Here is a 115,343-nt window from a genome sequence, read left to right as displayed (position 1 = left end):
CGACATCGTTGGCTTTCTGCCTAATGACAGCCCGGTATGCAGTGCGTCAGTGTTAGCAGGGAGCCCTTTACTCGAGATAGCGCCTAAAAGTTCATTGCGTACGGAAATCCAGTCGTTGGCCGGCATAAAATCCACGGATTTACCCAAGAAACGGGTTAGCCGTCGATTTAGCCAGTCTGCATGAACTGAAGGCGCAAAAAACGGGTAGGGTTGATTAGACTAGTGACCCGCAACGGCGCGGGTACATCGAACTTTGTTCTTGGAGGCGTTCAGTTGAACTCGTCGGAATCCAGCATGTCAGAATCATTCATGGATGCGACTCTCACCCCAAAATTGGTGAGCGAGTACTATAGCCAAATTGCGACTGAGGACGTGGCAGCCTACCGGCCAGACGAACTCGATTCTCGCGTGGCAGCACACCTAGAAATCGGCTACGAACGCGAAGCGGAAAGCCCCAACGTCGCCATTACGCGCAACAACGGAATCTCGGTGGTGCACATTGTCACCGATGACATGCCCTTCTTGGTTGATTCCGTCACTGCAGCATTGGTCCAGCTCAATTCGCCAATCCAGTTGGTCGTCCACCCGACGTTCGTGGTCTCGCGCAAGTCCGATACCGGCGAAATCGTGAAGATCAGCCATGCCGGCCTGCAGCACGTTGCAAGCGGCGACACGGCCGCGTTGTCGGACTTGAGCACACTCATTTCTGCAGGAACCGAAACTCACGTCGAGTCCTGGATTTCCGTTGAACTTGCGCGCGAGCTCAGCGACGAGCAGGCGCAGGCATTTGTTGAACGCTTGTACAGCGTGCTGGCCGATGTGCGCATCGCAGTCAAGGATTGGCCGGCCATGTTGGATCGTGCCAAGGATATTGCCCGGACCCTGCCGCAGACCGCGCATGCAGAACAGATCGTCGAGCTCCCGCAGGCCGCCGAATTGCTGGACTGGATGGCCGACGGCCAATTCACCTTCCTCGGCTACCGCGAATACGACCTGGAATCAGTCAACGGCGAAGACGTCCTGGTTGCGCGCTCCGGCAGCGGCTTGGGGCTCATGCGCGACCTGGAATCCCAGGGTCCGCAGCACCTGACCAAGCGCGGACGCATCACCGCCCGCGACAAGAGCGCGCTGATCATCACCAAGGCGAACGCCCGCTCGACTGTCCACCGCGGCGTGTACTTGGACTACGTGGGTGTGAAGAGCTTCGATGCCAACGGCGAAGTGAATGGCGAACGCCGTTTCATTGGCCTGTTCTCATCGAGCGTCTATACTTCGAGCGTCAAGACCGTTCCGGTGGTCCGCGAAAAGGTTCAAGCTGTCTTGAAGAGCACCGGCTTTGCCGCGAACTCGCACTCCGGCAAAGACATCACGACGATTCTGGAAAGCTACCCTCGTGATGAGATGTTCCAGATCTCCGTCGAAGATCTCACCAAGACCGCTCTTGGCATCCTGCGCTTGCAGGAGCGCCGACGGACCTCCGTGTTCCTCCGCACCGACGACTACGGGCGCTTCGTCACGGCCATGGTCTTCTTGCCTCGCGATCGCTTCTCCACGGCCGTTCGCTTGCGCGTTGAGAAGGAACTCACGGACAGCTTCAATGCCGAATCCATTGAATATGAAGCCCAGCTTGGCGCCGGCGCCCTGGTACGTTTGTTCTACCGCCTGCGTCTTCAGCGCCACGGCCTGATTCCGGTCGTTGACCGCAACCGACTGGAAGATCGAATCGCGAAGGCCGTGCGCTCATGGTCGGACGCGATTGTTGATACCGCCCGAGCGAGCCTGGAACTCGGCGACGCCAATACCCTGTCGAACGCCTGGTCCGAAGCCTTCCCTGCCTCCTACAAAGTCCAGTTCGAGATCGAAGATGCCCTCAAGGACATCGACCTGCTCTCCAGCTTGGGGGAGTCCGCCGAGAGCGGACCAATCGTTTCCTTCTACGACCCAACACCGGTTGACGAGGATTCGCCCGTCTCCAAGCGCATGAAGATTTTCGTGACCCAGCCGCTGTTGCTCTCACGCATCTTGCCGGTGCTCCAGGATCTGGGACTTCAGGTGGTGGACGAGCGCCCCTACGAGCTGAACCCCGAGGGCGTCGGCCAGCGCTACATCTACGACATGGGTTTGAAGTTCGACCAGGACATCGAATTCAGCCAGATCGAAGGCAAACTGGCCGAAGCCTACTGTGCCGTCGTTCGCAATGAAGCCGAGTCCGATAGCCTCAATGCTCTGGTGCTTCGCGAAGGCCTGTCGTGGCAACAGGTAGCGATGCTTCGCGCCTACGCGCATTACTTGCTGCAGCTGGGCGTTCCGAACTCCACCGGGTTCATTGCGAACACCTTGGTCGGCAACGCATCAGTCACCCACAGCATCGTGGAGCTGTTCCAAGCTACCTTTGATCCTGCGCTCAGGGCCGAAACCTCCGAGGCTGCTCGCGAGGAAGCCAAGTCGAAGATCACCGAAGCACTGGAAGCAGTGCCAACCTTGGACGCTGACACTTTGCTGCGTCGATTCGTCAAGGTCATCGAGGCAACCAAGCGCACCAACTACTTCACCGAGCACCAGGCCCTGGCCTTCAAGCTTGCTCCGGAGGAAATCGACTTCGCGCCGTTCCCTCGACCGAAGCACGAACTGTGGGTCTACTCGCCACGAGTTGAAGGCACGCACTTCCGTTTCGGTGCAGTGGCTCGCGGCGGTTTGCGCTGGTCGGACCGTCGTGAAGACTTCCGCACCGAGGTCCTCGGCCTGGTGAAGGCCCAGATGGTCAAGAACTCCGTCATCGTTCCTACCGGTGCCAAGGGCGGCTTCTACGCCAAGCAGCTTCCGAATCCGGCGCAGGATCGCGCAGCTTGGATGGAGGAAGGAAAGGGAGCATACAAGGTCTTCATCCGCACGCTCTTGCAGCTCACGGACAACATGGTCACCGATGGCACCGGAGAGCACATCGTTGCGCCGGAAAACGTCGTCCGTCGTGATGGCGATGATTCCTACCTGGTCGTCGCGGCCGATAAGGGCACTGCCAGCTTCTCCGATATTGCCAACTCGCTGTCCGCAGAAAAGGGCCACTGGCTGGGCGACGCCTTCGCTTCGGGCGGCTCAGTGGGCTATGACCACAAGGGCATGGGCATCACGGCCCGGGGCGCGTGGGAATCCGTGAAACGCCATTTCTTCCAGCTCGGGGTTGATACCCAGAGCGATGAGTTCACCGCCGTGGGCGTGGGCGACATGTCTGGCGACGTGTTTGGCAACGGCTTGCGCCGCACTTCGACGGTCAAGCTCGTCGCGGCCTTTGACCACCGTGATATCTTCCTGGATCCGAATCCAGATGCACAGGTAGCCTTTGACGAGCGCCAGCGCTTGTATGACTTGCCTCGTTCCAGCTGGGCAGACTACAACAAGGAACTGATCTCCGCTGGCGGCGGCGTGTACTCGCGCAGCCTGAAGTCGATCCCAATCAGCGCCCAGATTCGTGAAGTGCTCGGCCTGCCTGAAAGCACGCTCAAGCTAAGCCCGAATGAATTGCTGAAGGCTATCTTGTCGGCGCCGGTAGACCTGCTTTACAACGGCGGTATCGGCACCTACGTCAAGGCTTCCAGCGAAACCCACGGACAGGTCGGCGACCGCGCCAACGATGCGATTCGCATTGATGGACAAGACCTGCGCGCCAAGGTCGTGGGCGAGGGCGGCAACCTCGGCATGACCCAGCTGGGTCGTATCGAGGCTGCCCGAGAAGGTGTCCTTTTGAACACCGACGCCATCGACAACTCGGCAGGCGTGGATACTTCGGACCGCGAAGTGAATATCAAGATCTTCGTGGACCGCCAGATCGCGGCCGGCAACCTCACGCCTGATGAACGAACCGATTTCCTGCTGTCGATGACCGACAACGTGGGCGACCTCGTTCTGAAAACCAACTTCGAGCAGAACGTGCTACTTCTCAATGAAAAGCACGCTGCGCTCACGTGGGCACCAGCCTACGAGCGGTTGATGCAGTGGCTTGAATCGGCCGCTGATCTGAACCGCGAACTCGAATTCCTGCCAAGCACCCTTGAGCTGGAAGAGCGACGGTCATCGGGCGGGGCGATGACCACGCCGGAGCTTTCGGTCCTGGCCGCCTACTCCAAGATCCAGCTGGCCAACGCGCTGGCTGAATCGGATCTGGCCGAGGATCCCTACTTCGCTGAAACTCTGCGCCGCTACTTCCCGGAAAAGCTCGTTGAACGTTTCGGCGACCAACTGGAGAGCCATCCGCTGCGCAAGGAAATCATCGCAACGGTGATTGCCAACGACATCGTGAATGTCGGTGGCATTACCTACGTCTTCCGCGCCATGGAGGAGACCGGGGCCAGCGAGGTGCAGATCGCCAAGGTCTTCTGCGCGCTGCGTGAGATCTATGGCTTCGACCGCCAATTCGATGCGATCAACGCCCAGCCTGCCGGTACGAGCCTGAAGCATTGGGGCCGCCAGCATCACGATATGCGACGCTTGCTGGATCGCGCCACACGCTGGTTCATTAACCGTGTCGACGAGGAACTGCTGGTCACCGAGGCGATCACACGATTCCAGGACACGGTCACCGAGCTGCGTCAGGCCTTGCCTTCCATCCTGCGTGGCAACGACCTGGAACGCTTCAACGAATGGCGTGATGAGGCCTTGGGCTTCGGCATTCCAGAGCTGCGGGCCAGCATGTGGGCTACGCAATTCGAGTCCTACGCTTTGCTGGATATCGCCGAATACGTGCACCGCACCTCGATTGCACCAGCCAAGGTTGCTGAGACGTACTACGTTCTCTACGATCTGTTCGGCGTGGACAGCCTGCTGAACCGGATCACCAAGTTGCCACGTTCAGACCGCTGGCAGGCACTGGCACGCGCAGCAATGCGTGATGACCTGTACACCACCATTATGGATCTGACCGGGAATATCCTGGATGCCCATGGCGATATTGAGGATCCGGCAGAGCGTGTTGCTGCCTGGGAAGAGGCAAACGCGGCTAACCTAGATCGTGCGAAGACTATGTTTGAGGAAGTCAATAGCCTTGAACGCGACGACATGGCTTCCTTGTCCGTTGCGCTTCGCCTGCTGCGTTCCATCGTACGAAGGTAAACACCGCCAATGGCCCTCATCACCGAAGAACTACGTCAACGTGCTGCGCTAGCACCCGGTGATGAGGACTGGCTCCATCTCCTGGTGGGGGACTGGCAGTTGGTCTCAGACCTTGCCTTCTCCGACCTTGTGCTCTGGTTCCCCACCGGAGATGGCTCATATATCGCGCTAGCCCATGTCCGCCCTTCCACATCGCATACTGCGTTCCATAGCGATTTTGTGGGCGAGCGAATCCGCAAGGATCTGCGCATCATGGTCGATCGTGCATGGGAGTCGCTGCAGGTCCAGCGCTCGGCCGAGCAGGTCGGCAGCGACATCATCATGGGTTTGACCACTGTCCAAGCCATTCCGCTGGTCAGGCAGAATCGTCCGGTTGCCGTGATCACCTCGCACTTCGATCCGAACCAATCACGCACCCCGTCAAATCTGGAACTGGTGTATCGCCAGAGCGCCGATGATTTGCTCCAAATGGGCACTCAAGGCTTATGGCCTGAGTTCTCCAGCCCCACCGGATCCCGTCGGGGCGCGCCTCGCGTGGGTGACGGTTTCATCCGCCTGAGCGTTGACGGGGCCGTTGAATTCGCCAGCCCCAACGCGGTCTCAGGATTCCGTCGGCTCGGGGCCGCAGACGTGCTTCAAGGCCAGCCATTGTCGGATCTGACCATGGCGTTGGTCAGTGATCGACGTGTAGTGGACGAGACTTTGCCACTTGTTCTCCAGGGGAAGATGCCATGGCGCACTGAAGTGGAACACCGCGGAGTCACTCTATCGCTGCGCGCCATACCGCTGCGCAACGAATCCAAACGCTGGGGCGCCTTGGTCTTGTGCCGCGACGTCACCGAGCTTCGTCGTCGAGAGAAAGAGCTCGTCACCAAGGATGCGACCATCCGCGAGATCCATCATCGGGTCAAGAATAACCTGCAGACCGTAGCGGCTCTGCTGCGTATGCAGTCGCGTCGCATGCAGTCCGAAGATGGCAAGCAGGGTCTTGAGCAGGCCATGCGTCGCGTCTCAACCATCGCATCCGTCCACGATTTCCTTTCCAAGGGACTGAACGAGACGGTGAAATTTGATGATCTGATGGATCGCCAATTCAGGCTTATCGTTGAGATCGCTTCGCCGGAACAGCGGGTATCAACCCGCCGTGAAGGCGAATTCGGGATGCTTGACGCCGATTTGGCGACACCGCTATCGCTAGTGATCAATGAGCTTGTGACCAATGCAGTTGAGCATGGTCTGGCGCACCGCGATGGCGAAGTCTCTCTGGTGGCCGAGCGGTATCTGGGAACGGATCGGGCGGATTGGCTGCGTGTGGTCATCGAAGATGACGGTCACGGACTGCCTGAGGAGCCTCGCCGAGAAGGCTTGGGGCTTCAGATTGTACGGACCCTGGTCACGAGCGAGCTTTCCGGAGAAATCCGTTGGGAAGCGGGGGAAAAGGACGGCACGAGAGTCGTTATCGACATGCCGCTGGACCTAGAGCGCCGAAGCTCCTGACTCATTCAGCAATACTAAATACAGCGAAGGCCGGTTCAGCATGAGATGCTGAACCGGCCTTCGCGTACTTGCTTTAGCGGTAGTTCTTCATGTGCGCCTTGATGCTGGCCACATAGCGCTTGGTGTCTTCGTACATGCCGTACTTGTTGACGCCAGCCAGACCCTGGTAGTACGCCGCAATAGCGGTGTCCAGATCATCGGTGTTGTCCAAGTTGTAGGCGATGACTGCCACGCCAGCGACGACGTTATCCCGCGGGTTCAGGACATTGAGGTCCTGGCCGATACGGGAAGCGATCCAGTCACTTGTGCTTGGGAGGACCTGCATGACCCCTACGGCGTTGGCAGGGGAGACCGCACGCATGTTGAAGCCGGACTCCTGATACGCATGGGCCATAGCCAATGCTGGGTCTACGCCCATGCTCTGTGCTGTAGAGCGAACGAGCGCCTGCATTTCGGAACGGCCTGGGACGTCGATCGAGTCCAGGTAGTTCTTGTTTGCGTTGGCATCTCGAACAACGTGATCCGCATAGGTGCGACCCTCGAAGGTGTTGCCGATCTTGTCCTGCTTGACATCGCCGGTAGGGGCAACCGAAGACCCCGAAACCTTGAGCTTAGCGCCAATCTTCAGTGGGGTGCTGGCACTGAATTCAGGATTGAGATCCAACAGTGCCTTCAACGACATGTCATGCTTGGCTGCGATACCGCCAAGGGTATCGCCCGACTTGACGGTGTAGGTCGAGGTCTTGGCCTTCGGCTTGCTCGGGGTCTGGGACTTCGAGGATGAGGAACCGCCGGAGATCTTGATCTTGTCACCTGGGTAGATGCGCTTGCTCGAGGAAATGTTGTTGACCTTGAGAAGCTCCGAGAGGCTCATGCCGTGCTTGGCTGCGATACCGCCAAGGGTATCGCCCGACTTGACGGTGTAGGTCGAGGTCTTGGCCTTCGGCTTGCTCGGGGTCTGGGACTTCGAGGATGAGGAACCGCCGGAGACCTTGATCTTGTCACCTGGGTAGATGCGCTTGCTCGAGGAAATGTTGTTGACCTTGAGAAGCTCCGAGAGGCTCATGTCGTGCTTGGCCGCAATGCCGCTGAGTGTGTCGCCCGACTTGACGGTGTAGCTGGAGGTGCTCGACGAGGACGACTTCTTGTCCGAGGACTTGGAGTCGTTGCTCTTGGCCGAACCGTTGATCTTGAGCTTGTCACCAGGGAAGATGACCTTGCTGGCGGAGATATTGTTCTTGCTCAGCAGCGAGGACAGACTCATATTGTGCTTGACCGCGATGCTGCCCAGGGTATCGCCGGACTTGACCGTGTAGGTGGCGGATCCCGACGAAGAGCCCTTGCTCGTCGACTTCGATCCGGAATCGTGGCTGTCGGAGCTGGAGCCGTTGACCTTGAGCTTGTCGCCAGGGTAAATGACCTTGCTTGCCGAGATGTCGTTCTTGCTCAATAGCGACGACAGGCTCATATTGTGCTTGCCCGCGATAGCGCTGAGCGTATCGCCGTTTTTAACCGTATAAGTCTTGGTCCCTGCTGAACTGTGTTTCGTCGAGCCGTCCTTATCGGACTTCGAGCTTGATGACTTGCCCGAGACCTTGAGTGTCTTGCCGGCAATGATCACATCGCTCTTCAGACCGTTAAGTTTCTTCAGCTCCGCTACAGAAGTGTGGTATTCGACGGCGATACTCGACAGGGTAGCACCTGCAGGGATCTTGATTTCCTTGACATCGCGCTTTGCTGGAAGGCCGAGTGTTGATATGCGGGACGCGATCAAGTGCGCCTTGATCTGGTCTTCGGCGACCTTGATTGATTCCGGGGTGACGGCCTTGGCCAGGCTGCCTGAGGTTTTGGGGAAGGATACGGGGGCTGCCTGCGCAGCTGGTGCCAACGCGAGGCTACCAATGACCGCGGCTGGGATGGCCGCGCCTGCTACTACGCCTAACGCATGCTTCGAGACATGTTTGGATTCGTGGGGCATGGAGTCGATCCTCATATATACGGTGAAAATAACGGGCATTGCGGCACTGGTAACCCTAGCGGCTTACGTTCCTAGTGTTGTCTGTGATGCAATTGTTATCAAAGTGATACAAGGAAATTTACACTACTCCTGTGGCGCATGGAAACTGCTGTGGCGAGTTTTCCCAAAGTTTCTGCGGAGTTTGCGAATTTGTGGGAACCTTGAGTGGTGAAGGAATTCGTAGAACTCGTCGGCCAGTGGCTGACCCTGCCTGATGTGGCGGAAGAACTAGAAGTAGATATTCGCCGTGTGCATCGCCTACTCGATGAGCGCGCAATTATCTCGGTGCGAATCGGAGAACGGAATATCCGTTCCATCCCAGCTGATTTTCTCCAAGATGGCTCCGTTGTTGAAAGCTTGAAGGGAACCCTGTCGGTGCTGCTGGATGCTGGCTACTCCGACGAGGAGTCAATTTCATGGCTTTTTACCGAGGATGAATCCCTGCCGGGTACGCCGATGAACGCGTTGCGCTCAGGACGCAAAACTGAAATTAGAAGGCGAGCACAGGCACTGGCCTGGTAGGCCCATTCGTCTTATTAGCTGTTGCTAGAAAGGCAAAAAGGTCTCACCCAACCGAAGCGAATTCGGATGGGTGAGACCTTTTGTTATGAATTGATGTCTCTTGCTGTTACTTGGATCGCTTGGTCACCGCGTCGCTGAGCTGTTGAAGGCCCGCAACGGCGCGTGGGCTAATCGATAATTTTTCTAAGGCCTGCCGAGATTGCTCGGTGAGTTCACTAATACTGTGCTCTGTAGCCTCGAGTGCACCGCTGTCCCGAAGGATGGTGCTCAGGCGATCTACTTCCATAGCCGTCATGTCGCTCGCGCCAAGCCGCGTCTGGATGAACTCGCGCTCTTCTTCGGCCGATAACAACAGGGCATGGGCAATGAGTTCAGTCCGTTTGCCTTCCAGCAGATCCCCGCCAGTTGGCTTGCCAGTGATTTCGGCATCACCAAAAACTCCGAGGACATCGTCGCGAAGCTGGAACGCCTCGCCGAGGGGCAAGGCAAAGGCCGAGTAGCTCTTTAGCAACTCTTCGTCCGCGCTGGCTAGTGCACCGCCGAGCAAGAATGGATTTTCAGTCGAGTACTTAGCGGACTTGAACCGCACAATGGTTCGCGCACGCTTTACTGCTTCGCGTGGATCGTAGGAGGGTCCTGCGGATTCTTCGAGGACATCCAAGTACTGGCCCGCCATGACTTGGGTGCGCATCTGATTGAAAATGATGCGAGCTTCCCTGGGGAGATGCTCAATTTCGGAGAAAGCTTCTTCGCTTAAGGAGAGGCAAAGGTCGCCGGCCAAAATCGCACTTGCGCTACCGTAGGCTGCTGCGCTTCCCGCCAATCCCAGTTCGTGGTGCTGGGACTCAAAACGCTTGTGGACGCTCGGCTGTCCACGGCGCGTGTCGGAGTTGTCGATGATGTCATCGTGAATCAAAGCGGCCGCCTGGAATAGCTCAAGGGCTACGCCGAGTCGCACGATATCGGTAGAGTCCTTGTCGCCGCCGGCACCTAGGTATCCCCAGAATGCAAAGAGGGGACGCAATCGCTTTCCTCCCTTGGTCAAGGATGTGATCGCATTGACGATTTCAACTGCACTGGCGGTTATTTGTCCAACTTCTGCGGTTTTGGCGACCAAGAATTCTTCAAGCAACCGCGCGACTTCGGCGGTGTACGTTTGACTCAACTGGGAGGCCTCGGCCTCGAAGGATGGCAAAGAATTAGGCAGCGACATGCAAAATCATTTCGTTGGTAACTACGGCTCGTTGATTACAACTCTACCGGTGATTCGAGGGCAACATGATCCGCGTTGTTCTGATGATTGACAGGGAGAAAACCGAATATATATTCGAGTATGGTTGTGTTGTCCGATTTTTTGGTTCAGGAGGGGCAAATGGTGCAACGCGCAGTGCTGCATGTGGACATGGACGCCTTTTTTGTCTCCGTCGAGTTGCGCGATCGCCCGGAACTGGTCAACATGCCTGTTATTGTCGGGCATCCGGGCGGTAGGAGCGTCGTGCTCTCAGCGTCCTATGATTGCCGTGCCAGGGGCATTCATTCCGCGATGCCAATGAGCCAGGCGATGCCGCTGATGCCTGAGGCAACGATTGTGGCGCCGAGCCACGACAAATATGCGAAGGCATCAGAAGAAATCATGGCTTACTTCCGTACGATCACTCCGTTGGTCGAACAGGTAAGCGTGGACGAGGCATTTCTGGACGTGACAGGCAGCATGCGCAGGCTAGGTGGCCCTGTCGAAATAGGACAAGGGATTCGCGAGCACATACGTACGCAGATGGGATTGCCGGCTAGTGTAGGTATCGCGAAGAACAAATTCATCGCCAAGCTTGCATCTACGTATGCCAAGCCGGACGGAATGGCCGTGATTGCGCCAGAGCGAACTGGCGAGTTTCTCGAAGAGCTTCCGGTTTCAAAGATGTGGGGCGTTGGCAAGCGTACTGGAGAGCAGCTGCGCGCGCTGGGGATCGAGACTGTAGGACAGTTGTCCCGGGAACCTGAATCGAGGCTGGTGGCACGAATGGGCGAGCATGGCCGTTCCTTGCATCTGCTATCTCAAGGAATCGATGATCGTCCGGTGCAGGTGACGCGAGATGAAAAAAGCATTTCCGCAGAGCATACGTTCGCCGAGGACGTTTCAGATGTCCAAGTACTCGAGAGCGAATTGATTCGACTCAGTCATAGAGTTGCAAGGCGTTTGCGGGATCATGGCAAGGCCGCTGGGGGTGTCGGCCTGAAGATCAAATATCGGGATTTCACAGGCGTCACGCGTTCGAAAGCGTTGGGCGCCGCAGCGGACTCATCGGCAACAATTAGCGAAGCTTCCGTGTTGCTCTTGAGGAAGTTGCTGCCGTTAACGCAGCCCGTCCGCTTGATTGGGGTACGTGCTGAACGTCTAGAAGATCCTGATTTTGGGCTTCAGCTAAGCCTTGATCCTAAGGACGAGAAAGTGCGGGAGGCAGAACGAGTGGCTGACCTGATCGGACAGAAGTTTCCGCAATCTTTGGTGACTCCCGCTCGTTTTTTGCGACCGCCGGATTAAAAGTATTCTGTGAGCTAGGTGAGTATATGAGACCAGTGGTAAAGATCAACTGGCAGGCTGGGCTCAAATGAGACTATCCTAGTAATAAGGCTCATAAGAATCGGGGAACTTTTTCCTCTGACTCGGCGTTGAACCTAAGGACGGTAAACGACCGTCGAGTTTGCCATTGGAAGGAGAAGACGATGCCGCTATCGGAACACGAGCAGCGTTTGTTGGAGCAGCTTGAAAAGCAGTTGCATGAAGACCGTCGCTTCGCCTCTAGCATGAAGGGGCCGGCCAATGCGGGGCGCCTCTCTACGCGAAACATTGCGCTGGGCATTTTGCTGGTCATCGTTGGCCTAGCTGGCCTGATCTTCGGCATCTCGCAGCATGTCATCATTCTTGGCGTTATTGGATTCGCAGTGATGTTTGGTGGCGTCCTGTTAGCCCTGACCAAATCCGCTAGCGGAAAGGTCGGTCGCCCTGGTGGCAGTGGGCCGAAGTCCGCAACGAAGAATAATTCACAGTTCATGTCGAGCCTCGAAGAGCGTTGGAATCAGCGCAAGCGGGATCAGTCCGACAGCTGAACGACACGTATAGACATTGAGGTGTAGCCCTAGGGTTGCACCTCTTTTTGTGTGCCCAGCAGGTACTGCGCGTTTCGACGGATGATGGACCTTCGGGGCGTCCGTTGCCCACGAAGCCGGCATCAATTCCGGCGCATATTGAAGTGCCTGCTAGCCACCTTCCCCTGTTCTTATTCGATAGCGCGCGACACGCCTCGGGGCTCGTTGTCAGATTCTCGGGAGATTCCAAGTTTCGACCTCCACGGGGTAATTGGCCGCGCCCCCATTTTCCTCCCCGAAGCCCTCCACTTTCCACCACAGCAGCCAGATTTACCGAAAATCCGCCATATTTGGCTCAAGAATCTATGAAGTAATGCCCCTTGCCTGGCAAGCCCCACACGTTCCCTCCACCAGAACCTGGCGCAAGAAACCGCTAAATTTAGCCAATTTTTAACTCCAGACCCTCGCCAAACCCATGAAATCGCATTGACAGTGGGGGGTTGTGGAGTAAAGTGGAGGCAAGTAGAGAAGAGTGGGGCTTCCGGCCACTTCGCGGAAAGGCGGTGTGCATGTTCCTGGGAACGTACACGCCGAAACTCGACGAGAAGGGCCGCCTGATTCTTCCTGCTAAATATCGTGACGAGTTGTCCTACGGCCTGGTGCTCACTCGCGGTCAGGAACGTTGTATTTACGTTTTCAGCCAGCGGGAGTTCGAAAAGCAGCATGAACAGCTAGCCCAGGCATCTTTGACCTCACGACGAGCACGCGACTATGCACGTGTGTTCCTCTCGGGGGCCTCGGATGAAGTGCCAGACAAGCAAGGGCGCGTCACGATCCCGCAGGTGCTTCGCACTTACGGGGGCCTTGACCGTGAAGTGACAGTCATTGGTGCAGGTAATCGCATCGAAATCTGGGACACGGACGCTTGGCAGCAGTATTTGGACGAACAAGAGGACGTTTTCTCAGATACTGATGAGGACTGAGGTCGTCAGACCGAGGTTTAAACCGAAAACACATGATGTTGGGATGAGATCTCCAGCCACCTAGCGGGGAACATCATCTGGCTTCACTTCCCCGGAGCCAGAGGGCGGACCACCTCTTGGTTGGAGGGGGATCTGATCTCAACAACAGATCGAACAGCGAAAGGGGGCGCAGTGCCAAATCAGGATTCCCAGCGACCAGCATCCGAACGCCACGTTCCAGTACTTCTGGACCGTTGCGTCAATCTCCTCGCACCAGGTATCGAGCGTGCAAATGCTGAAGGCCGTCGGGCAATCGTGGTGGACTGCACCCTTGGAATGGGCGGACACTCAGAAGCCATTCTTCAGCGTTTCGACAACCTTCACCTCATCGGCCTCGATCGCGACGAACAAGCTCATGAGCTTGCCGGCGCACGCCTGGAGCCATTCGAGGAACGCATCGATTTGGTTCACGCTGTCTACGACGAAATCGCCGATGTAGTTGAAGACCTCGGATTCCCCGGTGTCGACGGAGTGCTGTTCGACCTCGGTGTCTCGTCCTTGCAGCTTGACGAGAGAGAACGTGGATTCGCATATTCCTACGACGCTCCATTGGACATGCGCATGGACACTTCAGTGGGTCCAACCGCCGAAGATCTGGTCAATGACCTGGAGCGCGACGACTTGTTGCGGATCATCCGCCAATGGGGCGAAGAAAAGTTCGCAGGACGAATCTCAACCGCCATCGTCGAAGCCCGAGCACAAGAACGAATCACGACCACCGCAGGACTGGTGGAAATTATTCGACGTGTAGTCCCAGCGGCAGCCGCTCGAAATGGCGGCCACCCAGCAAAACGCACCTTCCAGGCCCTGCGCATTGCGGTCAACGAGGAACTCGACGTGCTTGAGCGCGCGATTCCTGCGGCCATGGGGGCTTTGAACGTCGGTGGTCGGGTCGTCGTCATGAGCTACCACTCTTTGGAAGACAAGATCACCAAGAGGCACTTCGTGCAGGGTGCAACCTCTTCGGCACCTCCGGGATTCCCAGTGGAGCTGGAAGAACATAAGGCTGAATACAAGGTCCTGACCAAGGGCACTGAAAAGCCAAGCGAACAGGAAATTGCCGAAAATTCCCGTGCAGCCTCAGCTCGTTTGCGAGCTGTGGAGCGAGTGTTGAAGAGGAGCTAGGATGAGCCAACGAGCCCCGCGCCGCGTGCAGAAGATTGCAGCCGTGAACAACCAGCCAGTTGTCGACGGCAGCGCTGCACGAGCCTTGCGCCCCGAGCCCGTGCTTGCCAGCGAACTGCCCAAAGGCGAATCCCGCCAGCGAGTAACCCTGTCCTTGGTCCCTCGGATCAAGGCAACAAACCGCCGCTCCATGGTCACCATGTCGGCGATCCTGGTACTGCTGGCCTTCAGCGTCATCGTGACCCTGGTACTGCTCAACACGTCGGTCGCCCAGCGCCAGTACGACATCGTTTCGCTGCGCAATCAGGAACGCGCGCTGTCCCAGGAGAACCAGTCTTTGCTCAAGGAGGCACAGTCATTGGCTGCCCCCCAGGCGCTGGCTGCCAAAGCCAAGGATCTTGGCCTGGTTTCCCCCGGTGCTCCTGGCTTGATCAGCCTTTCCGACGGCAAGGTGACCCAGGAAGCCGAAGACGCTGTCAAGGCCAAGGACAGCAAGCAGGAATACGGAACCCTGCCATTGCCCGGTGATAGCGTCAGCGAAGGCGAGGGCACCCAGCAGAAGGCTGATACCGAAAAGTCGTCGACCCCGAAGACTACTGTGGGCAAGACCTCAAACGATGCCGAGAATAAGACTGAATCTTCCCAGGAATCGAAGGAAGGCGAAGTGAAGCCCGCAAAGAGCGAGCGTGAGGTCTCTGAAGACGGTCGCCCGATCTTCCAAGACTCGGAACTTAACGGCGGCACGATCCCGGCGCCAAGCACCAAATCCCCAGCAAATTAGCAAGACCTTTCTAAGCTAGATCTGAGCTAGCTGATACTGCTGGAAACCACGTTGAGGGAAAGTTAGGTTCATGGTGAGCTCGACGGCAATCGACACTGCGAAAAAGCGGATGCGCTTCGTACTGATTCTCTCAGTAACCCTGTTGGTGATCATCCTGGCCCGGCTCGTCTGGGTTCAGGGCATCAACGCGGCAACGGTAGCCAATGCGGCCCAGCAGAATCGTGAACGCGAAGAAGTCATCGCTCCAACACGCGGCTCGATCGAAGACCGCAATGGAACCATTCTGGCGGTATCCGTCGACCGCTATGATCTGGTCATCGACCAGCGTGAGCAGGACGATGATATCCGTCGTGCCAAGCGTGACGGCTCCAACGGCCATGAGCGCATCAGCTGGGACCAAGCCATCCAGGAACTCGCCGACGCGCTTGACCAGGATCCTAACGAGCTCGCCACCAAGGTGCGCCCGCAGGACGATGCCAAGCCCAAAGGCTACGTTGTCATCGCCAAGAGCGTGACACCAGAAGTGCGCAACGAAGTCCGTGAAATTGGCATTCCTCGGCTCTCATCCCTGCTGCGCAGCGAACGCCAGTACCCTCAAGGCGTGATCGCCGGCCCGCTGCTTGGCTTCGTCCGGAACTCCGAAGATCAAACCTCCGTGGTCGGCGCCGAAGGCCTCGAGCTCAGCCAGGAAGACCACCTGGCAGGTACCGCAGGCAGCCGCAAATACGAAATCAGCGCGGACGGCGTGCGTATTCCGGTGACCGAAGTCGAAGAAACTCCGGCGGTCAACGGACAGGACGTTCTGCTGACCATCGACTCTGACATCAACTACGTCGCCCAGCGTGCTGCAGAAAAGAAGCAGGCCCAATTCAACGCCGAGTGGGTCTCCGTGGTTGTCGAGGAGGTCAAGACCGGCAAGATCCTGGCCATTGGCGACTCCGCTGAGCTGGACCCCAACGACCCCGGCGCCACCGCACCGGAGTTCCGGCGCTCAACGTCGATCACTCGTGCCTTCGAACCAGGCTCGACCGGCAAGGCCCCGATCTTCGCGGCCGCCCTCGACCAGGGCGTCGTGAAGGCCACGGACGAGTTCACTGTTCCGAACAAGAAGACTTTCACCAAGGAAACCATCAACGACTCCTTGGAACACTCCACCTACGATATGACCGTGGCCGGCATCTTCGCCCGCTCCTACAACACCGGTACGGTGATGGTAGGCAATAAGATGAGCAAGCAGACCCGCTACGACTACATGAGGGCCTTCGGCCTGGGCACTCCCATCCAGGTGGGCCTAAATGGCGCCAGCGCCGGCCAGCTGGCGAAACCCGCAAATTGGGATCGCCGCCAGCAGTACACCACCATGTTCGGCCAGGGCTATTCGCAGACCGTGCTGCACACCGCGTCCATCTTCCAAACCATCGCCAACGGCGGCGTTCGCCTCTCGCCAAGCCTGATCGAAGGCTATCGGAACGAGGACGGATCGGTGACAAAAATCCCCGATCCTGAAAAGAAGCGCGTGATCAAGGAATCCACCTCCAAGGAAATGCTGAAGATCATGGAATCCGTGGTCGACTACGGCACCGGTTACAAGGAAGCCATCCCCGGATACCGTGTCGGTGGCAAGACCGGTACCGGCCAGGCCGCCAGCGCCAAGGGCTACGACGGCTATACTTATTCATTTGCAGGTGTAGCTCCATTGGAAGATCCGCAGTTCGTTGTTGTGGCGACGATGTACCGTCCAAAGGGCAACTGGAAGGACTTCTCGGTAGCTGACACGTTTACCGACGTGATGAGCCATACGCTCAACACATTCAATGTGCCTCCGAGCACAACAAAGTCAGAGGCGTATGACGTCTTTGTAGGTAAGGAACAAAAGAAATCTTGGTAGCCCAGAATCCCGGAACCCCACGTGAGTTGGAACGGTACCTTCGTCCAGAGAATTTGGCCGGTGTGGGTTTCGATCAGGTATGCGGCGCGGTTGGTGCCGTGCGAACTGGAACACAATTCAACGCGACTCCGCAGATCCTCGGCGTCAGCTTGAACCCGCAGGTCATCCAGCCCGGCGATGTCTTCCTGGGCATCTCTGGCGCCAAGCGGCACGGGGCCGAGTTCGTGGACACCGCGATTTCCAATGGTGCCCTTGCCATCATCACTGACACCGCTGGCTTGGACTTCCTCCCTGAAGAACTCTCAATCCCGGTGGCAGTCGTGGCCGATGTCCGCAAGGCCGCAGCCCAGGTCGCGCAGACGGTCTATGGCACTGATCAGCGCAGCCCGCAGCTGTTTGCCGTCACCGGAACCAACGGCAAGACCACCACGACTTTCATGATTCGTGCGATTCTCGAAGCGATCGGAGAAGAAACCGGCTTGATCGGCACGATCGAGATGTCAGCACGCGGGCAGATCATCCCGAGCGTATTGACCACGCCGGAATCCACCCAGCTCCACGGAGTCCTTGCGCGCATGGCGCAACAAGATGTGAATTCTGTGGCCATGGAGGTCTCCAGCCATTCCCTGAGCTACGGACGCGTTGATGCCCTGGACTTCAAAGTCTCCGGCTACACCAACCTGACCCAGGACCACTTGGACCTGCACGGGACCATGGAAGACTACTTCCAGACCAAGGCGCAGCTGTTCACCGCGGAACACAGCCAATGCGCCGTCGTCGTGGTCGATGACCCCTATGGCGCTCGCCTCGCCGAGCATGCGCAGATCCCCACCCAGTCGCTGAGCCTGGACGAGAACAATGAATTAGCCGACTGGCGTGTCACCGATTTGGCGCACTCCGGGCTCGGCCACAGCTTCACGCTGCTGAACCGCGATGGGCGGGCGCTGCGCACCCGAACGGCACTGCCGGGCAGGTTCAACGTGGCCAACGCCGCGTTGGCCACGATCATGGTGCTTGCCAGCGGCGTAGAACTCCAAGCATTGCAAGCGGCCCTCGATGCCAAAGACCCATTGTCTGTCGCTGTTCCGGGACGCATGCAGGTGGTAGCCCAGTCGCCGGTTGCCGTCGTCGATTTCGCCCATAACTCCGATGCGCTGGCCAAGGCGCTGGATTCCATCCGCCCGGGTGCCGAGGGGCGCCGGATCGTGGTCTTCGGGGCTACCGGCGAACGTGACAAGACCAAGCGCCCTGATATGGGTGCGGTAGCCGCACGCCATGCAGATATCGTGATTGTCACCGACGATGACCCGCATGGCGAAGCCCCTGGACCGATCCGCGAACAAGTTGCCGCCGGCGCACAGGGAGTGATCGACGCTGAACGGCCCGATACCCAGCTATTCAACATCGCGCCACGCGCCAAAGCCGTGGAATTCGCTGTGAGTTTAGCGCAGTTGAATGATGCGATCCTGGTTGCGGGCCGCGGACATGAAGTCAGCCAAGACGTTGCGGGAATTGATGTCGAACTCGACGATCGTGTGGAACTAGCCAATGCCCTAAAACTTCATGGATTTGTGACCAATTCCTAGACGGCACAAGACCACGATCACCACCGCTCAAGTGTAAAGTCCTTAATGCCATGATTGAACTGTCTTTGACTGACCTTTTGAAGATCACCGGGGGAGAAGCGACGGCGAGAGCCGCTTCCGACACGGTGGTCACTTCTGTGACCACGGATTCCCGTGAAGTCACCGCGGGCTGCCTGTTTGTAGCCAAGCCCGGCGAATTTTCCGATGGACATGCCTTCATCGATAAAGCCCTGGCCGCCGGCGCAGTGCTGGCCCTGGCCGAACGGCAGACCTATAACGATGACCGCGACGTGCACCCTGCCATCATCGTCGACGACGCTGTTGAAGCCATGGGCAAAATCGCAGCGCACATCGTCGAGTACCTCAAAGCCAAAAACGACGCCAAGGTCGTGGGCATCACCGGCTCTGCCGGTAAAACCACCACCAAGGATCTCTTGGCGGGAATCCTTTCCCGGGTGGCACCGACGGTTTCGCCCATCGGTTCCTACAACGGCGAGGTCGGCGTCCCGCTGACCGTCTTCAACGCCACCGAAGAGACCAAGTTCTTCGTGATCGAAATGGGCGCGACCGGAATCGGCCACCTGACCTACCTCACCGACATGGTGCACCCCCACGTTGGCGTCGTGCTCTGCGTGGGCACCGCGCACGCCGGGGAATTCGGCGGAGTCGAGAACATCGAGAAGGCCAAGGGCGAGCTCGTCGAGGCGCTCGATGCCAGCGGCATCGCCATTTTGAACGCGGAGGATTCCCGCGTCGCGCGCATGGACTCGCGCGCCACCGCGGAAGTCCGTTTCTTCGGCTCCGGGGAGCAAAAGCCAGAACGCGCAGGGGTTTGGGCCAGCGACGTCGTCGTTAATGGCTCCGGCCAGCCGCAGCTGACCTTGCAGTTCCCCGACGGCTACAGCCAGCGGATCACCTCGGGGCTGCTCGGCCGCCACCATGTCAGCAACATCCTCGCTGCCGCCAATGCCGCCTATGCGTTGGAGATCAGCCCGCAGCTCATTGCCGATAGCCTGGAAGGCCAAAAGGCCAACAGCCGTTGGCGCATGGAGCGCACTGAACGTGCCGACGGCGTGAGCATCATCAACGACGCCTACAACGCCAATCCGGAATCCATGCGTGCGGCCCTGGTGACACTGGCCGAGCTGGGCCTTGGCGAGGACGGTGCACCTGGCCGCCGAACCTGGGCTGTCCTGGGTGAAATGCTGGAGCTTGGCGACAAGAGCATCCACGAGCATGATTTGCTCGGACGCATGGCCGTCCGAATGAACATCAAGAAGCTTGTTGTGGTTGGCCGGGGAGCCAAGCCAGCATATAACTCTGCAGTACTTGAAGGCAGCTGGGGAGACGAAGCCTTCTACGTGGAGAGCGTGGACGAGGCCCGCGACCTGCTGCAAAAGGAACTCCAGCCAGGCGACATCGCCTTGTTCAAGTCCTCTAATGGGGCCGGTCTGCGCTTCCTCGGCGACGACATCGCAGCGTTCGTGAAGGAAGGCGAAGACGCGTGATCGCATTGATCCTGGGTGCAGGTATTGCCCTTGTACTAACCATGGTGGCCATGCCGCTCTACATCAAGCTCCTGACCAAGAAGCAGTACGGCCAGGTCGTGCGTGATGACGGTCCGAACTCCCACGCGGTCAAGTCAGGCACCCCCACCATGGGCGGTGTCGTCTTCGTGCTGGCGGTCTTCGTCGCCTACTTCGCGACCCATGGAGTCTTGGCCTTGATGGGACGTTCCTCCTCGGGCATCACTGCCACCGGCCTGCTGGTCCTGCTGCTCTTTGGCGGCATGGGATTGGTCGGATTCCTTGATGACTTCATCAAGATCTTCAAGAAGCGTTCGCTGGGCCTGCGCGCCTGGCAGAAGATCGTCCTGCAGGCCGTCATCGGCATCAGCTTCGCCGTGCTGGCACTCCAGTTCCCTGACGAGCGTGGCCTGACTCCGGGATCCACCGCGATCTCCTTCCTGCGCGACAGCAATATCGATCTGGCGTTCGCCGGGCCAATGCTGGGACTCATCCTGTTCGTCATCTGGGCGAACTTCATCGTTACCGGCACCACCAACGCAGTGAACCTCACCGATGGACTGGATGGCCTGGCCACCGGTGCCTCCATCATGGTTTTCGGCGCCTACACCCTGATGGGCATCTGGCAGCAGAACCAGGCATGCTCCAACAGCAATTCCCTTGATGTCTGCTACTCGGTGCGCGACCCCCAGGATCTGGCCTTGCTCGGCGCCACCCTGTCCGGTGCATTGATTGCCTTCCTGTGGTTCAACGCCAAGCCTGCCAAGATCTTCATGGGCGATACCGGCTCGTTGGCCATCGGTGGCGCGGTTGCCGCCTTCGCGATCCTTTCGCGCACGCAGCTGCTGCTGGTCGTCATCGCCGGCCTGTTCGTGATCATCTCCCTGTCGGTCATCATCCAGGTGGGCTACTTCAAGCTCTCCGGGGGCAAGCGCGTGTTCAAGATGGCACCGCTGCAGCACCACTTCGAGCTCTCGGGCTGGTCCGAGGAAAACGTCGTTATCCGCTTCTGGATCCTAGCCGGCCTCTTCGTGGCCGCCGGACTGGGACTCTTCTACTCTGAATGGGTTGTCGCACTGTGAGCGCAGATGCCAAGAACGTATTGGATTCGCTAACCAGCTGGGATGCGGACTGGAAAGGCCTGCGCGTCGTGGTCGCGGGACTGGGGCTGTCCGGGTTCTCCGCCGCCGATACGCTGATTGAACTCGGCGCCATCGTCACCGTCATTGATGGCAAGAATGATGAGCTGAACCAGCAGCGCGCAGAGACGTTGAAGATCGTCGGGGCTCACCAGGTGCTGCTGGGGACCGAGAATGTCCGCAGCCTCCCGCAGGTCGACGGCCAGGAGGCCCAGCTGGTGATGGTCTCGCCGGGCTGGAATCCGCGCCACCCGGTCATCGCCGAGGCCGCTGAAGCGGGCATCGAGATCTGGAGCGACATCGAACTTGCTTGGCGCGTCCAGAATCGCGCCGGGCACACCGCTCCGAAGTGGCTGGCGATCACCGGCACCAACGGCAAGACCACTACCGTGGGAATGACCGAGTCGATCCTGCAGGCCGCTGGCCTGAAGGCCATCGCCGTAGGCAACGTCGGCACCCCGATCCTGGATGCGGTCCGCGAACCGGTGGATTACGACGTCTTCGCCGTTGAGCTCTCAAGCTTCCAACTGCACTACACCCACAGCATTTCACCGGTGGCCTCCGTGGTATTGAATATCGCCGAGGATCACGTCGACTGGCACGACGGCTTCGAGAACTACAAGGCAGCCAAGGCGAAGATCTACGAGCGAACCCAGATCGCGGCAATCTTCAACGCCGAAGAAGAGACCACCATCCGCATGGTTGAAAATGCCGACGTGATCGAGGGCTGCCGCGCCATCGGTTTCACCACCGATTCCCCGGCGGTATCCATGATCGGCGTGGTCGAGAGCCTTCTGGTGGACCGCGCCTATATCGAGGATCGCAAGACCACTGCGGTCGAACTGATTCCGCTGGACCAGATCGGCGAGATCGTCCCTCGCCACACTGCCGCCAACGCCGCCGCTGCGGCCGCGCTGACTCGTGCCTATGGGGTCGAGCCAGAAGCCATTGCCCGGGGGCTGAGCGGATTCGACGCCGGGGATCACCGCATCCAGGCGGTAGCCCGGAAGAACGACATCCTCTGGATCAATGACTCCAAGGCCACCAACCCCCATGCTGCCGACGCTTCGCTGGCAGCCTTTACGCGCGTCGTATGGATTGCCGGCGGCCTGTCCAAGGGCGTGGACTACGACGAGCTCATCGCCAAGCACGCCCACCGGCTGGCGAAGGTGCTGCTGATCGGCACCGACACCGCAGGCCTGGTCGAGTCCCTGGCTGCCAAGGCGCCCCAGGTGGAGGTCATCAACATCACCGCCCAGGCGCAAGCCGCTGATGGCACTGCACCTTCCGGTACGCAGGTGATGACCCGCGCCGTGTACAAGGCCGCAGAGATTGTACAGCCCGGGGACACCGTGCTGATGGCGCCGGCCGCAGCTTCCATGGATCAATTCAGCTCCTATGCCCAGCGTGGCAACGCATTTATCAGCGCCGTCAGTGATCTGATGGATAGAGCTGGCGAAGGCAACTAGGCAACCGTTTACCAATCAGATGACACCGAGGCAGGAGGCACCTATGGCGATGAAGCATCAACGACCGCCTAGGGGCGCCAGCAAAAAAACTCCTTGGTTCGCCAGGTTGATCGGCAGCGTGGAAAACGCCAGCGCTCGCATGGCTTCGATGGACTACTGGCTAGTCGTTGTGGTTTCCGTAGTGCTTGCGATCTTCGGCGTGCTGATGGTGCAGTCATCTGCTTCGGTTGAGGCCATTGCCAAGGGTAAAGACGGATTCACTGTCGCCTTGTCGCAAGCGATGTTTGCCGGCATCGGAATAATTTGCATGCTCGGGATGCAGTTCATAAAACCCGAGAATCTGAAGAAGCTCGCCTGGTTGTCGGTGATCGCGGCATTCCTCCTGCTGTTCCTCGTCGCCTTTACCCCCCTTGGGCATACCGTCCTCGGCAACCGCAACTGGATCAAGATCGGCCCTGTTGGCCTGCAGCCCAGTGAGTTCGCCAAGCTTGCCCTGGCAGTTTTTGCGGCGTTCATGCTTGAACGGAAACAGCACCTGCTGCATGAGATCAAGCACCTGGTCGTTCCGGTGGTGGCGCCGGTAGGTACTGCGATCGTTGGCCTCGTGGTTATCGGCAAGGACGTTGGTACCGCGCTGGTGCTGCTAATGATCATTGCGTCGGCGATGTTCCTCGGTGGCATCCGCATGAAGTGGCTAGCAGGTTTCGGTGCAGTTGGACTGGTCGGCTTGGCCGTGGCAGTCATGGGATCTTCCAACCGACGCCAGCGCGTTTTGGCCTGGCTGGATACCGACTGCGGCCCCAGCGACCAGTTGTGCTACCAGGCGAGCATGGGCCTGCACGCTTTCGCCTCGGGCGGTTGGTTCGGTGTGGGTGCCGGGCAGTCGCGCATGAAATGGTCGTATGTGCCAGAAGCGCAGAACGACTTCATCTTCTCTATTTTGGGCGAAGAGTTCGGCTTGATCGGCGTCTTGTTCGTGCTGGTGATGTTCATCCTCCTGGCTCTGGCAATGTACCGAATCGCCCTTCGCGCCAGCGATCTGTACACCAAGGTCCTCATGGGCTGCTTGATGTCGTGGGTTATCGGCCAGACGTTCGTCAACCTCGGAACCGTGACCGGTGTGCTTCCCGTCATTGGTGTGCCGCTGCCATTTATTTCATCCGGCGGTTCAGCCATGCTGGCCATCATGCTGGCCATGGGCTTTGTCCTTTCGTCAGCCAGGGCCCAGAAGCTCGCTTTTGATACTTCGCTAGAGAAGATCACCCCTAAGCCAAATAACGCAAAGTAGTGTGTGGCCTTCACACGCTAAGTGAAGTTGTAGCCCTTCGAATCGACGACGTGGGGCACTGATCCCGCAGGAACGGGACGAAGGAGCAGTAGAACAGATGACTGAAGCAATGCGACTAGTTGTGGCCGGCGGCGGAACTGCCGGTCATATCTCGCCCATGCTGGCAATTGCTGACGCCGTCAAAGAAGAGCAAGCCGATGCGCAGATCACCGCGCTTGGTTCCCCCGGTGGCCTGGAGACCAAATTGGTACCGGAAGCAGGGTACCGATTAGAACTGATTCCCAAGGCACCCATGCCACGCAGCTTGAACCTCGATCTGCTGAAGTTCCCATTCCGCTTCATGACTGCGCTGAACCAGGCCAAGCGCGTTCTGAAACAGACCGGTGCCGAGGCAGTGCTGGGTGTCGGCGGGTACGTCTGCACGCCGGCCTATTTGGCTGCCAAGCAACTGAAACTTCCGATCTTCGTCCACGAAGCCAACTCGGTGGCCGGCATGGCCAATAAGCTGGGGGCAAAGTCTGCGGCATTCGTCGGAACGACTTTTGCCAACACCGGATTGCCCGGCGAGGTGCAGGTGGGCATGCCCATGCGTGCAAATGTGGCGCAGATGAACCGCATGGAGCTTCGTGATGAAGCGCGCGAGTACTTCGGTGTCAGCGGCGGCAAGCCAGTGCTTTTGGTGACTGGAGGATCCTCCGGCGCGCAGAGCATCAATACCGCGATTTCCGAGTCCTTGGCGGAACTGCACGCTGCAGGCGTTCATACGGTGCATATCACCGGCCGCGGCAAACAGATCCTGGATGCCGAAGGCCAACTGCTTGCCCACGAGGGGTATACCCAGGTCGAGTACGTGGACCGCATGGACTATGCCTACGCGGTCGCTGATTTAATGGTGTGCCGTTCCGGTGCCGGAACAGTGTGTGAGCTGGCCGTCGCTGGAACCGCCGCTGTATTGGTTCCGCTGCCAATCGGCAATGGCGAGCAGAAGCTCAACGCCCGCGACCTGGTAGGAGCCGGGGGTGCCTTGCTGGTCTCCGATGATGAATTCACGAAGTCGTACATCACTGAAAATGTCATTAAATTGCTGGAAGATCAGCATAAACTTGAACAGATGTCTCAGGCAGCTGCCTCTTTAGGACAGCGCGACGCTGCACAACTCATGGCGCGTCGAATTATTGAAGAAGTTTCAACCCGCCGTGGTGCGGGTCAGGAAGGCTAGAACAATGGCATTGCGCGCCAAGGAACTGCAAGCTGAACTCGGCAAAGTGCACCTCATGGGAGTTGGCGGTGTCGGCGTTTCAGCAGTAGCTCGCTTGTTGCTGGACTACGGTCTGGATGTCTCAGGAACCGATGCCAAGGACCTGCCAGTGCTCGAAGGGTTGCGCAAAGGCGGCGCACGCATCGAGATCGGCTACGGCGCGGCCAACCTGGGCGACGCGGAAACCGTGGTGATCTCCTCGATCATCAAGCCCGGCAACCCGGAGTATGACGAAGCGGTTCGCCGCGGACTGAAAATCCTGCATCGCTCCGAAGGCCTCGAAGCAACCATGCGCGGCCACGAGAAGATCGTGACCATCGCCGGCACCCACGGCAAGACCACCACCACGTCGCTGACCGCTCACATGCTCAAGGCAGTTGGCGCACGCCCCAGCTTCGCAGTGGGCGCAAATATCCCGAGCTTGGGCACCAATGCCGAGCTGGGCGCAGGTGGATACTTCGTGGCAGAGGCCGACGAGTCGGATGCCTCATTCCTGAACTACCGTCCTGATGTGATCATCGTGACCAACGTGGAAGCCGACCATCTCGATCACTACGGCACCGAGGAAGCGGTGCACCAGGCCTTCGTGGATTTTGCGCGTCTGCTTCCAGAAGACGGCCTGCTCATCTGCTGCGCCGATGATCCCGGAGCCAACGAGCTTGCCAGAAAGATGCGCCACGAACGCAGCGATCTTCGAGTCCAGACCTACGGCTTCAGCGACCACGCCGATCGCAGGCTTTCGCAAGCCCAGGCCACCGAGGACGGACGGTTCTCCGCGCTTGTCGAGTGGGGCAGCGGCCAGAGCTACACCCTGGACCTGGCTGTTCCCGGCCAGCACAACCTTCTCAACGCGACGGCGGCGCTGTCGGTGGGCATCGATGCTGGGCTGGACGTCGACGAAGCTCTCATGGCACTGGCAAGCTTCTCGGGTGCCGCACGCCGCTTCGAGTTCAAAGGCAATGTGGGGGATGTGCGGGTCTACGACGACTACGCCCACCATCCAACCGAAGTCCTTGCCGCGCTTTCTGCCGGTCGCACTGTAGCCGGGGAGGGACACCTCCATGTGGTGTTCCAGCCCCACCTGTTCAGCCGCACCAAGGAGTTCTACCGCGAATTCGCCAAGGCCCTGTCCTTGGCCGATTCGGTAGCTGTCCTGGAAATCTATCCTGCGCGCGAAGAACCGATTGAAGGGATCACCAGCGAATTGATTGCATCCCGCGTTGAGGTCCCCTCACATGTGTTGAGCCCGGCAGCTGCCGTGGCTCACGTTGTTGAACAGGCTGAACCGGGAGACGTGGTCATGACCATCGGCGCCGGGGATGTCACCGCGCTGGGTCCGCGGATCGTGGCGTCGCTGCGCTAGCCTCAACTCGAAATTGTCGTAGACCACTGACGTTGGTCGTATCAACCAAACAAGGTGTTCCATGGATGAAGAAGCAAAAGTCGTCGAACTTCCAGAAAGTCCAGAGAAGAAGCGACGCAAGCTCCTGATCATTATTGCCGCCTGCATCGTGGTGTTGAGCCTCGTTGCGGTGTTGATTCTGAGTTTTTCTCCCGTGCTTGCGGCGAAGAAAATCGAGGTCACCGGAACCAAATTGGTCAATGCTGGCAAATTGACGGCGTCTTTGGAACCGCTCAAGGGAACGCCGTTGCCGCGGATCTCCGAATCAAAGGTGCAAGAACTGCTGGGAAACCAGCCGGCCATTGACCAAGTGGTCGTCAAGGCTCAAATGCCCGACACCCTCGTGGTGGAAGTGATTGAGGCTGTCCCCGTCGCTATTCTGGTTGACGGCGAAAAGGAATACCTCGTATCCGATATCGGCAAGAAGCTGCGCACCTTGGGCAAGAACGACAAGACGAAGTTGCCGAAGATCAAAGCCAGCGATGAGACCAAAGACCCTGAGAAGTTCAAGTTGCTCACCGGTATCTTGAGCACAGTCGATGCTTCGGTACTCAAAGAGGTTTCTACGGCCTCACTGTCCAAGGCAGGCTTCGCCGAGCTGCTGTTGCCTAAGAAGCGGACCCTGATTTGGGGCGATGCTTCGCAGGCGGCGCTGAAAAACGAGGTCGCAAAAATCTTTGTCAAGGAATTGAACAAAGAGAATGCGTCGAAGACCACCATCGACGTGACCAACCCAGAGAATCCAGTGGTTTATTAAGTCGCGTTCCTCTGGGCGCGGGAAGACCAATAAGCCAAGAAATTCTGGAAAGATAGTTTTGAACAAGCGACACGCCTAGGCGGTCGTTGCACAAAGACCACACGACTCATAGCGTTTCTAATAACGACAGCTTGACAGAACCCAAACCTTAAGGCTAAAGATGAAGGTTTTGAGCTGGGGTCGTGACATATGTAGCACATCTAACAAGGGAAGCGGGACGTGGCAGCTCCACAGAATTACCTCGCGGTCATTAAAGTCGTCGGAATCGGCGGTGGCGGTGTAAACGCAGTCAATCGAATGATCGAAGTCGGTCTCAAGGGCGTTGAATTCATCGCCATTAACACCGATGCCCAGGCTCTGCTTATGAGTGATGCCGACGTCAAACTGGACGTGGGACGCGAACTTACTCGTGGCCTCGGCGCCGGCGCCAACCCAGATGTGGGACGCCAGGCAGCAGAAGATCATGTCGAAGAAATCGAAGACGTCTTGCGCGGCGCCGATATGGTCTTCGTGACCGCAGGCGAAGGCGGTGGCACCGGTACCGGTGGCGCGCCTGTCGTGGCACGTATCGCCCGTTCGCTGGGCGCGCTGACCATCGGTGTCGTAACCCGTCCATTCACCTTCGAGGGCCGTCGCCGCGCGAACTCCGCCGAGTCAGGCATCGAAGCCCTGCGCGACGAAGTCGACACCTTGATCGTGATTCCTAACGATCGACTGCTCTCGATCTCGGATCGCAACGTCTCGGTGCTGGACGCATTCCGCCAGGCCGACCAGGTCCTGCTTTCCGGTGTCCAGGGCATTACTGACCTGATCACCACCTCCGGTCTGATCAACTTGGACTTCGCCGACGTCAAATCCGTCATGCAGGGTGCAGGTTCTGCACTTATGGGCATCGGTTCGGCACGAGGCGAAGACCGTGCAGTCAAAGCTGCCGAGTTGGCCATCGCCTCGCCGCTACTGGAAGCCTCCATTGATGGCGCGCATGGCGTGTTGCTCTCCATCCAGGGTGGCTCCGACCTTGGCCTGTTCGAGATCAACGAAGCTGCACGACTGGTGCAGGAAGTTGCTCACCCAGAAGCCAACATCATCTTCGGTGCTGTAATCGACGATGCACTGGGCGACGAAGCACGCGTTACCGTGATCGCGGCCGGCTTCGATGAACCGGATGTTACCAGCAAGCCAATGGTCCCAGCCGCAGCAAAGCCAGCTGTATCTTCGCGTACTGTTGAGCCGGTACCTGCCGCCGTGCCAGAGGCGCAGTCGCAGCCAGCTCCGGAGGCCGCAAAGCCAGCACCAGTAGCTGAAGAAAAGCCTGCCGCTGAAAACAAGGGCTCGTTCCAGGATCTTCCAGACGTTGTCGACTCGGAACTCAACGGTTCCAACGACGACTTGGATGTTCCTGACTTCCTGAAGTAAATAACAGCGAGAAGCTGAGCAGTGCTACATTTCACGTCGGACCTTGATCCGAGTATTCGACTGGCGTTCACTTCACAGGAGGAGGGAAACCTCGCCCTGCATGTGAATGATGATCCTCACCACGTGGCGGAGAATCGAAGCCGGCTGGAAGACTCGATCGGGGTCCGACGTTTCTCGCTTAATTTCATGAACCAGGTTCACTCGTCCGACGTTTTCACCGTCCGGCCAGTAGTGCGCAATTCATGGTTTGAGCCACAAGCGCCTACCTGCGACGGTCTCGTTGATCCGTCAGGGACGCAAGCGCTAGCGGTTATGGTCGCCGATTGCCTTCCGGTCCTTTTCGTTGGGCGTGATCATGCAGCACGGCGAACAGTCACTGCGGCCACCCATGCTGGTCGCCGTGGACTAATGGATGGAATTCTTACCCGCACCGTCGAGGAACTGCGTGCATTGGGTGCCCAGGACATCGAGGCTGTTATCGGGCCATCGATTTGCGGTGCTTGCTATGAAGTCTCTGCCGAAATGGCCGCAGAATCCGAGCATACTAGGCCCGGTATTCGGTCCGAGACACGATGGGGCACCACTGGACTGAACCTGCCTGCCTCCGCCGAGAAGGAGCTGGCTGGACTCGCCGTGGCCGTTCGGCAAAGCGGTGTATGCACTTTGGAAGACGAAAATTACTATTCTTATCGCCGTTCCAGTGATGCCGGCCGGCTGGCCGGCCTGATCTGGTCCGACGCCTAGGCGTGCGCGACACACCGCGCAAAATAGAACGAATGAACGTTATCTGCCGAAATTTGTACGGTAGCGTCGAAGTAGCGGAAGCATGCACTGGGGTTGCATGCAAGGGATGAACAAGGAGAAACATCGTGGCTGACGGACTGCGTAAAGCAATGGTATATCTCGGCTTGGCGGACGCCGTCGAGCAAGAAGAAACCCAAGCAGCACAAGCCGAGCCAAGGAGCCAGGTGCGTGTCGTCGATGATGCTGCTCCCCAGCGCCCTGCTGAAGCCCCACGCCCGCAGGCTGTCGCACGGCCGGCTGCACCGCAATCACAAGCTAGAGAACCAGAGACGGAATACCGTGCTCCGGTCACCCCAATCAAGCGTGCCCCTTCAGTACGGGATGAGGATTCCGAATTGCGTCAGATTACAACCGTTCACCCGCGTTCCTACAACGATGCCAAGATCATCGGTGAGAACTTTCGTGACGGAATCCCAGTGATTATGAATGTCACTGATATGGGAGAGACCGATGCCAAGCGCCTCGTAGATTTCTCCGCCGGGCTGGTTTTCGCCCTGCACGGCTCGATTGAACGAGTCACCAACAAGGTCTTCCTGCTTTCTCCAGCGACCGTTGAGGTCCTCGGTGAAGACCGCAAGCAGTCTGAAGCCCAGGCTACTTTCTTCAACCAGAGCTAAGACACCAGGAGCATAAGCGCAAAATGGTGTTCGGGATCATCTATCTCGCGTTAGCAATCCTGCAAATTCTGCTGTTGATGCGAATTGTGCTGGATATTACTGAAAGCTTTGCTCGCCACTGGCGTCCCAAAGGCATCGCACTGATCGCTGCAACAGCGGTCGTGTCGATAACAGATCCTCCTTTGCGTTGGTTGCGTAGGCGGATCAAACCCCTAGATCTCGGCGGAATCCGCCTTGACCTGTCGTTTCTGCTGCTCTTTGTCGTTGTAATGCTTGTCAAAGCAGTGGTAAGTAGTCTAGGCAGTTCTACAGGGATCTGATTAGGAGATTTTCGTCTAGAACGGGGATTGTTCTAACAGTTCAAACCCTGTAGATTCAAAGAATATGAGACACGGGCGTAAGCTCGATTTCGTATTTAGTGTCCAAATCGTTATATCCTTTAGGAAATGGTGCTCCGACTTCACCGGTCGCGACACTGACAACAACGGTAAGTGTTTCGCAAGGCATGACATGGTCGTGCGGAAATGATCCCAGTATTGAGGTGACCCAATGGCTTTGACGCCAGAAGACGTAGTCAATAAGCGGTTTCAGCCGACCAAGTTCCGTGAAGGCTACGACCAAGACGAGGTAGATGACTTCCTCGACGAGATCGTGGTGGAGCTGCGTCGCCTGACCGGTGAGAACGAGGCTCTTCGTAGTCGACTTGCCGAACTTGGTGAGGATGCCGGTTCGGTATCGAAGGAGCAGGCAGTACCTGCACCTGTTTCGGCTGCTCCAGCTGCAAAGCCAGCTGAGGAGAAGAAGGCCGAGGCTAAGCCAGCCGAGCCAACCAAGGCTGCAACTCCAGCTCCAAAGCCAGCCGAGGAGAAAAAGGCCGAAGCAAAGCCAGCTGCTACCGAGAAGCCTGCAGCAGCTCCTGCTGCCGCCGCTGCTCCAGCAGCCCAGGCTGCACCAGCCGCTCCTGCTGCAGCGCCACGTACCGAATCCGCAGAGTCCGCAGCCAACGTGCTGTCGATGGCTCAGCGTTTGCACGACGAGTACGTTGCCGCCGGTGTCGAGCAGCGCGACAAGATCATCTCGGAAGCAAAGACCGAGGCGAACTCGCTGGTTACCTCAGCTGAAGAAAAGAGCCGCAAGACCTTGTCGGCACTTGAGCAGCAGAAGTCTGTACTTGAGCGCAAGCTTGAGCAGCTACGTGGATTCGAGCGCGATTACCGTGCTCGCCTGAAGACCTACATTGAAGGCCAGCTGCGCGACCTCGAGTCCCAAGGCTCGATCGACGCAGACGCAAGCAAGTCGAACTAATCGCTGACAGGTAATAACCTGATCTGGCTTTCTAGTAAGATCAACGGTGGTGCACGGATTTTTTCCGCGCACCACCGTTGACGTTTAAGAGGAACTAATAGGTATCACTGTGGACGCAGTTCAAACTGGGGGTAAGTCCCCATCGCCGAAAAAATTTCTGGGCATCGGCCTGGTTATTGCACTGATCGCTTTGGTCATCGACCAGATCGTGAAGATTTTGGTGGAACGGAACATGCGACTTGGACAGTCGGTTGAAGTCATCCCCGGGATCTTCAACATCCATTACATCCTGAATCCCGGAGCGGCATTCTCGATCGGTGAAGACTTCACTATCATCTTCGCGCTCCTTCAGGCTGCAGTGGCCGTATTCGTGATTTACCTCTTGGCTCGCAAAGTATTGGTGCGCAGCTGGGCGATTGCGCTTGGCTGCCTGCTCGGCGGGGTACTTGGAAATCTCGGCGACCGGATCTTCCGCGAACCGGCTTTCGGATTCGGGCATGTCGTGGACATGTTTTCGGTTACGCACTTTGCGATCTTCAATGTCGCCGATTCATTTATTGTTTGCTCGATGATCGCCGTGGCCTACATGTTGATTCGAGGACGCAATCTCGACGGCACGATTGGCGACGCTCCTGCAAAGAAAAACGCGGGCGAGGACGAAACGGAATCCAAGAAGTGATTTCCGGCGAAACCGCTATCCACGAATTCGTCGTTGAACCTGCCGATGCTGGCTCTCGACTCGATGCCTATCTTGCGCGGAATCTGGACATCCCCAGAACTCTGGCCTCAAGCCTGTGCAAGGAATCGCACGTTCAAGTCAATGAGCGAACCATCGCAAAATCCTTGAAGCTCAAAGCTGGCGATCGCCTGCATGTCACGATTCCGCCACAACGGGACCCATTAGAAATTAAGGTTGAGAAAGTGGAAGAGCTGAAGATCATCGCCGACGACGATGACTACGTGGTCATCGACAAACCGGTTGGCGTCGCCGCTCACCCGTCTCCCGGATGGGTCGGTCCGACTGTCGTCGGCGCCCTGATGGCTGAAGGATATAACATCTCCACCTCTGGCGCCGCCGAACGCCAAGGCATTGTCCACCGCCTGGACGTGGGCACCAGCGGTCTCATGGTCGTTGCGAAAACCGAGCGGGCCTACACCGCATTGAAGTGGGCCTTCAAGGAACGCACACCCAAGAAGATCTATCACGCTGTCGTCCAGGGATTGCCTGATCCATTGGAAGGGACGATTGACGCTCCCATCGGACGTCACCCGGGGCATGACTGGAAATTCGCAGTTCTCGAAGGCGGACGCCAATCGGTGACACACTACAAGGTGATCGAGGCCTTTGGCCGGGCGTCATTGGTCGAGGTGCACCTTGAGACTGGCCGAACCCATCAGATTCGTGTTCATTTCTCGGCCTTCGGGCATCCTTGCGCTGGAGACCAGACCTACGGCGCGGATCCGAAACTCGGAGCGGCCCTCGGGCTGACCCGCCAGTGGCTTCATGCCAAAAAGCTGGGCTTCAGCCATCCGGTCTCCGGGCAATGGGTGGAATATGAAAGTGATTACCCGGCAGACCTGGAAGGTGCCGTCGAGCTCCTGCGCCACGGCGACTACTAGGGCGCAGTGTGCCGGGGAGCGGGCTGTCGGAATAACCACATCCCACGCCCCGCCAAGGGTGAACTCAACCAGGCTTGCGAATCGTTAGACTGGTTGGGTGAGTGCTACACGCGACGGATTCGTTCATCTTCATACCCACACCGAATATTCCATGCTGGACGGTGCTGCGCGCCTCGGTGAGCTATTTGCCGAGGCCAATCGCCAGGGCATGGAGGCCTTGGCGATCACCGACCACGGTTATCTTTTCGGCGCCTTCGACTTCTGGCGGCAGGCAACCGGTGCTGGGGTGAAACCCATCATCGGCGTCGAAGCCTATGTCACACCAGGCACAGCCCGCGATGACAAGACCCGTGTGAAGTGGCGAACCGACGAATCGCAGAAGGGCGACGACGTCTCCGGCGGTGGCCTCTACAACCACATGACGCTGCTGTCCTACAACAACGTGGGCATGAACAACTTATTCAAGGGTTCATCGCGCGCTTCGCTGGACTCTGTGTTCGGCAAGTACCCCCGCTGGGATCGCGAGCTGCTCAACGAGCATCATGAAGGCATTATCGCTACGACTGGTTGCCCATCCGGCGAAGTGCAGACCAAGCTGCGACTGGGACAATACGACGCGGCCAAGGCAGCCGCCGCTGAACTCCAGGATCTGTTCGGCAAGGAAAACTACTTCTGCGAGATCATGGATCACGGCCTGGAGATCGAACGGCGGATCACCAAGGACCTGCTCCGGCTCGCCAAGGAACTGAACATTCCTCTGGTCGCCACCAACGACCTCCACTACACCCACGAAGCCGATGCGAAGGCGCACGAGGCTTTGCTGGCGATCAACTCGGGTTCCACTCTCGATGAACCGACCTATGATCAGGGCGGCAGCCGTTTCGCTTTCTCCGGTACCGGGTACTACCTCAAGAGCGCCCGCGAAATGCGCGAACTGTTCAAGGAATTCCCTGAAGCCTGCGATAACACCTTGGCCATCGCTGACCGTGTCGAGGTCTCCTTCGACACCAACGCCAACTACATGCCGAAATTCCCCTGCCCGCCAGGGGAAGACGAAACCAGCTGGCTAATCAAGGAAGTCGACAAGGGGCTTCACTATCGGTACCCCGACGGCATTCCGGAGGAATCGCGCAAGCAGGCAGACTACGAGCTCGACGTCATCATCAAGATGGGCTTCCCCGGCTACTTCCTCGTGGTGGCCGACTTCATCAACTGGTCCAAGGACCACGGGATCCGTGTAGGCCCTGGCCGTGGCTCCGGTGCAGGTTCCATGGTCGCCTACGCGATGCGCATCACCGACTTGGATCCGCTCAGGCACGGCCTGATCTTCGAGCGCTTCTTGAACCCGGAACGCGTTTCCATGCCCGACTTCGATGTCGACTTCGATGATCGCCGCCGTTCCGAGGTCATCAAGTACGTGACTGAAAAGTACGGCGATGAGCGCGTGTCCATGATCGTGACTTACGGTTCGATCAAGACCAAGCAGGCGCTGAAGGACTCGTCGCGTGTGCTCGGGTACCCCTTCAGCATGGGTGAAACGCTGACCAAGGCACTGCCGCCAGCGGTGATGGCCAAGGACATCCCGCTCAATGACATCGATAACCCTGACTCCAAGCGATACTCAGAAGCCGGGGATTTCCGCAACCTGGTCGCCAATGACCCGGAAGCAGCCCGCGTATTCGAAACCGCCAAGGGCCTGGAAGGCCTGAAGCGCCAGTGGGGCGTGCACGCTGCGGGCGTCATCATGAGTTCGGACCCGATTATCGATGTCGTGCCGATTATGCGCCGCATCCAGGACGGCCAGGTCATTACCCAGTTCGATTACCCGACCTGCGAAGGCTTGGGGTTGATCAAGATGGACTTCTTGGGGCTCCGAAACCTCACCATCATCTCCGATGCTTTGGAGAATATCCGGTACAACACCGGTGATGAGATCGATCTCGAAACCCTGACCATCGAGGACCCGGAAGCCTATAACCTGCTGGCTCGCGGCGATACGCTCGGCGTGTTCCAGCTCGATGGGGGTCCGATGCGCTCATTGCTGAAAATGATGCGCCCGGATAACTTCGAAGACATCTCCGCAGTGATCGCGCTGTACCGTCCAGGTCCAATGGGCGCGAACTCGCACACCAACTACGCGTTGCGCAAAACTGGGCTGCAGGAAGTAACCCCGATCCACCCTGAGCTCGAGGAGCCGCTGGCTGAAATCCTCGGAGGTACGTATGGCTTGATCGTGTACCAAGAGCAGGTCATGGCAATCGCCCAGAAGCTTGCTGGCTACTCGCTGGGCCAAGCGGATATCTTGCGCCGAGCCATGGGCAAGAAGAAGAAAGCCGAGCTGGATAAGCAGTTCGCTGGCTTCAAACAGGGCATGAACGACAACGGATACTCCGACGCTGCAGTGCAGACGTTGTGGGATATCCTGCTGCCGTTCTCCGACTACGCGTTCAACAAAGCCCACTCGGCAGCATATGGCGTCGTCTCCTACTGGACCGCCTATTTGAAGGCCCACTACCCGGCAGAATATATGGCAGCGCTGTTGACCTCTGTGGGCGACGACAAGGACAAGCTGGCTCTCTACCTCAATGAGTGCCGCCATATCGGCATCACCGTGCTTCCGCCGGATGTGAATGAATCCGCCCTGAACTTCACTCCCGTGGGCAAGGACATCCGCTTTGGCATGGGCGCGATTCGCAACGTCGGTACCAACGCGGTGGCGGGCATCGTCGAAGCCCGTCAGGAAAAGGGCCACTACAATGACTTCAGCGACTTCCTGGGCAAGGTCCCTGCCGTGGTTTGCAACAAGCGAACCATTGAATCACTGATCAAAGCCGGCGCCTTCGACTCCTTGAAGCACCCGCGCCGCGCGCTGGTGGCGATCCACGAAGAAGCAGTTGACTCGGTCATCCAGGTCAAGCGCAACGAGGCGGCCAACCAGTTCGATCTCTTCAGCGCGCTCGGCTCCGAGCAAGCCTCGGAATCCATGAATATCGCGATTCCCGACTTGCCTGACTGGGATAAGAAGGAAAAGCTCGCTTACGAACGCGACATGCTGGGTTTGTATGTTTCCGATCACCCGTTGCAGGGCCTGGGCTCCGCCCTGGATCAGTATGCTGACATGCCCGTGACGCATGTGCTCTCCGATGATGGCCCTCAGGATGGGCACATCATTTCAATCGCCGGCATGATTTCGGGTCTGCAGCGTCGTATCGCCAAGAAGAGCGGCAATCCGTATGCGCGGTGTGAAATCGAGGATCTTTCCGGTTCCATGGAAGTCATGTTCTTTGGCCAGGCGTATCAGCCAATTGCTGAAATCCTGGCTGACGACCTCATTGTGGTGATCAAGGGACGCGTCCAGCGACGCGACGACGGTTCAATTACCTTGAACGCCCAGGAAATGATGATCCCGGAAATTTCAGAGGACGCCAACGGTGGGCCTGTCGTGATTGGCATCCCGACGCACAAGGCTACGGAAACGCTTGTCCAGCAACTCGGCGACGTCTTGCGGACCCACCGCGGAAATACCGAAGTGCGCGTCAAGCTCACGGGCAGCCGGGGGACATCGTTGATGCGCTTGGGAATGAACTTCCGGGTGAATCCGAACCCGGCGCTCTTTGGCGACCTTAAAGTCCTGCTCGGTCCACATTGCTTGGACGTGTAGTAACCGAAATTATCTGGCGGGACGGGTGCTTTCCACCCATCAAAGCGGCTTGAATGACCGGGTGAGGTAATCAATAAAACCCCACCCGGTTTTCGGCGTTAAACTAGGTGGGTGAGCACTATTCCAGATATCGAATTTTCAGACCTCGCGACCATCGATTGGCGCAATGAATCCCTGAGCTACGCACAGCTCAAGGCCCATCTGCCTCGCCCTGAGATGAATACGCAGACCGCGACGGAGACCGTGCAAGCGATCATCGACGAGGTCCGCGCGCGCGGCATGCAGACCCTCACGGATCTTGCCAAGCGATTCGATCATGTTGATCTGGACCACACACGGGTGCCACAGCATGAGCTGGACCGGGCCTTGGAGGAACTGGATCCCCAGGTTCGCCTCGCGCTCGAAGAATCCATCGACCGCGCCAGGGTCTTCGCTGCAGCCCAGCGCCCGCAAGACACCCATGTGAACTACGCTAATGGCGCTACCGTCACGCAGCGTTGGGTAGCCGTGCGCCGTGTCGGGCTGTACGTGCCAGGCGGTCTTGCCGTCTACCCATCGTCGGTCATCATGAATACCGTTCCGGCGCAGGCCGCAGGCGTCACCTCGCTCGCGTTGGCAAGCCCGCCGCAAAAGGAATTCGGCGGATTGCCGCACCCAACCATCTTGGCTGCAGCCAAGCTGCTGGGCATCGATGAAGTCCACGCCATGGGCGGGGCCCAGGCCGTGGCCGCCTTCGCCTACGGCGTTGAGGTTGAAAATGACCAGCGCGGCGGGATTGATCCGGTCGACGTGATTTCCGGACCGGGCAATGTGTTCGTCGCTACCGCCAAACGCCTGGTCAAGGGCGTTGTCGGTATCGACGCTGAAGCCGGCCCCACCGAAATCGCGATCCTGGCTGATGATAACGCCGATCCAAGCTTTGTCGCCGCGGACATGATCTCCCAGGCCGAGCACGACGCTAACGCTGCTGCCGTGCTCATCACCGATTCAGCGCAGCTGGCACGCTCGGTGCGTGGAGAACTCGTGAAGCAGGTCGCGGCTACGAAGCACTCCGATCGCGTTCTCCAGGCCCTCTCCGGTACGCAGTCCGCCATCATCTTGGTCAAGGACCTGGATCAGGGGATCGAGGTGTGCAACGCCTATGCGGCGGAGCACCTCGAAATCATGGTCGCGGATCCCGAAGCCACCTCGACGCGAATCACTGCAGCCGGGGCCATCTTCGTGGGGCCCTATGCTCCGGTATCGCTGGGGGACTACTGCGCTGGGTCGAACCACGTGCTTCCCACCAACGGCACCGCTTTGCACGCTTCGGGCTTGAACGTGAATACCTTCCTCAAGGCGATCCAGGTCATCAACTACAACAAGGCTGCGCTGGGCGATGTGGCAGGGCACGTGATTAATCTGGCCAACGCCGAGGACCTGCCAGCGCATGGCGACGCTGTAGCCGTGCGAAATGCGTAATAGGCGCTAAACTGGTAGGTGACATGAGTGGATTCTCGTCTACGGTGAAAAATCGAGAATGCTTCGCAGGCTACAGATGGAGGTGCCGTGAATTGCCCGTATTGCCGTAATGCTGATTCCCGCGTGGTCGACAGCCGAGTCGCTGACGACGGCGTGTCCATCCGCAGGCGTCGCCAGTGCACTGCCTGTTCTCGACGCTTCACGACGACCGAAACTGCCAGCCTCAGCGTTCTCAAGCAGTCAGGGGCGGTAGAGCCGTTTTCCCGGAACAAGGTTATCAACGGCGTGCGGAAGGCCTGCCAGGGCCGCCCCGTCACCGACCACGACCTTGCTATTCTTGCGCAGGAGGTGGAAGAAGCCGTTCGCACCTCCGGCGCGGCCGAAATCCCGGCACACCAGGTCGGTCTGGCCATTCTGGAGCCGTTGTCAAGGCTGGACGAGGTCGCTTACCTGCGGTTCGCCAGCGTGTATCACAATTTCCAGTCCCTGACTGATTTTGAGAGCGCCATTGGGCGGCTGCGCGAGCGCCGCAACACCGCGCCGCAGGGCAACCAGCGGCCCTTGACCGCGGACTAGGTTTCAAGCGCAAGACGAAATAGGCCGGCAGCCGATCCAGTTGGAGGGATTGGCTGCCGGCCTATCGTTTGCTATCCGGATCATGGAAGCGTAAGAATCTCCGCGCCGTCATCGGTGACCAGCAAGGTGTGCTCGAACTGCGCTGTGCGCTTCTTGTCCTTGGTCGTGACCGTCCAATCGTCGGCCCACATGTCCCATTCAATGGTCCCCAGGGTGAGCATGGGTTCGATTGTGAAGACCATTCCCGGTTCGATGAGCGTGTTGTAGGCAGGTGCCGCATCGTAATGCGGGATGATCAAGCCCGAATGGAAGGATTCGCCCACGCCGTGGCCGGTGAAGTCCTTGACCACGCCGTAGCCGAAACGCTTTGCGTAGGTTTCGATGCTTCGACCGATCACGTTGATTTCGCGGCCAGGCATGACGGCCTTGATGGCGCGCTTCAATGAATTCTCGGTTCTCTCCACCAGCAGGCGTGATTCCTCGTCGACATCGCCGACCAGGAACGTTGCGTTGTTATCGCCATGGACGCCGCCGATGAAGGCGGTGATATCAATGTTGATGATGTCGCCATCCTGCAGCACCGTGCTGTCCGGGATGCCATGGCAGATGACTTCATTCAGTGATGAACACAGGGATTTAGGGAAGCCACGATAGCCGAGCGTGGATGGGTAGGCATTGTGGTCCATGAGGAATTCATGGCCAAGCCGATCTAGCTCATCGGTGGTGATACCTGGCTGGCAGGCCTTGCCGACTTCCTGCAACGCCTGTGCGGCGATCCGGGAAGCCACTCGAATGCGCTCGATGACTTCAGCGCTTTTGACTTCGGACGCCGAACTTTCAGCTGGTTCTTTCTTGCCGACGTACTCAGGACGTTCGATATGTTTTGGGACCAGTAGTTCGGGAGAAACGATGCCTGCGGTGAGGTTGCCGATGGGTGCGGTTGAAGCTGTAGCCATAGAACCCATTCTAGCTTCCCACGGGTTTCGGCAGACTCGGCTTTGAGCGTGAAGTAGGGTGGTGTTCCACCTATTTTTCTCGCGGTGGGTTAACGTGTAGAGGGAAGTACAACCACGAATTGAGGAGTTTCCCATGAGCTCAGCTGGCACCCCAGGCGAAGGCCAGTACTGGTACAACGTTTCCACCAAAAGCGTGGAAAAGGGACCCCAGTCCGATTGGTCGCAGTTGTTAGGCCCCTATGAGACGGCGGCTGAAGCTGAAACAGCCATGAGCAAAGTCCAGGCTCGCAATGAAGCGTGGGACGAAGCCGAGGAGAACGAAAAGTAATTCTCGAAAGATCATTCTCGCATCGTGGCGACAAGGGCGGAGCACGAACCAATTTCAAAATTGGTCCGCGCTCCGTCCTTGATTTGTTATGCCACCGGGCTCATTCCTTGAATTCGTATTCTTCGGAAGGGAAGGAACCGGAGAGCACGTCCTGATGGTATTCACTAACGGCTTGCCCAATGACGCTGCGCAGATCAGCGTACTTCTTCACGAAGCGTGGGGTACGGCGCTCGCCTAGCCCCAGCATGTCTTGCCAGACCAATACCTGACCAGTAGTGGAGGACCCTGCGCCGATGCCGATGGTCGGAACGCGCAAGACTGAGTCGATTTCGGCGGCAGCGGGGCTAGGAACCATCTCCATCAGGATGCAAAAAGCCCCCGCATCCTGCAAGGCCAGCGCATCGGCTTTCATCTGATCCAATGCATCGCCGCGGCCCTGCACCCGGAAGCCACCGAGGGCATGCTCGGACTGCGGCGTGAACCCGACGTGGCCGATGACAGGAACGCCTGCCAGAACCATGGCGCGAACATGCTCAGCGTATTGGGCGCTGCCTTCCATCTTTACCGCTTGGGCGCGGCCTTCCTTCATGAGGCGTACGGCTGTCTCCACGGCTTGAGCCGCAGACTGCTCGTAGCTTCCGAAGGGCAAATCAGCTACCACCATGGCCCGCTTGGCTCCATTGGCCACGGCCTTGGTGAAGACGATCATTTCCTCCAGCGTGATCGGCAAAGTCGAGTCATAACCGATCACCGTGTTGGCCGCGGAATCGCCGACCAGCAGGATCTCTATGCCCGCTGAATCGAAAAGTTCGGCCATCATTACGTCATAGGCAGTTAACATCGCGAATTTTTCGCCATTGTCTTTTGCCTGCTGAAGATGATGAATTCGGATGCGGGACGGGCCTTTATCAGGATTCCCTAGGTAAGGTTGAGGCATAAAATGACTTTATCGCACTTGAACTGGGCGATGCTTACTGGATGCCCCGGCAGGAACCGATATAGTGTTGCCACAGGTCAATTTTCTTACCGGCCGTGATCAGCGCCGGTATTAGAAATTCAAAGGTGGTGGAAAATGGATCGTCAGCAGGAATTTGTGCTGCGCACCATTGAAGAACGTGACGTTCGGTTTGTGCGAATGTGGTTTACCGACGTCGTTGGTTCGCTGAAATCCGTGGCGTTGGCTCCTGCTGAAGTTGAAGATGCCTTTGAAGAGGGTCTGGGCTTCGATGGTTCGTCCATTGACGGACTCTCCCGGATTTCCGAGTCTGACATGTTGCTTCAGCCAGATCCATCCACTTTCCAGATTTTGCCATGGCGAGGTGAGGTTGAACCGACCTCGCGCATGTTCTGCGACATCCTGACCCCGGAAGGGCAGCCATCCAATGCTGACCCTCGTCAAGTACTCAAGCGCCAGCTTGGCGAAGCCTCCGATATGGGCTTTACCTGCTACACCCATCCAGAAATCGAGTTCTACCTCCTGGAATCGGCTGAGCTTGACGCCAACGGTCGACCACGCCCGATCGACACCGGTGGATACTTCGACCATGTGCCCGACGGCGTAGGGCAGGACTTCCGTCGCGCTTCCGTGACGACCTTGGAAGCACTGGGCATCTCGGTGGAGTTCTCCCACCACGAAACCGGCCCAGGCCAGAACGAGATCGACCTGCGCTACGCGGATGCCTTGCAGACCGCCGATAACATCATGACCTTCCGCACTGTCATCAAGGAAATGGCAATGCAGAAGGGAATCCATGCCACCTTCATGCCGAAGCCTTTCTCGGAGCATCCAGGCAGTGGCATGCATACACACTTCTCGCTTTTCGAAGGCGACAGCAATGCCTTCTTCGAGGCCGGCCGCGAATACCAGCTCTCCGACGTTGCCCGCTCATTCATTGCCGGCATCTTGCACCACGCGCCGGAGATGACAGCAGTCACCAACCAGTACGTGAACTCATACAAGCGTTTGTGGGGCGGGGGAGAAGCGCCAAGCCACCGTTCATGGGGCCACAACAACCGCTCTGCCTTGCTGCGTGTTCCGCTGTACAAGCCGGGCAAGGGCCAAAGCGCTCGCGTCGAGTACCGCGGTATCGACTCCGCGGCCAACCCGTACTTGGCCTACGCCTGCCTTCTGGGCGCCGGTCTCAAGGGCATCCGTGAAGGCTACGAGCTCGAAGATCCAACCGAGGACGATGTATGGAACCTCTCCACCGCTGAGCGCCGGGCATCGGGCCATGTGCCGCTGCCTGGCAGCCTGCACGACGCGCTGCGCGTGATGGAAGAGTCTGAATTCATGGCCGAGGTCCTCGGCGAGCAGGTCTTCAATTCTTTCATCTCGAACAAGAAGGCCGAATGGGAAGAATACCGCCAGGTGGTTACTCCCTACGAACTGAATAAGAATCTAAGTATCCTCTAGAAATGTCGCCGTGTGCTTGCACGCGGCGACTCGTGGGAGAGATAAGAAACACCATGCCGGACGTATCCTCACGATCACTGATCAACGCTGGTTTCAGCGACATAGAACGGGCCAAGAAATTCCTTCAAGCCAAGGAACTTGCCCCAATTGATCCGAAATTGATCGTGAGCAAGATGGCTCATGCCCCCGACCCGGACCAGGCCCTGCTGCTGGCCCTGCGCCTGGTGGACCGGCACCCTGAGGCTATCGACATTTTCACGGATCCGGAGAGCTGCCAAGGCCTGGTTCGTCTGCTGGGAAGCTCTTCGGCCCTAGGTGAGTTCCTCATTCGCTGCCCGATGGCCCTGGAGACGGTGCGCTCAGCACCGCCCACCGAATTTGTTCAGGCCACCAGCGAACACCTGGTGGCCAGCATGCTGGAATCCATTGATGCCGAGCGCACCGACGGCGGACACTGGGTTTCATCGGTCACCGGGGCTGAGGCACGGCAACGGCTGCGCACAAGCTACCGAATGGCCTTGCTGTCTCTGGCCCACCGCGATCTGGGCTCTGGCAATCCCCAGCGGATCTTGCCAAATGTGGCCGCTGAGCTGGCTGATATGGCAGGCGCGGCCCTGGAAGGCGCACTAGCTATTGCGCGTGCCGAAGCCGCTGAACAATACAATGCCCAAGACGTAGACTGCGTAAAGATCGCGATTATCGGCATGGGCAAATGCGGTGCCCGAGAACTGAACTACATCTCCGACGTGGACGTTATCTACGTTCATGGCTCCGCTCCGGGCATCGAAGAGGACCTTGCGGCGGCTATTGCAACCGTGATCTGCGGCAACACCGCCCGCGCCCTGATGGTCCCGGGTCCCGAACCCATGCTGTGGGAAGTCGATGCGAACCTGCGTCCCGAAGGCAAGGATGGGGCCCTGACTCGAACGCTGTCCTCCCACGAAGCCTATTATCGGCGCTGGGCCCACTCGTGGGAGTTCCAGGCGTTGCTCAAAGCGCGATGCATCGCGGGGGACACCGATCTGGGGCGTTCCTATGAACGCATGGTCTCGCCCATGGTCTGGTCAAGCTCCGAGCGCGACGGTTTTGTTGAATCCGTACAGGCGATGCGACGACGGGTCAGTGACAACATCGACAAGGACGATGTCGCATGGCAGATCAAGCTCGGTCCGGGCGGGTTGCGCGATGTCGAATTCACTGTCCAGCTGCTCCAGCTGGTCCACGGGCGGGTAGACCCAGACATCCAGATCCCGACAACCACGCTGGCAATCCAAGCCATGAGCAACATTGGTTATATCGGCCGTGAAGATGCGACGAATTTTGATGATTCCTACCGCTTCCTGCGGCTTCTGGAACATCGAATCCAGCTCAACCAGCTACGCAGAACCCACCTCATGCCACGGGCGGAAAGCGCACAGCGGGTACTTGCGCGATCGATCCGCGGGGCAGGCGACCTGCAGCCCACCAGCCCAGAGAAGCTCATGCGGCGCTGGAATGAGACCAAGCGCATGGTGCGTTCGCTGCACGAACGCATTTTCTACCGTCCGCTGCTAGTGAGCAGCTCCAACCTTTCAGCAGACGACGTCAGGCTCACCGCCGAATCAGCGCAGGCCCGCCTTCGAGCCCTGGGATATTTGGATCCCAAGGCTGCCATGCGCCACATTGAAGCGCTCACCGGGGGAGTCTCGCGCAGGTCATCGTTGCAGCGCCAGCTTCTTCCGGTACTGCTGGACTGGTTCGCCCGCGGCGTTGATCCTGATGCGGGCCTGCTGGGCTTCCGCCGGCTCAGCGAAGCGCTGGGAAAATCCCATTGGTTCCTGGGCATGCTTCGGGATACGAATGCCGCTGCCGAGCGTTTGAGCCATTTGCTCTCCAATACCCGATTCCTGACCGATCTGCTGGCCAATGAGCCAGCTGCCGCCGCGTGGCTGGGCTCGGACTCATCGTTGATGCCGCAGAGCCTTGAAAGCCTGCTGCAGCAAAATTTGTCGATCATCCACCGCACTAAGCAGCCCGAGAGCGCTATCCGGATGATCCGCATGGTGCGTCGCCGCGAATTCCTGCGCGTAGCCTTAGCCGATGGGGCTGGATTGCTCACCGTTGATGAGGTGGGCAAGGCGCTGTCGAATATTGACGGCGCGATGATTGACGGTGTTCTCCAGGTGCTGCTCACAGCAGACCGCCAAAAGCATGGCGAGCACGCTGTCATTTCGGTGATCGCCATGGGGCGCCAGGGCGGCCAGGAAATCGGGTATGGTTCCGATGCCGACGTCTTGTTCATCCAGCGTCCGTTGCCTGGTGCCGACGCCCAGGACGCCCAGGAACAAGCCCTCCGTGTAGTAACTGACCTTGTCTCCTGGACATCGAAGCCGCTCAAGCCGGCGATCCCGGCAGAAGTGAAGCTTAAAGTCGATTCGGATCTTCGCCCGGAAGGCCGCCAAGGCATACTGGTGCGTTCTATCGATGCCTACGCCAGCTACTACGAGCGGTGGGCGGAAGTCTGGGAACGGCAAGCATTGCAGCGTGCTCGTCCTTTCGCCGGCGACGCTTCGCTGGCCGAAGATTTCATCGAGCTGATCAAGCCCGTGCGCTACGGCAAGGGGCTGGATGAGAACGAGATTCGCGATATCCGCAAAATCAAGGCACGCGTGGAATCCGAACGCCTTCCTCGTGGCGCCGACCCGAACCGCCACTTGAAGCTGGGCCGCGGATCACTGTCCGACATCGAATGGCTGGTGCAGTTCTATCAATTGCAATACGCCTGGAAGCACGAATCGCTGCGAACCACATCTACGCTGACGGCACTTGAAGAGCTGGCGAAGCTGGAGTTCATCACGCACGATGACAGCGAGCAGCTCGCCATAGCCTGGCGATTGGCAACACGTATTCGAAGTGCTGAGATCATCACCTCAGGCCGATCCAGTGATGTCCTGCCCAGCTCGTCAAGGGATATGGAGGCGGTAGCCAGATGGTGCGGCTATGAGCCGCGCTATGGTGCCGAGCTTGAAGAGGACTATCTGCGCGCGACGCGGCACGCAAGGAGCATCTTCGAACAACTCTTTTATGGATTCGAAGACTAGCACCCGATGACGCTGACACAGCTGAGGGTGGCACACTGGGCGCCAGAGGCTACCGGGCATCGGATCTGGCAGCGACGACGGCTTCTGGGATCCGGTGATGCCCTGTGGCATGAGGCCACCGAGGCGCTGCTGACCTGGCGGATCAAAACTCGCAGTGGCTTCGTTGTCGAACCTCTCGAACGAGTGCAAATCGGGGACCGACCGCGATTGCAAGCGGTGCTGGGCCCAATTGCGATTGACGAGCCCATTGAAGTTGTGGATACCCTGCAGAGTGCAAATCGTGCGGGATTCGCCTACCGGACCCGTCCTGGCCATCCGGTCAGGGGAGAAGAAGCCTTTATCCTGACCCGTCAGGGCCAGGAGGTCTTCCTGGAAATCCGTTCTTTGACGGCACCCTCGGATCGGGCCTGCTGGCGGGTCGCCTTTCCGCTGTTGCTGGTGGCCCAGGCATTCACCCGCTGGCGCTATGGCAGGGCATTGCTTGCAAACAGGTCGTAAGCAGCTTGTTCCGTTCTTGTTGATGCCGGTGGCTGTTTCAGGTTGGTCGTTCAGCAGGTTTCAGCCGGCCGTCAACATCGGGCCACGGAAGCACGATCGGATCAGTTGGGGCCAAGGCCTTCGCATGCAGGGCATTGCCCAGAACAATTCCCTGAGCAGAGAGCTCGATAATCGATAACTCCTGTGCGCGGCCTGCCGCATGGCCATCAAGAATCCATGGCAACATCAACTCGCCGATTCCCCGATCTTGGATCAGCTCCTCGCCCTCGGAGTAATCGCACGGACCAGATACGGCATGCCCGAGGATGCTGCGCGGCTGGACGATGTCGTAGTCAACGGTGAGCGGTTCCAGGTAGCCGACGGTTTCTCCATCGTCGCGCTGCACGCTGATCCACTGGGAAGTATCCATAGCCGTAGCCTAACAATAAAAAGCTGGGCCTCACCAAAAAAGGTGAGGCCCAGCTTTTGACTATCTAATCCGCGGAAACCGCAGGATCAGAATTAGCAGCCGTAGTACAAGTCGAACTCGTATGGGTTCGGACGCAGGCTCAGTGGCTTGATTTCGTTTTCACGCTTGTACTCGATCCAGGTCTGGACCAAGTCCTCGGTGAAGACGCCGCCTTCGAGCAGGAAGTCGTGGTCGGCTTCCAGAGCCTTCAGGGCCTCTTCCAGGCTCTCAGGAGCACGCTGGATGTCCTTGGCCTCTTCGGCAGGAAGCTCGTAGAGGTCCTTGTCAATTGGCTCTGCTGGCTCGATGCGGTTCTTGATGCCGTCCAGGCCAGCCATCAGCTGAGCTGCGAATGCCAGGTATGGGTTCGAGGAGCCATCTGGTGCGCGGAACTCGATGCGCTTGGCCTTAGGGTTCGAGCCGGTGATTGGGATACGGATACCAGCCGAGCGGTTACCCTGCGAGTAGACCATGTTCACTGGAGCTTCGAAGCCCTTGACCAGTCGACGGTAGGAGTTCACGGTTGGGTTGGTGAACGCCAGAACAGCCGAAGCGTGCTTCAGCAGACCGCCGATGTACCAGCGAGCGGTGTCCGACAGGCCAGCGTAGCCCTTTTCGTCGTAGAACAGTGGCTCGCCACCGTTCCACAGCGACTGGTGCACGTGCATGCCCGAACCGTTGTCGCCGAAGACTGGCTTTGGCATGAAGGTGGCCGACTTGCCCCAAGCGTCTGCCACGTTCTTCACGACGTACTTGAAGAGCATCAGCTCGTCAGCAGCGTGAACCATGGTGTTGAACTTGTAGTTGATTTCAGCCTGGCCAGCAGCACCGACTTCGTGGTGGCTGCGTTCGACCTCAAGGCCAGCCTTGTCCAGCTCGACGCAGATGGCGTCGCGCAGGTCAGCCTGCTTGTCGGTCGGGGCAACTGGGAAGTAGCCGCCCTTGAAAGCGGTCTTGTAACCCTGGTTGCCACCTTCTTCCTTGCGGCCGGTGTTCCAAGGAGCTTCGTCCGAGTCGATCTTGTAGAACGCGCCTTCTGGCTTGGACTCGTAGCGAACGTCCTCGAAGATGAAGAATTCTGCTTCGGGAGCGAAGAATGCGGTGTCTGCGATTCCGGTGGACTCGAGGTAAGCCTCGGCACGCTCTGCAACGCCACGTGGGTCGCGGTGGTAAGGCTCACCGGTACGTGGGTTGATGATCGAGAAGTTGAATGCCAGGGTCTTTTCGATGCGGAAAGGATCGATGAACCCGGTGGTGACATCTGGGATCAACTGCATGTCTGATTCAGAGATGCCAGCGAAGCCGCGAATGGAAGAACCATCAAAGAGCTGGCCGTTCACGAAGAAGTCGGCATCGACAGACTTGGCTGGCACGTTGAAGTGCTGCTGGACGCCTGGAAGGTCGGTGAAACGGATGTCGACGAACTTGATGTCCTCTTCGGCAATATATGCCAAGACTTCTTCTGGACTGGTAAACATGTGCAGGTGACTCCCTGGTGAGGTATGAGAATTGGTAAACAGAACGATCAGAAGGAATGTCCCATCTGGTTCCCTTGCTTACGTATAGAGCTTACCCACTATCCGTTTCTGAATGGTGTCTCTATTGTTTCCAACCTGTTACAGAAGTGATGCTCGGGCATGTCCTATCCCGCTGATCTGCGACGATGCAGTTCGTAACAAACTGACTTGGAATCTTAGCGGCCTAAAGCGGAGGAAATTATCGACCCCGAGCATGCACAGAAACCATCGATAGACTGGAACCGTGGAAAGAAAAGACTTTAGTTCGTGGCTTGAAGGCCCGCCACAGCATAACTCGCAGGAATGGCCTGGACAGGACCTAGGGCGACCGGAGAAGGGCCCTGGCTCCATAGGGCGTTTCCCTCGCAGGATCGGCGCGCTCTGCATCGACTGGGGACTGTCAATGTTGCTCAGCTGGTGGCTTTTTAACCTGAACGACTTGGCGACACTCTTGCTATTCTGCCTAGGCCAGATCATCGGCGTGGGTTTCACCGGTCACACCATCGGGCACCGAACCTTCGGCCTGCAGGTCCAATCCATGGACGGCACTGCAGTGAAGCCGTTGCAAGGGCTTGTCCGTTCGCTGCTACTTTGCTTGGCGATTCCTGTTTTCATCACCGACAAGGATCAGCGTGGACTTCATGACCGGCTGCCCAAGGCCATTCTGGTGAACATCAAATAATGCAGCAATTTCAGGACAACGAAGAAGCCGCAACAGGAAATCCTGTTGCGGCTTCTTCGTATCTGAGTTCCTAGCGTCCGCGGGTAGCGCGGCGGTTAGGCCGAACGCGGTTCGGGTCTACTCCCTTAGGGATTGGCAGGCGGTTTGCGGTCAGCGTGCTCAAGCGCTTGTCGATAGCGCTGACTTCGAGCTTGGTAATGGACTTAGGAAGCTTCTTCATTTCCTTGCTTACATCTACCAAGCTGGTCTGGTCCTCGTCCTGACCGGCGTTGATGACATGAACAGGAACGTTCGGAAGAACACGCGCAATGCGCTTGCGCTCGGAGGTGACCAGTTCACGAACTCGTGACTTAGGTCCTTCGGTGACCAGAACGACGCCTGGACGGCCGATAGCAAGGAATACCAAATCCTGGTGACGGTTATACGCGACAGGCTCCTGCTTGAGGATCCATCCGCGACGCAAGACGCTCATGGCAGCGCCTGCAGCGCCTGGGCGTCCTTCTAGCTGAGAGAAGGCCGCTTTTTCTGCGCGGCGGGACATGATGAACATCGCCGCAAGAAGAGCTAGCGGAATGGAAATGATCAACATGGTGATCCAGTTGTTGATCAAGATGCCAATGACCAAGCCGACTGCGATTACCGCCAAGGCTGCCAGTGCCATCCACCAAACGACCATAGGGTCGTTGCGGCGCGTCATCTGGAAGACTTGGCCGATTTGCTTCAGTCGACCTGGTTCTTTGTTCTTCTTCTCAGCTTTTGGTTTACGCGAAAACAAACCGCGCTTTGGTTGCGCGGCAGCGTCGTTGTCGGAGTTTTTGGCCATAGTGCCTTAATTCTACGCGATGTTGCCCATAGATCTAACTTGCGCCAGATCTGGACAGAAATTTGTAATGCTTGTGACGCGGGAAAATGGGCAAACGGCCCCGCAGCCACACGGTGTCATGCACCAATTGGCTGCGAGGCCGAAGTCCGGTTGTGCTTCAAATGATGATTACTTGATCAGCGAAGCAGCTTCCTGGCGGGTATTGCCGGAGGACTCGATCTGCGAAAGCGCCTCAGGAATTTCGCGTCCCTTCTTGCGCATGGCACCAGCCCATAAACGGCCAGCGCGGTAGGAAGAACGAACCAATGGGCCAGACATGACGCCGGCGAATCCGATTTCTTCGGCTTCCTGCTGCAACTCAATGAATTCCTGCGGGGTAACCCAGCGGTCCACTGGAAGGTGGAGATCGGTCGGACGCAGATACTGGGTCAGAGTCAACAAGTCGCAACCGGCATCGTACAGGTCGCGCATGGCCTCGGAAATCTCTTCTCGGGTTTCGCCCATGCCAAGGATCAGATTCGACTTGGTGATCAGTCCGCGCTTGCGGCCGTGCGAAATGACATCCATGGAGCGGTCGTAGCGGAATGCAGGGCGGATGCGCTTGAAGATGCGTGGAACAGTCTCGACGTTGTGCGCGTAGACCTCAGGCTCTGAATCGCAGATTGCGTCCAGGTTCTCAGGCTTGCCGCTGAAATCCGGAATCAGGAGCTCCACGCCAGTGGTCGGATTCATCTTGTGGATCTGGCGGACGGTTTCCGCATACAGCCACACACCCTCATCTTCGAGGTCATCGCGGGCTACACCGGTCACAGTCGCGTAGCGCAGATCCATCTTCTTAACGCTCATCGCGACCTTGAAAGGTTCGGAGCGATCGATGGGGGATGGCTTGCCCGTGGCGATCTGGCAGAAATCGCAGCGGCGGGTGCATTCGGAACCACCGATGAGGAAGGACGCTTCGCGGTCCTCCCAGCACTCGAAGATATTTGGGCAGCCGGCTTCTTCGCAGACGGTGTGCAAGCCTTCGGACTGCACTAGGTTCTTGAGGCCAACGTATTCGGGACCAATGTTCAGCTTGGCTTTGATCCACTCGGGCTTGCGCTCCACGGGTACGGCGGCGTTGCGCTTTTCAACGCGAAGCATACGGCGGCCTTCAGGTGCGACGCTCATTATCGACTCTTTCTTTCGGAGGGAATGATTGTCTAGACGACTTGTGGGGTGAGGAGACGTTCGAGTTCGGTCTGAACCCGGTCGACAACATCTCCGGGGGTTACGGTGCGGCCCAGCTCTGCCGAGATGGTGGTGACGCCAGCATCAGTGATGCCGCAAGGGATGATCTGCTCGTAGGCTCCCAGATCGTTGGAGCAGTTTAGGGCGAAGCCATGCATGGTGACTCCGTGGCTGATGCGAAGTCCAATCGCCGCGATCTTGCGGTCCTGCTCGCCGTTTTTCCCGGGGACCCAAACACCTGAGCGGCCTTTGATCTGGACGGTGGGAATGCCCATATCGCTGACGACATTGATCAGCGCCTCTTCGATGGTCTCAACATAGAGACGGATTGCACTCATTTTGCGGAGCTTGACGATCGGATAGCCGACCAACTGCCCTGGGCCATGCCAGGTGAGCTTTCCGCCTCGATCCACATCGACGACGGGGGTTCCGTCCAGCGGTAGATCTTCTGGTTCAGTTCGTTTACCTGCGGTATATACCGCTTCGTGCTCTAGGAACAGGACTCTCGGGGACTGCTCGTCCGCGGCTACCGCATCATGCAGCTGGATCTGGTAGTCCCAGGCTTCCATGTAGGGCACAAATTTTGAGCCTAGTCCGACTCGTTCGAATTCGATCGCCATGAGGGTTACCCTACGCCGTTGTTTCGCTCGTCGCTAATTCGGTTGAGAAGGTCTTACCTGTGGACAACGAACTTGTATTTTCGGTTTTTGATCTACAACGGAGCTATGGATGAATCAACAAATGCTCTAGCGTGGCCCACGAGCCCGGGACATGTCACAGTTAGACCATTAAGCACCAAGTCACCATGTAAAGTTTGGCTGATCCGAAGGGAGAGTGATCAAACTTACATGGTGCTAAAACTCAGTTTGACTTTGGAGGATGTCGCTTCGCTACGGCAAAGCCCGGTCGCCCAATCGAGGAAATATGTCGTGGATTTTTACGGCACGCTAGCGACTCAATTGGGCGATGGCCTGATCATGGAATATTGCCCGGGCGGGAGCGTCGGCGATCTGGTCAACAGCCGCGGGGTTTTCAGCCTCGGCGAGTGCATTACCGCACTGGCGCCGGTGGCCCAGACGTTATCGATCATGCATGCCGAAGGCACTCGTCATGGCGACATCTCACCGGCCAATGTGCTGCTGACAGCCAGTGGGATGCCGAAAATCATTGATTTTCAAGAGACGGCATCGCAGTCAGAATGGGTATCAGGTGCCGGGACACCGGGATTCATGGCACCGGAAGTAAGCCCGGGTGGTCGAGAGCACGCGACAGGGGAGCAGGACGTCTATTCACTGGGTGCCTGCCTATGGTTCCTCCTGAGCGGCAAGCCCCCAGAGCAGGAAATTCTTAGGCCCCCTGTGCAGGTGCAATTTCCGGCCCTGCCGGAAATCATCCAGGAGCTCTTGGTTGAGAGCCTCGATTCGGATCCGCGGCTAAGGCCAAGCGCTGAACAGTTCGCGAGAACATTATTTTCCAGTGCCAGCGCCGAACCGATCAGGTGGGAAGGCCATGTATCGCCTGAAGCTACCCATTTGATGGAAACCATCCATCCGGGAACCCGGGAGCCATCCAGCCGACGAGGGCGCAAAAATCCGAAACCCGCTGGGCAGCCGTCACCAGCCGATGAACCGGTTGATACCTGGCCGATTCATCCGCTTCGGCCCACCCCGGGAGCGATGAAACTCGTAGGGGCTGCTGTGCTCGGCCTGGTCGTGGTGGCCGGCAGCCTCGTGGGTGTCAATCATCTGCGAGCCGCTACGGCCTCGGACGCTACCAATGAACCAACTGTTGCCATCGAGCCTTCATGCCGAATCGATGACATGGCCAGGGGCCCGGCGTGTGCCCTGCAGCAAGACACTGTAGTGTCTGCGTTCCTCAGCCTGACCAAACAGCGTGATTGGGCGATGTCAAAGTTATCCAGTGGTGATTTGAAAGCCATTTATTCTTCTGGCGCGGAGCAACTGCAGCGGGATCAGGAAACCATCGCGACGCTGCGAGAATTGGGTTTGCGTTTCGAGGGGCTGCAGACGCAACTGACGAATGTTTCGATTGAGGCCAGGGGGCAGGGGAACACCGTGGTCCTGTCGGCCGATTCCAGCCAAAGCCAATACCATTATGTGGATCGCAAAGGCCGACAAATACATACGGTGAAAGCCACAACGGCCGAACGCATTGAGATCGAGCTTGTGCTCTCGAAACGCGGGTGGCGAATTGGCAATGTTCTTCGGCATTAAACGAAGAAACCGCAATCCGCAGCGTGCTCAATGCTTGCGGTTGCGGTTCCTTCTGCGGTTCCTCGTGCGGATTAGGACCAGAGAGTTGCTACGGCGATGTTGATAAAGGCCATGCCGCCCACTGCGTGGGCAATGCCGGTCGAAACTTCCTCTCCGGCCTTGATCTTTTTGCGGCCAATGAAGGCTGCTACGGCGATGACAATTGCGATAACCAGCTTGACGCCGATCTTTGCGTGATTGACCGGGTCGGTGCCAGCCTCAGCAATACCCACGAGTGCCAAACCGGTCACCAGCTGCACGAGGGCACCGTACCACTGCCATACATTGACTGTCGGGGTCTTGAAGTTAGCTAGCCAGCCACCGAAAATCGCGGCTGCACCCAGAATATGCACAAATACCAAAATGAGTTTCAGGAATTCCATAGTCCTAGCCTAATCTAAATTCGACTGAACGTAGAAAAGCGACGATCGCCCCCGCTGAATCAACATCAGCGAGGGCGATCGTTGCTTTGCCTAGAGGCCTTTCGGGAGCTTACAGTCCCAAGTCTCCCTCGAAAGCGCCACCCTCAAGGCGAGCCTTGACGGTCTGCAGGAAGCGGCCTGCGTCGGCGCCGTCAACCAAGCGGTGATCGTAGGTCAGGCACAGGTACATCATGTGGCGGATGGCAATCGAATCGTTGCCGTCGGCGTCGGTGATGACCATCGGGCGCTTCACGATCGCACCGGTGCCCAGGATGGCTACCTGAGGCTGGTTGATGATCGGGGTGTCGAACAGTGCGCCAACGGAACCGATGTTGGTGATCGAGAAGGTGCCACCGGACAGCTCATCTGGACCGATCTTGTTGCTGCGGGTACGTTCAGCAACATCGGCGATGCGCGATGCCAGGCCCGCCAGGTTCAGATCGCCTGCGTTCGAAACGACTGGAACCAGGAGGCCCTTGTCGGTATCGACAGCGAATGCCAGGTGCTCGGCATTGTGGTAGGTGATCTGCTGGGTCTCTTCGTTGTACTCAGCGTTCAGCTTCGGGTGAGCCTTCAGGCCTTCGGCAACTGCCTTGGCGATGAATGGCAGGTAGGTCAGGTTCACGCCATTGGTGGCCTTGAAGCCAGCCTTGGCCGAACCGCGCAGCTTCACGATGCGGGTCATGTCGATCTCGTGGACCTGGGTCAGCTGAGTCGAAACGTCCAGCGACTCGCGCATGCGGCGGGCGATGACCTGACGGATGCGTGGAGCCTTTTCGGTGGTGCCGCGCAGCGAGGAAGCCTCAACCGCAGGGGCAGCTGGCTTAGCTGCAGCAGGAGCGGCAGCAGGAGCAGCAGCTTCCTTGGCCGCAACGGCGTCGAGCACGTCCTGCTTGCGGATGCGGCCGCCAACTCCGGTGCCCTTGACCGATGCGATGTCGATGTTGTGCTGGTTTGCAAGTCGGCGAACCAGCGGGGTTACGTAACCCGACTCGTTGGTCGACTCGGCAGCAGGTGCTGGAGCTGGAGCGGCCGGAGCCTCTTCCTTGGCAGGTGCAGGTGCAGGTGCAGGAGCAGCAGCAGGAGCTGGTGCGGCAGGCGCGGCTGGAGCGGCCGGAGCCTCTTCCTTGGCAGGTGCAGGAGCAGCAGCTGGTGCTTCTTCCTTGGCTGGAGCAGCAGCAGGAGCAGCGCCGGCGGCACCGATTACTGCGAGAACTGCGCCAACTTCGGCCGTCTCGTCTTCAGGAACGCGGATTTCCAGCAGGGTGCCGGCAACTGGGGAAGGAACTTCAGTGTCTACCTTGTCGGTGGAAACTTCGAGCAGTGGTTCGTCAACGGCGACTTCCTCGCCAACTTCCTTCAACCAGCGGGTGACGGTACCTTCGGTCACCGATTCGCCCAGTGCAGGCAGGGTGACTTCGGTGCCCGAAGCGGAGCCAGCAGCAGGTGCAGCCGCAGGTGCCTCTTGCGCAGCCGGTGCTTCTTCAGCGGCCGGAGCAGCAGGTGCTTCTTCCTTAGCTGGTGCTTCTTCGGCAGCTGGCGCGGCTGGAGCGGAATCGCCCGAACCGGAACCATCGCCGATGCGTACTAGAGGCGCGCCAACTTCGGCGTCCTCGTCTTCTGCGACAAAAATTTCCTCGATTACGCCAGCAACCGGCGAAGGAACTTCAGTGTCTACCTTGTCAGTGGAAACTTCCACCAACGGCTCGTCTACCTCTACACGGTCGCCAACCTGCTTCAGCCAGCGGGTTACCGTACCTTCGGTAACGCTTTCACCCAGTGCGGGTAGGTTTACGGTTTCAGACATCGTCCCGTATCTCCTTGGTTTTTAAATCTGGAATTGTGGTTGGAGGCAGCGCCTCCGAGCTTTGTGCACTAGGCAGCGCGTTGTTCAACGCGCTGCCTAGTTGAGCCATAAGCTGTTAGCCGTGCAGTGGAGCACCGGCGAGAGCCATTGCGGCTTCGCCAAGGGACTCGTTCTGAGTTGGGTGAGCGTGGATCAGCTGCGAAACATCCTCTGGGTATGCTTCCCAGTTGACGATCAGCTGAGCTTCGCCGATCTGCTCGCCGATGCGACCGCCGATGCCGTGAACGCCCACGATTGGGCCGTTCTTGACGCGGACCATCTTGATCAGGCCGCTGGTGCCCAGGATCGAAGACTTGCCGTTGCCAGCCAGGTTGTACTCAGTGGTTTCGATCTGGTCTGCACCGAACTTCTCCTTGGCCTTTGGCTCGGAGTAGCCCACCGAAGCGATCTCAGGCTCGCAGAAGGTCACCTTCGGGATGTTGATGTCCTCGATGATGGTTGGCTTCAGGCCGTGGATTTCCTCGGCAACGAAGCGACCGTGCTGGTAACCGCGGTGTGCCAGCTGTACACCGGGGACGATGTCGCCAATGGCGTAGATGTTGCCGACGCCGGTGTGCAGGCGCTCGTCGGTGATCACGAAGCCGCGATCGATGGTGATGCCTTGCTCCTCGAAGCCCAGGCCTTCGGTGACTGGACCGCGACCCACCGCAACCAGAACGATGTCTGCTTCCAGCACGTTGCCGTCAGCCAGGGAGACCTTGACGCCGTTGGCATCCTGCTCGACCTTTTCGAAGAAGACGCCGGTGTTGAACTTGATGCCGCGCTTCTTGAAAGCACGCTCCAAGGTCTTGATGATGGCTGGGTCTTCGTTTGGAACCAGCGAAGGAAGGCCTTCAACGATGGTGACATCGACACCGAAGGAGTTCCATACTGAAGCGAACTCGACGCCGATGACGCCGCCGCCGAGCACGATGGCGCTCTTCGGCAGGTCTTCCATGTTCAATGCTTCGGTGCTGGTCAGTACGCGGCCGCCGATTTCCAGACCGAAGGTCTTGGAGGTGGAGCCGGTAGCCAGGATGATGTACTTGCCCTTGTATACGGTGCCATCAACGTCGATGGAATCCTGGGAGACAAGACGGCCGTTACCGGTGATAACGTTGACCTTCTTCATCTTGAGCAAGCCCTGCAGGCCCTTGTGCTTGCCAGCAACAATGCCTTCCTTGTACTTGCGCACGCCAGCCAAGTCGATCGACTCGAGCGTGGTGTTGATGCCGTACTTGGCACCCTCGCGAGCGTTTTCAGCCAACTCTGCCGCGTGCAGGTAAGCCTTGGTTGGGATGCAGCCGGTGTGCAGGCAGGTGCCGCCCAGCTTTTCCTTTTCAATCAATCCAACCGTGTAACCCAGCTGGATGGCACGCAATGCTGCCGAGTATCCAGCGGATCCACCGCCGAGGATGAGGACATCAAATTCTTGCGTTGCTGCCGAATCGGCCACGTGAACGCTCCCTCGTATTCGCTAAGTGTGGCCGGCTTTGGCCGACCAGGGGATCGGTCGCAGATCATTGGGAGCATGACGCTTGTTGGCGCGCACCATTGATCCACGGTGATGTTTCAAAACTTACCTTAGTACCGCCAACCGGCCAGAGTCACCTTCGCGGGCGTAAAAGTCAGGCATGTCTCTTATTTTCATCCTGTCCCGGCGCCAAACTCAGGTGCGAGTTGATGCCGGGGATCAGAATTGCTGTTGCACTGCCACCTGGTTAAGCAGGCGAGCGGTCCTTATTTTGCGGCGAGCTGCTCGGCATAAGCTACGAGCGTGCGAACCTGCGACCCGGTGCCGTTCTTCGGGGTGTAGCCCCAAGCGCTGCCCTCATTGAATGCAGGGCCGGCGAAGTCGATGTGTGCCCAAGGGATCTTCTTTCCGTCGACCTCGCCAACGAATTCCTCCAGGAAGACTGCAGCGGTCATCATGCCGCCCATGCGCTCACCGATGTTAGCCAGATCGGCAACCTGCGACTCGATGCTTGGACGCAGTTCTTCGGGCAGCGGCATGCCCCAAGCCAATTCGCCAACCCGGTCCGAGACGGCAACAAGGTCGTCGCGTACTTGCTCATCGCCCATGATCCCTGCGGTCCGCAGGCCCAGGGCGAGCATCTGCGCTCCGGTCAGGGTAGCAATGTCGATCATGACATCCGGCTTTTCCAAACTTGCTGCCGCGAGGCCATCGGCCATGACCAAACGACCCTCGGCGTCGGTGTTCAGCACCTCGACGGTCTTGCCGCCGAACATGGTCAAGACATCGCCCGGACGGGTCGACGCGCCTCCTGGCATGTTTTCTGCCAGGCACAGCCATGCGGTGACCTTCACGTTCAGGCCCAGCTCCGAGACGGCCGCGATAGTTTGGAATACCGCGGCAGCGCCGGACATGTCGGACTTCATCGCGTGCATGCCGGCAGCTGGCTTCAGCGAGGTGCCACCGGTGTCAAAGGTGATGCCCTTGCCGATGAGTGCAATGTGCTTGGTTGCCTTGGCGGGGGAATACTCGACCTTGACCATGCGAGGCTGGCGAACTGAACCGCCGCCAACACCGAGCAAACCGCCAAAGCCGTCCTTGGCCAAACGCTTCTCATCCAATACCGTGACCTTCAAAGGCAAGGACTTGGCGTAGTCCTTTACTGCGGTTGCGAAGGATTCAGGATAGAGCAAGTTTGCCGGCGCATTGATCAGGTCGCGGGTGCCACGCACGGCACGCCCGAGGATGGCCGCGCGCTTGAGCACTGCCGGAAGATCTTTGGACGTCGCAACCGCGGTGGCGATCTGCGCATCGGTTAAAACCGGCTTGTCGCTCTTCTTCGAGCGCTGGTTTTCATAGCGGTAGCTGCCCAAGGCGATGCCTTCTGCAATCGCGGCAACCCGCTCAACGCTGTCTGATGGCAGCGCGAAGATGGCGGACTTGGCATTGCTAAGCTGTCGCGCGGCCGAGCCGGCAGCACGGCGAAGCTGCTCATCGGTGAGGTCGGCTAGTTCCTCGACGCCCAAACCAATGAACTGCAGGACCTTTGCCTTTGAACCCTCTACGCCTGGAAGCAAGGTCACTTCGTCGGCCTTGCCGGCGGCTCCCAGTGCGGTCAGCGACTGCTCAAGCGACGAGGTTGTTTCCGCGGTGAATGGCGAAGCGACGATGGTTGCTTTTCCGTCGTTCTTCAGTACACCCAAAACCAGAGTATCGGCGCTCTTGCGTTTAATGTCGGTGCCAATGGCGCTCAAAGTGAGATCACTTGAGTTGATCACAAAATCATTCCTTCTGTGCCTTTGTAGGGTCTAAGGTCGTGAATTCCGGAATGGTAGTCCGGAAGGTAGTGCATGCTCGTGGGCAACGCATCTGCTACTTCCGATGTTATCTGAGGATTCGGTTCATGGTGCGTCACTTCACAGCGAGCGTAAGTGCAGAAGCGATAGTATGTACTATCGCTCTGCTTGCAGGGTGCCAAGCAGTGTCTAGTGGCGCTGAACTCGGTATTTAGACAGTTCGGCATTGAATGAGGAGAAAATGTCCAAGCAATCGTTGATGACGATGGTCGCAGACGACTTGGACGATTCACGTCTACAGGGACTGGGAATGTACGTCCTGCTCAAGTCCATGAGCGACGCTGGGAATACCCATTCACAGGTGACCAACGAACTATTCGGGCGCCTGGACTCCCAGCTTTTTGCCACTTTCGATGCCGATGAGCTGGTTGCCTACACCTCCCAGCGACCTCGACTGACTTTCCTTGGCGACCACTTCGCTGGATACCAGGCGCCGCGCATCGAAATCTATTTGATGACTGACGAAATGGACCGCAATTTCTGGTTCCTTACCGGTGTGGAGCCGGACCTCAAATGGGAACGCGTCATTTCGGAGCTTCTACGTTTCATCGAGGCCTTCAACGTTTCCCTGGTCGTCGGGTCGGCATCACTGCCGATGCCGGTTCCGCACACGAGGCCCGTTGGCGTGACAGCGCACGGAAACCGCAAGGACCTCATCGAGAACATCTCCACGTGGAGCCCAACGGTCGAGTCGCCGGCGGGGATTACCTCGCTGCTCGAGATCCGCTTGACCGAAGCGGGACGTGACATCGTGGGTTATTCCTTGCACACTCCCCACTATCTTGCCGAGTCTGAATATCCTGCGGCGGCTGTAGCCACTTTGGAATATGTTGGTGCTGCCCTCAAATTGGCCCTGCCGACCGATAAGCTCCGCGAAGCTGGACGCTTGGTCGACCAGCAGCTGGCTGAACAGCTTGAGGCCAACAATGACGTGCGGCAGATGGTTGATGGGTTTGAAGAGCGTTTCGATGCCCACGTGCAAGAGCACGAGCCACGTTCCTTGTTGCTCGATGAAGACAAGCAAATGCCAGGCGCCGAGGAACTCGGCGCTAGCGCCGAGCACTTCCTGGCAGCGATTGAAAACACCGATGACTGGTTGAGGAACGGACACGACGAGCCGTCATCGGGTGATCAAGACTAGTGAGTCAACAGCACCTGAATTCGACCAAATCCTGGTTCGTTTATGGCTTTGCCGTCCTCGCCTACATTTCTGCAATATCCCAGCGCACCAGTTTTGGCGTGGCAGGCATTGAAGCTACAGAGCGTTTTCACGCGAGTGCTCAGATCCTTGCGACGTTTTCGGTAGTCCAGCTCATCGTTTATGCCGGGGCGCAAGTGCCCGTCGGATTGCTCTTGGACAAATTCGGCCCCCGCATCCTGATTACCTGTGGCGCCTTGCTGATGTCTGCAGGCCAGGCTTTCCTTGCCATCTCGGTGAATGTTCCGATGGGACTGGTCGGTCGAGTCATGGTGGGCATGGGCGACGCGATGGTCTTCGTTTCGGTCCTGAAACTGCTGCCGCTGTGGTTCTCAGGTTCGCGAATACCGATCCTCACCCAGCTCACCGGAACCTTCGGTCAGCTTGGACAGCTGATCAGCATCTTTCCATTCCACATGATGCTGTTGAACGTCGGCTGGTCGCCAGCGTTCTCCGTGATGTCAGGTTTCGCGTTCGCCACGTTTATTACCACCATCGCTTTTGTGCGCAATGGGCAAAGCTGGACTGGAGGTGGCCAAGGTGGGCACTCCTCGCGTTCGCGAATTGCGCAGGCGTTGAAGCAGCCAGGCACTCGACTGGGGTTCTGGACGCACTTCACGACCGCATTCATGATTAACACCTTCATGATGACCTGGGGCTATCCATTTCTGGTTGAAGGGCAGGGTCTAGACAGCTCGCTGGCATCGGGTCTCATGTCGATATTCGTGGTCGTCGCCGTCATGCTGGGGCCAATGCTCGGCGCCTTGACAGCACGCCGTGCGGAACACCGCTCCAACTATGCGCTTGGCATCATCGGTTTGATGCTTGTGATGTGGGCTGTAGTCCTCTTCTGGCCTGGGCAGGCACCGTTGTGGGTGCTCATTGTCTTGATGATCTCCGTGGCAGCCGGCGGTCCGGCATCGGTGATTGGGTTCGATTTCGCTCGTACTTTCAACCCGCCAAATGTTCTGGGCACGGCAACCGGTTTGGTCAATACTGGCGGCTTCATCGGGGCATTCATCACCATCTATGTCATCGGGTTCATTCTCGACATGCTGAACAAGGCCAACGGCACTTCGGGCGAGCTCTACAACCTCGGCTCGTTCAGGATTGCACTGTCGGTGCAGTTCGTCATGGCAGCGATGGGCATCGCTTTCATGTTGATTGAACGCCGCAAGGCCCGTCGTTTCCTAGCAGAACAGTAGCTGCCGGTCGTTGCCGCAGACAGTTCTCCACAGCTGGTGGCGAGCGACACTCATTGAAGGTAGTTCCGATGCACCTTTAGTGCATGACAACTACTCCAGAACGACAGCCGATTTCGCTGTCCAGCTACAAAGACATATTGGCCTATGTGCCACACGCGTTGGGATTTCATCCGCGTAATTCGGCTGTCCTGCTGCTCATCGATGACGACCGACTCGAGGCAACCCTCCGGGTGGACCTGCCCCCAACCGATGAACACCCCGATCTCAAGATCTGGATCGCGCAAGTCGTCCGCTTGCTGCACCGTATTCCGAACATCGAAGATGTCGCGGTGGTCATTTACGCCCCAGAAAATTCGAGGAACCATCAGTGCATTCCCCTGGCAAATCTCGTGTCAGGACTGGAAGCTGCCTTAGCCCAACATGATGTCCGCTTTCGACATGCGTGGTGCCGGCAGGGTTCGCGAATCTGGAATTACGACACTGCAGATGGCTCGGACGTGCAGGAAATGCCTGCTCTCGATACGAATGAAACGAACCTCTCCATGGTGTTTGCGGGGTCGTCGCCCTTGGACCAGCCATGGGATGGCAGTGGAGTCCCGGAGTGGCCGAATACCGACGAAGTCCTTCACCTCGTAGAGGATCATGTGGCCAATATTGTCCTGTCGCTCGAAGCGTGGAATGAGTCGGTGAGCAGGCCAGCCGAGGAATCAACAGCTGCTTTGCATGCAGATCCGCGCAGGGCGGCTATGCATGTGGGGTCGTTGCAAACAAAGCTAGTGAGAGACCTGCTGCCGTTCCTGGCAGGGGAGGGCATCGAAAGCGCGCTCGATACGGTTTTTGGCATCTCTATCGACGAAGGAGACGCGGCCATCGCTCCTTTGTCGGACTTCTTGCTGGGTCGTGGCTGGTACGCGCCGGACTGGCAACGGGTGGATAGGTTATGGGAAGTGTGCCGGGACCTGCTGGGAGTAGCCCAAGGCGAACCGCGACAGGCACTGCTGTGTATTTTGGCTTGGATTGAGTGGGCTCGTGGCAGGGGATCGATGGCTTTGGTGCTCTTGAACCAGGCAATCCTTGAAAACGAGACGTATGAATTGGCGAGGCTGCTTCAGAAGCTCATGGAGCATGGCGTCATGCCCGCATGGGCTACTGATCAATTGCGAGCCTGGCGTGCCAACTTTTCCTGAAAGCCGAAGCGCGGGGTGTCTCAAGTGGTGTCGAGGTGGTAATTCATGGATAATGAGATAACAGACCCGGTTAGGTTCGAATTGCCTTTGCCTGAAATCTACGGATTTTGGGAACATAAGGCGGGCTTGATGCGTTGATTACAATGTGCCAGCCCTGCGGCGTTTAGTCACTGATTAAACGTCTTCGGACTTGACAGGGTCATAGTGGTGTTACCGGCAGGTGCATCCGGAACGCATCGTTAGAAAGGTTATTCGTGTCATCTTCTGAGACGAACGCTAATCGTCAAGCAACTGAAGCCGAGGCTACCGAGGCTGAAGTATCGGCAGAAACTTCCGCGGCGAAGAAGCGTGCTACCAAGGCCAAGCCTCGGACCAAAAAGGTAGCTGCAGATACTGCAGCACAGGACGAATCAACCGGAGCGGTGGCAGAAGGCGAAGAGGACGCCGAGGCTGGTTCCGACGCTAAAGCCGAAGACGATTCCAAGGGCTTTACCCTTTCCACCGGAGATGACGATGCCCCGCAGCAGCAGGTCATGGTTGCCGGCGCAACTGCGGACCCGGTCAAGGACTACCTGAAGCAGATTGGTAAAGTCGCACTGCTGAATGCAGAGCAGGAAGTCGACTTGGCACTGCGCATTGAAGCTGGTCTATTTGCAGCGGACAAGCTGGAGAAGGATGACGGGTCGATGGACCAGCGTTTGCGTTGGGACTACGAGCAGATTATCCACGATGGCAAGATCGCCAAGAACCACTTGCTCGAAGCGAACCTTCGTCTGGTTGTTTCGCTGGCAAAGCGCTACACCGGTCGCGGCATGCTGTTCCTGGACCTGATCCAGGAAGGCAACCTGGGCTTGATCCGTGCGGTCGAAAAGTTTGACTACACCAAGGGCTTCAAGTTCTCCACATACGCTACGTGGTGGATCCGCCAGGCTATCACCCGTGCAATGGCTGACCAGGCACGTACCATTCGTATTCCGGTACACATGGTTGAAGTCATCAACAAATTGGCACGTGTTCAGCGCCAGATGCTGCAGGACCTCGGCCGCGAACCAACTCCAGAAGAGTTGGCCAAGGAACTAGACATGACTCCTGAGAAGGTAGTCGAAGTGCAAAAGTACGGGCGCGAGCCTATCTCCTTGCACACGCCATTGGGTGAAGACGGCGACTCTGAATTCGGCGATCTCATCGAAGACTCAGAGGCAGTCGTTCCAGCCGATGCTGTATCGTTCACCCTGCTTCAGGAGCAGTTGCACTCCGTGCTGGACACCCTCTCAGAGCGTGAAGCCGGCGTTGTTGCCATGCGCTTCGGACTGACTGATGGCCAGCCTAAGACCTTAGATGAAATCGGCAAGGTCTACGGCGTGACGCGGGAGCGCATCCGCCAGATCGAATCGAAGACGATGTCGAAGCTTCGCCACCCGTCGCGCTCCCAGGTGCTGCGCGACTACCTCGACTAAGACAGGCAAGAAATATGGCCAGCGGAACGAAATGTTTCGCTGGCCATATTTTTGTGCCTGGATAGAAAGAGGACCGGAGGACCAATGATGGTTGGTCCTCCGGTCCAGGATGATTCGGTAACGAGATTAATCGTTAACGTCGACCGTCGGCTTTTCGTAAAGTCGCGACGATTCGTCCTGCCAAACTGAGGACTGAGGGCGCAGCTTAGGTTCCACATCGCGGGCGTGGTGAGCGCAAAACAGCAGTTCACCCCCGGTTGAAGCCAGCACGGCTCGCACGTAGGCCTGTGCGCCGCAACGGTCGCACCGGTCGAGGGCGTTCAGTTCACGACTAGCGGTCGTAGTAGTCATTGCCAGCCTCCTAAAGTTGATGGTTACTCAATAGAACCAGTTCGAGCTCCGACTTTATCCCGAAAACGGGTGTCTTTCGCTCACCGCGTAGTAGATGTGGATAAGGTCATAGCAATCAAAACCGCGCCAAGACGGCGGAAAATGGCCAATATTCGAACACATTAACGATTAGAATAGTACTCACGACGTTCCTTCTTATGTAGGTAGGAGACAAAGGCCCAGTGGCTTCATCCGACAATTACAATGCAAGACACCTCTCTGTCCTTGAAGGGCTGGAAGCGGTGCGCAAACGTCCCGGCATGTACATCGGCTCCACGGACTCCCGAGGCCTTATGCACTGCCTCTGGGAAATCATCGACAACTCAGTTGACGAAGCGTTGGGTGGATTCGGCCAGGCAATTGGCGTCGTGCTGCATGCTGACGGATCAGTCGAAGTTCAGGACGATGGCCGCGGTATTCCCGTTGACGTTGAACCTAAAACAGGCCTGAGCGGTTTGGAAGTTGTGTTCACCAAGCTCCATGCCGGCGGCAAGTTTGGCGGCGGTTCCTACAGCGCATCTGGTGGCCTTCACGGCGTTGGCGCGTCGGTTGTGAACGCCCTGTCTGCACGACTCGACGTAGAAGTGGATCGCGGAGGCAAGACCTACGGCATGCAGTTCCGCCGTGGCGAGCCCGGAAAGTTTGCCGACAAGGGGCGGAAAAAAGCCGAGGCCACCTTCACTCCTCATGAGTCCGCAACGTCTCCAGAAATCATTGGCAAGGCCAAGCGCGGCGTTACCGGTACCCGCATTAGGTACTGGGCAGATAACCACATCTTCACCCCCGACGCGAAGTTCTCATATAAGGATCTGCAGGACCGGGCGCGGCAGACTTCATTTTTGGTGCCGGGTTTGCGTATCACCCTTCGCGACGAACGTGGCCTTCCGGATACCCCCGGTGCTGATGGTCCGCACGAAGAGATCTTCCAGCACGATGGCGGCATCAGCGAGTTCGTCGATTACCTTTCCAGCGATTCGCCGGTCACCGATATCTGGCGTTTCCAGGGCAGCGGCTCCTTCCACGAGAAGGTTCCTGTGATCGATGACAAGGGCCGTAGCCATATAGAAGACGTTCAGCGCGTGTGCGAAGTCGATGTCGCTTTACGCTGGGGGATCGGCTACGACACCTCGCTGCGAAGTTTCGTCAACATTATCGCTACCCCGAAGGGTGGTACGCACAGTGCCGGGTTCGAGCAAGCCTTGCTTAAGTCCTTCCGCAAGAATGTCGAGGCGAATGCTCGCAAGCTGAAGTTCGGCCAAAAAGACAAGATTGAAAAGGACGACGTACTCGCTGGTATGACGGCAGTTCTGACCGTGCGTCTTGCCGAGCCACAGTTCGAAGGGCAAACCAAAGAGATCTTGGGTACCCCACAGGTGCGCCAAATCGTCTCCAAGGTTGTAGAAAAGGCGCTTAACGATCGTCTAGGATCCAACAAACGAGCCGAAAAAGCTGAGGCTTCCACGTTGCTGGAGAAGGTCGTGAACGAGATGAAGTCTCGTGTTTCGGCCCGGATGCACAAGGAAACCCAGCGCCGCAAAACAGCCCTGGAATCCTCGACGTTGCCGACAAAGCTATTGGACTGCAGAAGCAAGGAAGTCGGAAAGTCTGAACTGTTCATTGTCGAGGGTGACAGCGCCTTGGGCACCGCGCGTCTGGCTCGTTCCAGCGAATACCAGGCCTTGCTACCCATCCGAGGCAAGATTCTCAATGTCCAGAAGGCGTCCATCTCCGACATGCTCTCCAATGCTGAGTGCGCCGCGATGATCCAGGTTATCGGCGCAGGCTCAGGCCGAAGCTTCGACATTGAGCAAGCCAGGTATGGGAAAATTATTCTCATGACCGATGCTGATGTGGATGGCGCGCACATCCGCACGCTCTTGCTCACGCTCTTCTACCGCTATATGCGGCCGATGATCGAGCATGGCAGGGTTTATGCAGCGGTTCCTCCACTTCACCGTATCGAAGTCATCAATCCAGGCTCGAAGCAGAATGAAGTGGTCTATACCTATTCGGAAGCGGAGATGAACAAGTTGCTTGCTCGGCTGGGGAAGGATGGCAAGCGCTACAAGGAACCGATCCAGCGTTACAAGGGGCTCGGAGAGATGGACGCCGACCAACTGGCTGAAACCACCATGGACCAACGCCATCGCATGCTGCGCCGTGTCGGTATTGAACATGCCCAGGCTGCTGAGGAAGTCTTCGACCTGCTCATGGGATCTGATGTAGCTCCACGAAAGAAGTTCATCATCGATGGAGCAGATGATTTGGAACGCGATCGCATCGATGTGTAGTCGCTCAACGTGAAGTCGTTGGCCCGGAGTTTACCTTGGCCAACGACTTCTTATTTTTTGCTGAGGGACCCTGTGGCTCACCATGCCAGCAGCCGGGGAGCGATCAAAAGTACAGTCGGGCAAACCAGCAACAAGATGGTGCAGGCCAAGACGAGGTAGCGCGGCCCCCGGCCCAACGGGGCGACCGGAGTCAAAAGCCGTTGGAGCCGCCGGGACGAAACTTCCCCACCTGGCATGCCTACCAATTCAGCATTCGATGTGTTCGACTTGGGAGAAACTTCGTCGACGTCCGCGGCTGCGGTCGCTACTGTGATGATCGCTTTCAATAGCGTTTGGCGGTTTACGCGCTCCAGGGCTTTGTCGTCGGCGAGCATTTCAATCAGCTGCCGCACGGCTTCAAGGGACAGCTTTGACGTGGGCAACCAGGGCAACGCTTCGTTCCAGGCGGTGAAGGCCAGAATCAATAGATCATGGCGTTGATCCAGATGTGATCTCTCGTGGGAAATCACAGCCTGTTGTTCTTCTGCGGTGAGCTGGGTGATCAATCCTCGGGAAAGGACGGTCACTGATTGGGAGATCCCGGGTACGCAGTAGGCGACGGGCGTGTCGTGGTCAATGACCAAGGTGTTCGGGCGCGTTTGTGATGGGTTGCTGAGCAGTCGAAGCAGTTGTCTATGCTTAGCCCGTTGCCTCGAAGTCCGCCATGCGGCGCGAATCAAGGTCAATACCAAATGGAACCCGAAGAGCAGCGCGGTGCTCAGAGCGAAGAGGTGGACGACGCCCGGATAGCGGACGTTCGGATCGCCGGTGAGAAGCCGCCAACCACCGTGCAAGGCTGAGATGAGGTCATCGCCGAGCGGTGTCAGTCCCCAAACAAGCATGGATCCAATCATCGATAGGCCACCGCCGAGTGCGATGGCTTGCCAGAGGAGAACAGCTTGGACCGGTGCGCGAGTGGTCCATTTGGCTTTAGATAAGGCCAACGGCGTCGGCCATGCTAATGCGATGGCCAACGCCGCTAGGAAGTATGAGGTGAGAAGCACTCAGTCCCCGAAGTTCGAATAATTTATGCGGACTTTACAGAGTCCAAGATAGCACGCAGGGACGCTGCTTCATCAGCTGAAATTCCGCCGATGAATCGAGCGAGAACTGCTTCGCGGTCCTGGGCGGTACCCAACGCCTCATTGAGAAGTCCCACGGTGTGGTCCTCGCGTGATGAAGAAGCAGCATAACGGTGAGGGCGGCTTGAGCGTTCTCGCTCAACGAGCCCTTTCTTTTCCAAGCGTGCAAGCACGGTCAGCACCGTGGTTACTGCGAGTTCCTTCGCATCGGTGCCAAGCGCCGCGAGATCATCGCGAAGGTCATTCGCGGTGAGGGGTTCTGCGGAATCCCACAGCAGATCCATGACGGAACGTTCCAGATCGCCAAGGCTGGCCACTAGGTCTTACCTCATTTGCTTTAGTTCTTTCGCCGCATGCCTGGGTCTGAGACTTCGGCACACTGCTTGAAACACCCATTGTAGCGAGTTTTGATCAATATTTCTACGACACGTAAAAGTGTGAGGTGTTCGTGTCTGATAGGCGGGGTTATAGGGGCCATGAGGAGCGCGTGGTGCGTGAAGCCAAGCATCTTGAGGCATTGAATGTCCTCAGGATTGGCGCTCATCACTCTGTAAGTCACCTGCTTTTTATGGTGTGCGTTGAATCTCGGCTTGCCGACTTCTACAACCTGTCGAAATCGTCTATGGTGATATTTGACGGCAGTTCTACGATTTGTAGAAAAGTTGTGGAAGATCTCAACACGCGACAAATTGAGGATTCAATGGATGCACTAGAAATTGCCCGCTGGCAGTTCGGCATAACCACGGTCTATCACTTCCTAATGGTCCCGCTGACCATCGGGCTGGGACTGACGGTTGCTGTGTTGCAAACCATTTGGCATCGCACGGGTAACGAGCACTGGCTGCGCATGACCAAATTCTGGGGCAAGCTCTTCCTAATTAACTTCATCATGGGCGTCGCTACTGGCATCGTCCAGGAATTCCAATTCGGCATGGCCTGGAGCGAATACAGCCGCTACGTTGGCGACGTTTTTGGGGCACCGCTGGCGATGGAAGCTCTGCTCGCATTTTTCGTAGAGTCCACCTTCCTGGGTTTGTGGATCTTTGGCTGGAAGAAATTGCCTAAACGACTGCACTTGGCCACCATTTGGTGCGCGTCTTTGGCCACAATGCTCTCCGCGTACTTCATTCTCGTCGCTAATTCCTGGATGCAGCATCCGGTAGGAACCAAGATCGTTGATGGGCGCGCGGTGATGACCGACGCATGGGCTGTCTTCACTAACAACACGGCGCTGATCACTTTCCCGCACACGCTTTTCGGGGCTTTTGCCGTAGCCGGCGGATTCCTGTTGGGCATATCCTGGTTTCACCTTTACCGTCGGCGCAAAGAAGGCATTGACACAGTAGATGCTGACGGTCGCGTGATCATCGGCGAGGACTTGAGCCGGGGCAGGAACCGGGATAAAACCGATTACCACGTATGGATGAAATCCCTTCGAATCGGTGCAAGCATTGCCGTCGTCGCATTCCTCGGCGTAGCGCTCACCGGCCACGAACAAGCCAAGCTCATGTTCGAACAGCAACCCATGAAAATGGCCTCTGCGGAGGCTGCCTGCCATGATGGAACTGGCTTCTCGGTTCTGTCGTTGGGCGACATCACGGCCAATGGATCTACCAATTGCGATGACGTAGTTGCTGTCTTCGAAGTTCCAGGGATTCTTTCCTTCCTGGCCAACGGAAACTTCACTACGGAAATCAAAGGCGTCAATACGTTGATTCCCGAATACCAGGAAAAGTACGGAAAGTACTATCCGCAAGATGAATCCTTTGGCCCCTACGCAGGCCAAGAAATCAATTACCTTCCGGTCATGGAAGTGACCTACTGGGGATTCCGGCTGATGATCACCTTCGGTGGCCTCTCAGCGGTAGCCGCGGCCATCGCATTGTGGATCACCCGCAAGGGAACCGTTCCGGATAACAAGTGGATATCGCGTCTCGCGGTACTGGGAATCGCGGCTCCGTTCGGTGCCAACGCCACCGGATGGATCTTCACTGAAATGGGACGCCAGCCTTTCACCGTAGCTCCGAACCCCCAGATGGGTGGAGTGGACCAGGTATTCATGTACACCGCGGCGTCTGTTTCGCCCACGGTGAGCGCAGGCGAGCTCTTGTTCTCGCTGGTGGCACTGACTTCCATATACGCAGTACTGCTCGTCGTCGAACTGGTGCTCCTATTCCGATACGTCCGCGGTGGCGTTGCTTCGGCAATGCCGGAACTTGAATCCGAGCATCAACGCGACAACACGAGCACAAATCGACACGATGACAACGACGACGATGACGTCTTGGCATTCGCTTACTAGCTGGAGCGACTAAGGAGAAAACCATGGAATGGCTACCAACACTTTGGTTCATTGTCATCGCAGTGCTCTGGTGCGGCTACCTCTTTTTGGAGGGTTTTGACCTAGGCGTCGGCATGCTCATCGGCCTGGGACGCAGCACCGAAAGACGCAAGCGGCTACTGCTGAACACCATCGGCCCGGTGTGGGACGGCAATGAAGTATGGTTGCTGACCGCTGGCGGCGCCACTTTCGCCGCGTTCCCGCATTGGTACGCTTCGCTCTTCTCAGCGCTCTATATCCCACTGACCATCGTGCTGATCGCGTTGATTTTCCGTGCGGTAGCAATCGAATACCGTGGCAAAGCAATCACCGCGCCCACTCGAAAAGCTTGGGACCTGGCTCTTGGCCTAGGCTCTCTGGTTGCCGCCTTTGGCGTAGGAGCCATGCTGGCATCGACAACCATAGGCCTGCCACTGAACGAAAACGGCGACCGCATCGGTGGCGCCTTCGCCTGGCTTACCTGGCACGCGGTACTGGGCGGAGCAGCAGTCGTGGCATTCTGCTGGATCCACGCGCTCGCCTTCCTGCGGCTGAAGACCGATGGGCCAGTTCGTGAAGAAGCAGGGAAACTCGTTGGTCGCTGGCTGCCGGTGGCCGTGCTGCCGATGATGGTCTGGGCACTCTGGGTGATCATCAACAACGATTCGGCCCTATCCTGGGTGATCCTGGCATTGTCTCTGGCAGCACTGGTCGTAGCGATCACTATGGGCAGAGCCGGGAAAGAGGGAATCTCCTTCATCGCCCTGGGCATCATGCTCGTAGCAGCGGTTGCGGCCATTTTCGTCGCAGTATTCCCTGTGGTTTTGCCCTCGACTCTCGATCCTGCCTTCAACCTGACAGTTGAAACGGCGTCCAGCACTCCATATACGCTGAAGCTCATGAGCATCGTGGCTGCTTTTGGTGTTCCTTTGGTGCTGGCCTACCAAGCGTGGAGCTACTGGGTATTTCGCAAGCGACTGCGCGAGGAGCACATTCCTGAAGCTCATCGTGTGACGTCAATCGTCAAGTAAACCAACCGGACCTGAAAGTCGAAATATGCCAGCCCCAAGATTCCTTCCCAATGACTTGATCACGCCACGCCAATTCGCGGTACTAACGTGCTTTTCAGTGTTCAAGGTCTTGGGGCTGGTACTTGTCGCTTACGCTCTGGGAACCTGGATTGCCAACATGGCCGTCAGCGCAGAAAACGAACCACAGCTGTTGTATCTTGCAGGAGTCGGAGCCCTACTACGTGCTCTCGCGGCCTGGGGACTCAATGTTGGGGCCCGACGCATGGGGTTGGGAGCTAAAGAACGCATGCGGCTGCATCTGCTCCAAACCGAGGTAGCACGTCCAACGATCGCTCCAGCCACACAAAATCCAATTCCTTTGGTCGCCACCCTGGCCAGCCACGGACTTGAGAAGCTGGATGACTACTTCACGAAATTTATCCCTGCGCTAATCGGCGCCGTCGCCATTCCGCTGCTCCTGGGCCTGTACATCCTGCAGCTGGATTGGGTCAGCGCAGTCATCCTGCTCCTGACCGTTCCCTTGGTGCCGGTATTCATGGCCCTCATCGGAATGCATACGCAAGAGACCTTGAAGGAAACGCAGTCATCGCTTGACCGGCTGGCAAACCAGCTCTATGAACTGGCCCAAGGCCTGCCTGCGCTACTGGGACTCGGCCGGGCGCGTCAGCAGGGGAATGCCATTGCGCAAGTCGGCGCGAAATACCGATCGGCCACCATGGCCAATCTGAAGACCGTTTTCATGTCGAGCTTTTGGCTTGAACTCATTTCGACTCTGTCAGTCGCAGTGCTGGCCGTCTTCATCGGGGTCAGGCTGGTCCATGGCTCCATGGAGCTGTCCGCGGGACTGACAATCCTCATCTTGGCCCCCGAACTATTCTCCGCCCTTCGCGAGGTTGGATCGGCCTATCACTCGGCAGACGACGGTCTTGCAGCCTACCAGCGATACCAGAAGATGACCGCCGAGGTGCCAAGCGTTGCCTTGAGCGAAACCTCCCACAAGCCGGCTAGACATATTCTGGAAATTGCAGATCTCAGTGTTCGCTATGGCAAGGGGGAACCGATTTGCCAGGACTTCAACCTCACCCTGGGCGCGGGTCAACGGCAAGTCCTCGCAACCGCGAGCGGGTCCGGAAAGACAACCCTGCTCACGGTCATTGCGGAGGCTCAGAGCAGCAATAACGAGTTCAATCCGGAGCTAGTCCACGGCAGTATCCGGATTTCCGGATCGATTGCCATGATCAGCCAGCATCCGCGATTCGATGCCGAGACGGGCCGGAAGCAACTAGACCAGGACGTGCCCGGGGCCGATCCCGAACTCATTGCAGAGCTGGCGGAGCGCCTTTCGATGCGACAGATGCTCGAACATGAGATAGCAGAATATTCACCTGGCGAACTTCGTCGTTTGGAAGTACTGCGTGCCGTGCTGCGACTGCATGGCGGCTCCAACTGCACCTTGCTTCTTGCGGACGAGCCAACAGCGCACCTGGATGACCATCATGCCGCAGTAGTGCGCCAGCTGCTGCGTGAGCTCCCGGAGCACTGCGCTGCCCTCATCGCCAGCCATGACCCATTGCTCAACAACGCACCAAGCAACCACGCTGAGGGTCGGGTCCCAACGAGGGGGCCAAACCGGGAACCTGAGCTTTACGAGGAAAATGCTCGGGGCATGACAGCCATACCTACGGGTGATACGAGTGGACACCACTTTAATCCCCGAAGTGAATTGCTCAAGCGTTACCACAGCGCGCCGAAAGCCATCGCGTGGGGCACAGCCAGCGTCCTGTGCGCAGTCGCCTTGGCCGCGCTCAGCGGCTGGTTAATTGTCGAAGCCAGCTACCAGCCACCCATTCTCCACCTGAGCGTCGCATTCGTCATGGTGCGTGCGCTAGGCATCGGACGAGCTGCATTCCGCTATCTGGAACAGCTGGCCATCCACGATGCAGTCCTCGAATACGCGGGAAAACTTCGTGAAAAACTATGGAATGCCATGGTCGCTGATCCTGCCCGCTGGGGCCTGTTTAGCCGCTCCTCGGTAGTCCTGCGGTTCTTGCTCGCTGAAGTGGATGAACTGCGCGATCAACTCGCGCGAGTGGTCTTCCCGCCGCTCTCGGCAACGGTGGTGTGGGTAATGGCCATAATTGTCTTGTTCCTGATTCAGCCTGAGTTCGGCTGGACCGCCCTGATAGCAGGATTGATGCTTGCGGGACCCATCCGCTGGCTGGTCCAACGTATCGAGGGGCAACATCTGGTACGGCAGCTGGCCCATCGTATGTCCATGAACCAATCTATCCTCGGGATCCTGCGACACAAATCCGCATTGCGAATCAACGAATCCCTGGAGCCAGTGATTGTTTCACTTAGCAGGGCAGAGGAAGAAAATACGAAGGATGCCCGCTACCACGCGCTGGGCCAAGGCAGCGCCTCTGCGCTCGCCGTCCTGCTCAGCGTGCTCATGGCCATAGTGATGACCGCGGTATCCGGGAGTTCCGCGTCGTTGACCGCGTTGGCGGTATTGCTCAGTTTGGCCTTGGGGGACAGCGCAAGCGGCGCCCTGATGGCGGTACAGCAGGGGCAAGCCCTGAAACAGCTCACGGAACAGCTCGAACGCCATGGCCTGGCCAGCGATGGACAGCATGAGTCGGAGCATGCTGGCAAGCCAAGCACGTCCATCGCAGCTGTTGGTTTTGAGCTGGAGGAAGTAAGCCTGGGATATGGGCAAGGTCCAAACGTCATCGACAAGCTGAGCGCAAGGATTCCGACAAACCAATGGACCGCTATCGTCGGCCCTTCCGGATCCGGAAAATCAACGCTGCTCACGGCACTGCTCGGTGCCCTGCCTGCACGCACCGGAAATCTCCGAATTTTCGATGACGAGGGGAATCTGCATCCGCTAGCGAATGCTGAAGCGAATTCGGTAGCCTGGTGCCCACAGGAAGCCCACCTGTTTGATTCCTCGATACGGCGCAACCTCATGCTCGGCGTGCCCGAAGGTGAGCAACGCAGCGACGGACAGCTGATCGAGGTTCTTGGGCGCGTCGGCCTCTCGACCTGGTACGGACAGCAGACCCAGGGACTCGATACGAGAATCGGATCCGGGGGCCACAACCTCTCAGGCGGCCAACGATGCAAGCTGGCCGTTGCCAGGGCGATTCTCGGCGCACATCAAGTGGTACTGCTCGATGAGCCCACAGCGCATCTGGGAGTAGATGAAGCTGGCGAGCTGATGGCGTCACTGCGCACTGCGCTGGTTTCCCGCACCGTGGTGCTCATTACCCACGATCAAAAATTGGCCGGGGAGTGCGATGGGCGACTAGACCTGGGTGCTCCGGTAGGCGCTGGAAGCAAATAGAAAGGTGCTGCTGCGGATCAACTGATTCGCAGCAGCACCTTCGACTTTTATAAGCCCGGAAACCTAAAGGACGACGCCACCATCATCAAAAGGCAGTGTATCCTCGCCCGGATTGAATGCTGGAGCTGTCTTCGGGCGTTCCGACTGAACCGGGGCCAGATCCGGTTCAAGTTCCGATCCAATGTCCTGCGCTGTGGCGGAGACCTCGCTTGCGCTCAAGGAGCCGCCCAGGATATTGATGGACTGGGCCAATGGCGCGCCAGAGCCATCACGTTTGCCGAATTCCGTCGGCAAGGCCCGAACCACCCCGGCTGAGGAACTGGCTCGCGCCGGCCCCTGTCCAGCGAAGGCAAGCTGCAAGTGGTCTTCGCCCTTGACAAAGCGATGCGCGCGAACACCGGCTGTAGCACGGCCCTTGGCTGGGAATTCCGCAAAATCAGTCAGCTTCACCGACTGGCCAGAAGCTCCCGGCAAGGTCTGCGAACCCGATGCGATCGTCGCGACCACCGCGCTGCCTGCGGTTGCCGGAACGACCCCGAAGAAGATGACGTGGTCATCGGCGCCAAGCTTGATGCCCGCCATGCCACGACCGGTGCGTCCTTGAGGCCGTACTGCTGAAGCAGGGAAACGCAGCAGCTGAGCGCCACGGGTGAGGAAGACCAATTCATCATCCTCGCCAGCTACACTGGCGGCCACCACTACGTCGTCATCCTTGAGGGTAATCGCCTCGAACTCATCGCGATTCAGCGGGTACTCCGGAGTCACCCGCTTGACTACGCCATGTCGAGTACCGATGGCCAGCACCGCGTTCAGCGGGACCAGCGCGATCACCGATTCGTTCTTTGACAGCTTCAAGAATTCCGCGACCGGCACGCCCTGTGCCAGCTGCGGGAATCCATGGGACTCTGGAAGAGCTGGCACATCGATCAGGGAGATGCGGATGATCCGGCCGGTGCTGGTCAGCGCGCCGATCTCACCGCGGGCTGTGGAAGGCACCTGGGAGAGCAGCACGTCATGTTTGATGCGAGCCGAAGAGAAGTCCAGGTCTGTGCGGTCGTGGGTCCGCGCGATCTGGCCGGTGGCAGAGAGCAAAGCCCAGCAGGCGCTATCGGAGATCTCCATGGCCAGCTTGGCCTGCTTGCCGTTGCCTACAGCTTCGGGCAGCGCGGTGCCCTTGAGCGGGGCGAGCTGCGCGGATTTGAGCAGTTTGGTGCGTCGCGGAGTGCCGAAGGTATCGGACATCTCTTCCAGTTCGTCGGAGACGACAGAGCGCAACAGCTGATCCGACTCCAAAATGGCGCGCAGCTTCTCGATGTCCTCGCGCAGCTGTTCTGCTTCAGTTTCCAATTCAAGCTTTGAATATTTGGTCAACTGGCGCAGGCGCAGTTCCAGAATGTGGTTGGCTTGCGGCTCGCTCAAGTCGAAGACGGTCATCAGGCGCTGGCGCGCCTCGTTGGTCTGTTCGGAAGAGCGGATGATGGCGATGACGTCGTCGATATCAACGATGGCGATCAGCAGGCCCTCGACCAAGTGCAACCGGTCTTCACGCTTGGCCAAGCGGTGAACGGTCCGTCGGCGAACAACGTCGATCCGGTGGTCTACGTACACGGTGAGCAGCTCGCGCAGCCCCATGGTCCGCGGCTGCCCGTTAACCAAGGCAACGTTATTGATGCCGAAGGAATCTTCCATCGGGGTGTACTTGTAAAGGCTGGCCAGCACGGCGTTGGGATTGAAACCATTCTTCAGCTCAATGACCAGTTTCAAGCCATGATGGCGATCGGTGAGATCGACGACATCGGAGATCCCGACGATCTTCTTGTTGTTGACCCCGTCCTTGATCTTTTCAATGACTTTCTCCGGCCCTACGGTGTAAGGAAGCTCGGTGACGACCAAGGCCGACTTGCGCGCCGAGATTTTCTCCAGCGCTACCGTAGCGCGGGTACGGAACAGTCCGCGGCCAGTGCGGTATGCATCTTTCACGCCATCGAGTCCGATGATGCTTCCGCCGGAGGGCAAATCGGGTCCGGGAATGAACTTCATCAGTTCTTCCACGGTTGCTTCAGGCTCCAGCAACAGGTGGCGGGAGGCTGCGATGACTTCGCCGAGATTGTGGGGTGCCATATTCGTGGCCATTCCCACGGCGATGCCGGTGGTTCCATTAACCAGCAGGTTCGGGAAGGCGGCCGGGAGCACTTCTGGCTGCATGAACTGGTTGTCGTAGTTCGGAATGAAGTTGACGACCTCTTCGTCGAGGTTCGCGGTCATCGCTACGGCTGATGCCGCCAAGCGAGCCTCGGTATAACGCGGCGCCGCTGGCCCATCGTCAAGGGAACCGAAGTTGCCATGGCCATCAATCAACGGCAGACGCAGCGAGAAATCTTGGGCCAGGCGGACCATCGCATCATAAATCGCGGCGTCACCATGCGGGTGCAATTTACCCATGACTTCGCCGACCACGCGCGCAGACTTCACGTGCCCCTTCTCGGGGCGCAAGCCCATCTGGGACATCTGGAACAGGATTCGACGCTGGACCGGTTTCAGCCCGTCTCGGGCATCGGGAAGTGCGCGTGAATAGATGACGGAGTAGGCGTACTCCAAGAAGGAGGATTCCATTTCATTGGTGACGTCGATGTCGACGATGTTTTCAACGAAATCCTCTGGAATCTCTTCAGACTTCTTTCGAGCCATTACTCTTTTTGTCCTTCATCTGCTGTCGTGCGGCCGGAGCTGTCGATACTTCGTGTTGCGTCTGGGCACATCACCAAGGTCGCGACTATCCTAAGCCTATGGTGGATCGTAAACTTTCGGCGGCATATCCGGCGCATTGGGAAGCTGATGTTGTGCTTCGCGACGGGACAACGGCACATTTGCGGCCCATCACCCCGCTGGACGCGCAAGCCCTGCAGGAGATGCACCAGCATCAGTCTGAAACCTCGGTCTACCTACGCTATTTTACGTACAAGTCCTCGCTGACCCCTAAAGAGCTCGAACGATTCACGAACGTCGATCATGTGAATCGGGTCGCTTTCACCGTGGTGCGCGGATCAAAAATCATCGGTGTTGGACGCTATGACCGCCTTGACGATCCGCAAGAGGCCGAAGTCGCCTTCAACGTCTCCGACGAATACCAGGGCACGGGGATCGGATCCATCTTGCTTGAGCATCTGGCCGCCGCCGCCCGCGAGAACGGCATCGAGAAATTCTCCGCAGAGGTGCTACCGGAAAACCGCAAAATGCTCACGGTCTTTTCGGAAGCCGGCTACGCAGTGGCCAGGCACTTCGAAGACGGCGTAGTGATGCTGGAATTCTCCATTAACCCCACCGACAAATCGCGCGAAGTCACCGAATCCCGGGAACACCGAGCCGAAGCCAGCAGTGTCGCAGGCCTATTATCACCGCAGTCCATCGCAGTGATAGGCGCCAGCCGCACCTGGGGAAAACTGGGCCACGATGTTCTAGAACGTATCGTCGAGTCCGGGTATACCGGCACCGTTTACGCGGTCAACGATGCGGCGCTGGAAGTCGGCGGCATGGTCGCGTACGGCAAGGTCACCGAACTGCCGGGCCCAGTAGACGTGGCGGTGTTATGCATCCCCCGCGCGGGAATCCTCGAAGCAATCAAGGACTGCGCAAGACATGGCGTGAAAGCTCTGGTCATCATGTCAGCCGGGTACGAGTCGGCCCAAGGGCTGAGTGCCCAGCGAGAGCTCGTGGCGCTGGCCCGGGCCAACGGCATGCGCGTTCTCGGCCCTGCCTCGCTCGGGCTGACCAATACCGATCCGGAAGTGAACCTGCACATCTCAGGGAGCACTGGGGTATCGAAGCCGGGCAACGTCGGGTTCTTCAGTCAATCGGCGGCCATGGGAATGATTCTTCAGGGCGTTGGCATCCAACATGCTGTTGGGGTGAGCAGCGCGATTTCCGCTGGGCTGCGCGCCGATGTATCCGGCAATGACGCCATGCAATTTTTCGAGGATGATCCGCGGACGGACGTTGTGGCCATGTACCTGGAGTCCTTCGGCAATCCGCGTAAATTCGCGCGCATCGCCCGTAGGCTCGCTCGTCGCAAGCCCGTCGTCGTGGCCAAAACCGATGTCATGGGCCGACGCCTGCCTCCGGGCCACTCGGTGAGGGTCGGGCAGGCCCCTGCGGGGGCGATGAATGCGATCTTGCGTCAATCCGGAGTCATTCGCGTTCGCTCATCCGAAGAACTCCTGGATGTCACTTCGCTGCTTTCGGTTTTCCCTCCGCCGCAAGGACCAAACGTCGCGATCTTGTCCAATTCGCTGACGATCGCCGAAGTCGTTTGCGATGTTGCCGAAGACCGAAATCTCAATACAGTGATCCGCGGCGAAGAACTCGACTACAGCGTTGGGCAGTCGCGAGCCATCCCCATGCTTCGGCGCCGGCTCCAGGAACTGGTCGACGATCCAGAAGTCCACACGGTGCTCCTGGCGCATCTGCCGTATTCCGGGCTGGAAACCTCAGCGGTTCTCAAGGTCGCCCGAGAACTCCTCCACCAATCCAAGCCGATCGTGACCTTGGTTCCCGGTCTGTCGGATTCCGAAATCGCCGGAGGAGTGAAGCAAGGCGTTCCGCTGTATACCTCGCCGACCACCGCTATCGGGGCCTTGGCGAAAGCCTACGGCTACCAGCAGTGGGTTGAGGTTCCCTACGAGGGCATCGAAGACCCCGCGGGCATCGATTCCGACGGTGCTGATGACTACCTTGCGGAACTGGTGACTTCTGTTTCGGGCTCCAACCTATTAGAACTATCCGAAGCTCAGGCGCAAAAGCTACTGGGCTTCTATGGGATCCAGATCTACGGATCACGAGTCGTCAATACTGTTGAAGAAGCAGTGGCAGCAGCTGATGAATTGGGCTGGCCTGTCGCGCTCAAAGCCAATGATCCAGACCTGCGCCAAAGATTGGATCTCGGCGGCGTCAGGTTGAGCATTCCGGACCGGCCGAGTCTGGAAGCGAACTTCACCCATATGAGGATGCTGATGCAGACCTATGGCGTTGATGCACTGGAAGTCCAAAGCATGGCCCCGGCCGGCCAGGCATGCGTGCTCAAGGCCGTAGAAGATCCGCTCCTCGGACCGGTTATTTCGTTCGGTCTCAGCGGCGACCCGGTGAATCTGTTGGACGATTGGGCCCACGGTGTCGCACCGCTGTCCACCTATGATCTGGAGCAGTTGATCCGCCGCCCGCGAAGCAGCGTTCGCCTGCTTGGGTATCAGGGACTTGCCGCGGTTGATCTGCACGCCTTGAAGGACTTCATCACCAGGGTGTCGCTGTTCAAGGACAACCATCCCGAGGTCACCGTCGCGAAATTCGCTCCGATTTCGGTCGCGGCTGATTCATTGAGTGTCCTCTCGGTCAATATCCAGATCAGCAATGCTGAGCAGCGCACCGATAGCGTCCGGCGAGCCTTGAGGAGCTGAGCCGAGACGCAAAACGTGAATTGGCCGGAGCTACTGAGTAGACTTGGCCTATGAGTTCTCCAACATATTCGACTGCTCCGGGCGCTGAGCTTCTCGACGATCTGGTACGGGCGGGCTTCTACCCGCAGATGGTCCAGGATGTCCTTGCTGAAGCCATGGCCGGGCAGCCAGTACTTGACCACTATGTACACCTGGAAACTCATTTCGACCACACCGAAGTGCACCGCCATATTACGGTCATGGTGAAAAGTGAAAAAGTGCTTTTCATCCTGCACGTCGATGATCAGCAGCTTGATGACCACGGCAAGGATGTCATGGCGCAAGTATCTGTCGAAATGATTGCACTTTCGAGGATTGCGTCGGTAGCAACGAGCTATGTGTACCACCAGCCGCAGCACTATTCTTCGGCCGATGCGGTGAAGGAATTGACCTTCGGCATGTCCTGGGGCGGCACTAAGCGCATCGACCTCGCGCCAGCGGCCTGCGGAGATCCCCAATGCGATGCCGACCATGGCCTCAACGGCACTTCACAGCCGGAGGACCTCGTGATTCGGGTCAGTGCCGAAGCCGACGGCCAGCGCGCGGTGAACAAGGCCCGTGAATTCGCAGTACGACTACGTTTGGCAACGATCGCTTGAGCATGAACGAGTCGCTGAATGAAACTGAACTGTCGGTGCCAGAGCAAAAAATCCCTGACGCGCCGCAGTATGGCGAGGCGACACTCTCCGAGATCCTTCCTTCCGCGGCAGCCGCGCTAGGGGTCCCGGGATACGACAATGCCCTTGGATTCAAGCCGACCAAGCGCGTAGTTGTCATCATGGTGGACGGCCTGGGGTGGAACCAGCTCAAGAGCCATGTTGGCCACGCGCCATATTTGCGATCGCTCTTTGCCCTGGGCCGCAAGATCGGAACAGGGTTCCCCTCGACCACGGCAACATCGCTGAGCAGCCTCGCCACCGGTGTCACTCCGGGAGAACACGGAATGCTCGGATACGACGTGATCGATCCAGCACGACGTCGAGTGGTCAATCAGCTCGGCGGCTGGCCCGGCGATCTGAATCCAGAGGCATGGCAAGCCCGCCCGACGGTATTCGAAAAGGTGACTGAGCACGGAATACATGTCGCCACAGTTTCCATTCCAATGTTCGCGAAGTCCGCGTTAACTCGCGCCTCCTTGCGCGGGCCGAAGTTCGTCGCGGCGAATCAGCCGATGGCCCGGGCACGAGCAACGCATGCCGTCTTTGAAACGCATCGCAGCGCACTGGTCTACACCTACTTCAACGAGCTGGATAAGACCGGACACAAATTCGGAGTCGATTCGAACCAATGGCGCGACACCTTGGAAGAACTCGATTACGTCATCAAGAACCTGGTGTCCCGACTGCCGGAGCAAACCACGGTGCTCATCACCGGCGACCACGGAATGGTCGATGTACCGCGATCGCAGCGGATCGACTACAGCCAGTATCCGGAACTGATTGAAGGCGTAGAGCTGACCAGCGGGGAACCTCGTGGAGTTCAGCTTACCTTTGCGTCGGAAACAAATGATGCGGGCAGACTGGAAGTCAAGCGTGCGTGGCACAGGGAGTTCGGCGCCAAAGCATGGGTCCTGACCCGCAAGGAAGCTATCGAACGAGGCTATTTCGGGCCGATCAGCCCTGAACATGCCGCCCGGCTGGGCGACCTGATGATCTTGGCTGCAGAGCCCATCGCTTTTTATGATGGGCGCCGGGTCGCCCCGATGGCCTTCGACATGGTCGGGCAACACGGATCGTTGACTTCGGGGGAGCGATACGTTCCGTTGCTGGTGCATCGAACTACATAGAAAATGCGATCGGGCAGCACCTGCAGGTGCTGCCCGATCGCATTAGAACGTTACTCACACTGATCAGGAATCAGTGTCCTTCTTGCGCTTGCCGAACATGATGTCGTCCCAGCTTGGGACCGATGAGCGCTTGGCCTTGCGCGGCGAGGAGTCCTCGGTGTTCTGTTCGCCCTGCTTGTCCTCGGCGTCGGAGTCGTCCTGATCGGAATCGGTGACTACAACCAGCTGCGAAGTGCGCGGCGAAATGCCCTGCGGCAGGTGGGGCAGGGAGTCGTCATCCTCGGCATCGTACTTGCTCATGCCACGCTCGATAATGTCGTTGAAACGGGACTCGCGGTCCGGGTCCTGGTCCTTCGGGCGCTGGCCACGACGAGCATTGAGCAGGGTCACCAGTTCTTCAGTCTCATCAACTTCAGGAGAATTGGAAGCTGGCGGCTCCGGCTCCGACTGGTTCACAGCAGAGATGGGACGAAAATATTCCGGAGCGACTTGTTCGCTGAGCGTTTGCGCCCAACGATTCAAGTTCTTCAGCGTCTTGCGTGCAGGGGAGAAAGCCCAACGAGCGATGTTCTCCGATGCCGCCGACGAATCGGACCCAAGGGACTCGACATTTTCCGTCGGCAACGGCGAATCGAATTCAACGGTGATGATCCACTGGCCTTCTGGATCCTTCCAGGAATTCCACCGTGCGGTCTCGCTATCAATATGCAACTGATTAAAGCGGTGAACAACCATGGATCCAAGATCCGCTGGTTCTTCGCCAAAGACCTCGCGGTATTCAGCATCGGTCTGCGGTCCCGAAACTTCCACGCGTCGCGCAAGCTCAGCCATGTGCTCGCGTTCTGCAAGCACAGGACCCTCGTACTTCACGATGTCCTCTACTGGAACGTCCCATTCAAGCGACAGATCATAGGCAGAAGCGCCAGCACGTACCCGTGCCTGAATCTCACGTGGCGAGTGGACCGAGGAGGACTCTTCACGGTTCCTCGGAGCCCGTGAGCGAGCTATTTCTGCCATTGCACTGCGCAGTGCATCGTCAACGGGGAGCTCGTAGCTCATCCCGTCGTCACTGCTGACCTGCAGGCTGGAACCATTTTCATGAATTCCTACCAGTCTCAGCTGACGCATTAATACCCTCCACACGCTCTATTTCCTGAGTAAAACTCTGCCACCTTGACGGCTGAATTCCTACCACCGCCCCGGGTGTGGCGCAAGATTAGTCATCAACTTCACGTCCTATTTTCCGAACCTTCAGCCGGTGGCTGATGTCTCGGTGTGAAGGAATGGATTGGCTCGAAGAACGTTATACTTTTATGCTGGTATGAATTTTCACGTGGTGAAGCTACCGGCTCGGAAGAATACCTGCAGGAAAGAGCGGAAAACGATCATGGCCTTTGAATCTGCTGCATCAACCGTCATCCCAAAAGAGGAACGCGCCAAAGAGATCGCTCAGCTCAAGGCCGGCAAGACCGCGCAAATGGCGAACCTGATCGACGAAACCGAAACGTTCTTGGCTGAAGAATACGTGCTCCCAGGCGGAGAAGCAGCCGAGGAAGAAGCCGGCGTCGAGATTCTGAGCGAACAAGCCGACGAATTCACCTGCGCTTCATGCTTCATGGTCCGCCACCGCACGCAACTGGTGCGGGAGGATAACGGGCAAAAATTCTGCAGCGAGTGTGAAGGATAAATCCCCGGCGACTGGACTGCTTCGCAGCCAGCACCGGGGATTGCCGATATGAAGTTTTCAGTACTTGCGAAACTGCGGAATCAGTCTTCGGAATCCTGCGCTGATTCTTCCTCGGCTACCGCTTCCGCCTTGCCTTCTTCGGTGAACTCGTACATGACCCCACCCAAAGCGGCTGCCAGTTCCTCTGGGCGGCGGGTGGAAGTCAGCCAGTACGGAGTGGTGTCGCGTTCGTCGGTGACTTCCATTCGGACGACGCCATCGAGCCATCCGCGCAGCAACATGTAGGCAAGCCCGTGCAATTTCTGTCCACGCTGCTTGAACGCTTCATCTCCGCGGTAACCCACGACTTCGCCGATGAATTGACGCTCGATGCTAGCTCGGCCAACAGTCACCATGGTTTCGGTGACTTCAATCGTTGGGACGCGGACCAGGAAAATCACGACCAAGGCGACGAGCATTGCTATGCCTACGCCCCAGCCCAGCACGGTATTAACCGGCGCCACAGCGATACCAGCGGTCAGCGCGATGATGATTGGCCAAATCCAGGTGCTGGCCGAAGGCCAAAGTTTCTCGCTGTACAGGACGCTCGATGCCGCTGGGCTGGTGTTACTCATGATTCCAAGTCTAGGCAATAATTCTATGAGCCAGGAACGCCGCACAGCAGACAGCTCATTCCTAGCCGCACGCGATAGAGTTAACCCAGCGAAACTATCGAACGACCACTTCACAAAACTCCCGGGGGATAACCAAACTGATGAGTGAGCCAACAATCTCGATCGCCATCAAAATGCTCGACAGCGACCTTCCTGCGCCGAGCTATGCGCATCCTTCGGACGCCGGTGCTGACCTGCACGCTCGTGAAGGTATGGTGCTCGCACCGGGGGAGCGTGCATTGGTGCGCACCGGCATCGCTCTGGCGATCCCTCATGGCTACGTCGGCTTGGTCCACCCGCGGAGCGGACTGGCAACCAAACACGGCATCACAGTAGTTAATGCCCCCGGCACTGTTGACGCAGGGTACCGCGGTGAGATCATGGTCACGCTGCTGAATACCGACAAGCGGGAAGCCTTCACCATCAACCGCGGAGATCGCATTGCCCAGCTCGTGATCCAGAAAGTCGAGCAGGCGGCGTTCACCCAAGTCGATTCCCTCGAAGAAACAGCGCGTGGCGCCGGCGGCTTCGGATCGACCGGCGGATTTACCGCTAACTAAGCACTGAAGATAACAAGCAAGTTTCCTAAGGACACCATGATTTTCAAGCGTAAGAAATCAAAAGAGCATGAGGCTCTGGTCGAGTCATCCGAGGCTGTCGCGGCGCCGGACGAACCAAAAATTGGCCCGTTCGACATTAAGGATGTCGAGGACACCAATGAGTACCTTGATTTCGGGTCGATTCTCATCAAGCCAGTCAGCGGCCTCAAAGTCCGCATGGACGTAGAAGAATCGAATAAGCGCGTCATCGCCGTCTCGCTGGAGATTGCTGAGTCCCGCATTCAGCTCATGGCCTTCTCTTCATCGAAGTCCGAATCGCTGTGGCCCGGCATCAAGGACAAGATCAAAAGCGATATCGGCGCGCAGAACGGCGAGATCTTCACCCGCGACGGGCAATATGGCGAAGAGCTGCTGGCCAAGGTTCCGCAGCAGTTGCCAGACGGCCGTGCCGGACATGTAGCTTTGCGCTTTGTCGGGGTTGACGGCGCGCGCTGGTTCCTCCGTGCGGTGATCGGCGGCAAGGCCATTGCCGATGAAGAGGCAGCTGGTGTCGTGGACGCGATCTTGCGCGATGTCATCGTAAACCGCGGTGACAAGCCACTGCCCCCGGCAGAACTACTGCCACTGAACGTTCCGGCAAATGCCCAAACCCGGCCAGCGCAGGAAGAATCGCAGCCGGAGATCAAGCGTCCGGAGCGCGGACCAGAAATTACCCAGATCGGCTAAAGATGTCGTTGAAGGATAAGCCGGTAACAGCGCACCTCGGGCCTTCGGACCCGACCTTGAACTACCAATGCCTGGATTCATTGGAACAATTGCCGCTCAAAGGCAGGGTGAAGCACACCGGGTATGTCCAATCGGTGAGCTACTCCGCGCCGAACGAGCCGCCATTGCTCAAAACCGTGGTGGTCGACAAGCTCGGCGGGGCCGCGGCTCGACGCGGCACAGCCGCGCATGTCCGCTTGATCTTCATGGGGCAAAAATCGGTTCCAGGGATCAAGCCCGGCGTGAAGCTAACCTATTCAGGCATGGTCGCGCCGGTGGATCAGATCCCGACGATCTTTAATCCGCGCTACGTTATAGTTCCGGTACCCCGAGGGTAGCGGGCAACTGATATCCGCGGTGACCGTGTAGCAATGGCGCTGTTGGAAATATGGAAGTAGAAGCAATGCACAATGAGGAACTCGGGCGCGAAGACGGCCAGCAACCTGAGAAAGAGACCAAGCCCAGCTTGGCCTCGATGATTGGCGCGAATTCGAATATCGCCCAAAATGCAGACGGCGGAATCGATCTGCTCTCCACGGTAGGTGGAGTCCGCGGCATCCTGGAAACGGTGCTGCCCGGATTCGTCTTCATCATGGTTTTCGCCCTGAGCAGCAACCTCACCTGGGCGCTGGTTGCCTCGATCAGCCTCGGCGTGGTCTTCATGATCCTCCGCTTGGCCAAGCGGTCCACGCTGATCCAGTCCGCAACCGGGCTGATCGGCATCCTGATCTGCGCGTTCGCCGCACGTCATACCGGCAACGCGAAGGACTACTACATCCCGGGGTTCTTTACCTCAGGGGCCTACCTGCTGGCGTTGCTGGTTTCGGTGATCGTGCGCTGGCCGCTGATCGGCTTGCTCTTCGGTTTCATCCGCAACGAAGGCGTTGAATGGCGCAACAAGGCCGATCGGCTGCGCCGCTACCAGATCGCAACGTGGATCGTCATTGCCGTTTTCGCACTCCGTCTGGCCGTGCAGCTGCCCATGTACTACATGGATCATGTGGTGCCCTTGGGAGTTGCCCGTGCGCTGATGGGCGTGCCGCTCTATGCCGCCGGCTTGTGGTTCGCCTGGCTCCTTTCCAAGCCTGCTCAAACCGCGACCGGCGACGCAAGGGGTGCAACAACGAGCTAGCTAGCGCGTCGCGTCGCGCAAGGTCCGGCGTAATAGAGGTTCGGCCTGTGGGGTGGTGATGAAGAAGATTTCATCGCCACCCTCAACTACATCATCGGCGCTTGGCGGGAATGGAGTCTTATCGCGAACCACGGCCATCAAGGTGGTGTCCTCGGGCCATGGAATGCGTCCGATGGTGCGTCCAATGAGCGCGGAGTCATGGGGAACGGTGAATTCCACCATGTAGACCTCGCCGGTCTTCAAGGTCAGCAGCCGTACCAGGTCGCCGACTTCCACGGCTTCCTCAACCAGCGCGGTCATCAGGCGCGGGGTGCTCACGGCGACGTCGACTCCCCAAGCATCATCGAACATCCACTCGTTCTTCGGATTGTTCACCCGGCCTACCGTGCGGCGTATGCCGAACTCGCTCTTGGCCAAGAGCGAGACCACGAGGTTCACCTTGTCATCGCCGCTGGCAGAAACCACGACATCGTAGTCTTCAAGGCGCGCTTGCTGCAGAACGGCGAGCTCGCACGCATCGCCGATCAGCCACTTAACGCCTTCAAGATCTTCACGTTCAGCCATTTCCGGCTGGATATCGATCAGCAGGACCTCGTGGTCGTTGATCACGAGTTCGCGGGCGATGGAGGAACCGACTGAACCGGCTCCGGCAATCATGACTTTCATGGTGGCCTTTCAGTTAGTCGTTCGGCAGGGGAGCAGGGGGGCTGGCAAGGACCTTTTCCACGTCCTTGAGCTGGTCAATGCGCATCATGACATGGACCAGGTCGCCGCCTTGCAGGCGGGTGCGGTTCTGCGGAATGGTGCCTTCTCCGAAGCGCGTCAGGTAGGCAACCCGCACGCCGGCAGCGGCTTCAAGATCCTTGACCAGCCGTCCGTACCAGCCGCGATTCAACGCGACTTCGGTCAGCACCAGTCGGCCTGAAGGCTCCCGGAAATCGCCGCGCATCGAATAATCCGGCAGGATGCGGCGCAGGACCTGATCGGTGCTCCAACGCACCGCGGCCACAGTCGGGATGCCCAGGCGCTGATAGATCTCGGCTCGCCCTGGATCGTAGATCCTGGCCACGACATGGGGGACGTTGTAGGTTTCGCGCGCTACGCGGGTAGCCAGAATGTTGGAATTATCACCGCTGGAAACAGCGGCGAAGGCGTAGGCGCCATGAATTTTCGCTGCTTCCAAGGTGTCGCGGTCGAATCCGCGACCGGTGACGGTGAGGCCCCCGAAGTCTGTGCTGAGACGGCGGAACGCATGAGCGTCTTGATCGATGATGGCCACCGAATGCCCCGCTGAATCCAGTGTATGGGCGAGCGAAACGCCGACGCGCCCGCAACCCATGATCACAAAATGTGCCACCGAAATCTCCTTGGAATCGCTGCTCGTGGTGATTGCTCGAAGCACCCTCAAACGGTGCTCCGAATGCAACAATAGCGCTGTTCGGTCCCACTTCCTTGGCGATGAACCACCCGTGTGCCTTGCATACCTGCGATAACGTTATGTCGTGCCTGCATTATTTGATGGTCTCAAGAGGATTTTGGTGGGGCGGCCTTTCAGCACTGAACAGCTGAAAAAGAAGCCGCTGCCGCCGAACGTTGCGTTGCCGATTTTCTCCTCCAGCGCCTTGTCATCCTTGGCATACGCGCCAGACGAAATTCTGCTGACCCTTGCCATGGCTGGCATCGCGGCCACGATGCTCTCCCCGGCGGTGGGTGTGGCGGTGCTGGTAGTGCTCGTGGTGCTGGTGCTGTCCTACCGCCAATCAGTGGTGGAATATCCCTCGGGCGGTGGCGACTATGAGATCGTCAAGAAGAATCTCGGGGCACGCCCGGGTACTGCTGTTGCGGCCGCCTTGCTCGTCGACTTCGTGCTGACAGTTGCCGTCTCCAGCTCGTCGGCAGCCGCGTACCTCAGCGCAATATTGCCGTTCCTGGGCGAGTACAAGGCCTGGGTTGCGGCAGCTCTGGTGGCCCTGCTCGTGGTGGGAAACCTCCGTGGTACCGGCCAAGGACGGTGGACCCAGGCCATTCCGGTGTATCTCTTTGTCGCCGGAATGCTGCTGCTCATTGCCATTGGCGGCGTCATGGCTCTCACTGGAAACCTTGGCTTGGCGCCCAGCGCAGAATTCACGATCGTCCCCGAAGCGGAATTTTCTACCGGTTTGCAAGGGATGGTAGGCGCACTTCTGATCCTCCGTGCCTTCAGCACCGGATCGGCAGCTCTGACCGGTATTGAAGTGCCGATTTCCAATGTGCAAACACTGGCCAAGCCCCGGGCCAAGAACGCCGGCCGGATCCTGCTGGTACTGGGCTTGCTCTCCGGCGTACTCACGCTTGGCACCCTGATGCTTGCACGCGCCACGGGCATCAAGGTGGTTGCCGATCCGCACGAATCATTCCTGCTGAACGGTGCTCCGATCCCCGAGGGCTTCGTTCAGGTGCCGGTTTTGGGGCAATTGGCCCAAGCGGTCTTCGGCGACTACACGCTGGGCCTCATCCTCGTGTCGGTGTTGACCATCGCGGTGCTGCTCCTGGCTGGAAACCAGGCGTTCAATTCATTCCCGTCGCTGGCCAGCCACTTGGCCACCGACGGTTTCCTGCCGCGCCAATTGCGAACCCGCGGCGACCGGCTGGGGTTCTCCAACGGCATCTTGTCCTTGGGGGTGGCCGCCATTGTCCTGGTGCTGCTCTTCCAAGGCGACGTGACCCTGCTGGTGCAGCTTTATGTTGTCGGCGTTTTCGTCTCCTTTACACTCAGCCAGCTGGGCATGCTCAAGCACTGGAAGCGTGTTCTGGTTCCCGTCGCGGATCGGCGGATCCGCGCTGCGAAACAGCGCAAGCGCATGCTCAATCTGGTCGGTTTGATCCTCTCGGCGCTGGTGCTGGTGGTCGTCCTGGCGACCAGGTTCGTGCACGGCGCGTGGCTGGCGCTGCTGGGCATTGTGGTGCTGATGCTGATCATGGATTCCCTGCAGCGGCACTACCAAAAGGTCGATGCGGAATTGGCGGTCGACGAGGATTATGCGGCCACCGCCTTGCCGTCGCGAGTGCATGCGCTGGTCTTGGTCTCCACGGTGCGCAAACCCGTGCTTCGCGCACTGGCCTTCGCCCGAGCATCTCGGCCTTCAAAGCTTGAGGCAATCATCGTTGACGTCGAGCGCGCAAAAACCGAGAAGACCCTAGAAGACTGGGAGCGTTTGGGCATTCCCGTGCCGATTACGGCCTTGGCATCGCCGTACCGCGACATCCCCGGTGCGCTGATCGAACATATCCGTTCCATCAAGCGCGAGTCGCCTCGCGAACTGATCGTGGTGTACATCCCCGAATACGTGGTCGGACGGTGGTGGGAGCAACTGGTCCACAACCAGACCGCGCTTCGCGTCAAGAACCGATTGCACTATGAACCAGGCGTGCTGATCGCTTCGGTGCCATGGCGGCTGCAGAGCGCATCGCGCACTGTTGGCGGCGGCGCCACCGAAGAATACTCGGCGCACCGCTAGAAACACTTTTGATGAAAGACGAAAAAATGACTGAATCACCTGCGCTTCAAGTTCGTTTGGGCAACATTGCCCACGGCGGGCATACGGTTGCCCGCCACGAAGGCCGGGTGATTTTTGTGCGTCATGGTATTCCCGGCGAACTCGTATCCGTCCGGCTCACCGATTCGGCGCCTGACGCCAAATTCTGGCGCGCCGATGTCGTGGAGGTCCATGAAGCCAGCGAGCATCGTGTACCGCACTTCTGGGATGCCGCCAATGCGCTCAAGCACCAGGATCCCGTAGGCGGAGCGGAGTTCGGGCATATTTCCCTGGACTACCAGCGTGTATTGAAGGCCCAGGTCGCAGCCGAGCAGTTCACCCGGCTAGGAGGTTTGAAGGCCGAGGACTGCAACTTCCCAGCGGTGCAGGCGGCCGCCGGCTCGGCGGACGGCCTTGGCTGGCGTACACGCATGTCCTATTCGGTAGACAGCGCAGGACGCCTGGCCATGAGCGGATTCCGCAGCAACGAGCTGACGAGCATCGATTCGATGCCACTGGCTCATCCTGCCATCGAAAGCAGTGGAATCTATGTGGTGGACTATTCCGGTATTGACCGCGTGGAGGTGGCAGTGTCCAGCGCGGATGATCGAACCATCCTGGTCTTGCTCTCCGAGACCAAACCAGGTGCTGCGGCTAAGGTCGCCAAGCAGTTCCCCGAAGGCGTGAACGTTGCATCATTCAGCCAGCGGGGCGGGTCCGCAGCGGATGGCAAGGGATCCTTGCAGGTTTTGGCCGGCGACCCCTGGCTGAGCGAAAAGGCCATGGGGGAGAAGTACCGGATTACCGGTGAAGGGTTCTGGCAAGTGCACCGCGCCGCGGCGAACCTGCTCAGCGAGCGGGTCGTCGAATTGATTGAGCCGGCACGTGGCGAGCAAATTGCCGACTTGTATGCAGGAGCCGGGCTGTTCTCATTGCCGCTAGCGAAGGCCGTGGGGCAGCAGGGGCGGGTCTTCTCCATTGAGGGCGCCCCGGGAACCCACGCCGATGCGAAGAAGAATCTGAAATCCTTCGGACAGGCGACGGTGATTCGCGGACGCGTTGAACGTGTCTTGCGCCAGGTAGCTCGCGATGCCAACTTGGATGCGGTGGTGCTGGATCCGCCAAGGGCTGGCATCGACAAGCAAGTCGCCGCTGAACTAGGTTCAAGCGGGGTCTCGCGCATTTGTTACGTCTCCTGCGATCCGGCATCTTTCGCCCGCGATATCGCTCGATTGACTGCGCGCGGCTACGAATTAGAGCACGTGGAGATTCACGATTTGTACCCGCACACCCACCATATGGAGTCGATCGGGCTCTTCGTGCGACGTTAACCGGGTGAAATCGTCCATTCGGACACGAATTTCGATGAAAGCTTATTCCGAGGAGTCTTTTTCTCGCAGTTGGCGATAGACTGTTTTTAGCTCTGCCGCGCTAGGAACCTGACTATCTCAGTTAGGAACTCCTAACTGGAATTTCAGTGTGCGTGTGCAACAGAATGAGTGTCTGGCGAGAGGAGTCCCACGTGAGCAATGTGGACAGCTTCGGTGCCAAGGGCGTACTTGACGTCAATGGAACCGAATACGAAATTTACCGACTGAATACGGTCGAAGGCTCGGAAAGCCTTCCCTACAGCCTTAAGGTTCTGCTTGAGAACCTGCTTCGTACCGAAGATGGCGCGAACGTAACCAAGTCACACATCAACGCACTGGGTCAGTGGGATGCTTCGGCTCAGCCGAACACCGAAATCCAGTTCACCCCGGGTCGAGTCCTCATGCAGGACTTCACCGGTGTTCCATGTGTTGTTGACTTGGCAACCATGCGCGAGGCCGTCAAGGACCTCGGCGGCGACCCAACCCGTGTGAACCCACTGGCACCTGCCGAAATGGTCATCGACCACTCCGTGCAGATCGATACCTTCGGTTTCAAGGGCGCAGTCGAGCGCAACATGGAAATCGAATACCAGCGCAATGGTGAGCGTTACCAGTTCCTGCGTTGGGGCCAGACCGCTTTTGACGACTTCAAGGTCGTTCCACCGGGAACCGGCATCGTGCACCAGGTCAACATCGAGTTCTTGGCTCGCACCATCATGACCCGCGAGGTCAACGGTGTCCTGCGCGCCTACCCAGATAGCTGCGTAGGCACCGACTCCCACACCACCATGGTCAACGGCCTGGGCGTGCTGGGTTGGGGCGTTGGCGGCATTGAGGCCGAAGCAGCGATGCTCGGCCAGCCTGTCTCCATGCTGATCCCACGCGTTGTCGGCTTCAAGCTTTCTGGCTCGATCCCAGCCGGCGCCACCGCAACCGACGTGGTTCTGACCATCACCGAAATGCTGCGCAAGCACGGTGTTGTCGGCAAGTTCGTTGAGTTCTACGGCGAAGGTGTCGCCCAGGTGCCGCTGGCCAACCGCGCCACCATCGGCAACATGTCCCCAGAATTCGGCTCCACGGCCGCAATGTTCCCGATCGACGATGTCACCCTCGACTACCTGCGCCTGACCGGCCGCAGCGACGAGAACGTGGCACTGGTCGAGGCTTACGCCAAGGAACAGGGCATGTGGCACGATCCAAGCCGCGAAATCCGTTTCTCGGAATTCATCGAGCTGGATCTGTCCACCGTTGTTCCATCGATCGCTGGCCCGAAGCGTCCACAGGACCGCATCGAGCTCTCGTCCTCGAAGGAACAGTTCCGCAAGGACCTGCACAACTACGTGTCGGACGCAGAGGACACCCAGGGCATCGGCCGTCCATCGACCGCTGTCGAGGTCACCAAGGAAGATGGCACCAAGTTCACCTTGGACCACGGCCTGGTTTCGATCGCATCGATCACCTCGTGCACCAACACCTCCAACCCCTCGGTCATGCTGGCCGCAGCCGTCCTGGCTCGCAACGCTGCCGACAAGGGTCTGTCCTCCAAGCCATGGGTCAAGACCTCGGTCGCACCAGGCTCGAAGGTCGTTACCGAGTACTACGAGAAGTCCGGCCTGATGCCATACCTGGAGAAGCTCGGCTTCTTCGTTGTTGGCTACGGCTGCGCAACTTGCATCGGTAACTCCGGTCCATTGGATGCTGAGATCTCCGAGGCGATCAACGCCAACGACCTCGCAGCTACCGCAGTGCTGACCGGTAACCGCAACTTCGAAGGCCGTATCAACCCAGACGTGAAGATGAACTACCTGGCTTCCCCGCCACTGGTTATCGCCTACGCGCTGGCTGGCACCATGGACTTCGACTTCGAGACCGACGCATTGGGCCAGGACTCCGAGGGCAACGATGTCTTCCTGAAGGACATCTGGCCATCGCCAGTCGAGGTTCAGCAGATCATGGACTCGTCGATTGACAAGGCCATGTTCGCCAAGGGCTACGAAGGCGTCTTCGACGGCGACGAGCGCTGGAAGGCACTGGACACCCCTGAGGGTTCGACCTTCGCATGGGACGAGAACTCGACCTACGCACGCAAGGCTCCTTACTTCGATGGCATGACCGCAGAGCCACAGCCTGTTGAGGACATCAACGGCGCGCGCGTTTTGCTGAAGCTGGGCGACTCGGTCACTACCGACCACATCTCGCCGGCAGGTTCGTTCAAGTCGGAAACCCCGGCTGGCCGCTACCTGATCGAGAACGGTGTGGATCGCAAGGACTTCAACTCCTACGGCTCGCGCCGTGGTAACCACGAAGTCATGATCCGCGGTACCTTCGCCAATATCCGCATCAAGAACCAGCTCCTGGATGGCGTTGAGGGTGGCTTCACCCGCGACTTCACCCAGGAAGGTGCTCCGCAGTCGTACGTTTACGATGCTGCAGAGAACTACAAGGCCGCCGGCACCCCGCTGGTCGTTCTTGGTGGCAAGGAATACGGTTCGGGCTCCTCGCGTGACTGGGCTGCCAAGGGCACCGCACTGCTGGGCGTCAAGGCCGTCATCACCGAGTCCTTCGAGCGTATCCACCGCTCGAACCTGATCGGCATGGGCGTTCTTCCGCTGCAGTTCCCCGAGGGCGAGTCCGCTGATTCGCTGGGTCTGACCGGTACCGAGACCTTCGCAGTCGCCGGCGTGACCGAGCTGAACAACGGCACCACCCCGAAGACCCTGAAGGTCACCGCAACCGCTGAAGACGGCAAGGTCACCGAGTTCGATGCAGTTCTGCGCATCGACACCCCAGGTGAAGCCGACTACTACCGCAACGGTGGCATCCTGCAGTACGTACTGCGCCAGATCGCTGCTGCTAACTAGTAGAACCACCCCGGCACCTGTCGGAGTGACTTTCAGGTAGTTACGCAACACCCTGAGAAATGAGGCCCAAGGCATTAGCCTTCGGCCTCATTTCTGCTTAATCCCTCAGCGACGCCAGCTTTCGAGCCGTGCCATGATCTGCCCGTGGCGCCGGGCCCCGGCGCGATCCCGTGTTGAGTGATCTACGATGGTAAAACCTGCATTGGCCATAAGATCGGACAATTCCGCGACAGGCCAGTACCACGCCGGAGCCACTTTGTGCTCGAAGGGCTGGATCTTCTCGGCTGCGAAAAAGCCCACCAATAAGTCTCCGCCTGGCTTCAGGACCCTCGTCAGTGAACTCAGAATTGACGGCAGGTCTTCTGGTGGAGTGTGGATGATCGAATACCATGCCAAGACCCCGGAAAAACTATCATCCGGGAAGGGCAAGGAAGCCATATCTGCCTGCTGGAAAGTGCAATCCGGGTAGCTGGACTTGGCGTGTTCCAGGAATTCGGGCACCAAATCCACGCCGGTGCCAGGGCGACCAGGCCCGGAAATGAGGTGCGTCCATTGTCCTGGGCCGCACCCTGCATCCAGAACCGGTCCTCTCAGTTCCTGGGCCCACTGGGCGATCAGTTCCTGATCTGCTGCGTCAGTTTGCTCGACACGTCCGAAAAGCTCGATATATGCTTCGGCCAGAGAGGAATAGCGCCGGGCTGCGGAATCTGCTGCTTGCCTCGGTTCCATGTATTTAGCGTAGCCGTCCGATATGCACTCCGCGGATGAACTTCGCCCCATGGGCCATATACTGGCGAGAAAGGATCACCTGTGAACGAGCATCACACTCAGCGTATGGTCTTGCGCTCCGGGGAATCCGAAGGTGCCGCGTTCTTGCTTGATCTGGAATCGCGCAGCTAAACCATGCATTATTTGGGACCGGATGCAATGCCCATGACGACCCTTGAGCGAGCATCAGCCTCTATGGTTCGACGTCGCGCTGTTCGTGAAGATGGGCAACGTATGCGGGCCATAACGCTGTTCCATGGCGGTGAGCCTGTCGCTAACCTGCGAGGCAAGTCGATGAACGAACAAATGCCGCGGTTGATCGGCATGGGCCTGGAGGGTCAGCCCAGGGAGATTGGCTGGCATTTGCACGCTGATGCCAAGGGACAAGGCTGCGCCACGAAAGCCGCCCGCATCGTGCTTGACTATGCCACCGAACGAATCGTGGCTACAGAAATTCTCGCCATTGTCGACCCGCGCAATACTCCGTCGCTACGACTATGCGAACGATCGGGGCTGCAGCGAATCGGCTCGTTCGACGGCTATGTCGGCCCTGAACATGTGGTTTTTCTAGCGCCATCGGCCAATGCTGATGGGAAAAGGGGCCGTGATGACGGTCGGTGATCTTGCGAAGTATCTAACCACTGAACAAGCAGCACAGGTTCGTATTTGGTTGGGCAATGTTGAGGTTATTCGCGACCTTTCGTGGAATCTCACCGACACAAGGGTTCTCCATCTGCGGTCGGATCAGCGCGACATCATTCTCAAAACTGGGGGAGCGGGAAACCACCATATTTCTCGAGAACTACAGGCGCACCGACGCTATACAGGCTCCTTGAAATCTCATGGTCTCGCTGCGGGTATGTTGTTCCATGACGAACAGCTGCGTTTGATCCTGTTGGAGTATCTACCGGGCACACTATGTGTGGGTACACGCCACGAATATAGTTCCGGCATCTACCATCAAGCCGGGGTCGCGCTGAAGGTCTTCCATCAACAAGCCCAGCACCTCGACCATCACTACGAGTCGCGTTTGACCGAAAAATTCCGTCACCTATTGTCGCTGCAACATCGGATTAGCCGGAGTCATTGCCAGCAGATGGTACGCATCTTAGATGCATACGTTCCACAAGCCGTTGCCCTTGTACCGACCCACGGGGATTGGCAACCACGAAACTGGCTAGTCGAAGAAGGGCGCCTGCGCGTCATCGATTTTGGAAGGTTCGATTTCCGTCCGGCCGCCAGCGACCTCGCAAGATTGGCCAGCCAACAGTTCAAAGGACTCCCAGCACTGGAATCAGCATTCCTAGCAGGATACGGCGAAGATCCTCGGCAGGAACCGGCGTGGTCGATCATGTTATTGCGGGAAGCGATCGGCACAGCGATCTGGGCATACGAAGTCGGCGACGATGAGTTTGAGGCGCAAGGGCACCAGATGATCCACGAGGCGCTGGCGAGGTTCGAATAGCTACGCGCTGTACATCAACATGGTGCGCGGTATTGAAGGTCATTGCCCAGAAATTCGCGCTATCTGCGGCAGTGGCGGATAATAGGAGAAGCTTCCAACGGGGTAAACTAAGTATTTCGCATGGGTTCACGGCCACCACGGGCGAATTTGTAAAGGGGACGAACGTGTCTTTGCTGAAGACCATCAAAAAACCAAGCGATCTGCGGGCGCTGACCCTGGAACAACTTCATGAGCTCGCGGACGAAATCCGCACTTTCCTCATCGACAACGTGGCGCGCACAGGCGGCCACCTAGGACCCAACCTCGGCGTCGTTGAACTGACTTTGGGCATCCACCGCGTATTTGACTCGCCACAAGACTCCATCGTCTTCGACACCGGCCACCAGTCATATGTTCACAAGCTCGTCACCGGACGCCAGAACTTCGAATCCCTTCGCCAGCAAGGCGGCCTCTCAGGTTACCCTGACCGCGCCGAATCAGAACACGACGTGGTCGAGTCCTCCCACGCTTCGTCGTCGCTGTCGTGGATTGACGGCATCTCCCGCGCCAACAAGCTCACGCATAACAACGACCGTTATGCAGTGGCACTGGTCGGCGATGGCGCCCTCACCGGTGGCATGGCTTGGGAAGCCGTCAACAACATTGCGGCCGACAAGGACCGCAAAGCAGTGATTGTCGTCAACGACAACGGCCGCTCGTATGCCCCAACCATCGGCGGCTTGGCCAACCAGCTCTCCGGCCTTCGGCAGCAGCTCGATAAGTTCCGCACGCATCCTGCCTACGAAACGGCGATGGAAAAGCTCAAGGACAAGCTCAAGGGCTCGGGTCCCATTGGCGGATTCACCTACAAGTCCCTCCATGCCACCAAAAAGGGCATCAAGGACTGGTGGGCTCCACAGGGCCTGTTCGAGGATCTGGGGCTGAAGTACATTGGCCCCATTGACGGCCATGATCAGCGGGCCGTTGAAGAAGCCTTGCAGCAGGCAAAGCAATATTCTGGCCCTGTCCTCGTGCACGCCTTGACCGAAAAAGGCCACGGCTACGCGCCTGCTCGCGCCGACGAAGCTGACCAGTTCCACGCCGTGGGCATCATCGACCCGGTCACCGGCCTTCCAGTCTCGAAGTCGAGTGCGCAAAGCTGGACCAGCGTCTTCGGCGAGGAAATCGCGCAAGTCGCCAAAGAGCGCGACGACATTGTCGCCATCACCGGTGCCATGTTGCAGCCTGTGGGCCTGAAGAAAATGGCCCAGGAACATCCTGAGCGCGTGATCGACGTTGGCATCGCCGAGCAGCACGCCATGACTACCGCGGCAGGCCTGGCCTTCGGCGGTTTGCACCCAGTGGTCTGTGTCTATGCAACCTTTCTCAACCGCGCATTCGACCAGCTGCTCATGGACGTCGCCCTGCACAAGGCCGGGGTGACCATCGTCCTTGACCGTGCAGGCGTCACCGGCCCAGATGGCGCCAGCCACCACGGCATGTGGGATATGGCTTTGACCCAGATCGTGCCGAATCTGCATTTGGCTGCGCCACGCGATGCCGCCCGACTCCGCGAAGAACTGCGCGAGGCGCTGGATATCAACGATGCGCCGAGCGTCGTTCGCTTTTCCAAGGGTTCCGTCGGCGAACCCATTGATGCGGTCGATCGCTTGCCAGATGGTGTCGACGTATTGGCTCGCTTGGGTGATCGGGCTGCACCGGACGTGTTGATCGTATCCGTCGGCGCCATGAGCGAATTGTCCCTGGACGTAGCCCAGCGGCTGAACAGCCAGGGCGTATCAGTAACAGTCGTGGATCCGCGCTGGGTGCTGCCAATGCCGAAGTCCGTCATCTCCCTGGCTGCACGGCACCGCATCGTCGTGTGCATCGAAGACGGCGTACGGGCAGGCGGCGTCGGATCGCGCCTGCGCACTGAAATGCGCGCGGCAGGTGTTGACACCGCACTGAACGAAGTGGGGCTGCCAACTGAATTCCTGGCGCACGGCTCACGCTCCGAGGTGCTTGAACGAGTCGGACTGACCGCGCAGCAGGTAGCTCGCGATACCCTCGCACAGGTACTTGGCACCAAGGTTCCGTTCGCTCGACCGTTGCCGGGCCAGGATCTGCCCACGGGACAGATTCCCAAGCTATGAGCAACCTGCACGGATTCCCCGTAGATCTTCCACGCAATCCTGAGGACATCAGTGTCGGTGCCCTGGTGGTGGCCCGCGCATGGAAATACAACGGGCTGCCCCACTGGGTGGTTCCGGGCTTTTACCTTGGAAGCGACCAGTACGGCCACTGGCTGCACCAGCCGGCAGGATCACTGGTCGCGAGGCCTGGGGCCGCGCATCTGGCCCGGACCAACGCACTGTGCCTCATTCCCCTTGAAGGGTCATGGGTCGCCACCCTTTATGCGGATCCCGCTGACGATTTTGATGTGTACATCGATTTGTCCCTTGGCGTCGGATGGCGTCCATTGCAGCAGGGCGGCTGGGAAGTGAACTCGGTGGATCTTGACCTTGATGTCATCCGGTCTCGAAGCCGTGGAACCTTTCTCGACGACGAAGACGAATTCGCCGAACACGGCGTGTCCATGGGCTATCCCGAGGAACTCAAAGCCGAGATTCGGGCAGCGAGCGACACACTGCTTGATGCAGTACATCGGGACGAACCTCCATTCAACCATTCGCACCGACAGCATTGGCTGGATCAAGCCAATCAGCTGCACCACGCATAGACCCAGCACCTCATTGTTCCACTGACCTGTAAAGGGAAACCGATGGCGATTATTCGCACTTACCGTTTGGACGAGAAAAACGTACTTCACTTCCGTGAAGCGTGGTTCCAGCAATTTGAAGATGAAGAAGTAGGCCAGTTCGTCATCAACCACGGCAGCGTGGGACACATGTCCACCACTAGCGACGTTCAGGACGTTGATAACGACCGTGCCGACGAGTTGTTTGCAGGATTCCTGCAGGCATGCTCCGACGAGGGCTACGCCGAAATCCAGAACGAAGACCAGTCGTGGGTCATCGTGCAGTACTCGTTGAAGTCGGCGTCGGGTACCGAACGCGATCGCTACTTGGAGAAGAAAGCCAAGGAGGCATTGACCGGTCATCTGGCTTGGCGCGGCTTGGGCACCGTGGAATCGAGTGACTTCGCACCGCGCAAGCTGAACATCCGCATCCTGACTCCTGCTCCAAAGCTTGCCGTGGCCGCAATCAAGACCTGCATCCGCGAAGCGAAGTTGGATTTCACCAAGATGAGCATTGGCACCGCCGAGTACGCAACTCCAGGGAAGATCAAGAGCGTTCATCCTCTGCCGCCAAAGCCAATGACCCTGGACTAAGCAACAATGCGTGCCTTTGAGCCAGTGCCCATGAAGGCTTTAGACCATGAAGCCATTCGTCTGCTCTCCAGATCAATGGGACGTTCCTCGGAACCATCTCACTTCGGGGATGAGGAATGCCAGCTGGTGCTCAAGGACGAAGGTGGGCGTCTCATCGGTTGGGGCCGAGCGGCCTGGTGGGAACCCCAAGATAATTACGCTCCTGCAGGGTACTACCTTTCAGGCGTCGAAATCGCCCACGAATTCCAACAACGCGGATATGCGTCACGGCTGACGGCTGCACGACTGGCCTGGATCGCTGAGAGGGCGCAGCAGGCCTGGTGCGTTGTCAACGCGCGGAATAGCGAATCACTACGCTTGCAGGCATCCTTCGGTTTCAAGGAAATAGCCAGGGCCGACCACTTCGGATCCGTTTGGTTTACCGGGGGCAGCGGTGTATTGCTCCGCAAGGATCTTACCGGCGCAGCCGGGAACTCAACGGCAGAATTGATATAGGAAAATAGGAGACATGATTCCTCAGGAAGATCGGGATGAAACTCCCGGAGCCCCTCGCAAATCGCCGCAAATGGGAGCAACGCGCACGCCGCTTCATCTCGTATTTCAGGCCTTTATTGCTGCCATTATCGGCATTGGGATTGCGTCATTATTCTCAGGTGTTGCGCCGGCGCAGTTAGCCTTGACCGGTGTGCTGGTAGCCGTTGCGGCGTGGATCGTCGAGCATGGATTCAACTTGCCACCGGTTAACTCCAAGCTAGGTGCACGGGTCCGTTTGATCCTGCACATGGTTTCGCTGGTTGGCTTCACCCTCGCTATCAGCCCGCTGTTAGCCTTGCTGGAAGCGAGATCCTGGTAGAACAACCCCAACCTGCCAAACGCGAGCGCATGAGGCGCGGTTTGTGGGGACTGGCTCAAGCTGTCGCCGGAATTGCCAACGGATTCATCATGGCGTTGCAGTCCCTTACCGCTCTAAACGGATTCTTCCGCCGAGAACTGAGCTCATATGCAAAAAGACCGGCGCTACTTCCTGAGAAGTAGCGCCGGTCAGCGTTTATCTAGCAACAGACCTTAGTCGGTGCCAGCGTCGAATGCAGCAGATTCAATGGCGCGATCGGTTGCGAGATCATCGCTGTCTACCGAGGTAGCGTTGACGATGTCGTTAGCTCCGCCGGCTTCCAGCGAGCCAACAAGCTTGGCGGTGGTGCCACCGACCAGGCCCATGTTGGCGTACTGTTCCAGACGGCCGCGGGAGTCAGCGATATCCAGGTTGCGCATGGTCAACTGGCCGATGCGGTCCACCGGACCGAAGGCCGCGTCGCCCACGCGTTCCATGGACAGCTTGTCCGGGTGGTAGCTGAGGTTCTCGCCCTCGGTGTTCACGATGGTGTAGTCGTCGCCTCGGCGCAAGCGGATGGTGACGGTACCGGTGATGGCAGAGCCAACCCAGCGCTGCAGCGATTCGCGCAGCATCAGCGCCTGTGGGTCCAGCCAGCGGCCTTCGTACATCAGGCGGCCCAGGCGGCGGCCTTCGTTGTGGTAGCTGGCTACGGTGTCTTCGTTGTGAATGGCGTTCACGAGGCGCTCGTAGGCGATGTACAGCAGCGCCATGGCAGGTGCTTCGTAGATGCCGCGGGACTTGGCCTCGATGATGCGGTTCTCGATCTGGTCGCTCATGCCCAGGCCGTGGCGTCCGCCAATGATGTTGGCTTCATTCACGAGAGCCACCGCATCGGTGTATTCCTTGCCGTTGATGGCCACCGGGCGGCCGGCAACGAAGGTAACCGAGACGTCTTCGGTCTTGATCTCAACGTTCTCGTCCCAGTACTTCACGCCCATGATCGGCTCAACGGACTCGATCGAGCTGTTAAGCAGTTCCAGGGTCTTGGCTTCGTGGGTTGCGCCCCAGATGTTGGCGTCGGTCGAGTAGGCCTTCTCGGCCGAGTCTCGGTAGGGGAAGCCGTGTTCCTGCAGCCACTCGGACATTTCCTGGCGACCGCCGAGCTCGGTGACGAAGTTCGGGTCGAGCCATGGCTTGTAGATGCGCAGCTTCGGGTTGGCCATCAGGCCATAGCGGTAGAAACGCTCGATGTCGTTGCCCTTGTAGGTCGAACCATCGCCCCAGACATCCACGCCGTCCTCGCGCATGGCGCGAACCAGCAGGGTGCCGGTGACGGCACGGCCCAGCGGTGTGGTGTTGAAGTAGGTCTTGCCGCCGGTGCGGATGTGGAAGGCGCCGCAGGCAAGAGCGGCGAAGCCCTCTTCGACGAGTGCTGGCTTGCAGTCAACCAGACGGGAGTTCTCAGCTCCGTACTCCAGTGCACGGCCAGGAACAGCGTCGATATCTGGTTCGTCGTACTGGCCGAGATCGCCAGTGTAGGTGTATGGAATGGCGCCCTTGTCGCGCATCCAGGCTACTGCCACCGAAGTGTCGAGGCCACCGGAGAACGCAATTCCGACGCGCTCGCCTACAGGAAGATTGGTAAGAACTTTAGACATGTTTCCATCCTAATGGATAAATATGCAATGCAGTGAATTGTGTCTTTAACTCTTCGGCCACGGGGCCTAACCGATAGCCTAGGGGTATAAGGTCGCTCAGAAAAGCGGCGAAGGAAAAACAGTGAGGTGTATATGGAATTCCGTCAACTTGGCCACAGTGGATTGAGCGTTTCCGTCGTAGGTTTGGGCTGCAATAATTTGGGCCGAACCGGCACCGCCACTGAGTCCCAGGAGGGCACCGACGCGGTGGTCCACGCCGCATTGGATGCAGGCATCACGTTTTTCGACGTCGCTGATAACTACGGCAAGACCGCCGGGCTCTCGGAGCAGCGGCTGGGTAAGGCTTTGGGCAAGAACCGCGAGGACATCGTTCTCGCCACCAAATTCGGCATGGATGTCAGCGGAGCCAATGGGCCGGACTTCAACGCACGCGGTTCCCGCCGGTACATCATGAAGGCCGTGGAAGCTTCCTTGAAGCGGCTGGGTACCGAGCACATCGACCTGTACCAGTTCCACACCCCTGATCCGAACACGCCGATCGATGAGACCCTGCGTGCCTTGGATGATCTGGTCACCAGCGGCAAGGTCCGCTATATCGGCCATTCGAACCGTGCCGGTTGGCAAATCGCGCAAGCCGAATATGTAGCCCGTGAGCTTGGCACCGAGCGATTCGTCTCGGCGCAGAATCACTACAATCTCATTGACCGGCGTGCGGAACTGGAAGTTCTGCCGGCGGCTCGCGAATTCGGCTTGGGCGTCCTGCCGTACTTCCCATTGGCCAACGGATTGCTGACTGGAAAGTACTCCAAGGGCTTCGCGCCTGAAGGAAGCCGCTTGACCCATGCTCGCCAGCAGTTGGTGGAGACCTCGGATTTCGAACAGCTGGATCGTTTTGCGCAGTTTGCCGCTGAACGGGATTTGGCGCCGATCGAATTGGCTTTCTCTTGGCTTGCAGCCCAGCAGCCAGTGGCTTCGGTCATTGCCGGAGCCACCCGTCCTGAACAAATCCAGATGAATGCGCAGGCAGTGCGTTGGGTACCCACCGACGAGGAACGCGCCGAGCTGGATTCCATTTTCCCGGCTCCGCAGAAGGTTGCGCTCTTCTAGACGCTGTTGCTCATAACGAGAGGCTGCAATCCCAATACAAGGGATTGCAGCCTCTTGCTGTGTTCAGCGGACTATCCGACCTATTTCGAATCGGTGACGAAGACGATAATCTTGCCGTTGTTGATTTCGGTTGCATAGCGGGCGAGGGGAGCGATGGCCGGGCCATCAGTCACCGTCCCGTCTGCAGGCTTAAAACGCGATCCATGGCAGGCGCAGAAAAAGTCTTCCTGCGTAGATTTGGTTGTCACGACGCAGCCTTGGTGGGTGCAAACGCTCGAATAGGCCAAGACAGTCTTCTCGTCTGGGCGGAACAGCAGGACAGGAATTTCAGCGCCGGTCGGATGCTTTGCCTGGACGGTGGCTCGTGCGCCAACTTCCAATTCGGCCAGGTCCATAACTGCCTGGCCGTTTCCGCTGGCCGATGGAACTGGAGAAGCTTCGGGAACTTGCGCCTCGGAATGACCATCGCCACAGGCGGTCAGCAGTGCGGCAGAACCAAGAGCGGCCGAGGCGCACATGACGGTGCGGCGGGCTGGTTGAGCGAAGTCAGTCATGGAAACATTCTGACAGATCACCCTGTGGCGGTGCTAAGAGCCGGAGAATAATTTTCCACCTCAGCCCCGTCAAGACGCCAGAATGACTTTGGGCTCCATTCCTCGAGGAATGAAGCCCAAAGTTTGTGCCGGGATCAGCTATTGAATTTCTTGCCGTTCACGCGTTCTGAAGCACCCACCTGGTCAAGATATGGGGTGATTCCACCCAGGTGCATAGGCCAACCCGCGCCGGTGATCATGCATAGATCGACATCGGCGGCTTCGGCTACAACGCCTTCAGCCAAAAGCAACCCGATTTCCTGAGCGAGCGCGTCCTGCACACGCAGGAGAATTTCTTCTCGGGTAGATGGGGACGATCCCTGGACCAGCAGATCCTTGGCATCTGGGTTCATGACCTGTTCGCCGTGATCGTTCTTGACCCACAAAGTGGTGATCTTTGCATCAATCAGTTTCTGGAGGTTCTCAGAGACCGCGAAGCGCGCGCCGAAGGCAGCGTTCAATGACTCATTGACGTGCTGGGCCACCGGAAGACCGACCATGGCCAGCAAAGTGAATGGACTCATCGGGAGCCCCATAGGAGTCAACGCGGAATCAGCGGTAGCGGCGTCGGTTCCTTCATCGAAGGCCGCTTGGACTTCGCTCATGAGGCGCAGCAGGACGCGGTTGACGACAAAGGCAGCCGCATCTTGGGTCTTGACCGTCGTCTTCTTCAGTTTCCTGCCCAACACGAAGGCTGTGGATAGCGCAGATTCGCTGGTCCATTCGGTGGCCGCGATTTCCAGCAACGGCATCACGGCAACCGGGTTGAAGAAGTGGAAGCCGACTAAGCGCTCTGGATGCTTCAGATCCCGGCCCATCTCGGTAACCGACAGGGACGAGGTGTTGGTGGCAAGAATGCACTCGGGGGAGACCACTGCTTCGACTTCAGCGAAGACCTGCTTCTTGACGCTCAGCTCTTCGAAGACCGCCTCGATGACGAAGTCAGCATCCGCGAATGCCTCCTTGGTGACTGAACCGGTGACCAAGGCCTTGGCGCGATTCACCGCGTCTTGGCTCAAACGGCCCTTGCTGTGCAGCTTGTCGATTTCCCCGTGGATGTAGGCCAGGCCCTTATCCACGCGCGACTGGTCCAGATCGGTGATGACTACCGGAACACTGAGGCGACGGACAAAGAGCAAAGCCAGCTGGCCGGCCATTAAGCCAGCGCCGACAACGCCGACCTTTGAAACCGGGCGGGCGAGCTTTGCATCGGGTGCACCGGCCGGGCGCTTGCCGCGTTTCTGCACCAGATCCAGGAAGGCATATACGGTGTTCTGGAATTGGCTGGTTCGCATCAATCCAGTCAGGGCTTCGACTTCAAGCTGGGCGGACTCCTGCTGGGTCAAGGTCAGTCCCTTGCGGAAGACTTCCAAGACCTTGTACGGGGCCGGGGCGGCACCTGAGAGCTTGGAATCAACGAATTGTTCAGCTTGATCGGCTGCATCGAGCCAACGACGTGCGACGTCCGGATCGCTGGGGTCCACGGCATTGGGCCGCTGGACCTGGGTTTCCCCGGACAGGACCGCGTCGACAAACGTGGTGGAGTGCTCGATGAAGTCCGCTGGCTCGAAGAGGGCGTCAGCGACACCCATCTTGTAGGCGGCAGGGCCGGAGAGGGTTCGGTTGTTATTCAGCGGGTTCTCGATCATCACCTTCAAGGCGTTCTCGGGACCTACCAGCCGTGGCAGGCGGTAGACACCGGCCCATCCCGGGATCAAGCCGAGAAAGGACTCAGGCAGGCCCAAGGCGCCGGCCGTGCTGCTCACGGTGCGGTAGTTGCAGGCCAGGGCGATTTCCAATCCGCCGCCGAGGGCCAGTCCGTTGATGAAGGTGAAAGTCGGCACTCCCAGGTCAGCGAGCAACTCGTAGGTGTAGTGTCCCAACGATGCCATGGCAGTGGCCTGGTCGGGAGCGCTGAGGCGGGTGACCGCCGAGAGGTCTGCGCCGGCTATCAGGAAATAAGGCTTGCCGGTGATGGCCAGGGCATGGATCTCTCCGGCCTTGGCGCGTGCGGCTTGGATTTCAAGGGCAGCCCGCAATTCCAGCAGGCCGTTGGGCCCCAAGGTGGTTGGCTTTTTGTGGTCCAGGCCGTTGTCCAACGTCAGCAATGCCAGGATCTTGCCGCTTGGCAGGGCCACGTCGTTGACGTAGGAGTGGGTGACGGTCTCGTCATGCATGAGTTCGGCGACGGCCGAGAAATTAGTGGTGGTTGCAGTCATCGTTATCTGTCCTTACGCCTTGCTGCCGAAATCAGGATGGTGAGGGTTTTCCCAAATGACGGTGCCGCCCATGCCCAGGCCTATGCACATGGTGGTGATGCCATAGCGCACGGTGTGGTCCTCGGAGAATTGCCGAGCCAGCTGGGTCATCAGGCGGACGCCAGAAGAAGCCAGCGGGTGGCCCACGGCAATGGCGCCGCCGTAGCGGTTGACTCGATCGTCATCCTGGTCGATGCCGTAGTAGTCCAGGAACGAAAGGACCTGGACGGCGAAGGCCTCGTTGATTTCAAAGAGCCCGATATCCTCGATGCCCAGCCCTGCCTTGGCGAGCGCCTTTTCGGTGGCTGGCACCGGGCCGTAGCCCATGACATCTGGCTCGACGCCGGCGAATGCGAAGGAGACCATGCGCATCTTGGGCTCCAGCCCGAGCTCGCGAACGGCGTGGCCGCTGGCGAGCAGCGCTGCGGTGGCGCCGTCGTTCAAGCCTGCGGCATTGCCGGCGGTGACTCGGCCGTGGGCGCGGAATGGGGTGCGCAATTCGGCGAGTGATTCCAGGGTGGTACCGGGGCGAGGAGGCTCATCCTTGGTATTGACGGCCCATCCTTCGCCTGGACGCTGGGCGGCAACGGCCACCAAGTCTGGCTGGATCTGCTGGTTCTCGTAGGCCTTGGCGAGTTTGGCCTGCGAGGCCACGGCATAGCGGTCGGCGCGTTCCTTGGTGATCTCCGGGAAGCGGTCGTGCAGGTTTTCCGCGGTGTTGCCCATATTCAGTGCCTGCGGGTCCACGATCCGCTCAGAAAGGAAACGCGGGTTCGGGTCCGCTCCGGCGCCCATGGGGTGATTGCCCATGTGCTCCACACCGCCGGCCACGACGAGGTCATAAGCGCCAAAGGCAATGCCTCCTGCGGTAGCGGTGACGGCGGTCATCGCACCGGCGCACATGCGGTCGATGGCGAAACCGGGAACGGACTTGGGGATGCCGGACAGCAGCCCCACGGTGCGGCCGAGGGTCAGCCCCTGGTCTCCGGACTGCGTGGTGGCGGCAATGGAAATTTCGTCGATCTGCTCGGCGGGAACCTTTTGGTTGCGTTCGAGCAAGCCGCGGACCGCTTTGACGGCCAGATCATCAGCGCGGGTTCCATGGTAGATACCCTTTTCGCCTGCTTTGCCGAAGGGAGTACGGACTCCATCGACAAACACGACGTCGCGGTCATCGAGCGTATGGTGCATGTTACTGGGCACGGTCGAAGCGTTGGCACTCACCGGCGGGCTCCTTGGGGTTGGTTCATGCTGCCCGGAGTCGGGCAGTGGCCAGCATCACTGTGACCTAAACCATAGGTTACTCAGGAGTAACTTGAAGTGCAAGTGCAACACATCACAGTCCCAAGATGCCGTGCGGCGCGTGCGCGGGACTGCAGCCCTAAACGGTGGAGAATGCCTGGGTGAAACCGGGCGACAACAATTCTCGCTGCCATGGACGAGCCCCCAGCGCCTCGAGCTGTTGCGCGACAGTTTCCATGCTGATCAACGCTGGCGGGTTCCAGCACAACTCGCGTAAATATCTGGGAGTCAACAGATTCTCGGCCGGGATATTCCACTGCTCGCTCAGCTCGCCGAGCACCGCCTTGGCTGCGTCCAAGCGGAGGGCGGCAGTAGGATTCTTCTCTGCCCATGAACGGGGGTGGGGCAACCCGGGCTTCGCCGAGCGCAACTCGGGCAAATCCCGGGTATTGCGGCCGCGCTGAATCGCGTCCATCCAGCGCGGGGCATCACGCTTCGCGTGGCGAGTGTGGAATCCAGGGATCTGCAGCAAGGCCGGGACACTGGAGGCCTTCTGCTCGATCGCGGCCATGATGGCGCGATCGGGCAGCAATCGGCCCGGGGCAGTATCCTGGCTGCGGGCCAGGGCTTCGCGCGAGAGCCACAGCTCGCGGGCGATGGCCAGATTGCGCCGGCCCTTGAGCTTGTGGATTCCCGAGAGCTTGCGCCAGGGTTCCTCGGCTGGCTGCGGATCGGGCAGGTTCCGCTCGTATTCGAACTCCTGCAGCGCGAACTGCATCTTGCCCTGCTCTTCGAGGACCTTGGTGATTTCCTGGCGCAGTTCTTCGAGGACCTCTACGTCCAAAGCCGCATAGTTCAGCCACGATTCAGGCAAGGGGCGAGTGGACCAATCCACTGCCGAATGCTCCTTGGCCAGCTGCAGGCCCAATAATTCGGCGACCATGGTGCCCAGCGAAACGCGGGGGAACCCGGCCAGCCGGCCGGCCAATTCGGTATCGAACAAGGAAGTGGGAGACATGCCCAATTCGTGGAGGCACGGCAAGTCCTGGGTGGCGGCGTGCAGAATCCACGGTTGCTGGTTGACGAAGTCGCGCAACTCGCCCAGGTCATCCAATACCTCGGGGTCGATCAGCCAGGTGCCAGCGCCTTGGCGGCGAATCTGGAGCAGGAAAGCACGTTGCCCATAGCGGAACCCGCTGGCTCGTTCGGTATCCACGGCCAGATCGCCAGTTCCCGCGCTGAGTTCCCGTACCGCCCGGCGCAGGGCCACCTGGGTGTTGATGACTTCCGGGATGCCATCGCGGGGATGGGTGAGCGGAGTCAACACGGGTTCTGCGGGCTCAATGCCAGCGGCGGTTGATGCGGACGGGGCGGAGTCAGAATTCGGCATGATGCTTCCATTCTAGATCCAACCGGTCCGGGCCTCGGAGCCGGCAGGGTTAACTTAGCCGGCGATGCGGTAGCTGCTGGACGCCCTCGGGCAGGGGCGGCAGGCCGGCGAAGGTGCACACCAGATCAGCCCAGGCGCTCAAATGCGGCCCGAGGTGATCTGAGTCGGGGGACCAAGAGGCACGCAGTTCGATATCGATGTGGTCTTGTTCCCCGGCGAGATTTCCAAAGGACTCTGAAATCACACGGGTGGCAGTGCCGCCAGCGGAGTGATGGAAAGCCTCTCGCTCGCGCAGCGAATCCTCGAGCCACGACCAGGCAACGGAGGCCAGCATGGCGTCCTGGCCCATCTCGTGATCCAGACGTGCCCGGATGTAGGTGACGATGCGGAACTGGCCGTTCCACAGTTCCTGGCCTGCAGGATCGTAGAGGAGGATGAAGCGTCCGGTCGCCAGCTGTTCCTGCGGCTGCAGGAACGGGGTCCGGCCGATTTCCTGCCCATGCGGTCCGTGGTCCGGGGGCACGACGTCGATCACGTCACCGCTCAACGCCAAAGCGAAGGGAGCCAAGCGCCCCGGCGCTGGAATTTCGGTGAACTTCAGTTCTTTGCGTACCTTGGCATGCGACAGCTCGTCGAGGGCCTTGGCGAAGGCACTCGGGATGGCGGAAGCAGAGCGATCATTGGTCACAATTTGAGTCTAAACGTGCCGTACCTGAGGCGCGGTACGGCACGCCGACCCACACGCTTTGCTACGCGCCCTGGTGTGCTGCCATCAGCTCGCGCAGCTTCGCGATGAACCCGGCGACATCTTCTTCGGTGGTGTCGAAGGAGCACATCCAACGCACCTGGCCGGCCGCGCGGTCCCAGTCGTAGAAGCGGAAATGCTGGCGCAGCTCATCGCTGACCTCGGTCGGCAATTGCGCGAAAACGCCGTTGGCCTGGGTGGGGTAGACCAGCTCGACGCCGTCGATCTGCTGCACTGCCTCGGCGAGCTTGGACGCCATCAGGTTCGAGTGGCTGGCCAATTCCCGCCACAGACCGGTGCCGTACAGTTCGATCAGCTGTGCCGAGATGAAACGCATCTTGCTGCCCAGCTGCATATTCATCTTGCGCAGGTACTTCATGTCATCGGCAAGCTCCTTGCGCAGGGTCAAGATTCCTTCGCCCAGCAGGATGCCGTTCTTGGTTCCGCCGAGCGATACGATGTCCACGCCGGCGTCGGTGGTCAGGGCGCGCAATTCAACGCCCAGCGACGCCGCGGCGTTGGATAGGCGCGACCCGTCAAGGTGCACCTTCATGCCCAGCTGGTGGGCGTGGTCGGCGATGGCCTTGATTTCCTCCGGGGTGTAGAGGGTGCCGAGCTCGGTGGCCTGGGTGATGGATACGGCCAGCGGCTGCGCGCGATGCTCGTCCCCATAGCCCCAGGCTTCCTTGTCGATCAGCTCAGGGGTGAGCTTGCCGTCCGGGGTGGGGACCTGGAGCAGCTTGAAGCCGCCGACGCGTTCTGGCGCGCCATTTTCGTCAACGTTGATATGCGCGGAGGTGGCGCAGATGACAGCGCCCCATCGTGGCAAAAGCGACTGCAATGCGGTGACGTTGGCCCCGGTCCCGTTGAACACCGGGAAGATCGACGCCTCTGGCCCGAACAAATCGCGCGCGACCTGGCCCAAGGCCTCGGTGTACTGGTCCTCGCCGTAGGAAATCTGGTGGCCTCCGTTGGCACGTGCGATCGCGTCGAGGATGCGCGGATGCACCCCGGAATAGTTGTCGGAAGCGAAACCGCGCACGGCAGTCTCGTGAAGTGTTGTCATAGTGATGTGGTCCTTCTCAGGGATTGGAAAACGGGGGCAGAGGGCAAGGCAGCGTGTGAACGCCCAGATGGAGGATCAGGCTTGTCGCAGCGGCAACCTGGTGCCGTTGAGCGCTACCGTGCCATCCGAAAGCAACTCCACTGCAGCCTCGGCCAGCCACTGCACCGAGGTCTGCCCGGAAGCAGTATCTTCGGGCGACGTGTCGCTCAGGGCTTTGACGACCCAACTGAGCGCCGAGGCATGTTCTGCGTTCTTGCTGAACAAGCGCGCGATCGCGTTGACCCAGTGTTCGGCGGCAGCCTTGATGGCACCGTAGTTGGCGTTCGATGGCGTCGGGTTCAGCACGGCTTCGGCGCTGACGATCGCCAAGCGTCCGGCCGCCGAACCGACCAGGTCGTCAACAAACGCCCGGGTGGTGTTGCGCAAGGTCGTCAGAACGGTGCGGTGCAAAAAGTCCCAGTCCTCGTCGCTCTGGCCGGCGATCGATTTGCCGCCGCGCCATCCGCCGACCAGATGTAACAGGCCATCAATCGGGCCGTAGGCGGCATGGATGGCCTGGGCCAGTTCGTGCACTGCCGCGAAATCGGTGAGATCGCATTCGATGCGGGCCTCGACAAAGCCCAAGCGCTCGTCCAGGCGCGCCTGGTTGCTGCCCACGGCCAAGACCCGAACTCCGGCATCGCACAGCGCTTGTGCGCAGGCAATGCCGGAGGCCGAGGTGGCACCGGCGATGAGCACTAATCGTGGTGTCTGGTTCAAGAATGATCTTTCGTCGCTCACACTTCCTACCCTAAGGCAGAAGCGCTAGATTTCTGTCGCGCCGGTCATGCCCTTGGTGGACTCGATGACGCTGGCCATTTTCTTGTTCAATGCCTCGTAGAACATCGACAGCGGGAATTCGTCGTCCAGCACCTGGTCGGTGATGTCGCGCAGCGGCGCGGTCAGCGGCAACGCTTCGGGTCCCTTGGCCCACACGGAGGCGGGATTAGGGGTCACCGTTGCAGAGACCAGTTCATAGGCGGCGAGCCAATGGGCCAGCTTGGGGCGGTCGATGGACTTCCAGTACAGGTCGTCGATCGCATCCCCCAAGGCTGCAACGACTTCTGGGACCTGGTCCCAGTCGATGCTCAGCTTGGTGTCGGTCCAGTGCAGGACGTGGTGCTGATGCATCCAGGCGAACAGCAGCTGGCCGCCCAGGCCGTCGTAGTTGCGTACGCGTGAACCGGTGATGGCGAAGCGGAAGATCCGGTCGAAGATCACTGCGTACTGCACCAGCTTGGCCATCTTGGCGGTCTTCGCATCCGTCTTCGGATTGGCGGCGATCTTCATGGATTCGCGGAAGGCGGTCAGGTCGCAGCGAAGCTCTTCGAGGGAGTACAGGAAGAACGGCATGCGCTGCTTGATCATGAACGGGTCAAAGGGCAAGTCGCCGCGCATGTGTGTGCGGTCGTGGATCAGATCCCACATGATGAAGGTTTCTTCGGTCAGGTGCTGATCGGCCAGCAGCTCGGCGGCATCTTCTGGCAGCTGCAAGTTCGTGATGGACGATGCCTCCTGCAGTACCTTGCGGAAGCGTGCCGCTTCGCGGTCCTGGAAGATGGCTCCCCAGGTGAAGGAGGGGGTTTCGCGAATGGCTACGGATTCGGGGAACAGCACCGCGGAGTTGGTGTCGTAGCCTTCGGTGAAGTCGACAAAGCGCAACGGCACGAACAGTGCGTTGGTGTAGGCCGAACCTTCCAGATCCGCGATGAACTCAGGCCACATCACCTGTACCAGCACCGCTTCGAGATGGCGGTTGGTTGAACCGTTCTGGGTGTACATCGGGAAGAGCACCAGGTGCATCAGTCCATCGATGCGCTGGGCCTGCGGCTGGAATTGCACCAGGGAATCCAGGAAATCAGGCACCGTGAACCCGGCATCCGACCACTGGCGCAGATCGATCACGAGTTGCTCGAGATATTCCGCGTCGTGCTCGAAATGGGCCTGCAGCGTCTGGACCGCGGCGATCACCGTGTCAATGAGCGCGGTGGCCCGCGCAGTCGAGGAGGAGTCGATGAGCGACCCGTCCTTGGCTTGCAGGCTCTGGAATTCCGTGGTGGCGGACTTGAGGGACAGCCACGCCTCGGAGTTCGCGATTTGCTGTACTTCGGCATCGCTGGCTGGCATCGGCTTTGCGGAAATCTGGGTCATTTCAGTACACCTTCTTTTCAAGTTCGGGGGCGCTCATGTGCTTGACATGAACGCTACGCCCAAACAATAGAAAAGTTGATGCTGAGTCACTCATGAATAAGTAACTCTTGTTCTAAATGTGATGTCAACCGCGATGCAGCCACAGCAATTATTCAGCGGAGCTGCGCAGGGCCAGGCTCAGCGAGTTCATGCAATAGCGCAGATCGGTCGGCGTATTGAAGCCCTCGCCTTCAAAAACATGACCCATATGCGAATCGCACGCAGCGCACCGGACTTCCACGCGCTTCATGCCCAGGGACTCATCGGTGATATACCGAACGCGGTCCTCGGCCAATGGGGCATAAAACGATGGCCAGCCACAGCCCGCATCGAATTTGGTCGTGCTGGCAAATAGCTCGGCTCCGCACGCGCGGCAGGAATAGACGCCTTCGGTCGTGGTATCCCAGAACTCGCCGGTAAACGGTCGCTCGGTCCCGGCCTGGCGCAGCACATGGAACTCTTCAGGGGAGAGGACTTCCTGCCACTGCACCTCGGTGCGGGCCGAAACGTCCGGGGTCTTGTTTGATGATTCTTCGCTCATACACATGGAAACGTTCGGACGCGACAGATGATTCCCGCACGACAACGTGGAAAGATGAAAACATGGCTCGGAATATCGCAGATACCCTGCAACCGCGTAAAACCATCCCCGCGACCCTGCTGGGCGTGGGACTGGGGGTTGGCGCCGGTTCGCTGCTGGCGGCCAGCGTCTCGGCGCTCGCCGGATACTTCGCCCGACGCGTTGTCACCCCAGAAGAGCGGCGCATCGGAAACAGCATGATTCGCGAAGTCGTCACCGATGCCGAAGGCAAACTGTGGTTGCACTTCACCAAAGACGCAGACACCAACCAGCCAGGCCCGTGCATCTTCCTGACCGAGTTCGACGCCTGCGCCCTGCGGCTCTCCGCCCCATCCGAGGTGCCAGGCAAAACACGGCTTGTCGCCCGCAGAATCGAGCACGTCTACCGCGGCAGCCTTGAAGGGGTCCGGCGAGGCTACCTCTCCGGAGCGATCTACGAACACCCCCAGGACCTGGGTTTCACCGCCGAGGATGTTGTCGTTCCATTGGAGGGCGGCGACGGGCCCGCATGGCTGGTGCGCGGCACCACCCAGGAAGATGTGTGGGTGATTGGCGTGCACGGCCGTGGTGCGAGGCGCAACGAAACCATCCGCGCACTGCCAGCCCTTGCCTCCATGGGAGTCACGGCGCTGCTCATGAGCTACCGCAATGACGGGCTGGCGCCCAACGCGCCCGACGGCCGCTACGGACTCGGGGATACCGAATGGCTCGATGTCCAAGCCGGCATCAGCTTCGCCTTGGAACATGGCGCGAAGCAAATCATCTTGCTCGGCTGGTCCATGGGCGGTGCCATCAGCTTGCAGACCGCCGACCGCAGCGAACTGGCCGACCATATCGATTCGCTGATGCTCGTGGGACCGGTGATCAACTGGGTCGATGTGCTCTCGCACCAGGCCCGGGCCAATAAGATCCCGCAGTCGGTCGGACGCTTCGCCCAGTGGCTGTTGTCCAATAAGGCTGGACGCTGGGTCACCGGCCAAGCCGCCCCGGTCAACCTGCGCAGATTGAATTGGGTTGACCGTGCCAGCGAGCTGACCCATCCCATGCTGATCATGCATTCGCGCGACGACGAGTTCGTGCCCAACGGGCCCAGCCTCAAGCTGGCTGCTTTGCGTCCGGATCTTGTGACCTTGCGGACCTTCACCAAGGCCGGGCACACGCGCGAGCCGAACGTTGATCCCCAAGGCTTCGCCCAAGCCATTACCAACTTCCTGGGCAAGCGCATCTCTGCCACGGCAGAAGTTTCCTAAGGCATAAATGACCCTGCCTCGCTGCGGTGATAAGTCTCCGCAGCGAGGCAGGGTTTTTCGGGCAGTCCGGCGCGATTAGCTGGTGATGGCGGCCCAGAGGGCTTCGGCGGCTTGTGCGGCGTCCTGCGGGGCGATCTCCAGGCTGAAGCCTCGACGGCCACCGGAAATGAATACCGTCTCGAATTGCTGGGCGCTGCTATCGATCACGGTTCGCGAGTGCTGGCGCTGCCCGAAGGGCGAGATGCCACCGAGCACGTAGCCACTGCGGCGCTGTGCCGCGGCCTTGTCGGCCATCTGCACCTTCTTCTTGCCCAGCGCCGTGCCGATGGCCTTCAAGTCCAGCATCGCTGCTACCGGCACCACCGCCACGGCCAAGTCCTCGGCCGCCGTGGACCCGGTGGAAACCATCAGCGTCTTGAACACCCGATCGCCGCTGACTCCTAATTGCTGCGCTGCCTCGGCGCCATAGCTCTCGGCCGAATCGCTGTGCGTATAACTGTGCGCGACGTAGCTGATGCCGGCAGCGTCCAAGGCCGCGGTGGCTGGCGTGGAGGCAGCCTGCTTTTTCTTGCCCACTACTGAAAATTCCTTTGCTTCAGGCGAGGTGCTCTCGGCGCCAGGGGGCTAGGCAGCCAGCTGTTCGGAGACCTGGCGCTTAATCCGGCCGAGCATCGCGGTCATGCCGCGCATGCGCA

96 protein-coding genes (2 of these 96 running past the window's edge) are annotated in these 115,343 nt (G+C 58.7%); 62 read left to right on the top strand and 34 right to left on the bottom strand.

Features of this window, described 5'->3' with window-relative positions:
• From OF385_RS10045 to OF385_RS10035, 3 genes are all read left to right on the top strand, one after another.
• Positions 1–184, top strand: the 3' portion of a protein-coding gene (locus OF385_RS10045) for an AAA family ATPase (protein ID WP_264275258.1). Its footprint begins 1,064 nt before the window's first position; the window shows 184 of its 1,248 coding nt (coding positions 1,065–1,248); its start codon lies beyond the left edge, outside the window; it ends in the stop codon at positions 182–184.
• Positions 185–309: 125 nt separating this feature from the next.
• Positions 310–5,103, top strand: coding sequence for an NAD-glutamate dehydrogenase (locus tag OF385_RS10040; protein ID WP_264277896.1), 4,794 nt, complete (start codon positions 310–312; stop codon positions 5,101–5,103).
• Between the two features lie 9 nt (positions 5,104–5,112).
• Positions 5,113–6,600, top strand: a complete 1,488-nt coding sequence (locus OF385_RS10035; RefSeq protein ID WP_264275257.1) for a sensor histidine kinase — start codon at positions 5,113–5,115, stop codon at positions 6,598–6,600.
• A 73-nt stretch (positions 6,601–6,673) separates the two neighbouring features.
• On the opposite strand, the gene OF385_RS10030 is transcribed toward OF385_RS10035, so the two are convergent.
• On the bottom strand, positions 6,674–8,578 hold the full coding sequence (locus OF385_RS10030; protein ID WP_264275256.1) for a LysM peptidoglycan-binding domain-containing protein: 1,905 nt from the start codon (positions 8,576–8,578) through the stop codon (positions 6,674–6,676).
• A gap of 207 nt (positions 8,579–8,785) precedes the next feature.
• Here OF385_RS10030 and OF385_RS10025 point away from each other — a divergent pair, with 207 nt between their 5' ends.
• A complete protein-coding gene (locus OF385_RS10025; RefSeq protein ID WP_022876567.1) occupies positions 8,786–9,139 on the top strand; it encodes an Rv2175c family DNA-binding protein in 354 nt (117 codons plus the stop codon).
• 106 nt (positions 9,140–9,245) lie between these two features.
• On the opposite strand, the gene OF385_RS10020 is transcribed toward OF385_RS10025, so the two are convergent.
• The gene (locus tag OF385_RS10020) at positions 9,246–10,352 is read right to left on the bottom strand and encodes a polyprenyl synthetase family protein (protein ID WP_264275255.1); all 1,107 of its coding nucleotides are present in this window, start codon (positions 10,350–10,352) and stop codon (positions 9,246–9,248) included.
• 159 nt (positions 10,353–10,511) lie between these two features.
• On the opposite strand from OF385_RS10020, the gene dinB reads away from it, so the two are divergent.
• From dinB to nrdR, 24 genes are all read left to right on the top strand, one after another.
• Positions 10,512–11,678: a DNA polymerase IV gene (dinB, locus tag OF385_RS10015; protein ID WP_264275254.1), complete on the top strand. Its 1,167-nt coding sequence runs from the start codon at positions 10,512–10,514 to the stop codon at positions 11,676–11,678.
• Between the two features lie 182 nt (positions 11,679–11,860).
• Positions 11,861–12,244, top strand: a complete 384-nt coding sequence (locus OF385_RS10010) for a DUF3040 domain-containing protein (RefSeq protein WP_264275253.1) — start codon at positions 11,861–11,863, stop codon at positions 12,242–12,244.
• Positions 12,245–12,792: 548 nt separating this feature from the next.
• Positions 12,793–13,206 carry a division/cell wall cluster transcriptional repressor MraZ gene (gene mraZ / locus OF385_RS10005; RefSeq protein WP_022876563.1) on the top strand — a complete coding sequence of 138 codons (414 nt, stop codon included), beginning with the start codon at positions 12,793–12,795 and terminating at the stop codon, positions 13,204–13,206.
• Between the two features lie 171 nt (positions 13,207–13,377).
• A complete protein-coding gene (gene rsmH, locus OF385_RS10000; RefSeq protein ID WP_264275252.1) occupies positions 13,378–14,370 on the top strand; it encodes a 16S rRNA (cytosine(1402)-N(4))-methyltransferase RsmH in 993 nt (330 codons plus the stop codon).
• Between the two features lies 1 nt (position 14,371).
• On the top strand, positions 14,372–15,151 hold the full coding sequence (locus OF385_RS09995) for a hypothetical protein (protein ID WP_264275251.1): 780 nt from the start codon (positions 14,372–14,374) through the stop codon (positions 15,149–15,151).
• Between the two features lie 70 nt (positions 15,152–15,221).
• Positions 15,222–17,039: a peptidoglycan D,D-transpeptidase FtsI family protein gene (locus OF385_RS09990; RefSeq protein ID WP_264275250.1), complete on the top strand. Its 1,818-nt coding sequence runs from the start codon at positions 15,222–15,224 to the stop codon at positions 17,037–17,039.
• Positions 17,033–18,625: a UDP-N-acetylmuramoyl-L-alanyl-D-glutamate--2,6-diaminopimelate ligase gene (locus OF385_RS09985; RefSeq protein ID WP_264275249.1), complete on the top strand. Its 1,593-nt coding sequence runs from the start codon at positions 17,033–17,035 to the stop codon at positions 18,623–18,625. Before OF385_RS09990 ends, OF385_RS09985 begins: the two co-directional genes overlap by 7 nt.
• A gap of 50 nt (positions 18,626–18,675) precedes the next feature.
• Positions 18,676–20,133 (top strand): UDP-N-acetylmuramoyl-tripeptide--D-alanyl-D-alanine ligase, encoded by a 1,458-nt coding sequence (locus OF385_RS09980; protein WP_264275248.1) that lies wholly within the window; start codon positions 18,676–18,678, stop codon positions 20,131–20,133.
• Positions 20,130–21,233, top strand: a complete 1,104-nt coding sequence (mraY, locus tag OF385_RS09975; protein WP_022876557.1) for a phospho-N-acetylmuramoyl-pentapeptide-transferase — start codon at positions 20,130–20,132, stop codon at positions 21,231–21,233. The genes OF385_RS09980 and mraY overlap by 4 nt, the downstream gene beginning before the upstream one ends.
• Positions 21,215–22,759 (top strand): UDP-N-acetylmuramoyl-L-alanine--D-glutamate ligase, encoded by a 1,545-nt coding sequence (gene murD / locus OF385_RS09970; protein ID WP_264275247.1) that lies wholly within the window; start codon positions 21,215–21,217, stop codon positions 22,757–22,759. Before mraY ends, murD begins: the two co-directional genes overlap by 19 nt.
• A gap of 118 nt (positions 22,760–22,877) precedes the next feature.
• Complete coding sequence (ftsW, locus tag OF385_RS09965) at positions 22,878–24,047, top strand: putative lipid II flippase FtsW (protein ID WP_264275246.1); 1,170 nt, start codon at positions 22,878–22,880, stop codon at positions 24,045–24,047.
• A 97-nt stretch (positions 24,048–24,144) separates the two neighbouring features.
• Positions 24,145–25,266 carry an undecaprenyldiphospho-muramoylpentapeptide beta-N-acetylglucosaminyltransferase gene (murG, locus tag OF385_RS09960; protein WP_264275245.1) on the top strand — a complete coding sequence of 374 codons (1,122 nt, stop codon included), beginning with the start codon at positions 24,145–24,147 and terminating at the stop codon, positions 25,264–25,266.
• Between the two features lie 4 nt (positions 25,267–25,270).
• Complete coding sequence (gene murC / locus OF385_RS09955) at positions 25,271–26,668, top strand: UDP-N-acetylmuramate--L-alanine ligase (protein ID WP_264275244.1); 1,398 nt, start codon at positions 25,271–25,273, stop codon at positions 26,666–26,668.
• Between the two features lie 61 nt (positions 26,669–26,729).
• The gene (locus OF385_RS09950) at positions 26,730–27,464 is read left to right on the top strand and encodes a cell division protein FtsQ/DivIB (protein ID WP_264275243.1); all 735 of its coding nucleotides are present in this window, start codon (positions 26,730–26,732) and stop codon (positions 27,462–27,464) included.
• A 219-nt stretch (positions 27,465–27,683) separates the two neighbouring features.
• Positions 27,684–28,880: a cell division protein FtsZ gene (gene ftsZ, locus OF385_RS09945; protein WP_264275242.1), complete on the top strand. Its 1,197-nt coding sequence runs from the start codon at positions 27,684–27,686 to the stop codon at positions 28,878–28,880.
• Positions 28,881–28,901: 21 nt separating this feature from the next.
• Positions 28,902–29,624, top strand: a complete 723-nt coding sequence (locus OF385_RS09940) for a polyphenol oxidase family protein (RefSeq protein WP_319019076.1) — start codon at positions 28,902–28,904, stop codon at positions 29,622–29,624.
• Between the two features lie 125 nt (positions 29,625–29,749).
• The gene (locus OF385_RS09935; protein WP_264275240.1) at positions 29,750–30,301 is read left to right on the top strand and encodes a cell division protein SepF; all 552 of its coding nucleotides are present in this window, start codon (positions 29,750–29,752) and stop codon (positions 30,299–30,301) included.
• Positions 30,302–30,324: 23 nt separating this feature from the next.
• Entirely contained in the window at positions 30,325–30,621 is a 297-nt protein-coding gene (locus OF385_RS09930) for a YggT family protein (RefSeq protein WP_264275239.1), read from the top strand.
• Positions 30,622–30,850: 229 nt separating this feature from the next.
• On the top strand, positions 30,851–31,606 hold the full coding sequence (locus OF385_RS09925) for a DivIVA domain-containing protein (RefSeq protein ID WP_264275238.1): 756 nt from the start codon (positions 30,851–30,853) through the stop codon (positions 31,604–31,606).
• Between the two features lie 190 nt (positions 31,607–31,796).
• Positions 31,797–32,285 carry a signal peptidase II gene (gene lspA / locus OF385_RS09920; protein ID WP_264275237.1) on the top strand — a complete coding sequence of 163 codons (489 nt, stop codon included), beginning with the start codon at positions 31,797–31,799 and terminating at the stop codon, positions 32,283–32,285.
• A complete protein-coding gene (locus OF385_RS09915; protein ID WP_264275236.1) occupies positions 32,282–33,226 on the top strand; it encodes an RluA family pseudouridine synthase in 945 nt (314 codons plus the stop codon). The genes lspA and OF385_RS09915 overlap by 4 nt, the downstream gene beginning before the upstream one ends.
• A gap of 151 nt (positions 33,227–33,377) precedes the next feature.
• Positions 33,378–36,887, top strand: a complete 3,510-nt coding sequence (dnaE, locus tag OF385_RS09910; RefSeq protein WP_264277895.1) for a DNA polymerase III subunit alpha — start codon at positions 33,378–33,380, stop codon at positions 36,885–36,887.
• Between the two features lie 111 nt (positions 36,888–36,998).
• A complete protein-coding gene (gene hisD / locus OF385_RS09905) occupies positions 36,999–38,348 on the top strand; it encodes a histidinol dehydrogenase (RefSeq protein WP_264275235.1) in 1,350 nt (449 codons plus the stop codon).
• An 87-nt stretch (positions 38,349–38,435) separates the two neighbouring features.
• Positions 38,436–38,924, top strand: a complete 489-nt coding sequence (gene nrdR, locus OF385_RS09900) for a transcriptional regulator NrdR (protein WP_022876542.1) — start codon at positions 38,436–38,438, stop codon at positions 38,922–38,924.
• Positions 38,925–39,004: 80 nt separating this feature from the next.
• On the opposite strand, the gene map is transcribed toward nrdR, so the two are convergent.
• Entirely contained in the window at positions 39,005–39,880 is an 876-nt protein-coding gene (gene map, locus OF385_RS09895) for a type I methionyl aminopeptidase (RefSeq protein ID WP_264275234.1), read from the bottom strand.
• Between the two features lie 133 nt (positions 39,881–40,013).
• Between map and OF385_RS09890 the strand changes: the two genes are divergently transcribed.
• Positions 40,014–40,208, top strand: coding sequence for an SPOR domain-containing protein (locus OF385_RS09890; RefSeq protein ID WP_264275233.1), 195 nt, complete (start codon positions 40,014–40,016; stop codon positions 40,206–40,208).
• A 100-nt stretch (positions 40,209–40,308) separates the two neighbouring features.
• Here OF385_RS09890 and panB read toward each other — a convergent pair whose 3' ends face one another.
• Positions 40,309–41,145: a 3-methyl-2-oxobutanoate hydroxymethyltransferase gene (gene panB / locus OF385_RS09885; protein ID WP_264275232.1), complete on the bottom strand. Its 837-nt coding sequence runs from the start codon at positions 41,143–41,145 to the stop codon at positions 40,309–40,311.
• Positions 41,146–41,280: 135 nt separating this feature from the next.
• Between panB and glnA (OF385_RS09880) the strand changes: the two genes are divergently transcribed.
• Genes glnA (OF385_RS09880) through OF385_RS09870 form a run of 3 tightly spaced genes read left to right on the top strand, consistent with a single transcriptional unit; the run spans position 41,281 to position 46,199 of the window.
• On the top strand, positions 41,281–42,621 hold the full coding sequence (gene glnA, locus OF385_RS09880; protein ID WP_264275231.1) for a type I glutamate--ammonia ligase: 1,341 nt from the start codon (positions 41,281–41,283) through the stop codon (positions 42,619–42,621).
• Between the two features lie 53 nt (positions 42,622–42,674).
• Positions 42,675–45,701, top strand: a complete 3,027-nt coding sequence (locus tag OF385_RS09875; RefSeq protein WP_264275230.1) for a bifunctional [glutamine synthetase] adenylyltransferase/[glutamine synthetase]-adenylyl-L-tyrosine phosphorylase — start codon at positions 42,675–42,677, stop codon at positions 45,699–45,701.
• Between the two features lie 6 nt (positions 45,702–45,707).
• Positions 45,708–46,199 (top strand): DUF1990 family protein, encoded by a 492-nt coding sequence (locus OF385_RS09870; RefSeq protein ID WP_264275229.1) that lies wholly within the window; start codon positions 45,708–45,710, stop codon positions 46,197–46,199.
• 37 nt (positions 46,200–46,236) lie between these two features.
• Here OF385_RS09870 and OF385_RS09865 read toward each other — a convergent pair whose 3' ends face one another.
• Together OF385_RS09865 and glnA (OF385_RS09860) are read right to left on the bottom strand one after the other, a co-directional pair.
• Complete coding sequence (locus tag OF385_RS09865; protein ID WP_264275228.1) at positions 46,237–46,608, bottom strand: hypothetical protein; 372 nt, start codon at positions 46,606–46,608, stop codon at positions 46,237–46,239.
• 92 nt (positions 46,609–46,700) lie between these two features.
• Complete coding sequence (gene glnA, locus OF385_RS09860) at positions 46,701–48,125, bottom strand: type I glutamate--ammonia ligase (RefSeq protein ID WP_022876534.1); 1,425 nt, start codon at positions 48,123–48,125, stop codon at positions 46,701–46,703.
• 478 nt (positions 48,126–48,603) lie between these two features.
• Between glnA (OF385_RS09860) and OF385_RS16650 the strand changes: the two genes are divergently transcribed.
• Entirely contained in the window at positions 48,604–48,846 is a 243-nt protein-coding gene (locus tag OF385_RS16650; RefSeq protein WP_319019073.1) for an RDD family protein, read from the top strand.
• Positions 48,847–48,916: 70 nt separating this feature from the next.
• On the opposite strand, the gene OF385_RS09850 is transcribed toward OF385_RS16650, so the two are convergent.
• From OF385_RS09850 to lipB, 3 genes are all read right to left on the bottom strand, one after another.
• Positions 48,917–49,669 carry a DUF4191 domain-containing protein gene (locus OF385_RS09850; protein WP_264275226.1) on the bottom strand — a complete coding sequence of 251 codons (753 nt, stop codon included), beginning with the start codon at positions 49,667–49,669 and terminating at the stop codon, positions 48,917–48,919.
• A gap of 168 nt (positions 49,670–49,837) precedes the next feature.
• Positions 49,838–50,836 carry a lipoyl synthase gene (gene lipA / locus OF385_RS09845; protein WP_264275225.1) on the bottom strand — a complete coding sequence of 333 codons (999 nt, stop codon included), beginning with the start codon at positions 50,834–50,836 and terminating at the stop codon, positions 49,838–49,840.
• A gap of 32 nt (positions 50,837–50,868) precedes the next feature.
• Positions 50,869–51,516, bottom strand: a complete 648-nt coding sequence (gene lipB / locus OF385_RS09840) for a lipoyl(octanoyl) transferase LipB (protein ID WP_264275224.1) — start codon at positions 51,514–51,516, stop codon at positions 50,869–50,871.
• Between the two features lie 309 nt (positions 51,517–51,825).
• Between lipB and OF385_RS09835 the strand changes: the two genes are divergently transcribed.
• Entirely contained in the window at positions 51,826–53,130 is a 1,305-nt protein-coding gene (locus OF385_RS09835) for a serine/threonine protein kinase (RefSeq protein ID WP_264275223.1), read from the top strand.
• A 71-nt stretch (positions 53,131–53,201) separates the two neighbouring features.
• Here OF385_RS09835 and OF385_RS09830 read toward each other — a convergent pair whose 3' ends face one another.
• From OF385_RS09830 to OF385_RS09815, 4 genes are all read right to left on the bottom strand, one after another.
• On the bottom strand, positions 53,202–53,552 hold the full coding sequence (locus tag OF385_RS09830; protein ID WP_264275222.1) for a hypothetical protein: 351 nt from the start codon (positions 53,550–53,552) through the stop codon (positions 53,202–53,204).
• Positions 53,553–53,661: 109 nt separating this feature from the next.
• The gene (gene sucB, locus OF385_RS09825; protein WP_264275221.1) at positions 53,662–55,398 is read right to left on the bottom strand and encodes a 2-oxoglutarate dehydrogenase, E2 component, dihydrolipoamide succinyltransferase; all 1,737 of its coding nucleotides are present in this window, start codon (positions 55,396–55,398) and stop codon (positions 53,662–53,664) included.
• 115 nt (positions 55,399–55,513) lie between these two features.
• Positions 55,514–56,893: a dihydrolipoyl dehydrogenase gene (gene lpdA / locus OF385_RS09820; protein ID WP_172511114.1), complete on the bottom strand. Its 1,380-nt coding sequence runs from the start codon at positions 56,891–56,893 to the stop codon at positions 55,514–55,516.
• Positions 56,894–57,177: 284 nt separating this feature from the next.
• A complete protein-coding gene (locus tag OF385_RS09815) occupies positions 57,178–58,689 on the bottom strand; it encodes a leucyl aminopeptidase (protein WP_264275220.1) in 1,512 nt (503 codons plus the stop codon).
• A gap of 259 nt (positions 58,690–58,948) precedes the next feature.
• Between OF385_RS09815 and OF385_RS09810 the strand changes: the two genes are divergently transcribed.
• From OF385_RS09810 to OF385_RS09795, 4 genes are all read left to right on the top strand, one after another.
• Positions 58,949–59,908 carry a proteasome assembly chaperone family protein gene (locus OF385_RS09810; protein WP_264275219.1) on the top strand — a complete coding sequence of 320 codons (960 nt, stop codon included), beginning with the start codon at positions 58,949–58,951 and terminating at the stop codon, positions 59,906–59,908.
• Positions 59,908–61,170, top strand: a complete 1,263-nt coding sequence (locus tag OF385_RS09805) for an MFS transporter (protein ID WP_264275218.1) — start codon at positions 59,908–59,910, stop codon at positions 61,168–61,170. The genes OF385_RS09810 and OF385_RS09805 overlap by 1 nt, the downstream gene beginning before the upstream one ends.
• 146 nt (positions 61,171–61,316) lie before the next feature.
• Positions 61,317–62,357 (top strand): DUF4192 domain-containing protein, encoded by a 1,041-nt coding sequence (locus tag OF385_RS09800; RefSeq protein WP_264277894.1) that lies wholly within the window; start codon positions 61,317–61,319, stop codon positions 62,355–62,357.
• A gap of 254 nt (positions 62,358–62,611) precedes the next feature.
• Positions 62,612–63,814 carry an RNA polymerase sigma factor gene (locus OF385_RS09795; protein ID WP_264275217.1) on the top strand — a complete coding sequence of 401 codons (1,203 nt, stop codon included), beginning with the start codon at positions 62,612–62,614 and terminating at the stop codon, positions 63,812–63,814.
• 126 nt (positions 63,815–63,940) lie between these two features.
• On the opposite strand, the gene OF385_RS09790 is transcribed toward OF385_RS09795, so the two are convergent.
• Positions 63,941–64,165: a hypothetical protein gene (locus OF385_RS09790; RefSeq protein ID WP_022876520.1), complete on the bottom strand. Its 225-nt coding sequence runs from the start codon at positions 64,163–64,165 to the stop codon at positions 63,941–63,943.
• A gap of 221 nt (positions 64,166–64,386) precedes the next feature.
• Here OF385_RS09790 and OF385_RS09785 point away from each other — a divergent pair, with 221 nt between their 5' ends.
• Positions 64,387–66,495 (top strand): DNA gyrase/topoisomerase IV subunit B, encoded by a 2,109-nt coding sequence (locus OF385_RS09785; RefSeq protein ID WP_264275216.1) that lies wholly within the window; start codon positions 64,387–64,389, stop codon positions 66,493–66,495.
• A 77-nt stretch (positions 66,496–66,572) separates the two neighbouring features.
• Here the strand turns inward: OF385_RS09785 and OF385_RS09780 are convergent, their stop codons facing one another.
• Positions 66,573–67,538, bottom strand: coding sequence for a M56 family metallopeptidase (locus tag OF385_RS09780; RefSeq protein WP_264275215.1), 966 nt, complete (start codon positions 67,536–67,538; stop codon positions 66,573–66,575).
• Between the two features lie 23 nt (positions 67,539–67,561).
• The gene (locus OF385_RS09775; RefSeq protein ID WP_022876517.1) at positions 67,562–67,933 is read right to left on the bottom strand and encodes a BlaI/MecI/CopY family transcriptional regulator; all 372 of its coding nucleotides are present in this window, start codon (positions 67,931–67,933) and stop codon (positions 67,562–67,564) included.
• Between the two features lie 383 nt (positions 67,934–68,316).
• On the opposite strand from OF385_RS09775, the gene OF385_RS09770 reads away from it, so the two are divergent.
• From OF385_RS09770 to cydC, 3 genes are read left to right on the top strand one after another with little or no spacing between them, the layout of a single operon-like run.
• A complete protein-coding gene (locus OF385_RS09770) occupies positions 68,317–69,918 on the top strand; it encodes a cytochrome ubiquinol oxidase subunit I (RefSeq protein WP_264275214.1) in 1,602 nt (533 codons plus the stop codon).
• Between the two features lie 23 nt (positions 69,919–69,941).
• Positions 69,942–70,967: a cytochrome d ubiquinol oxidase subunit II gene (cydB, locus tag OF385_RS09765; RefSeq protein ID WP_264275213.1), complete on the top strand. Its 1,026-nt coding sequence runs from the start codon at positions 69,942–69,944 to the stop codon at positions 70,965–70,967.
• 25 nt (positions 70,968–70,992) lie between these two features.
• On the top strand, positions 70,993–74,316 hold the full coding sequence (gene cydC, locus OF385_RS09760; RefSeq protein ID WP_264275212.1) for a thiol reductant ABC exporter subunit CydC: 3,324 nt from the start codon (positions 70,993–70,995) through the stop codon (positions 74,314–74,316).
• 63 nt (positions 74,317–74,379) lie between these two features.
• Here cydC and OF385_RS09755 read toward each other — a convergent pair whose 3' ends face one another.
• Complete coding sequence (locus OF385_RS09755) at positions 74,380–77,004, bottom strand: DNA topoisomerase (ATP-hydrolyzing) subunit A (protein WP_264275211.1); 2,625 nt, start codon at positions 77,002–77,004, stop codon at positions 74,380–74,382.
• Between the two features lie 98 nt (positions 77,005–77,102).
• On the opposite strand from OF385_RS09755, the gene OF385_RS09750 reads away from it, so the two are divergent.
• The 3 genes from OF385_RS09750 to OF385_RS09740 are packed head-to-tail and all read left to right on the top strand — an operon-like array spanning position 77,103 to position 81,588.
• On the top strand, positions 77,103–79,763 hold the full coding sequence (locus OF385_RS09750; RefSeq protein WP_264275210.1) for a GNAT family N-acetyltransferase: 2,661 nt from the start codon (positions 77,103–77,105) through the stop codon (positions 79,761–79,763).
• 50 nt (positions 79,764–79,813) lie between these two features.
• Positions 79,814–80,401: a DUF5998 family protein gene (locus OF385_RS09745; RefSeq protein WP_022876511.1), complete on the top strand. Its 588-nt coding sequence runs from the start codon at positions 79,814–79,816 to the stop codon at positions 80,399–80,401.
• 2 nt (positions 80,402–80,403) lie between these two features.
• Positions 80,404–81,588 carry an alkaline phosphatase family protein gene (locus OF385_RS09740; RefSeq protein WP_264275209.1) on the top strand — a complete coding sequence of 395 codons (1,185 nt, stop codon included), beginning with the start codon at positions 80,404–80,406 and terminating at the stop codon, positions 81,586–81,588.
• Between the two features lie 63 nt (positions 81,589–81,651).
• Here the strand turns inward: OF385_RS09740 and sepH are convergent, their stop codons facing one another.
• Entirely contained in the window at positions 81,652–82,716 is a 1,065-nt protein-coding gene (gene sepH / locus OF385_RS09735; protein ID WP_264275208.1) for a septation protein SepH, read from the bottom strand.
• Positions 82,717–82,975: 259 nt separating this feature from the next.
• Between sepH and OF385_RS09730 the strand changes: the two genes are divergently transcribed.
• Positions 82,976–83,275: a DUF4193 domain-containing protein gene (locus OF385_RS09730; RefSeq protein ID WP_264275207.1), complete on the top strand. Its 300-nt coding sequence runs from the start codon at positions 82,976–82,978 to the stop codon at positions 83,273–83,275.
• An 80-nt stretch (positions 83,276–83,355) separates the two neighbouring features.
• Here the strand turns inward: OF385_RS09730 and OF385_RS09725 are convergent, their stop codons facing one another.
• Entirely contained in the window at positions 83,356–83,889 is a 534-nt protein-coding gene (locus OF385_RS09725; protein WP_264275206.1) for a DUF3093 domain-containing protein, read from the bottom strand.
• A 140-nt stretch (positions 83,890–84,029) separates the two neighbouring features.
• Between OF385_RS09725 and dut the strand changes: the two genes are divergently transcribed.
• Genes dut through OF385_RS09705 form a run of 4 tightly spaced genes read left to right on the top strand, consistent with a single transcriptional unit; the run spans position 84,030 to position 86,385 of the window.
• Complete coding sequence (dut, locus tag OF385_RS09720; RefSeq protein ID WP_264275205.1) at positions 84,030–84,488, top strand: dUTP diphosphatase; 459 nt, start codon at positions 84,030–84,032, stop codon at positions 84,486–84,488.
• Between the two features lie 36 nt (positions 84,489–84,524).
• Positions 84,525–85,214 (top strand): DUF3710 domain-containing protein, encoded by a 690-nt coding sequence (locus tag OF385_RS09715; protein WP_264275204.1) that lies wholly within the window; start codon positions 84,525–84,527, stop codon positions 85,212–85,214.
• A 2-nt stretch (positions 85,215–85,216) separates the two neighbouring features.
• On the top strand, positions 85,217–85,591 hold the full coding sequence (locus tag OF385_RS09710) for a hypothetical protein (RefSeq protein ID WP_264275203.1): 375 nt from the start codon (positions 85,217–85,219) through the stop codon (positions 85,589–85,591).
• A 50-nt stretch (positions 85,592–85,641) separates the two neighbouring features.
• Entirely contained in the window at positions 85,642–86,385 is a 744-nt protein-coding gene (locus tag OF385_RS09705) for a DUF3159 domain-containing protein (RefSeq protein WP_264275202.1), read from the top strand.
• Here the strand turns inward: OF385_RS09705 and OF385_RS09700 are convergent, their stop codons facing one another.
• Both OF385_RS09700 and OF385_RS09695 read right to left on the bottom strand, forming a co-directional pair.
• On the bottom strand, positions 86,386–87,051 hold the full coding sequence (locus tag OF385_RS09700) for a potassium channel family protein (protein ID WP_022876502.1): 666 nt from the start codon (positions 87,049–87,051) through the stop codon (positions 86,386–86,388).
• 13 nt (positions 87,052–87,064) lie between these two features.
• Entirely contained in the window at positions 87,065–87,742 is a 678-nt protein-coding gene (locus OF385_RS09695) for a potassium channel family protein (RefSeq protein WP_264275201.1), read from the bottom strand.
• A gap of 145 nt (positions 87,743–87,887) precedes the next feature.
• Here OF385_RS09695 and OF385_RS09690 point away from each other — a divergent pair, with 145 nt between their 5' ends.
• From OF385_RS09690 to acnA, 3 genes are all read left to right on the top strand, one after another.
• Positions 87,888–89,882: an APC family permease gene (locus tag OF385_RS09690; RefSeq protein ID WP_264275200.1), complete on the top strand. Its 1,995-nt coding sequence runs from the start codon at positions 87,888–87,890 to the stop codon at positions 89,880–89,882.
• A gap of 26 nt (positions 89,883–89,908) precedes the next feature.
• Positions 89,909–91,231: a class I SAM-dependent RNA methyltransferase gene (locus OF385_RS09685; protein ID WP_264275199.1), complete on the top strand. Its 1,323-nt coding sequence runs from the start codon at positions 89,909–89,911 to the stop codon at positions 91,229–91,231.
• Between the two features lie 191 nt (positions 91,232–91,422).
• Positions 91,423–94,131 carry an aconitate hydratase AcnA gene (acnA, locus tag OF385_RS09680; RefSeq protein WP_264275198.1) on the top strand — a complete coding sequence of 903 codons (2,709 nt, stop codon included), beginning with the start codon at positions 91,423–91,425 and terminating at the stop codon, positions 94,129–94,131.
• Positions 94,132–94,236: 105 nt separating this feature from the next.
• On the opposite strand, the gene OF385_RS09675 is transcribed toward acnA, so the two are convergent.
• Entirely contained in the window at positions 94,237–94,860 is a 624-nt protein-coding gene (locus OF385_RS09675) for a class I SAM-dependent methyltransferase (protein ID WP_264275197.1), read from the bottom strand.
• 174 nt (positions 94,861–95,034) lie between these two features.
• Between OF385_RS09675 and OF385_RS09670 the strand changes: the two genes are divergently transcribed.
• The 7 genes from OF385_RS09670 to OF385_RS09640 all read left to right on the top strand — a co-directional run bounded on the left by OF385_RS09670 (position 95,035) and on the right by OF385_RS09640 (position 100,548).
• Entirely contained in the window at positions 95,035–95,520 is a 486-nt protein-coding gene (locus OF385_RS09670; RefSeq protein WP_413467964.1) for a GNAT family N-acetyltransferase, read from the top strand.
• Positions 95,507–96,364 (top strand): aminoglycoside phosphotransferase family protein, encoded by an 858-nt coding sequence (locus OF385_RS09665; RefSeq protein ID WP_264275195.1) that lies wholly within the window; start codon positions 95,507–95,509, stop codon positions 96,362–96,364. The genes OF385_RS09670 and OF385_RS09665 overlap by 14 nt, the downstream gene beginning before the upstream one ends.
• 164 nt (positions 96,365–96,528) lie before the next feature.
• The gene (gene dxs / locus OF385_RS09660) at positions 96,529–98,496 is read left to right on the top strand and encodes a 1-deoxy-D-xylulose-5-phosphate synthase (protein ID WP_264275194.1); all 1,968 of its coding nucleotides are present in this window, start codon (positions 96,529–96,531) and stop codon (positions 98,494–98,496) included.
• Complete coding sequence (locus OF385_RS09655; protein WP_264275193.1) at positions 98,493–99,083, top strand: YgaC family protein; 591 nt, start codon at positions 98,493–98,495, stop codon at positions 99,081–99,083. The genes dxs and OF385_RS09655 overlap by 4 nt, the downstream gene beginning before the upstream one ends.
• Before the next feature lie 42 nt (positions 99,084–99,125).
• Positions 99,126–99,695 carry a hypothetical protein gene (locus OF385_RS09650; RefSeq protein WP_264275192.1) on the top strand — a complete coding sequence of 190 codons (570 nt, stop codon included), beginning with the start codon at positions 99,126–99,128 and terminating at the stop codon, positions 99,693–99,695.
• A gap of 30 nt (positions 99,696–99,725) precedes the next feature.
• Positions 99,726–100,190: a GNAT family N-acetyltransferase gene (locus tag OF385_RS09645; protein ID WP_264275191.1), complete on the top strand. Its 465-nt coding sequence runs from the start codon at positions 99,726–99,728 to the stop codon at positions 100,188–100,190.
• 13 nt (positions 100,191–100,203) lie between these two features.
• Positions 100,204–100,548, top strand: coding sequence for a hypothetical protein (locus OF385_RS09640; RefSeq protein WP_264275190.1), 345 nt, complete (start codon positions 100,204–100,206; stop codon positions 100,546–100,548).
• 212 nt (positions 100,549–100,760) lie between these two features.
• Here OF385_RS09640 and argG read toward each other — a convergent pair whose 3' ends face one another.
• Entirely contained in the window at positions 100,761–102,188 is a 1,428-nt protein-coding gene (gene argG, locus OF385_RS09635; RefSeq protein WP_264275189.1) for an argininosuccinate synthase, read from the bottom strand.
• Positions 102,189–102,320: 132 nt separating this feature from the next.
• Between argG and OF385_RS09630 the strand changes: the two genes are divergently transcribed.
• Positions 102,321–103,295, top strand: a complete 975-nt coding sequence (locus OF385_RS09630; RefSeq protein WP_264277893.1) for an aldo/keto reductase — start codon at positions 102,321–102,323, stop codon at positions 103,293–103,295.
• Positions 103,296–103,375: 80 nt separating this feature from the next.
• Here OF385_RS09630 and OF385_RS09625 read toward each other — a convergent pair whose 3' ends face one another.
• From OF385_RS09625 to msrB, 9 genes are all read right to left on the bottom strand, one after another.
• Entirely contained in the window at positions 103,376–103,849 is a 474-nt protein-coding gene (locus OF385_RS09625; RefSeq protein ID WP_264275188.1) for a ubiquinol-cytochrome c reductase iron-sulfur subunit, read from the bottom strand.
• 134 nt (positions 103,850–103,983) lie between these two features.
• Positions 103,984–106,107 carry a 3-hydroxyacyl-CoA dehydrogenase NAD-binding domain-containing protein gene (locus OF385_RS09620; RefSeq protein ID WP_264275187.1) on the bottom strand — a complete coding sequence of 708 codons (2,124 nt, stop codon included), beginning with the start codon at positions 106,105–106,107 and terminating at the stop codon, positions 103,984–103,986.
• A 12-nt stretch (positions 106,108–106,119) separates the two neighbouring features.
• Complete coding sequence (locus tag OF385_RS09615) at positions 106,120–107,337, bottom strand: thiolase family protein (RefSeq protein ID WP_264277892.1); 1,218 nt, start codon at positions 107,335–107,337, stop codon at positions 106,120–106,122.
• A 190-nt stretch (positions 107,338–107,527) separates the two neighbouring features.
• Positions 107,528–108,778, bottom strand: coding sequence for an HRDC domain-containing protein (locus OF385_RS09610; RefSeq protein ID WP_264275186.1), 1,251 nt, complete (start codon positions 108,776–108,778; stop codon positions 107,528–107,530).
• A gap of 49 nt (positions 108,779–108,827) precedes the next feature.
• The gene (locus OF385_RS09605; RefSeq protein ID WP_264275185.1) at positions 108,828–109,466 is read right to left on the bottom strand and encodes a DUF3000 domain-containing protein; all 639 of its coding nucleotides are present in this window, start codon (positions 109,464–109,466) and stop codon (positions 108,828–108,830) included.
• A gap of 61 nt (positions 109,467–109,527) precedes the next feature.
• On the bottom strand, positions 109,528–110,589 hold the full coding sequence (locus OF385_RS09600) for a threonine aldolase family protein (RefSeq protein WP_264275184.1): 1,062 nt from the start codon (positions 110,587–110,589) through the stop codon (positions 109,528–109,530).
• Between the two features lie 75 nt (positions 110,590–110,664).
• On the bottom strand, positions 110,665–111,348 hold the full coding sequence (locus tag OF385_RS09595) for an SDR family NAD(P)-dependent oxidoreductase (RefSeq protein WP_264275183.1): 684 nt from the start codon (positions 111,346–111,348) through the stop codon (positions 110,665–110,667).
• A 45-nt stretch (positions 111,349–111,393) separates the two neighbouring features.
• On the bottom strand, positions 111,394–112,779 hold the full coding sequence (locus OF385_RS09590) for a DUF6421 family protein (protein ID WP_264275182.1): 1,386 nt from the start codon (positions 112,777–112,779) through the stop codon (positions 111,394–111,396).
• A gap of 148 nt (positions 112,780–112,927) precedes the next feature.
• A complete protein-coding gene (gene msrB / locus OF385_RS09585) occupies positions 112,928–113,359 on the bottom strand; it encodes a peptide-methionine (R)-S-oxide reductase MsrB (RefSeq protein WP_264275181.1) in 432 nt (143 codons plus the stop codon).
• Positions 113,360–113,421: 62 nt separating this feature from the next.
• Here msrB and OF385_RS09580 point away from each other — a divergent pair, with 62 nt between their 5' ends.
• Positions 113,422–114,648: an alpha/beta hydrolase family protein gene (locus tag OF385_RS09580; RefSeq protein WP_264275180.1), complete on the top strand. Its 1,227-nt coding sequence runs from the start codon at positions 113,422–113,424 to the stop codon at positions 114,646–114,648.
• Between the two features lie 75 nt (positions 114,649–114,723).
• On the opposite strand, the gene ybaK is transcribed toward OF385_RS09580, so the two are convergent.
• Together ybaK and OF385_RS09570 are read right to left on the bottom strand one after the other, a co-directional pair.
• Positions 114,724–115,224, bottom strand: a complete 501-nt coding sequence (gene ybaK, locus OF385_RS09575) for a Cys-tRNA(Pro) deacylase (protein WP_264275179.1) — start codon at positions 115,222–115,224, stop codon at positions 114,724–114,726.
• A gap of 48 nt (positions 115,225–115,272) precedes the next feature.
• A protein-coding gene (locus OF385_RS09570) for a SufE family protein (RefSeq protein WP_022876475.1) crosses the window boundary here: on the bottom strand, positions 115,273–115,343 show its end. Its footprint extends 370 nt past the window's final position; 71 of the gene's 441 nt are visible here — the last part of the coding sequence; the start codon falls outside the window, past its right edge; its stop codon occupies positions 115,273–115,275.

Origin of the sequence: Glutamicibacter sp. JL.03c, assembly GCF_025854375.1 — a bacterium.
Classification (GTDB): Bacteria; Actinomycetota; Actinomycetes; order Actinomycetales; family Micrococcaceae; genus Glutamicibacter.
The sequence above is the reverse complement of the archived record's forward strand: the minus strand, read 5'-3'. Positions and strand labels throughout refer to the sequence as shown.

Excerpts from the sequence above, each read along its gene's own strand:
- lipA (WP_264275225.1), bottom strand. The coding sequence starts at position 50,836 with ATGAGCGTCGCACCTGAAGGCCGCCGTATGCTTCGCGTTGAAAAGCGC.
- OF385_RS09870 (WP_264275229.1), top strand. The coding sequence starts at position 45,708 with ATGACGCTGACACAGCTGAGGGTGGCACACTGGGCGCCAGAGGCTACC.
- OF385_RS09830 (WP_264275222.1), bottom strand. The coding sequence starts at position 53,552 with ATGGAATTCCTGAAACTCATTTTGGTATTTGTGCATATTCTGGGTGCA.
- OF385_RS09770 (WP_264275214.1), top strand. The coding sequence starts at position 68,317 with ATGGATGCACTAGAAATTGCCCGCTGGCAGTTCGGCATAACCACGGTC.
- glnA (WP_264275231.1), top strand. The coding sequence starts at position 41,281 with ATGGATCGTCAGCAGGAATTTGTGCTGCGCACCATTGAAGAACGTGAC.
- OF385_RS10035 (WP_264275257.1), top strand. The coding sequence starts at position 5,113 with ATGGCCCTCATCACCGAAGAACTACGTCAACGTGCTGCGCTAGCACCC.
- cydB (WP_264275213.1), top strand. The coding sequence starts at position 69,942 with ATGGAATGGCTACCAACACTTTGGTTCATTGTCATCGCAGTGCTCTGG.
- OF385_RS09615 (WP_264277892.1), bottom strand. The coding sequence starts at position 107,337 with ATGCACCATACGCTCGATGACCGCGACGTCGTGTTTGTCGATGGAGTC.
- cydC (WP_264275212.1), top strand. The coding sequence starts at position 70,993 with ATGCCAGCCCCAAGATTCCTTCCCAATGACTTGATCACGCCACGCCAA.
- OF385_RS09725 (WP_264275206.1), bottom strand. The coding sequence starts at position 83,889 with ATGAGTAACACCAGCCCAGCGGCATCGAGCGTCCTGTACAGCGAGAAA.
- OF385_RS09810 (WP_264275219.1), top strand. The coding sequence starts at position 58,949 with ATGTCCAAGCAATCGTTGATGACGATGGTCGCAGACGACTTGGACGAT.
- OF385_RS09790 (WP_022876520.1), bottom strand. The coding sequence starts at position 64,165 with ATGACTACTACGACCGCTAGTCGTGAACTGAACGCCCTCGACCGGTGC.
- OF385_RS09745 (WP_022876511.1), top strand. The coding sequence starts at position 79,814 with ATGAGTTCTCCAACATATTCGACTGCTCCGGGCGCTGAGCTTCTCGAC.
- OF385_RS09675 (WP_264275197.1), bottom strand. The coding sequence starts at position 94,860 with ATGGAACCGAGGCAAGCAGCAGATTCCGCAGCCCGGCGCTATTCCTCT.
- OF385_RS09890 (WP_264275233.1), top strand. The coding sequence starts at position 40,014 with ATGAGCTCAGCTGGCACCCCAGGCGAAGGCCAGTACTGGTACAACGTT.
- OF385_RS09600 (WP_264275184.1), bottom strand. The coding sequence starts at position 110,589 with ATGACAACACTTCACGAGACTGCCGTGCGCGGTTTCGCTTCCGACAAC.
- map (WP_264275234.1), bottom strand. The coding sequence starts at position 39,880 with ATGGCTACAGCTTCAACCGCACCCATCGGCAACCTCACCGCAGGCATC.
- murC (WP_264275244.1), top strand. The coding sequence starts at position 25,271 with ATGGCATTGCGCGCCAAGGAACTGCAAGCTGAACTCGGCAAAGTGCAC.
- OF385_RS09980 (WP_264275248.1), top strand. The coding sequence starts at position 18,676 with ATGATTGAACTGTCTTTGACTGACCTTTTGAAGATCACCGGGGGAGAA.
- OF385_RS09865 (WP_264275228.1), bottom strand. The coding sequence starts at position 46,608 with ATGGATACTTCCCAGTGGATCAGCGTGCAGCGCGACGATGGAGAAACC.
- OF385_RS09700 (WP_022876502.1), bottom strand. The coding sequence starts at position 87,051 with ATGAAAGTCATGATTGCCGGAGCCGGTTCAGTCGGTTCCTCCATCGCC.
- OF385_RS09995 (WP_264275251.1), top strand. The coding sequence starts at position 14,372 with ATGAGCCAACGAGCCCCGCGCCGCGTGCAGAAGATTGCAGCCGTGAAC.
- OF385_RS09715 (WP_264275204.1), top strand. The coding sequence starts at position 84,525 with ATGATTTTCAAGCGTAAGAAATCAAAAGAGCATGAGGCTCTGGTCGAG.
- OF385_RS09650 (WP_264275192.1), top strand. The coding sequence starts at position 99,126 with ATGGCGATTATTCGCACTTACCGTTTGGACGAGAAAAACGTACTTCAC.
- dut (WP_264275205.1), top strand. The coding sequence starts at position 84,030 with ATGAGTGAGCCAACAATCTCGATCGCCATCAAAATGCTCGACAGCGAC.
- OF385_RS09930 (WP_264275239.1), top strand. The coding sequence starts at position 30,325 with ATGGTGTTCGGGATCATCTATCTCGCGTTAGCAATCCTGCAAATTCTG.
- OF385_RS09705 (WP_264275202.1), top strand. The coding sequence starts at position 85,642 with ATGGAAGTAGAAGCAATGCACAATGAGGAACTCGGGCGCGAAGACGGC.
- msrB (WP_264275181.1), bottom strand. The coding sequence starts at position 113,359 with ATGAGCGAAGAATCATCAAACAAGACCCCGGACGTTTCGGCCCGCACC.
- murG (WP_264275245.1), top strand. The coding sequence starts at position 24,145 with ATGACTGAAGCAATGCGACTAGTTGTGGCCGGCGGCGGAACTGCCGGT.
- sucB (WP_264275221.1), bottom strand. The coding sequence starts at position 55,398 with ATGTCTGAAACCGTAAACCTACCCGCACTGGGTGAAAGCGTTACCGAA.
- OF385_RS09580 (WP_264275180.1), top strand. The coding sequence starts at position 113,422 with ATGGCTCGGAATATCGCAGATACCCTGCAACCGCGTAAAACCATCCCC.
- OF385_RS09750 (WP_264275210.1), top strand. The coding sequence starts at position 77,103 with ATGGTGGATCGTAAACTTTCGGCGGCATATCCGGCGCATTGGGAAGCT.
- OF385_RS10040 (WP_264277896.1), top strand. The coding sequence starts at position 310 with ATGGATGCGACTCTCACCCCAAAATTGGTGAGCGAGTACTATAGCCAA.
- OF385_RS10030 (WP_264275256.1), bottom strand. The coding sequence starts at position 8,578 with ATGCCCCACGAATCCAAACATGTCTCGAAGCATGCGTTAGGCGTAGTA.
- OF385_RS09655 (WP_264275193.1), top strand. The coding sequence starts at position 98,493 with ATGAGCAACCTGCACGGATTCCCCGTAGATCTTCCACGCAATCCTGAG.
- OF385_RS09590 (WP_264275182.1), bottom strand. The coding sequence starts at position 112,779 with ATGACCCAGATTTCCGCAAAGCCGATGCCAGCCAGCGATGCCGAAGTA.
- murD (WP_264275247.1), top strand. The coding sequence starts at position 21,215 with ATGGGTTGTCGCACTGTGAGCGCAGATGCCAAGAACGTATTGGATTCG.
- lipB (WP_264275224.1), bottom strand. The coding sequence starts at position 51,516 with ATGGCGATCGAATTCGAACGAGTCGGACTAGGCTCAAAATTTGTGCCC.
- OF385_RS10010 (WP_264275253.1), top strand. The coding sequence starts at position 11,861 with ATGCCGCTATCGGAACACGAGCAGCGTTTGTTGGAGCAGCTTGAAAAG.
- sepH (WP_264275208.1), bottom strand. The coding sequence starts at position 82,716 with ATGCGTCAGCTGAGACTGGTAGGAATTCATGAAAATGGTTCCAGCCTG.
- mraZ (WP_022876563.1), top strand. The coding sequence starts at position 12,793 with ATGTTCCTGGGAACGTACACGCCGAAACTCGACGAGAAGGGCCGCCTG.
- argG (WP_264275189.1), bottom strand. The coding sequence starts at position 102,188 with ATGTCTAAAGTTCTTACCAATCTTCCTGTAGGCGAGCGCGTCGGAATT.
- OF385_RS09640 (WP_264275190.1), top strand. The coding sequence starts at position 100,204 with ATGATTCCTCAGGAAGATCGGGATGAAACTCCCGGAGCCCCTCGCAAA.
- OF385_RS09850 (WP_264275226.1), bottom strand. The coding sequence starts at position 49,669 with ATGGCCAAAAACTCCGACAACGACGCTGCCGCGCAACCAAAGCGCGGT.
- OF385_RS09685 (WP_264275199.1), top strand. The coding sequence starts at position 89,909 with ATGACTGAATCACCTGCGCTTCAAGTTCGTTTGGGCAACATTGCCCAC.
- glnA (WP_022876534.1), bottom strand. The coding sequence starts at position 48,125 with ATGTTTACCAGTCCAGAAGAAGTCTTGGCATATATTGCCGAAGAGGAC.
- dinB (WP_264275254.1), top strand. The coding sequence starts at position 10,512 with ATGGTGCAACGCGCAGTGCTGCATGTGGACATGGACGCCTTTTTTGTC.
- OF385_RS09730 (WP_264275207.1), top strand. The coding sequence starts at position 82,976 with ATGGCCTTTGAATCTGCTGCATCAACCGTCATCCCAAAAGAGGAACGC.
- OF385_RS09875 (WP_264275230.1), top strand. The coding sequence starts at position 42,675 with ATGCCGGACGTATCCTCACGATCACTGATCAACGCTGGTTTCAGCGAC.
- OF385_RS09670 (WP_413467964.1), top strand. The coding sequence starts at position 95,035 with ATGCATTATTTGGGACCGGATGCAATGCCCATGACGACCCTTGAGCGA.
- OF385_RS10020 (WP_264275255.1), bottom strand. The coding sequence starts at position 10,352 with ATGTCGCTGCCTAATTCTTTGCCATCCTTCGAGGCCGAGGCCTCCCAG.
- OF385_RS09710 (WP_264275203.1), top strand. The coding sequence starts at position 85,217 with ATGTCGTTGAAGGATAAGCCGGTAACAGCGCACCTCGGGCCTTCGGAC.
- OF385_RS09625 (WP_264275188.1), bottom strand. The coding sequence starts at position 103,849 with ATGACTGACTTCGCTCAACCAGCCCGCCGCACCGTCATGTGCGCCTCG.
- OF385_RS09755 (WP_264275211.1), bottom strand. The coding sequence starts at position 77,004 with ATGGCTCGAAAGAAGTCTGAAGAGATTCCAGAGGATTTCGTTGAAAAC.
- OF385_RS09925 (WP_264275238.1), top strand. The coding sequence starts at position 30,851 with ATGGCTTTGACGCCAGAAGACGTAGTCAATAAGCGGTTTCAGCCGACC.
- OF385_RS09990 (WP_264275250.1), top strand. The coding sequence starts at position 15,222 with ATGGTGAGCTCGACGGCAATCGACACTGCGAAAAAGCGGATGCGCTTC.
- OF385_RS09645 (WP_264275191.1), top strand. The coding sequence starts at position 99,726 with ATGAAGGCTTTAGACCATGAAGCCATTCGTCTGCTCTCCAGATCAATG.
- OF385_RS09950 (WP_264275243.1), top strand. The coding sequence starts at position 26,730 with ATGGATGAAGAAGCAAAAGTCGTCGAACTTCCAGAAAGTCCAGAGAAG.
- OF385_RS09740 (WP_264275209.1), top strand. The coding sequence starts at position 80,404 with ATGAACGAGTCGCTGAATGAAACTGAACTGTCGGTGCCAGAGCAAAAA.
- OF385_RS09620 (WP_264275187.1), bottom strand. The coding sequence starts at position 106,107 with ATGACTGCAACCACCACTAATTTCTCGGCCGTCGCCGAACTCATGCAT.
- OF385_RS09630 (WP_264277893.1), top strand. The coding sequence starts at position 102,321 with ATGGAATTCCGTCAACTTGGCCACAGTGGATTGAGCGTTTCCGTCGTA.
- OF385_RS09665 (WP_264275195.1), top strand. The coding sequence starts at position 95,507 with ATGACGGTCGGTGATCTTGCGAAGTATCTAACCACTGAACAAGCAGCA.
- panB (WP_264275232.1), bottom strand. The coding sequence starts at position 41,145 with ATGCCTCAACCTTACCTAGGGAATCCTGATAAAGGCCCGTCCCGCATC.
- OF385_RS09610 (WP_264275186.1), bottom strand. The coding sequence starts at position 108,778 with ATGCCGAATTCTGACTCCGCCCCGTCCGCATCAACCGCCGCTGGCATT.
- dnaE (WP_264277895.1), top strand. The coding sequence starts at position 33,378 with ATGCTGGACGGTGCTGCGCGCCTCGGTGAGCTATTTGCCGAGGCCAAT.